This is a genomic window from Mesorhizobium sp. WSM4810 (genome assembly GCF_055811235.1).
Genome location: NZ_JBVVQV010000021.1, coordinates 1 through 109992, shown reverse-complemented (window position 1 = coordinate 109992; position 109992 = coordinate 1). Strand labels below are relative to the sequence as shown.

Sequence of the window (109992 nt, the reverse complement as noted above, 5' to 3'; positions counted from 1 at the left end):
CGCATAGACCCAAGCCCCAAGCCCACAGTGCGGGAATTCGTCTGCCGAGATTGAATTCAGGCCCGGATCGGACGATCCGGGCCTGAAGTGTGATTAGGCGGTCAGCTTCCTGTGCCCGCAGCCGCGTTGCAGGTGCCAACACTCGTGCCGTCGAGCGCGGTGCAGAGACCCGCGAAACGACCCGTGACCCAGCCGCCGATGGCAATAACGGTCAGAACGACCGCAACAGCGATGATGCCGAGAAGGATGGAATATTCGACCATAGCAGCGCCGTTTTCGTCGTCGCGGAACTGCCGGGTCATCGTCATGAGCTTCTTCATGCCAATTTCTCCCTTTGGAGGTTTGAACCCGACGAGACGAGCCAAGGATGAAATCCATACCCAAGCATCCCCCGTCATCTCGATCTAAGTCCCGACGAAAATCAGAGTCAAATGGGATTAACGATTGCTTAACTTTCCTATACATGATTTGGCAAGAATATTGCCCGACCTCAGGCGGACCAAAACATTGATTCGGCTCGTTTTTCAACCCGTCTTAACCATTCGTTCACAATTTGGCCGTGGTATGGCGGAAGTGGGGCAGCATTAGCGATGCTGCATATCCCTTTATATCTAAGGCCTTAGGTGGGCTCCATGACGCCTTTGTGGCAGAAAAGCACTGTGCATTGAAATGCGAGTCCTCGTTTTCGCTAGGACAGCGGCGCTGACCAAATAAACGTCGCGTTTTCTGATGCTTGATCTTAACTATGTCTGAAGTATTAAGTTGCATGGTGCGGCTGGCGCTTGTGCCAAGCTTGGTTAACGCTTAGTTTCAGCGTGGGGACTAAACGGGGGAAGCGTCATGCTGGGTCGATTCACAAAAGGGCCAGGCGAACCGCGAATTGAGCCAAAGCTTGAGCCGATTGCAGTATTGCCTGTTGCGCCGGCGCTTTCCCCTGCAGCCGACACCGAATCGAATGGCGACCATTTCCTGACGCTCAAGGTTGAACTGCACAGTCACCTGATCGACCGGTTCAATCTTGCCACACTTGAAACCGCATCGAAGGACGAAATCCTTAACGAGATCCGGCCGATCGTGCGCGAATTCGTGCGCGCTCGCGCCGTGCCGCTGAATGCTCGCGAACTCGATCGGCTGACCAGCGAGACCGCCGACGAGATGCTTGGGCTGGGGCCGATCGAGCCGCTGCTCAAGGACGACTCGATCACCGACATATTAATCAATACCCATAAGCGCGTCTTCATCGAGCGGCGCGGCATGATCGAGGAGACCGAAATCCGCTTTCGCGACGAGGCGCACCTGCTGCGCGTCATCAACAAGATCGTTTCGGCCATCGGCAGGCGCGTCGATGAATCGGCGCCGATGGTCGACGCGCGACTGGAAGACGGCTCGCGTGTCAACATCGCGGTGCGGCCGATCTCGGTCGACGGCCCATTGGTGTCGATCCGCAAATTCTCGAAGAATCCCTATTCGCTCGAACGTCTGATGGTGTTCAATTCAATCCGCCAGCCGATGATCGATCTTCTGCGCATTGCCGTGCAGGCACGCAAGTCGATCCTGGTTTCAGGCGGCACCGGCAGCGGCAAGACCACCCTGCTCAACGCGCTGTCGAGCTATATCCCGGCCAAGGAGCGCCTGATCACCATCGAGGACGCCGCGGAACTGCAACTGCAGCAGCCGCATGTCGGCCGGCTGGAGACGCGTCCGCCCAATGTCGAGGGAAAAGGCGAGGTCCGCCAGCGCGAACTGCTTAAGAACGCGCTGCGCATGCGGCCCGACCGCATCATCGTCGGCGAGGTTCGCGGCGAGGAAGCCTTCGACATGCTGCAGGCGATGAACACCGGCCATGAAGGTTCGATGACCACAATCCATGCCAACACGCCGCGCGATGCAATATCGCGGCTGGAACAGATGGTCGGCATGGCCGGCATGCCGATGACCCATGAGTCCATTCGAGCGCAGATCGCGTCGGCCATCGACATCATCGTGCAGACGCAGCGTCTTGCGGACGGTGGCAGGCGTGTCGTTTCCATCTCCGAACTGACCGGCATGGAAGGCAATGTCGTCCAGCTTCAGGAAATTTACCATTTTGTTCGCCGGGAGGTGACGCCGGAAGGAAAGATCATCGGCGATTTTCGCGCTACTGGCGTCCGTCCACGCTTTGCCCCGGAGGCAGCAACGTTGGGCCACCACTTCGCCAAGGATGCTTTCAATCCGCAGGTTGCGCTCTGATGCCTACCGGTCAGACTTTGCTCTACTTTATTTACGTGCTTGCGGCGGCATCGGTTATTCTCGCCGGCGAGGCCATGTATCTTTCCTTTGCCAAGAGCCGGTCACGGATTGGCGCGATCAACCATCGGCTGAGGCGGCTTGCTGATGACGTTCCGGCCGAACGGACCCTGCAAGGATTGCTGCGCGAGCGCGGGCTGACAGCCTCGGGCGACTTTCTCTTTGGCCTGATCTGGCTGAACAGGCTCTATACCCAGTCTGGCATTACCGGGAATCCGCTGTCTTTCGCCGCGAAGTTCCTTCTAGCAGGGCTGGCACCGGCGTTGCTGCTCTCGATCTTTCTAGGCTTCTCGACCTTGGTGTCGTCCATTGTTTTTGTAGTTGTCGGATTTGTGCTGCCGCTTCTGGTTCTTCGCCGCGCTCGCAACAAGCGGATACAGAAATTCGCGAAGCAACTCCCTGACGCACTCGACATGATCGTTCGTTCGCTGCGCGCCGGACATCCAGCTTCCGTGGCGGTTGGTCTCGTCGCCCGCGAAATGCCCGATCCGCTCGGTACCGAATTCGGCATCGTTTCCGACGAGATTACCTTTGGCCTCAGCATGGAACAGGCGGTGCGGAAACTTTCGCAGCGTGTCGGCTTCGAGGGCCTTCATCTATTGTCGGTATCGCTGTCGATCCAGGCCAAGACCGGCGGCAATTTGACTGGGATCCTGTCCAATCTTTCGTCAGTGCTGCGCGAAAGGCAGAAACTCAGGATGAAGATCAGGGCGCTTTCGGCCGAAGGCCGTGTATCGGCATGGATCATCTCGCTGTTCCCGATCGTGATGTTCCTGACGCTCCAGCTTGTTGCCCCGGCCTACTACGGCACCGTCTGGGGCGATCCGATCATCTTTCCTGTGTTCCTGATTTTCGGGACGTGGGCGCTGTTTGGTGACTTTATCATGTATCGAATGGTCAATTTCGACTTCTGACAGGTGCGAGACATAATCTTGTTTTCGGCTATTCAGGATCTCAGCGTTCTGGTCTCCATTGCCGTCTTCGTGGCGGCGGTGGCCCTGTTCCTGTTCGGCTCCCTCGTCTTTTTGCCGGCACTGCAGACGCGGAAGCTGGTCGCACAAAGCCTGATGGCTGAAGGTATTGCCGATCGCCGTTCGCTCGTTGGACAGGAACAGCTTGCCAAGATCGCAGCGCAGCGGCCAGTCGATGCATATTTTCGATCAATCGAAAAGGAGCGGGACCAACCCAGCGCCTTGGACGCGAAGCTCTTCCGCGCCGGCTTTTATCAATCGAGCGCTCCGCTCATTTATACTTTGTCGCGGCTTGGCGCGGTCTGTGTCGGCTTTCTGGCCGCCTATGCGCTGTTATCGCGGGTGCTCCCAGCGCAACTCCCCAGTTTGGTACCGTTGATCGGTTCCGCCTTGTTCGGGCTCGCCTGTCTCGTGGTTCCAAGCGTCATGCTCGATCGCTTCGAGAAACGACAAAAGCAGGTCTACCGCCGCGGTTTTCCTGATTTCATGGACATGATGATAACCTGTGCCGACGCAGGCATGAGCCTGGAGGCGGCGGTCGAGCGCGTGAGCCAGGAACTGGCCGGCACGCACAAATGGCTAGGCATTCAACTGTCGATCATGACGCTGCAACTGCGGGCCGGCAAGCCGTTGCGGGAAGCACTGCGCGAACTCGCTGACCGCGTCGGACTTGACGAAGCGCGGGCTTTGGCAGTGCTGTTTCGGCAATCGGAAGAACTCGGCACCAGCCTGACCGAGGCTCTGCGCGTCTATAGCGACGAAATGCGCAGCCAGAGAATTCTGAGTGCCGAGGAGCGTGCCAATTCGCTGCCGGTCAAAATGATGATCCCCTTGGGACTGTGCATCTTCCCGGTGGTGATGATGATCATCATGTTGCCGGTGATCATTCGCATGAGGGGTGTTTTCTTCTAGGCACGTCTGTGCTTTGGTCGAAATACAGAGTCGGAGAGAACTCTTTTGGGGGACGAAATGACAGGGCCAATGCGCCTCGCGGCCGTAGCCGGTTTGCTGCTCATCGTGCTTTCCGGCTGTCAGACGGCTGATAGCGGCGTCGTCCGCACCAACGAGCCCTCGAAAGGTGATGTGACAGCCTTTGGCGATGCTTTCGACGGTCTGAAGACGGTCAGCGACGTCGAGTACTATGCCTCCGACCAGGCTGTTGCCGAAGCCAAGAACCAGTTCCGCGCGGAAAACTACGGCAATGCCGGCGCCCTGTTCTACAAGGCGACGCAACTGGCGCCCAACGATGGCGGTGCCTGGATGGGCTTGGCCGCCTCCAGCGATCGCATCCGCCGCTTCGACCTCTCCGACCACGCCTATCGCCAAGCCTACCGGCTGGTCGGCGGGACGCCCGAATATTACAACAATGTCGGCTATTCCTACCTGCTGCGCGGCAAGCTGCAGGACGCGCGCAGCAGTTTCCTCAAGGCCTATGAGCTGGCGCCCAACGATCCGACCGTGGCCAACAATCTGAAGCTCCTGTCGTCCAGCGTAAAGAATCTCGAGCGGTAAGGCGATAGCATGTTGCTCGCCGCATCGCTGCTGCTGAAGGGGCTAGCTATTCCTTTGCTGGCAAGGATTGCCTGGCTCGACTTCACCACCCAGAAGATATCCAACCAGAATGTGCTGCTGCTGCTTTGCCTGGGTCTGGGCTCGCTGCAGCTCCTGTCGGTGCAATCCGGGTCGTCGTGGGACATGGGCCTGAGCGCAATCGCCGGCCTTTTATTGTTCGTTGCGCTGTTTCCGTTCTGGGCTTTGCGCAAGGTCGGGGCCGGCGACGTCAAGCTGATGGCGGTGGTGCCGTTGCTGATCGGCGGCAGCGGCCTCCTTGTGTTCTCCGTACTGCTGCTGGTTTTCGCGCTCGCCACAGCGTTGATCGTCAAAAATCCGTTCATGCTGCCCGCAGGCGCTTTCCGCCTCTACGTTCAGCACCTGGACCGCAAAGGCGTTGTGCCGTTTGGCGTGCCGATCTCGCTCGCAGCGATCTGCACGATAGGGTTCATGATCTACGTCACCTTGATGCCCCATGCTGGCCCGGCGATCTGAGAGGACAGGACTGCAGCAACTGCCTGGCTGTACATCTCGGGCGTCTATGTTCTCAAGCGGCTCGCGCCAGACGCCAGTGCTGAGGTGATGAGCAGCACAATGCCGCTACAGAATCCGAATTCAAGGTCCTGTCCGTTCTTGGCCCGATGTACAGGCTGCGGGTGCTGGGTTTATCATTGTTGGTGGAATTCTGGGGATTCTCGGTTTCTGGCTGGTCCCGATCGCGTTGTCCGTTTTGGTTCCGTACAACAAGAGGTGTTCGGCTCGTCGCTGATCCTCTTCATAGCGTGGATATTCATCAACGTGCATCACTACTTTCTGGATAACATTATGTGGAGACGAGGCGATCCAGAGCTATCAAAGTATCTGTTCCGCTAGTCATTTGCCGCGGCGATCTTGGTGATGGCCCCTGATAGGCGCCGGCCAGAGCGCAGCCACATCGAGCGTAAGCAGTATGATTTGCACGGCTCGGGCTACTCGCGCTTTGGCGCCGCGCGCCAAGCCAACGGCTATTGCCAAGGCGATCGGCCCGCGCCTGGCGGCAACGCGAATCTTAGCGTCAACGATCGAACCGACTTCATCACAATGAAGGGCGACAAGCGCAATTGAGTCAGGGCATTAAGGCGTACCGGCGCGAAAAAGGGCCTGGCAAGAGGAAAGGCGGAATCGGATCCGAACTGTCCTTGGTGGTCGCGCAAATCCGCCCGGAAACTACGGCAAGCGTCCGAGAAGAAATTTTTTGCGGGATCGAACAGATGTGTTGGCTGGAAAATAGGCAAATTACTCGCTCAGCGAAGGTGATGGCTGAGGCTGAGCGTGCCGAACGCGCCGCGAAGACAGCCAGATTGAAATCGCTTCGTATGGCGACTCAGAGTGACCTAAGGTTTTCATTCCCTGAGGAATTGGATTGTTCTCTGCTTATCGCAGCACTGACTCAAGGCGACTCATCGGCTGATCGGGACCGCCGAATTTCGGGTGTGAGCAAAACAGGCTCCCGCTGCCAGATTTTTTGACGTTCTGATTACCAAATTCTGGCGCAATGGTAGCGATCCCGGATCAAATCTCGCTGTGAGTTCAACAGGCTGCCTCGATGACAGTTTGCGAACTGATGCCTTTCCGAAGCGGCGAGAGCCGATGGTTGCTGAAGTGCTGTGTCGCCTGACTTACGACAATCGGCATCGGCGCAACCCGGGCGGCGGCCCGATGCTCACCGAAATGTTCGCCATCCGGCTCGGATCAGCCTTCGCTCCGCACCGGCGTGTTGAGAAGCTGCTGCTCCCAAAGATACGCGATGCCGCTGCCGCCGAAGTGCTGGATGAGAATCTCGGTCAGCTCCTCGACATGCTCCCAATCGCGTTGCCATTCGCCAGCGCGCGCCATCACGGTCATCACGTTCGCGCCGGCCGCGATCATGCGCTGGATGGCAACTTCGTGAGACTCCTTCGAAATCCCGCCCGACGCGTCGGTGATCACGGTCACGTCCCAGCCTTCGCCGGCGGCCTGGATGACAGGCATTGCGACGCAGACCTCGGTCCACAGGCCGGCGATGATCAGTTGCTTGCGGCCGGTCGCCTTGACGACGTTCACCACATTCTCGTCCTGCCAGGTGTTCACCCAGGTGCGATCGATGACTTCCTGGTCCGGAAATACGTCGGTGATCTGCTTAAAGAGAAGTCCACCGCGCGCCGCTATCACGCTGGTGAGAATGGTCGGAACATTGAAGGCTTTTGCTAGCTTCGCCAGCGCGGTCGTGTTGTTGACCACCATATGCGGATCGTGGCTGTTCAGGTTCGCGAGTTGATAAGGTTGGTGGTCGATCAGAACGAGGACCGAGTCTTCAGGACGAAGAAGCGAATCAAAGGCCGTTACGAGGGGTCATAAAAACTTCCTTTCTCTGCCGCTATGGACGGCAATGGGTTCACGGGAGACATACGCCAGCGGGCGACTTTGCCTGGGCGCAATTTGCTGTTCCTTTCCGCGATGCGGTAGTGCCATAGTAGGGCAAGCTGTGTCGCGAAATGAGGAACGCCGAATTGGACATCGAAGACCTACAGACATTCGTTGCAGTGGCCGATGCAGGGGGCGTATCGGCCGCCTCCCGCCGGCTCGGCGTCTCCAAGTCAATCGTCAGTCGGCGGCTCTTTCGGGTTGAAGCGGAGCTTGGCGTCCAGCTTCTTGCACGAACGACCCGCGGCGCCGCGCTCACAGAAGCGGGGATCACGTTTGGGGATCATGCGGCCCGAGCCAGCGCCGAGATCGATACGGCCAGGGAAACGATCCTCCCAACCGGTGAGCTGCGCGGCCGCCTGAGAGTTGCCATGCCACTTACTTTCGGCGCGACCCACTTCGCCCCCGTGCTTGCGGAAATGGCACGCCAGCACCCGCAGCTTCACATTCATACCTCCTACAGCGATCGCTTCGTCGATCTCATCGCAGAGGGTTTCGATTGCGCGATCCGGGGCGCCTACCTTCAGGACTCCAACCTGATCGCGAAGCGCGTCGGGCCGATCCATGGAAAGCTTGTCGCGAGCCCAGACTATATCGAAGCGTACGGATCACCCGAGTCTCCGGACGAACTCCTCACCCATCAGGCCCTTATGCAGGGATCGGAAGCCTGGCAGTTCATGGATGGCAGCAAGATTGTTACGGTCCAGCCGCAGGGCAGGTTCAAGGCTGATAGCGCCACGGCGCTCGCTGCCGCGGCGGCGGCAGGTCTCGGCATCGCCTGGCTCCCCGATTGCATCACGCATGGATATGTGGCCTCCGGCGCGCTGGTCCGTATCATGACACGCTATCCGGTACCTCCGGGGGCCGCATATGTCGTCCGCCCGCCGGGTCAGCATCCCACGCGGAAAGTGCGGGTGCTCACCGAATTGCTGATCGAGTATTTCAAACAGAACCCGGATCTTTGGGGAGTTGATCGTTAGAACGCGAACGGTTCAAAGCATTGTCAAGAACCGTGTTCGACGGTCGCACTACTGCGAGCCGTCGCGTTCGGCGACATCGCCCGCACGTTCCACTTGCTGCGACACAGCTAGACGTATCACAGGACTAGTTGGGCAGACGGTCGCTCGCCAGTTTAGGCATTTGTCGGGCCGAAAGCGCTCTTCCCGCTCGCGGTTCGGATTAGTCGAAATCGGGCATTCGTATCGGCAAGGGCGAGGCTGTCTGGACGGCCTAAGTGAGGATGACGCGCATGAGTTGGAACCCAGCAATCGAACCGGGCGGCGGCGCAACGCTCAGCGGACCGCGCTATATCTGGTGGAACTCGTCGCCTCCTCGAAGGACCGCATCGAAGAAGCGAAGGCCGAATGGCGCGCCGAGGACTGGGGCAAGGGGCATTTCGATCTCCCGATCGACCGAGATGAGCACATCCGTACCGGACTGACCGGCGCTGAGACTGACCGGCGCTAGAACGAGGTCGACTGGGTGCACGGACCCGGGCGGTTCAGACGAGATGACGCGTCGCGTGCCGGGTATGTTTCTGAATGGAGAAAGCACAATGAGCAACAAGTGGCCCCACCTGGACTACCTCGGCTGGCGCGAGACGTGTTCGGCCCTGCATCTCTATTTGCAGATCGCCGGGAAATATCGCCTTGCTCATACCCCGTGGCTCAACCATTCCTGGAACGCGACCTTCTATGTCACGCCGCTCGGCCTGACCTCCTCGCCTATCCCCGACGGCCCGGGCATCGAGATCCTCTTCGACCTTCGGAACCATATGGTTGTTGGCACATGCGGCAATGGTCGCAAGGCATCGTTTGCGCTCGGGCCATCCACAGTCGCGGCGTTCCACGCCAATTTCGTGCAGTTGATTTCCGAACTTGGAGGCACGCCGACCTTTAACGGCAATCCGAACGAGGTGCCCAATCCCGTGCCGTTCACCGAAGATCATCGCGACCGGCCCTATGACCGGGAAGCAGTTCAGCGCTTCCATCACGCATCGGTGGCGGTCGACAGGGTATTCAATCGGTTCCGGACCTCCTTTCTTGGCAAGTCCAGTCCCGTTCACCTGTTCTGGGGCAGTTTTGACCTGGCCGTCACCCGCTTTTCAGGGCGGCGCGCGCCTCTCCATCCCGGCGGCATTCCTTCATTGCCCAACGATGTGGCACAGGAAGCCTACGACCGCGAGGTCTCCTCAGCCGGTTTCTGGCCCGGCGGTGGCGGCATCGATTACCCCGCCTTCTACGCCTACGCCTATCCGGCGTCGAGTGGCTTCCGGGGCGCCTCGGTCCGGCCCGAGGGCGCGTTCTGGCATGACGGCCTATCGGAATTCATCCTGCCGTACGATGCCGTTCAGTCGGCTGCAGATCCCGACGCGGCGCTTATGGAGTTTCTCGTCTCGACCTACGACGCTGCGGCCGATCTCGGAAGATGGGACCGCGACCTGCTGGACTGCATGCCGGGGCGGCGGGGTCAGGCGCGGCCGCATGACGCCGAGCAGCCGGGCCCTGCCTCTCCCTTGACCGTCGAAAAGGTCGAGCGGGAGGATACCGCATCGAAGGGACGCTACCGGATGCTCGTCGACGGCATCGAAGCTGAGATGACCTATAGCCGGGCCGGCGAAGGGTTGATCATCATCGACCATACCGAAGTTCCAGCGGCGTTGCGCGGCCGCAAGGTCGGCGAGCGACTGGTACGCCAGGCGGTCGAGGATGCCCGGCGCGAAGGGGTCGCCATCATTCCGCTTTGTCCGTTCGCAAAAGCGCAGATCGACCGTCATGTCGAATGGCAGGACGTGCTGCGTCGGTCATAGGCTGCGCGTAACTTCCTCCACCCGCCAACGTACCGGCCCCGACCGACTCCTACCACCGTTAGCGGCGGACGCAGTTCCGGCGGGGATTGGCGGCAATTTTCGGAGTTGGCGTCGTATGGCAAAAATTGGCGCGCCGGAGAGGATGAAACTGGGCACCGCTATGTGATTGAAGTCGCTCTGTAAGAACTGTCAGGCGGACTCAGGAGCCTTGGCCTTTGCGAGGTCCTGCAGGAACTCTTCCATCAGCGGCCTGTCACCAAACCGGCGGTAAGCGCGCTCTGCTTCCAGCGAGAATGCCGGATGCGCCTCGACCAGCCTTGCCATCGTCTGCTGGGCTGCCTCGACCTCGCCGCCCCCGCTCTGCAAGGCGGCCTGAATCAGAAGGCAGTTTGCATCGCGCGGCGCCCGGATCAGGCATTCTTCTATGACGGCGGAAGCCTCGTCGCGGCGGTCAGCCGCGTAGAGCGCCTGCCCGTGCACATAGGCGTAGTACTCGGGCGCCATAGGATGAAGGCGGCGGGCCCGCTCTGCGTTGGCGACGGCATCATCATATTGCCCGAAGCGAACCTGCGCCTTTGCAAGCGCCATCATGCTGTCGGGATCGTTAGGGTTGAGCTCGACAGCGCGCCGCGCGGCCTGCAAGCCGCCTGAATAGTCGCCCTGCAGGGCAAGCCCGAAGCTGATGACCTGATAGCCAAGGCCAAGATTGGGGTCGAGACGGACCGCCTGCCGGGCTTCGCTAAGCCCAAGATGGAGCTCCGGCGCATTTTCCCGGCCGTCACCGCTCTGCGCCACGCTGGCGATAAAGGTCAGCGCGAGGCCTGCGCGGGCGGCCGCATAGGACGGGTCCATTTCAAGGGCGCGCTGGTAGAGGCCCCGCGCCTCCAGAATGTCCCGCGGGTCATCGGCGCCGTGCCGGTAGCGGTTGCGGGCCTGCAGCACGAGGTCATAGGCCTGCAGATTGTCGGTCGGGCGTTCCGCTGCCGCCGCCGCCTCGCTCCTGCCGATATAGGGCGCGATCTGCGCGACGATTTCAGTAGTCAGCTCGCTCTGGACGGTGAACACGTCGGCGACCTGCCGGTCAAAACTGCGCGACCACAGATGCGCGCCTGTCTTTACGTCGATCAGCTGCGCCGACACGCGAAGCTGGTCGCCTTCACGGCGGGCGCTGCCTTCAACCACATAATCAACGCCGAGCTTCGCCCCGAGCTTGCGCACGTCCGTACCCTGCCCGTGCACGGCGTAGGTGGAATCGCGCGCGATTACCTGTAGCTCTGAATTGCGGGCAAGGGCTGTCGTCACATCCTCGGCCAGTCCGTCCGCGAAATACGATTGCTCGCCGCTGCCGCTCATCGCGGCAAAAGGCATGACCGCCACTGACGGCCGGGGGTCGGTGCGGCTCTGGTCCATCGACAAGACCCCCGGGATGCGGCTGACCATGGCTGCCAGGGGGAGCGGCTGGATTTGGGTGCCGATGAGGATGAGGGCTATGGCGGCTACGCCATAAGACCAGCGGGCGGCGGTGCTGCGCAGCACCTGCGGCACGTGCCGCCATGGCGACCACGCAGAGCCCGCGCGCCTTACGCGGTAGACGTTGAGAAGTTCGGGAATGTTCTTGGCCCGCCTGCGGCCGATGCGGACGAACCTGTCCGCGCTGTTACGGTCGGCCGCCATCACCACGGCGCCGCTGACGAATATCTGCCCCGGATCGCACATGGCCTCAAGACGGGCGGCCACATTGACGCCGTCGCCGTATACGTCGCCGTCATCTTCGATGACATCGCCAAGATTGATGCCGATGCGCAGCTCGAACGGGCCCTTGTCGAAGCCTTCCTGTATGGCCAGCGCCGCATCGACCGCTTCGTTGACGCTTGGAAACATGGCGAGAAAGCCGTCTCCCGCCGTCTTGACGATGCGCCCGCCATGGCGGGCAGTGGTCGGGTCAATGAGCTCATCAAAAACAGCGCGCAGCTTCGTGTAGGTGGAAGCCTCGTTTTCAGCCATTAGCAGGCTGTAGCCGACGATATCGGCGGCCATGATTGCCGCGAGCTTGCGTTCCATCAGCATTATTCCTGAGCGGCGGCCCTGCAGGGACTATTATAGTGACACTTAAGACGACGCACGCTTCAAGATTAGACCCATAATCCCGAATAGGCTTATCATACAGCTCACAAATGCGTGACCATTGTGGCCTATACCGTTCTGACCTTCGTCAGCCATCATCCGCTTCGCGCGGAGCCGTCCCCGCATCCGAAGCGGCGTTGGGCATGCTGGTCAGGCAATTATTGCGCCTACGCTTGTCGGGCTCCGGGTAGGCAAGGGACGTTATTCGCGGCAGTGTCGCCACCGCGAATAACTCCTGAGCTTACGGGATTGCAGGCCGCGAGACCGGATTCGGTCTGATGCTTGCGGATGTGGCGGTCAGGCCCGACGCCCGAACAGGTCGGCGTATCGCTGCAGGTAGAGCGGCCAGCCTTGATCGGCGGCGACACCATCGCGCACGCTTTCCCAGCCGGCGCCGTGGCGCTCCAGTTTGCGATGCTCGAGATCCAGGCGGGTCCGATTAGCCGTCTCGGCAGTGAAGCGGACTTCCCACTCGCTGGCCTTGTTCGGATCGGTCTCCAACCGCCATTGCGGACTGATGTCCCAACTTAGCAGCAAACGGTGCGGCGGCTCATAAGCCAGCACGCGCGCCCAGCGGCACTCGCTGCCGTCGGCGCCGCGATCATAAATATGGCCGCCGACGCGCGGCTCGAACTCGGTCTCGGCGATCGGCACGGCGAGCAGATTGTGCTCCCTGGGTTTGAACTTGCCAAAATCCTCCGTGAAGACCTCGAAGGCGCGCTCGATCGGCGCCTCGACCACGATCGAGTGCCTCACCAAGGTCTCTGCTGCTTGCGTGTTCATTTTTTCACTCCTTTCGCGGTTGTTCGACAGCTTGCTTGAAGGCAGCGAGCGTCTTCATCCAGAACCGGTCGAGCTCTGTGCGAAGCGCCGCCAGCCCGTCGGGTTCGACGCGGTAGATGCGGTGCTTGCCAGCCGGCGTGTCCGCAACGAGCCCTGCCTCTTTCAACACCTTCAGATGCTGCGAGACCGCCGACCGGGTCACCGGCAGGGCACGCGCCAACTCGGTAACCGAACGCGGATGCTCGACCAAGAGTTCGAAGATCGTGCGCCTGGTGGGGTCGCCCAGGGCGGTCCAGCTGTTGTTCACGTTAGTCACCACTAACGCGTTAGCACGGACTAACGTGATGAGTCAACCTTGCTACGGCAAAAAGGGCTGAGTGAGGGGGACTTTGAAGTTGAAGTCGATCAAGCCTCGACAGCTAAGCCCGCGTCACGCCATTCGGGCAGGCCATCTTCCATGCGGCGTGCGCGGAAGCCGTGCTCACGCAGCAATGCGACCGCCTCGAATGACATCACGCACCACGGACCGCGGCAGTAGGCGACGATCTCGGGCTTCGCCTCGAGGTCGGACAACCGCTGCTCCAGTTGGCCGAGGGGGACGTTGATCGCGCCGGGCAGATGTCCGAGCGCAAACTCATCGGGCGGTCGGACGTCGATGACTGTAACGAGCCCGTCTTTCATTCGCGCGGCCAGCTCTTCCCGGGACACGGGCTCCATATCGTCGCGCCGGTCGAAATAGCCCCTCACGATGCGTTCGACCTCGGCCGAATGCCGCTCGGCAACGACTCGAATGGAGGCGAAGGCGGCAAGTACGCTTTCATCCGCGAGCCGGTAGTTGACGAACTTGCCAGCGCGCTCTGACGTCACGAGTCCGGCGCGGCGCATCGCCTGGAGATTCTGCGAGACATTCGCCACCGGACGCGCAAGCTTGGCGGCCAAGGCTTCCACGCTGCGCGGACCCTGCGCGAGTTGCTCGATCAGTTCCAGCCTCTGCGGATTGCCCAGAGCCTTCGCGACAACCGCGAACTGCTCGTAAAGTGCCTGCTTCGGATTGCGGATTGACATCAGGGTAGCAGCCACGCTAGTTCATTCAACATAATTATTGAATGATGCGGTATCACACGGCCCCCGAGGAGACAAGTCCGTGGCCGAGAAGCCCCTTCAATCGCTTAGCAGCCTTGGCTCCGGCTCTGACGGCTCCCGAACGGGATTGATGTAGTGATGGCCGCACGCACCCGAGCCATCAATGCCGGTGCCGCATGACAACGATCGCGGCGCCAGCAGTGAGCCTCGGTCTCAAGGCCAACTGGCGGCAGTTCGCGCTGCTTGTGCTTATCAATGCATTCGTCGGCGGCATGGTCGGCATCGAACGCACCGTCGTGCCGTTGATCGGCTCAGAGGAATTCGGGCTCGCCTCGACCACGCTGGTCGTCTCCTTCATCGTCAGCTTCGGCGTCGTCAAGGCGCTGGCCAACCTTGTCTCCGGACAGCTCGCCGACAAATGGGGGCGCAAGCGCGTGCTGGTTATCGGCTGGCTGTTCGGCCTGCCGGTGCCCTTCATGATCATTTGGGCGCCAGACTGGAACTGGGTCATCGCCGCCAACGCGCTGCTTGGCATCAGCCAGGGCTTCGCCTGGTCGATGACCGTCATCATGAAGGTCGACCTTGTCGGCCCGAAGGGGCGTGGCCTCGCCGTAGGGCTCAACGAGTTTACCGGTTACCTCGCAGTCGGGATCACCGCCTTCCTCACCGGCTATCTCGCCAGCCGCTACGGTCTGCGACCAATCCCGATCTATCTCGGCGTCGGCTACGCGGTGGTGGGCACGGTGCTCTCGATCCTGCTCGTGCGCGACACGCGCGATCATGTGCGCGCAGAACTGGCGAACCATCCGCGCGAGGCATCACCCCTTTCCTTCCGCGAGGTCTTTGCGTTGACCTCTTTTCGGGATCGCAACCTCTTTGCCGCTTCGCAGGCCGGTTTGGTGAACAACCTCAATGACGGCATGAGCTGGGGCATCTTTCCGCTCTTCTTCGCAGCCGGCGGGCTTGGCGTGGAGCGCATCGGCATTCTGAAGGCCGTCTATCCCGTCACCTGGGGTGTGCTGCAGGTCGTGACGGGACCGCTCAGCGACCGCTGGGGCCGCAAGGGCCTGATCGTCGCCGGCATGTGGGTGCAGGCGGCGGCGCTCTTTCTCACGGCGCTGACCGCGAATTTCGGCTGGTGGCTGGTGGCCTGCCTCCTGCTAGGACTTGGCACGGCGATGGTCTATCCGAGCCTGATCGCCGCGGTATCGGATGCGTCGCATCCTTCATGGCGCGCCCGCTCGCTCAGCGTCTACCGCTTCTGGCGCGATCTCGGCTACGCGATCGGTGCGCTGTCGGCGGGACTGATCGCCGACTTCTTCGGCCTGGCGTGGGCGATTGCCTCGATCGCCGCCCTCACTTTCCTGTCCGGTACCGTGGTCGCTTTCATGATGCGCGAAGGTCATGCCGGACGAAGCAGTTGAACGTCGCCCCGGATGCGTCCGCCTCCGCCGCGCCAGCGTCGGGTTCCTGACGTGCCACTCGCGCGAAATCACACGAAAAAGCATCCGGCCGTTCAAAACCGTTTCAAAAACCGATTTGAAACGGTGTCGCGCCGCTAACTGATTGAGATTATTGGCGCGCCCGAAGAGATTCGAACTCCTGACCCCCAGATTCGTAGTCTGGTGCTCTATCCAGCTGAGCTACGGGCGCGCAACAGGCCATGCTTTGAATGGCCCGCGATCCGATCCTTAACGACCGGCCGCGATGTGACGTGTTCCCTAGCGACTGAATTTCCGAAAAGCAAGCCGATCCGGCAAAAGTTTTGCTGTTGTGCCTTGACGGGGACCGGGCGGGCGAGGATCAGGCGGGACGGCGCAGGCCGTTGCGGGCCTGGTCGAGCCGGACCGGCTGGTCGGGAATGGTGACCGCGAATGTGGTGCGGCCGCCTCTGCTTTCGACGAGCTCCACCGTGCCGCCATGGGCGCGGATCAGTTCATGGGCGATGGCCAGGCCAAGGCCGGTGCCACCGCTGCGGGCCGAGCCGCGGAACGCCGCGAACAGGTTCTCGCGCGCCTTCGGCGGCAGGCCGGGGCCGGTGTCGGTGACGGTGATGCGGCTGACGCTGCCGACGCGCTCGGCCGACACCTCCAACCGACGCACCACCGCGCTTTCCGCGTCCGCCGCCATCGCCTGGACGGCGTTGCGGCAAAGATTGGTGAGCACGCGAAAAAGCTGATCGGAATCGGCATCGACCTCGAAAGCCAGTTCGACGGCATTGACGAATTCTATGCCGCCTTCGGTGTCGAGCAGGCCGTGGACGTCATCGACCAGCTGGCGCAGCCTGAGCCTGCGGCGCGAGGGCGGCGGCTCCTGGGTGCGGCCATAGGCAAGCACACCTTCCGAATAGGATACGGCACGATCGAGCGCGCGCAGCAGTTTTGGCGCGAAGGCCTGCACGGTCGGGTCCTTGACCTGGCGCAGACGGTCCGACATCAGCTGCGCCGACGCCAAGATATTGCGCATGTCATGGTTGATCTTCGATACCGCGAGGCCAAGGTCGGCGAGATGCTTCTGCTCGGAGAGCATCTTTTGCAGCCGCTCCTGCATCTGCGAGAGCTCGCGCTCCGCAACGCCGATTTCGTCGGCGCGGGCAGCAGGGCGGATGATCCGCCCGGGGTCGTCGGGAGCCTCGGAGAAGGCCAGCATCGAGCGCGTCATCGTCCGGATCGGGCCGATCATGATCAGGTCTATGGCGGCATAGACCAGCATGGCGGTGAACAGCGAGATCAGCAGCGAGACGAAGGCGACGTTGCGCGAATAGATGAGCATGGCATTGCGCAGGCTGTAGTCGGGCATGATCAGCTCGAATTCCTTGTCGCTGTCGCCGACCGGCCCGAAAACGCGCAGCATCCGCTCGCCGCCGAACAACAGCGTGTCCAAGGCGCCGGTCATGCCCTCGATCAGGCCGACATTGGCAATGTCGATATGCTCGTCGACGTGCGGCGGCATCTCAGCCACCACCAGAAGCCGCGAGACACCGCCGTCGCGCACGGCGATCGCCTTGGCGCCGATCGCCATCAGCACATCGTTCTGGGCAGCGCGCGACAGCGAGGCGGGCTCTCCCTGCACCAGCACGATCGAGACGGCCGCGGCGGTGCTCAGCCTCTCTTTCAGCCAGCTCAGCCGGTAGCTGGCGATCCAGGGCAGAAAGATGAGGACCTCAGCCAGGAGCACGAAGACGATGGTGAGCAGCAGGAGCTTTGTCGACAATCCACGCGACAACGGCACCCTGCGGGCGGCTGCGGTCGCCCGATCGGTGTTTTCGTCCACGGATGGGATTTCACTCATGCTGCTTTTTCTTCACGATCACTTGATCGGCCAAGATTAGGCTATTGCGGCTTTTTTGCCAATTTCATCCTTCGTCCCAATCAGTGATAAGACCGCCCAGACCTCGGCCACACGCCAGCCGTTGGCCCGAGACGCCGGAATGTCGGGGCCGGTGTCGGCCCCGGATTGACTTCCAAAACCCTTCTTTCTATAAGCCCGCTCACGCTCGGGCCATTCGTCCCGGCGCGGTTTCGATCGCGCCAAAGCCGGCCGGGCAAAGCTCCTGTTACAGAGTGACAGAATCAAGAAGGGCCGCACCCCGCGGTATTAAAACAAATGAAGCGTACCTACCAACCGTCCAAACTCGTCCGCAAACGCCGGCACGGTTTTCGTGCCCGCATGGCCACCAAGGGTGGTCGTGGCGTCGTCGCAGCCCGCCGCAACCGCGGCCGCAAGCGGCTCAGCGCCTGAACGGAAGACGAGATCGTTGCCCGCAACCGGCAAGCCAGTGGGAGCACATCCCAAGCGGCTTCTGAAGCGCGCGGAATTTCTGGCCGTCCGGCGTGGCGAAAAGCGCCGCGGGCGGCTTTTTCTCGTCGAGGTTCTCGACCGCAGCGACGCAGCGGCGCCTCGCGTCGGCTACACGGTCACCAAGAAGGTCGGCAACGCAGTCGTCCGCAACCGCATCCGGCGGCGGCTGAGAGAAGCCGTGCGTACGCATGCCGCGGATGACATGAAGCCAGGCAATGACTATGTCATCGTCGGGCGCGAAGATGCGCTTGCCATTCCGTTCGGTCAGTTGAAGGCCGAACTCTCACGCCGACTGCGCGGAACACGATAGGCCAAGGCTTTCGATGGAAAACAACCGGAACTTCTTCATCACCATCGCGCTGTCGGTGCTGATCCTGTCGCTTTGGCAGTATTTTTACGTGCTGCCGCACAGCGAGGCGCAACGCGAGGCGGCCCGTATCGAAGAGCAGCGGCTAGCGGAGCAGAAGAAGGCGGCCGAAGCCGCCAGTCCGGGCGGCAGCGACACGCCGGTGCCGCAGCAAGGCGCCATTCCCAATGCACCCAATGCACCTGGAACTGACGGCACGACGCTGGCCAGCCGCGAACAGGCGCTGGCGTCGACGAAGCGCGTCAGGATCGACACGCCGAGCCTGGAGGGCTCGATCAATCTCGCCGGCGCCCGTCTCGACGACCTCAAGCTCAAGCACTACAGGCTGACGGTCGACAAGAACTCGCCCGAGATCGAACTGCTCAACCCGGCAGCGCTGCCTACGGGCTACTATGCCGAGATCGGCTTTATCGGCAGCGACAAGACCGGCACGGTGCCGGGCCCGGAAACCGTGTGGACCGTCGACGGCAATGCGACGCTGACGCCGGCGACCCCGGTCACGCTGAGCTTCACCAACGACAAGGGCCTGACCTTCAAGCGCACCTTCTCCGTCGACGGCGACTACATGTTCACGGTGTCGGACACGGTGCAGAATTCGGGGTCGGCCGCCATTACCCTGTCGAATTACGGCCGTGTCACCCGCTTCGACAAGCCTGCCGTTGCCAGCATCTATGTGCTGCATGAGGGGCTGATCGGCGTCACCGGCACGGAAGGCCTGCAGGAACACACATATTCGTCGATCGAGGAGGACAAGCAGTTCACGCCGAGCAAGTCGACCGATGGCTGGCTGGGCATCACCGACAAATACTGGGCGGTGACGCTGGTGCCGACCGAGAAGCAGCAGTTCCAGCCGCGTTACGCCTATTTCGAGGACGGCCGCCCGCGCTACCAGGCCGACTTCCTCACCGACCCGATCACCGTCGATGCCGGCCAGTCGGCGACAGTCGAGAGCGAAATCTTCGCCGGCGCCAAGGAAGTGGCCAAGGTCAACGCCTATGCGGAAGACCGCAACATCAGGCTGTTCGACCGTTTGATCGACTGGGGATGGTTCATCTGGATCACCAAGCCGATGTTCTATCTGATCGACACGATGTACAAATTCTTCGGCAATTTCGGCCTGGCCATCCTGGCCACCACCGTCGTCGTCAAGGCCGCCTTCTATCCGCTCGCCAACAAGTCCTACGCGTCGATGGCGAACATGAAGAAGGTGCAGCCCAAGATGCTCGAGATCCGCGAGAAATACGCGGACGACAAGATGAAGCAGCAACAGGCGATGATGGAGCTCTACAAGACCGAGAAGATCAATCCGCTCGCCGGCTGCTGGCCGGTGGCGCTGCAGATCCCGGTCTTCTTTGCGCTCTACAAGGTGCTCTACATCACCATCGAGATGCGGCACGCACCGTTCTTCGGCTGGATCCAGGATCTGGCGGCGCCCGATCCGACCTCGATCTTCAACCTGTTCGGCCTCATTCCGATCGCGCTGCCGGATATGTTGATGATCGGCGTCTGGCCGCTGATCATGGGCCTGACCATGTTCCTGCAGATGCGCATGAACCCGACGCCGCCGGACCCGACGCAGGCCATGATCTTCACCTGGATGCCGGTGGTCTTCACATTCATGATGGCGGGTTTTCCGGCCGGCCTCGTCATCTACTGGGCCTGGAACAATTTGCTTTCGATTATCCAGCAAGGCGTGATCATGAAGCGGCAGGGCGCCAAGATCGAATTGTGGGACAATCTGGTCGCGCTGTTCCGGAAGAAACCGTCGCCGGCGGAATAGAAGGCGCTGCCTTCTGCCGAATCCAGGAAAGCCCCGGCGCGGCGGTAGACGCCGCCGCGACCTATAAGCTCCGCTGTCGTTTCAGGAGCGCTGCGTCGATGAACAGGTAAGGATGATCCGCTGCGCACGCGGTCCGTGCTGCCGGGCGGATCGCACTATTTTGACCTGTTGTTTCGTCGATGGAGCCAGACCATGATCGGACCCAACCCCAACATCAAGCACCCGATCCCGATGCATAGCCGCGTCGGCTTCCTGAAGGGGCTGGTCACGGCGCCGAACATCGAGATCGGCGACTTCACTTATTATGACGATCCGGACGGGCCGGACAAATTCGCCGAGCGATGCGTGCTGCATCACTATCCATTCATCGGCGACCGGCTGATCATCGGCAAGTTCTGCGCCATCGCCGAGGGCGCGCGCTTCATCATGAACGGCGCCAATCATGCCATGTCCGGCTTTTCGACCTATCCGTTCAACATCTTCGGTCATGGCTGGGAAGAGGGTTTCGATCCGGCGACCTGGTCGAAGGAATTGCGCGGCGACACAGTGATCGGCAATGATGTATGGATCGGCATGGAAGCGGCGATCCTGCCCGGCGTGGCGATCGGCGATGGCGCCATCGTTGCGGCAAAGTCGGTGGTGACGCATGACGTGGCGCCCTATGCGATCGTCGCCGGCAATGCGGCCAAGGTGGTGAAGATGCGTTTCGACGACAGGACCATCCGGCGGCTTTTGGCGGCGGCGTGGTGGGATTGGCCGGTGGAAAAGATCAGCCGCAACCTCAATGCCATTCGTGGCGCCGATATTTCTGTTCTGGAGGCAGCGGTTTGAACGCGTTTAACAAGTCCGTGATCGGCATCGAGCTGTTCACGCGGCCGTGGATCTTCATCCGCGGCGTGCCGGCGATGAAGTTCCTGCCGCCGGAAGGACCGCCGGAGATCGCCTTTGCCGGCCGCTCGAATGTCGGCAAATCGTCGCTGATCAACGCGCTGGTCAATCAGAAGGGACTGGCGCGCACGTCCAATACGCCAGGGCGGACGCAGGAACTCAACTATTTCGTTCCGGGCGGGTTTTCCGGCGAAGGCGCCGACCTGCCGCCGATGGCGCTGGTCGACATGCCAGGCTACGGCTACGCCACCGCGCCCAAGGAAAAGGTCGACGACTGGACGAAACTCGTCTTCGACTATCTCAAAGGCCGTGTCACCCTGAAGCGCGTCTACGTGCTGATCGACGCCCGCCATGGCATCAAGGCCAAGGATGACGAAGTGCTGTCGCTGCTCGACAAGGCGGCGGTGTCCTATCAGATCGTGCTGACCAAGACCGACAAGATCAAGACGGCCGGCGTGCCGCGATTGATCGAAGAGACACTGCAGAAGATCAAGAAGCGGCCGGCCGCGTTTCCGTTCGTCCTCGCCACATCGTCGGAAAAGAACGAGGGACTCGAGGAATTGCGCGCGGCGATCGTGCTGGCGGCCAATGGCGGCTAGAGCGGGATGCGTTCAAATTGAACTGGCATCCCGCTCTATCTGTTTGTTTTTAGCCGCATTTCTGCGACGCCAAGTGATTCCACTTGGCTGCAAAATGCTCTAGGACTTTGCCTCCAGGGCGATCGTCTGGGTGCTTTCTTCCGTGACAAGCCTTTCGGTGCCGTAAGCCTTCAGGAACATGCCGACGCCCGACCTGACGATGTGGTCGATTTCATCCTGGCTCGGGGCTTTGGTGCGGTAGGCGAATATGCACTGACGGAAAAGACCCGCCAGGCACAGTTCGGTGAACTGATAGGCGGCAAGATCGACATCGTCGATCTCGAGCAGGCCGCGCTCGATGGCGGCATTGAGAAAAGCAACGACCTTGTCGTGGCCGCGTTTCGGGCCGCGTTCGTAAAAACGCGCACCAAGTTCGGGCATCCTGTCGGACGCGCCGATCACGGTGCGCTGCGCCTGGACCACCTTGGCCGAGGTGATCTTGAGGGACAGCACCTTGCCGAACTTCACCAGCGTCTCGCGAAGGTCGTCGGCGCGGTCGAGCAGATCGTACATATTCTTGAAGATCGTGCCGCGCTCTTCCTCGATCAGCGCCTCGAACAGCTCTTCCTTGTTGGCGAAGTAGACATAGATCGTGCCCTTGGAAACGCCGGCCTCACGGGTGATGTCGTTCATCGACGCCGCTTCGAAGCCCTTGTCGATGAAGACACGACGTGCGCCCTCGATGATCTGGCTGCGCTTGACCGGGTCCTGTCCCGCCGCCGGGCGGCCGCGACGCAGGCCATCCAGCGGATCGCACTGGTCCTTGTCGGGCTCGGTCATAACGTCACACCTCGAAAAAAATTCGAACCGATCGGTTCGATCATCCTTGATATGGGCCTCTCACCGCGCTAAGTCAACGTCAACATCGAACCGAACGGTTCAGTCTGATGCCCGGTTTCTAGCGATGCCAAGAGAGATGCCATGTCCTCGAACGCGACCCCAACCGCCGAAGTCCGTCCCTTCCCCAACGCCAAGGTTGCGCCGGCAATCGAAGCGCCGAACCCACCGACTGAGCCCGCAACAAGCCCTCCGGCCGAGGCGCCGGCCAAAAAGAAACGCTCGGCACGCTCCTTTCTGTTGCCGATCATTGCGCTTGGCTTGCTGGGCGCAGGCGCCTGGTATGGCTATGATTACTGGACCGACGGGCGTTTCATGATCTCCACCGACGACGCCTATGTCCAGGCCGACATGGCGTTCATTTCGCCGAAAATTTCCGGCTATGTCGATCAGGTCAAGGTGACCGAGAACCAGCAGGTCAAGGCCGGCGACCCGCTGCTGGTCGTCGACAATGGCGACTACAAAATAGCGGTCGCCCAGGCCGAGGCGCAGATCGCCACCTTGAGCAAGACGCTCGATCGTATCGACGCCCAGACCGAGGCGGCGCGCGCCTCGCTCGAGCAGGCGCAGGCGCAGAAGACCGCCCACCAGGCCGCCGCCGCCAATGCGGCGCGTGTCCAAGCGCGCGCCGCCCAATTGCTCAAGACACATGTCGGCACCCAGGCCCAACTGGACGATGCCCAGACCGCGGTCGAGCAGGCCAATGCCGCCCTTGTCGGTGCCGACGCCCAGATCGCGGCGGCTGAGGCCAATATCGGTGTGCTCCAAGCGCAGCGCGCGGAGACGGCAAGCACGCTGGCGTCGCTGCAGCTTGCCAGGGACAAGGCCGCACGCGACCTGTCCTTCACCGTGCTGCGCGCGCCCTATGACGGTGTCGTCGGCAACCGCTCGGTCGAGCAGGGCGACCTGATCAGCCCCGGACAGAAGCTCGCCGTCATCGTGCCGATGGACAAGCTCTATATCGTCGCCAATTTCAAGGAGACCCAGCTTGCCCGGCTGGTGCCTGGTGAAAAGGTCAGGATTTCGGTCGACGCGATCGACGGCCAGGATTTCGAAGGCACCGTCTCGTCGCTGGCGCCGGCATCCGGCGCGATGTTCTCGCTGCTGCCGCCGGAAAACGCCACCGGCAACTTCACCAAGGTCGTGCAGCGCGTCCCGGTTCGCATCGACGTGCCGGCGGATGTGCTGAAGACAGGCAAGCTGCGCGCCGGCCTCAGCGTCGTCGTCGCCGTCGACAGCCGCACCGCACCTTCGGCGTCGAACTGAGCGGCCGCTTGGGAGCAATGCCGTGGCAACCGCAACCTCGACAGCAGGATCGCCGCCGGCGAGGCCGGCTACGCCTGATACCATTCCCACACGCCGCATCATCGCCTTCCTGGCGATGGTGTTCGGCATGTTCATGGCGATCCTCGACATCCAGATCGTTTCGGCCTCGCTGGCCGAGATTCAGGCCGGCTTGAGCGCCAGCTCCGACGAAATTCCGTGGGTGCAGACCGCCTATCTCATCGCCGAAGTCATCATGATCCCGCTGTCCGGTTTTCTCAGCCGGATGCTGTCGACGCGTGTGCTGTTCACCGTCTCCGCGGCCGGCTTCACCGCCGCGAGCGCGCTGGCGGCGACCGCCACCAACATCGACCAGATGATCGTCTACCGCGCCGTCCAGGGTTTTATCGGCGGCGGCATGATCCCAAGCGTGTTCGCTGCCGCGTTCACCATCTTCCCGCCGTCGCGCCGTGCCATGGTGTCGCCGATGATCGGCCTGGTGGCGACGCTGGCGCCGACCATCGGCCCGACTGTCGGCGGCTATATCAGCCATGCCATGTCCTGGCACTGGCTGTTCCTGATCAATGTGGTGCCCGGCATCATGGTGACCGCAGCCGCATGGTCGCTGATCGACTTCGACAAGCCCAATCTCAGCCTGTTCCGCAAGTTCGACTGGTGGGGCCTCGCCGGCATGGCGGCTTTCCTCGGCTCGCTGGAATTTGTGCTCGAGGAAGGTCCCAACAACGACTGGCTTCAGGACCAGGCCGTGTTCATCTGCGCCATCCTGATGACGGCCGGCGCGGTGCTGTTCTTCTGGCGCGCCTTCACTGCCGAGGAGCCGATCGTCGACCTGAAGGCCTTCGCCAACGTCAACTTCGCTTTCGGCTCGCTGTTCTCCTTCGTCATCGGCATCGGCCTCTACGGCCTGACCTATCTCTATCCGGTGTATCTGGGGCGCATCCGCGGCTACGACTCCCTGATGATCGGCGAGGCGCTGTTCGTCAGCGGCCTGGCGATGTTCGTCACAGCGCCGATTTCCGGCATCCTGTCGCGCAAGATGGATCCGCGGCTGATGATGATGATCGGCTTCTTCGGCTTCGCTGCCGGCACCTGGCGGATGACCTATCTGACCGCAGACTGGGATTTCTGGGAGCTTTTGCTGCCGCAGATCCTGCGCGGCGCCTCGATGATGCTGTGCATGGTGCCGATCAACAACATCGCGCTTGGAACGCTGCCGCCTGACCGGCTTAAGAATGCATCCGGTCTGTTCAACCTCACCCGCAATCTCGGTGGCGCCGTCGGCCTTGCCGTCATCAACACCGTGCTGATCGACCGCAGCGCCTTCCACTACGCAAGGCTGGCCGAGCATGTGCAATGGGGCAGCGCCGAGGCGCAGACCAGGCTGCAGAACATGACGCTCGACTTCCAGCAGAATGCCGGCCTCGACGCCTCCAAGGCGGCGATCTCGAAACTGTCCGGCATGGTCCAGCAGCAGGCTTCGCTGCTGTCCTTCATGGACGTGTTCTATCTGTTGACGGCGCTGTTCGCGACGCTGGCGATCTTCACCATGGTCATCCGCAAGCCGGCCGAGCCGGCGGGCGGAGGCGGCGGACACTGATTGAGCAACTTTGCGCGCCCAAAGGACGCGGCGCTGTGGGTCAGGCCGTGGCCGGCTTAAAAGTCAAGGCGACGCCGTTGATGCAATGACGCAAGCCGGTCGGCGGCGGGCCGTCGTCGAAGACATGGCCGAGATGACCGCCGCAGCGGCGGCAGTGGACTTCGGTTCGGGTCATTCCGAGGGACCTGTCCGCGGTCATGCCGACGGCGTTGGGAATCTCCTGCCAGAAGCTTGGCCAGCCGGTGCCGGAATCGAACTTCGTATCGGAGGAATAGAGCGGCAGGTCGCAGCCGGCGCAGGCGAAGATGCCCTTGCGGTGTTCGTTGAGCAGCGGGCTGGTGCCGGGATATTCGGTGCCTTCCTTGCGCAGCACATTGAAAGCCGCATCGGACAGGATGGCGCGCCACTCGGCCTCGGTCTTGGTGACCTCGAAGGTTTCGGCCGCGTGTGCGTCCTGCGGCCTGCCGATGCGCAGCGCTGCTGCCGTGCCTGCCAACAATGCCACAGCGGCACCGCTCCAAAGAAAGTCGCGCCGGATCATCACCATTCCTCCTCTTTCCGTTTGCCAAATTCGACCGTCACATGGAAATCAAAAGCCGGTGACGGCCAGCTCCCGACACCGGGCACTCCGCACCTGCCCCACACTTACAGCGGACGGTGCGGAGTGTACGCCTGTCGATTGCGCGGGTCACGCAAGCGGAAACCCGCGCACTCGGCATGGAGCCTCAGCCATATGTTCGCTGGCGACGGGCGCTTCGTTACATCTTCGGCAGGAGAACCTTGTCGATGACGTGGATGACGCCGTTCGACTGCTCGACATCGGCGACAGTCACATTGGCGACATTGCCGTTCTCGTCGGTCGCGGTGACCTTGCCGTTTTCGGCCTTGAGCGTCAGCTCGCAGCCCCCAACCGTCTTGACCTTGTGCGCGCCACCATCGTCCATGGCCATCTTGGCGACGTCGGCTGACATCGCCTTGGCACCGATGACGTGGCAGGTCAGGATCTTGACCAGCTTGTCCTTGTTTTCGGGCTTGAGCAATGTATCGACGGTGCCGGCCGGAAGGGCGGCAAAGGCCTCGTTGGTCGGCGCGAACACGGTGAAGGGACCGGCACTCTGCAGCGTGTCGACGAGACCGCCGGTCTTGACGGCCGCGACCAGCGTCGTGTGATCCTTCGAATTGACGGCGTTCTCGACGATGTTCCTGGTGGCATACATGGCGGCGCCGCCGACCATCGGATTTTCGGCATAGGCGGCGGTGGCAAGCGCGGAGACGGCGACCGTTCCGGCAAGCAAAAGTGTGGCGAACTTACGCATTATTTCTATCTCCTCAGTTTATTTTTTCCCCTCTTTGGGGCGCAAGGAGATACGGGGGATAAATGCCCGAGTTTCGCCCATTCAGGAGAAAATTTTATTTTTTATAACGGCGAGCATGATTTTCAGGGCAGGACTCTTACAGCCTGCATGCTTCCCCGCCAAAGTCACCACAGGTGATAGATTTAAAATCTTCTCGAAAAACCGGCAGATCGGGGTGATTAGCAGACAGGGGCGATCAGATGCTCTTCAGATCGCCCGCAGCGACCACAGGGCCGGTCGGCTGGCCGGTCGGCGAACCGCCGGTCGGTTCAAGGCTGACCGCAAGCACGGCGCCTTGCGCAAGTTTTTCCTGCACGGCCGGGGAGATGGTCATACGCGCGGTCTGGCCGGCCGGGATGACGCCCATAGAGACCGGCGCATTCTTGCCCTCGATCATCCAAAGCTCGAAATCCTTGCCGGCGGCGCGCTCGCCGGAGACATGCGACAGGCCGACCTCGCGACGGGCGGCATCATAGACGGCGAGGTATCTGACGTCGCTGCCATCGGCAGCCAGCGAGGCGATGAGCCGCGGCGGCTCGGCCGGCGGGTTGAGGTAAGGCTCGGCGATATAGATCGCCAACGCCGCGACGGAAGCGGCTGCAAGACCGCGCCAGAAGGCAAGGCTTGACCAGAGGCCGGCGCGAGGCTCTGCGACGAACAGCCGGCGATCCAATGCCTCCTTGACCCTGATCGGCGGCTCTGTCTCCGGATAGGCGTCGGCCATCGGCGAAAGACGCGCCTCCCAGACATCGACAAGGTGCGCGAAAGCGGCGTCCGCGTCGATGCGGCGTGACGCAATCTCGCGCTCTTCCGCGGCCAGGACGCCAAGAACGTATTCGGCGGCAAACAGGTCGTCGCCCCCAGATTCCGGTCCGTCATCCTCTGCCAGCGTCATCTTTCAAGACACTCTCTGAGCTTCAACAGGCTGCGCCGCAGCCAGGTTCTCATCGTGTTCAGCGGCACGTCATGGCGCGCCGCCAGTTCGGCATAGCTTTCGCCGTCCAGATAAGCGCCCCGGACGGCCGCCGCCCGGTCCTTTTCCAATTCGTCGAGACAACGATAGATGCGCCCGGATTCACCGCCCGCAACAGCCGCAGCCTCAGGTCCCGGCGCCGGATCGGCGACGTCGAGCGCAGCGTCGATATAGGCAGCAGGCTCTCGCCGCGCCCTTATCCGATCGATCGCGTGATTGCGCGCAATGGCCACCAGCCAGGAAATCGGGCTTAGCTCCGAAACGGCGAAACGGTCCGCCTTCGTCCATATCTTGACGAAGACCTCCTGCAGCGCCTCTTCCGCCTCTCCCCGGTCCTTCAATACACGAAGGCAGACGCCGAAAAGTTTCGCGCTGGTCTGCCGGTAGAGCAGATCGAACGCAGCCCGGTCCTTCATCGAAGTCCGGACGATCAGGTTGCTGATGTCCTGCGGCGTCATCGGCTGCCAAATTAAGCAATTGCCCAAATTAGGCAATTGCCCCAAATTATTCCACTGCAATGTATTGCAACGGCGGAAGCGTTCCTGTGCACCGGGAGCGCCGTCGGCTTCCATTGACGAGAAAGAGCCGACCTTTTGAGCATCGGATTTCCCAAAACCGGGTTTCCACTTTTGCATCCGATGCTCTAGCTTGCCGATAGTTGGGGGAGCAAGAATGTCGGTCGAACGGGCCCTGTGGGAACATGACGCTACCGCCCTGGCCGGCTTGGTGCGCAAAGGAGAAATCTCGCCGCAGGAGCTCGTCGACGCGGCGATTGCGCGGGCCGAGGCCACTCGCCCGGACATCAATGCCATCGCCGAGCCGCTTTACGAGGCGGCGCGGACGCGGGCGAAAACCATCGACCGCAAGCTGCCGCTGGCCGGCGTGCCCTTCGCGCTGAAGGATCTCGGCATCGCCATGAAAGGCGTGCCGACGCACGGCGGCAGCCGCATTCCGGCTTTCGTTGCCGATTTCGACTCGGTGATGACCGAACGCCATCTGGCCGCCGGCCTCGTCCCGATCGCCACCAGCACCTCGCCCGAACATGGGCTGAGGCTGATGACCGAATCCGCCGCTTTCGGCATCACCCGCAATCCGTGGAATACAGCCCATACCAGCGGCGGTTCGTCTGGAGGTGCGGCGGCGCTGGTCGCGGCCGGCGTCGTGCCGGTGGCACATGCTTCGGACGGCGGCGGCTCGATTCGCGTTCCCGCCGCCTGCACCGGGCTGGTCGGGCTGAAAACCTCGCGCGGCCGCGTGCCGCTGACGCCGCTGGTCAGCGAAAGCTGGTACGGCCTGGTCATCGACCACGCCGTTTCCCGCTCGGTCGGTGATTCGGCCTTGCTGCTCGACCTGACGCATGGGCCCGATCCGCTGTCGCCGTATGCGGCGCCGACGCCGAAAGGAACTTTCGCCGCCGCAGCAGTGCGTGACCCCGGCAAGCTGAAACTGGCGGTCTACCGGAAATCGCCGCTCGGCCTGCCGATATCGGCCGAGACGCTGGCGGCGCTGGACACTGCGATAGCTTTGGCGCGCGAAGGCGGCCATACGATAGAGGAGATCGACCTGCCCTATATCGATCGCGATTTCATCGCTGATTTCGCCAGAACCGTCGCCGCGGCGGTGGCCGGCACGATGCGCGGCGAGGTCTTGCGCGTCGGCCGCTCCATTTCGGGTGATATCGAACGCGCCACGCGGGTGATGAGCGCCTTCGGCGAAGTCCTTTCGGCCGGCGAGATCTATGCCAGCCTGCAGCGGCTGCATGCCACCTCGCGCCGGCTGATCATCGAGACGGCGCGGTACGATGCCGTGCTGATGCCTGTCATCGCGCATCCGCCACTAGCCTGCGGCGCGATGGATCCAAAAGGCGCAGATGCGTTCCTGGAAGAAATGATCGACAGGCTGCGGCTTGCCCGCTTGCTGAAATTCAAGCCGCTGTTCGGCCAGTTGATGGACAAGAGCCTGTGGTTCACCCACTGGCCGGCAATCCAGAACGTCAGCGGCCAGCCGTCGATCGCGCTGCCTGTTCATGTCACCGATGCCGGCCTGCCGCTCGGCATCCAGGCCGCCGGCCGCCCCGGCGACGAGGAGACCTTGTTGTCCCTCGCCGCGCAAATGGAAAAGATTTCGGGATGGCTGGCGCGGCGGGCGCCACTGCAGGTGCCCGGTACGAAAGCAGGCCGATTTCACCTGACGTGACAGCAAAGCCGTTTGCCCCCTGCTCCAATTCCCGCTAAGACGCCGCCGTTCATGCCAAGCTGGGAACCAAGCCGAATGACGGACCTCGCCGCCACCGCCGAAATGCAGGCCGCGCTGCTTTCGAGGGCGCTGCCCTATATGCAGCGCTACGAGAACAAGACGGTCGTGGTGAAGTATGGCGGCCACGCCATGGGCGACATCGCGCTCGGCAAGGCCTTTGCCCGCGACATCGCGCTGCTCAAACAATCCGGCGTCAACCCGATCGTCGTGCATGGCGGCGGGCCGCAGATCGGCGCCATGCTGAGCAAGATGGGCATCGAATCGAAGTTCGAGGGCGGATTGCGCGTCACCGACCAGAAGACGGTCGAGATCGTCGAGATGGTGTTGGCCGGCTCGATCAACAAGGAGATCGTCGCGCTGATCAATGCCGAGGGCGAATGGGCCATCGGCCTGTGCGGCAAGGACGGCAACATGGTTTTCGCCGAAAAGGCGCGCAAGACCATGATCGACCCGGACTCCAACATCGAGCGTGTGCTCGATCTCGGCTTCGTCGGTGAGCCGGTCGAGGTCGACCGCACCCTGCTCGACCTTCTGGCGCGGTCCGAAATGATCCCGGTGCTGGCGCCGGTGGCGCCGGGCCGTGACGGCCACACCTACAACATCAATGCCGACACCTTCGCCGGCGCTATCGCCGGCGCCTGCCAGGCGACACGCCTTCTGTTCCTCACCGACGTGCCCGGCGTGCTCGACAGGAACAAGAAGCTCATCGACGAACTGACCGTCGCCGAGGCAAAGGCCTTGATCAAGGACGGCACGGTGTCGGGCGGCATGATCCCCAAGGTCGAGACCTGCATCGATGCGATCGAGCGCGGCGTCGAAGGCGTCGTCATCCTCAATGGCAAGACGCCGCATTCGGTGCTGCTCGAACTGTTTACCGAACACGGCGCCGGCACACTGATCGTGCGGTAAGCCCAGGCTGCAACTTGTCGGTGAGAAACCCAGGGTTGAACAGGCGTCAGGGCGAACTTATCGCCTGAGGTGTCCAAGCGGCACGTGGCCCGGCCCCTTGATGTTCTGCAGCACAAGCTGCGTGTGGACGTCGCGCACGCCGTCGAGCCGCATCAGCCGGTGCATGACAAAGGCGTTGAGCTCGTCGACCGACGGCACCATCACATGCAGCAGGAAATCGTAGTCGCCAGTCATCGTCCAGCACGACGACACCTCGTCCATACGCTGCACGGCGGCGATAAAGGTTTCAGGCGACCCGTCGCTGTGGGTCACCAGGCGCACCTGAATGAACACTTCGACCATCAGGCCGATGGCGCGGCGGCTGAGCACAGCGGCAAAGCGCTTGATGATGCCGGCGCTCTGAAGAGCCTCGAAGCGGCGCGCGCATGGCGTCGTCGAAAGGCCGATCACCTGGGCCAGTTCGGACACAGGCTTGCGCCCATCGCGCTGCAAGACATCGAGCATCTTGATCTCAAAATCGTCAAACTGAGGCACTTTCACTCTCCTGCAGCTTTGCTGTGGTGGCTTTTACCTCAAATCGCTCGTTCGAGCCATCATCAAAGCGGATTTGCCTCACCGGATCCGGCTAAACTTTCAAGATGTTAGTCGTGATTTCCAGGGAGAACAGCCATGACGATGAACGTTGCCGATTACGCCCGCGAATGCGCGGCGCAAGGCCTTCGCGGCGACTATTCGGTCTGCCGTGCCGATTTCACCGTTGAGCAGAGCTACAACTACACTGCTGATGAGCAGGCGGTGTGGCGTACACTGTGCGACCGCCAGACGAAGCTGACCAAAAAGCTGGCACACCAGTCCTATCTCGACGGCGTCGCCACGCTGGGCCTGCTCGACAGGATTCCGGATTTCGGTGTGGTCAGCGAGAAGCTGCGCAAGCTTACCGGTTGGGAAATCGTCGCCGTGCCGGGCCTCATTCCGGCACCGGCCTTCTTCGTCCACCTGGCAGCCCGGCGCTTCCCGGTGACCAACTGGCTGCGGACGAAACAAGAGCTCGACTACATCGTCGAGCCGGATATGTTCCACGACTTCTTCGGCCATGTGCCGGTGCTGACCCAGCCGGTCTTTGCCGATTTCATGCAGATGTATGGCGAGAAGGCCGAGCATCTGATCGCGCTCGGCGGCGACGAGATGATCAGCCGCCTCTACTGGTACACCGTCGAGTACGGGCTGATCCAGGAGGCCGGCCAACCGTTGAAGGCTTTCGGCGCCGGGCTGATGTCGTCCTTTGCCGAACTTCAATTCGCGGTTGAAAGCAAGGACGCGCATCATGTTCCCTTCGATCTGAAAACGGTAATGCGCACCAGCTATGAGATCGACAAGTTCCAGCGCGCCTATTTCGTGCTGCCGTCCTTCGACGTTTTGCGCGATGCCTTCCACAACGTCGCCGACATGGCAGCGATCATCGGACGCCACAAGGGCAAGCCGGTGCTCGACCCGGCGAAACTTTAGACGCTGGCCCGGCTCGGACGCTCGCAGCCGATCGGCGCGGGCGTTGTTGGTGGCGCGCTGGGATTAGGAACCATCGGCAGGCCGGAAGCCGAGGCAAGGGCGTTCAGGCCGCTTCGGAAACGTCCCTGTCCAGGATGGTCAGATTGCGGCCGCGATCCTTGGCCTGGTAAAGGCGGCGGTCGGCGACACGCATCAGATCCGATACGCCGGCATCCTCGCCGCAGGTGACACCGCCGATGCTGACGGTGAGGGGTATGACCCGCTCATCGACGGGACGGAAGCGGATCAGCTCGACTTCACGGCGAATGCGTTCAGCGACGCGTTTGGCTTCCTGTTCGGTGGCGCCGACCAGAAACGCACCGAATTCCTCGCCGCCGATGCGGCCGATCACGTCGCCGCTGCGCACGCCGCGCTCGATCGCGCTTGCAATCAGGAGCAGTGCATCGTCGCCGGTCAGATGGCCGTAGCTGTCGTTGATGAGCTTGAAGTGATCGGCGTCGATGATCAGCAACGCACCGCGATCGGATTTACGCCGGGTGGCCTCGAGGGCGGCGAAGAAGCTCTCGCGGTTGAGCATGCCGGTCATGTCGTCGCGGCTTGCCTTCTCCGACAGGCGCCGATGCGCAGCGGCGAGCTGGGCATGAGCGCGGGCGAGGTCGCGATGAGCGCCTTTCAACCTCTCGCCCTGCCAGAACGTGTAGGCGCTGGCGATCCAGGCGAGCACCAGCGGGCAGACCGTGGACGTCAGCCAGATCGTACGGTTGATCGGAAAGCCCATTGCCGGAACGACGATCAGCGTCAACAACAGCGAGACTGCGAGGGAGGCGAAAGCGACGGCGGCAGACTTCAGAAATATGCGGCTCATCGCTGGTTCCCCCTGGACCGTCTGTGTGCCAGCAAGCCCTGAATGGCCCCTTTCGGCGATGCCTAAAATTTGAATCATCGGGCCATTTTCGCCACCCATGACGCGCATAAGTTGTGGATAAAGCCTCTGCCAAAAGCATTGTTTCGTGCCATAAGGGGTTGCATGACCACGCTCCCGGACCCCGCCCGCTTTGCCCATGTCACCGACTGGGTGTTCGACCTCGACAACACCCTCTATCCGCACCATTCGAACCTGTTCTCGCAGATCGACGTAAAGATGACCGCCTATGTCGGAGAACTGCTGACGCTGCCACGCGACGATGCCCGCAAGCTGCAGAAGGAACTCTACCGGGAATATGGCACGACGCTGAACGGTCTGATGGCGCGCCACGGCATCGATCCCGACGACTTTCTCGAGAAGGTCCATGACATCGACTATTCCTGGCTGGTTCCCGATCCCGTTCTCGGCACCGCCATCCGCCAGCTTCCCGGCCGCAAGTTCATCTTCACCAATGGCGACCGCAGGCATGCCGAACGCACCGCGCGCCAACTCGGCATCCTCGATCATTTCGACGACATCTTCGATATCGTCGCTGCCGGGCTGAACCCTAAGCCGGCCCGCCAGACCTACGAGAAGTTCGCGGAACTCCACGCGGTCACCGGCCACAATGCGGTGATGTTCGAGGATCTGGCCCGCAACCTGTCCGTGCCGAAATCGCTGGGCATGACCACGGTGCTGGTTGTGCCGCGCAACTTCGAGCCGACCTTCTCCGAAATCTGGGAACGTGACCCGGGCCACGAGGACGATGTGGATTTCGTCACCGACGATCTTGCCGAATTCCTCACCGCGATCGTCGACATCACCGCTTGAGCCGTAAGCTTCGTAAAGCCGGATCGAAGCCCGCGGCCTAGAGCTGATAGAAGCGGCTGATGATCCCCCAGGCTTCGTCGGCGGTGTCGACGAAATCGATGATGTCCTGGTCGCCAGGGGTGATCGTGCCTTGCTCGGCGAGGAAATCGAGATCGATCGCCCGTTTCCAGAAAGCCTTGCCGAACAGGATCACCGGCACGCGCTCCATGCGGCCGGTCTGGATCAGGGTCAGCGTCTCGAAGAATTCGTCCATCGTGCCGAAGCCGCCGGGAAACACCGCGACAGCCTTGGCGCGCATGACGAAATGCATCTTGCGGATCGCGAAATAGTGGAAGTTGAAACAGAGCTCCGGCGTCACATAGGCATTCGGCGCCTGCTCGTGCGGCAACACGATGTTGAGGCCGATCGACGGGGCGCCGACATCGTCGGCGCCGCGGTTGCCGGCTTCCATCACGCCGGGTCCGCCGCCTGTCACCACGACGAATTCGCGATAATAGGAGGTGGCCGACTGCTGCGAGCAGAGCCGGGCGAATTTTCGCGCTTCCTCGTAATATTTGCTGTTTTTCTCGAGGTTTTCCTTCTGCGTCTCGTTCTTGGCCGCCCAGGCTTCACCGCCCGGCTCGGGTATGCGCGCCCCGCCGAACAGGATGACGGTCGAGCCGATGCCGCGCTCGGCCAGGATCATCTCCGGCTTCAACAGTTCGAGCTGCAGCCTGACCGCGCGCAATTCGCGCCGTGTCATGAAGTCGGGATCGTTCCATGCCAACCGGTAGGTCTCGGCACGCGTCTGCGGCGTGTCCGGCACGCTTTTCGACCGCTCCAGATCCTCGTCCGAATGCGGCAGCGGCGTCCACCCCGCCTTTTCCATAGGAGTCATATTACCTACCCGTCCAATTATTCAGTTGCGCCGTCCCGCGACGCAGCCGCGATTGACCCTCACCAAGCCTTCACATAGGGTCCGGCGACTTTCAAAACAGGTTAAGGTGCGGCCCCTTAACAGCTTGGTAATGGAGCGAATTCATGTCAAAGCCCGATCTGGCGAGCCTCGAAAAGACCATCGAAACCGCCTTCGAGGAACGCGAGACGATTTCGACGGCAACCCGCGGCGCAGCGCGCGACGCCATCCAGGCGGCGCTCGACCTGCTCGACCGGGGTGTTGTCCGCGTTGCTGAGCGCCAGGCCGACGGCACATGGCATGTCAACCAGTGGCTGAAGAAAGCTGTGCTGCTGTCGTTCCGACTCAACCCGATGGAGATCATCAAGGGTGGTCCGGGCCAGGCCGTGTGGTGGGACAAGGTGCCGTCGAAATTCGACGGCTGGAGCGCCATCGACTTTGAGAAGGCAGGTTTCCGTGCCGTGCCGTCATCGATCGTGCGGCGCTCCGCCTACGTCGCGCCAGGTGCCGTGCTGATGCCGTCCTTCGTCAATGTCGGCGCCTATGTCGACAGCGGCACCATGGTCGACACATGGGCCTCGGTCGGCTCCTGTGCCCAGATCGGCAAGAATGTGCATCTGTCGGGCGGCGTCGGCATCGGCGGCGTGCTGGAGCCGATGCAGGCCGGCCCGACCATCATCGAGGACAACTGCTTCATCGGCGCACGCTCCGAAGTGGTTGAAGGGTGCGTCGTGCGCGAAGGCTCGGTACTCGGCATGGGCGTCTTCATCGGCCAGTCGACCAAGATCGTCGACCGTGCCACCGGCGAGGTTTTCTACGGCGAAGTGCCAGCCAATTCAGTGGTGGTGGCGGGCACGATGCCGGGCAAGAACGTGCCAGGCGAAAACTGGGGTCCCAGCCTCTACTGCGCCGTCATCGTCAAGCGGGTCGATGCCAGGACCCGTTCCAAAACCTCGATCAATGAACTGCTTCGCGATTGATCTTTTCAAAAAAACGGACCTACCCGCTTGCTCGACAGACCTCGATTTCTATGGCTTTTCTTCAGCCTTTCCGGGCGAGTGAACCCCAGCGCCTATGTTTTGGCGGGTCTTTTGCCGCTCCTCACTCAGCTTTTCCTGCTCTACCAGTTCTCGCGAACGCCGTTGGGCACTGCTGCAAGTCAGTACTGGGCGCTCGCCTGGTGGATCGCTGTGGTCGTCTCGACATGGTCGACCTTTGCGCTAACGGCGAAGCGGTTCCATGATTTCGGCAAGCCTACCTACTACGCATTGATCTCTCTCATCGTCGGCGCCATTCTCCTTGTCATTCTGGCCTTTTTCAAAAGTGATCCCGGACCCAACCGCTACGGCAAACGCACCAATGCGCCGGCCGAATCCTGAGCGCCGGGCGGGTCCCTAGCCATGCGCTACCGCACGCTTGATGCGAAACTGATCATCGAAACTGCCGAGCGACTGGAAAAACGCGTCGCCGAGCGGTTTCCCGATACCGGCTTGCGTGGCGTCGCCATAGAACTTGTGTCGCTGTCGCGTGATCTGGCCAAGGCGGCGAAGGCGCTGGAAGCGCCGATCTGGTGGCTGCGCGGCGTCGTCATCGTCACCATTGCCGCCGGCGCGCTGATGTTCCTGTTCGTCGGCACCATCCTTCCGCTCGGCCGCATCTCGGGAACCCACGACGCCATCCAGTCGGTGCAAGGCATCGAATCCTTGATCAACATGATCATCCTCGCGATGCTCGGCTTCCTGGCCTTGATCCGGACCGAGGAGCGCATCAAGCGCAAGCAGGTGTTTCGCAAGCTTCATGGCTTGCGATCGCTGATCCATGTCATCGACATGCATCAGCTGACCAAGGATCCGGCAGCGCTTTCAACCGATTTCAAGCCGACATCGCATTCACCGGCACGCATAACCGACCGTGCCGATCTCGCGCGCTACCTCGACTATTGCTCCGAAATGCTGTCGATCACCGGCAAGATCGCCGCGCTGTTCGCGCAATCGGTCAACGACGATGTGGTCGTCGATGGCGTCAACGACATCGAGTCCTTGGGCTCCAATCTGTCGCGAAAGATCTGGCAAAAGATCACCCTGATCGACGGTCCATTGCGGTCGGCTCGTCCAGGTACCTAAGCTAATCTTAATCACCTTGGTCCAGCATGCCCTGTGAAGACTGTGTCGACCGGCACGGAGCACTCGACTGGCACACGACGAGCCCCTGGCCAACCCGAAAACGCGCGGAAGGCGAAGCGCCGGCGCGCGGCTGTTCGCCTGGTTTTCTTCACCGATCAGAGCGGAACCGGAAGCTGTCCGCGCGCGGCTTCTCGACACCACTTTCGAGCGCAAATTCGCTGTCCTGTTCGGCACCATCAGTGTCCTGGTGCTGGCAGTCGGCGCCACTGTCTTCACCGGCGACCGGTGGCCTTACGCCTGGATGGCGGCCGACCTCATTCTGTTTGCCGTCCGCTTCCTGCTGATGCGGGAATGTGAGCGGACCCGCAAGCGCGGGGGAACGGGGCCGCTGACAGGCCTCATGGCCGCCGGTGGGTCATGGTCGGTGATTTTCGGCCTCGGCTGCTATGGCTGCGTCGTCAGCGGGGATATGGCGCTTGCCGTGCTGGCTGCCTTGAACGTCGCAGGCGTCGTCGGCGTGGTGTCGTCGCGCAACGCAGCGACCCCGCGCTACGCCATATTCGTCATGCTGGCCGTAAGCCTGCCTTTCCTGGTTGGCGCGCTGTTATCTCCGGCGCCCGGAATGTCGATCGTCGGATTTCAAGTGCCTTTCTATGTGGCCGGCGTCATCATCGTGCTGCTTCAAAATCATGCGATCAACGCCCGCATGATCCGCGCCGAACTGGACAATCGCGATCTGGCGATCAAGGACGCGCTGACCGGCCTGCCCAACCGCATCTTCCTTCAGGAGAAACTGCGCGGCATGTGCAGCGAGCTTGCGGCGCCGGCAGCAAACGGCGGCATGCCGTTTGCCGTTCTCAGCATGGACCTCGACGGCTTCAAACACGTCAATGACCGCTTCGGCCACGCGGTCGGCGACATGCTGCTGCGCAAGGTGGCCGAACGATTGAAGCGCGCTTTCCGACCGGGGGATATGGTCTTTCGCATCGGCGGTGACGAATTCGTGATCCTGCTGCCCGACACATCCGAGATCGAAGCCACCATGCTGGCAAAGCGCGCCATTGAGAAGATTTCGGTACCCTTCGACCTTGGCGTGGGCACCGCAATACCCTTCGGGTTGAGCATTGGAAGTGCCTTCGCGCCTGCCGACGGCGGCGAGCCGGAACTTCTTCTCACCTGCTCCGATCACGCGCTCTATGAAGCCAAACGCACCGGAAAGGGCCGTTACCGGGCGCATGTGCGGGCCGCGAACTGACCACAGCGATTATTTGGGCCTTTTGTCGCTCAGTCCATGCAATATCTCGTATCCCGCCTAAGTGCGTCGCGTCTGAAGCGACTCCTGCGACGCACTTTAAGCCTTTGTTTGTTTTATGCGCATTTGCCCAAAACCGCTGCGCCCGCACCGGTCAAGCCCAGGGCCATGCCTTTTGGGCGACATGCATCAGGCCTGCGACAATACGCCATGAAAACCATAGTGTCGGCGGGATGGCTGGCCCTTATGTCTGGCCGTGACAGGCCTTGCGCTTTCGACTAACGCTTTTGCCCATGACGTTGCCGACCGATCCCGCTGGAAATCTCGCCGCCCTCATCCGCTGCCCCTCCGTGACACCTATCGAGGGCGGGGCACTGAGCACGCTGGAAACAATGCTGAAACCACTCGGCTTTTCCGTCGAGCGCCCGGTGTTCTCGGAGGACGGCACGCCCGATATCGAAAATCTCTATGCGCGGCGCTCCGGCAACGGTCCGCACCTGATGTTCGCCGGGCATACCGACGTGGTGCCGGTCGGCGACGAGACCTCATGGACGCATCCGCCTTTCGCTGCCGAGATCGCCAAGGGCGAGATGTTCGGTCGCGGTGCCGTCGACATGAAGGGGGGCATCGCCTGTTTCATCGCCGCCGTGGCGCGCCATCTCGAGTCGAAAGGCGGCCTGAAAGGCTCGGTCTCGCTGCTGATCACCGGCGACGAAGAAGGGCCGGCCATCAACGGCACGACAAAGCTGCTCGAATGGGCGGTCGCCAAGGGCGAGAAATGGGATGCGTCGATCGTCGGCGAGCCGACCAATCCCGATGCGCTGGGCGACATGATCAAGATCGGCCGGCGCGGCTCTTTGTCCGGCAGCATCATCGTCAACGGCCGCCAAGGCCACGCCGCCTATCCGCAGCTTGCCGACAATCCGGTGCGCGGCCTGATGACGCTGGTCGAAGCCTTGCTGCACCCAGTCTTCGACAAGGGCACCAAGGACTTCCAGCCGACCAATCTGGAGGTAACCTCGATCGACGTCGGCAATCCGGCCACCAATGTTATTCCGGCAAAGGCGACCGCCGCCTTCAACATCCGCTTCAACGACACATGGACCGCCGAGACCATCCAGGCGGAAATCCACAACCGTCTCGACAAGGCGGCGAAGCGAAAGAAATACCGGGCCGGCAAGACGACACCGGTCGATTACGAACTCGTCTGGCGCGACCGGCCGAGCCACGTCTTCCTCACCCGCGACAAGCGGCTGATCGAAGCGCTCAGCGGTTCGGTCAAGGCGGTGATCGGCAGGAAGCCGGCGCTTTCCACCTCCGGCGGCACCTCCGATGCACGCTTCATCAAGGATTATTGTCCGGTGGTCGAGTTCGGGCTGGTCGGCAAGACCATGCACATGGTCGATGAACGCGTCGCACTTGCCGACCTCGAGACGCTGACGCAGATTTATCTGCGCTTCATCGAAGACTGGTTCGAGCAAGGCGCATCGTAATCATGCTTTCGTCGGATGAAACCTATGCTTCGCTCAACGGCGCCTGGCGACTGATGCTCGGCAAGGCCGATGGGCTGCGCCAGTTCGACCTTTCGGCCGACGGTTTCTGGAATTCCTTCTTCGCCATCGTCGTCGCGGCACCGGCGCTGATCGTCGGTTGGGTCGGCCTCGCCAACGAGATCGGCGATCCGAATGCATTCGCCGGACGCTTCAGCATGCTGATTCGTCTGGCGACAGTCGACATCGGCGTCTGGGTGTTGCCGCTTGTCGGCCTTGCCCTCGTCGCGCCGCGCGCCGGCATCGGCGGGCGCTTCGTCCACTATGTCGTCGCCAGCAACTGGGCGTCGGCGATCATCGCCTGGATGATGCTGCCAGCGGCGTTGATCAGGCTTTTCCTGCCGTCCACCAACGAGTTCGCCGTACTGGCGTCGCTGCTTTTGTTCGCGCTGTCGATGATCCTGACCTGGCGGATGACAAACGTTGCCATCGGCAGGGGCGCGGCTGTCGGCAGCGCTGTCTTCGCCGGAATGTTCGTGGCGTCGCTGGTCGTTCTGTTCGCGCTGCAGGCGCTGCTCGGCATCGGTGCGCCGAGCGGAACCGGGACTTGAATAGCTTCGCATCATCGGATTCACACGCCGCGTCACCATCGCCTTCATTGTAGAGTCCGAGCGCGTGGTGATTGTGCGCGTGTTCTACGGCTGGGCCGATTGGCAGGACGACCTAGCCTAGTGACGCTGACTGATCGGCACATCTAGCCGCGTCATCCGGACGCCTTCGGATAATCTACCCCAACGAGAAAAAGCCCATCGGGCGGCGCCACCTGGCCACAGGCTGCACGGTCGCGCGCGTCGAGCGCCGCCTTCAGATCGGCAATTGTCCAGCCGCCTTCGCCGACGCGCTTCAGCGAGCCGACCATCGAGCGCACCTGATTGTGCAGGAACGAGCGCGCCGAGGCTCGCACTTCGATCATGTCACCCAGCCGACTGACATCCAGCCGGTCGAGCGTCCGGACCGGGTTGTCGGCCTGGCACTGGGTCGAGCGGAACGTGGTGAAATCATGCCGCCCCAGCAGCACCTTTGCCGCTTCGTGCATGGCCTCGGCGTCGAGCCGCTTCGGCACCCACCAGATCTTGCCCTTGTCGAGCGCCGCCGGCGCGCGCCGGTTGACGATGCGGTAGAGATAGTGGCGGCCGATCGCCGAGAAACGCGCATCGAAGCTATCCGGCACCACAGCCGCCTTGAGGATGGCGATGCGCGCCTTGGCCGTTTGCAGGTGGGCGTTGACGGCATCGCGAACCTTGTCATCAGGCCACGCCCTGACGAGATCGACATGCGCCACCTGACCGGTCGCATGGACGCCGGCATCGGTGCGGCCGGCGCCGCGCAGCGAGACCTGTTCGCCGCAGAATTTCTCGATCGCCTGTTCGATCGCCTGCTGCACCGAAGGCTGGTCTGCCTGGCGCTGCCAGCCGGCATAGAGGCTGCCGTCATATTCGATGTCGAGGCGAAAACGCGGCATTCCTAAGAAGGATGAGGTTAGGCGGCGAGCGCGGTGCCGAAAGCCGAAGCGTATACCAGCTTGCCGGTCTCAGGCGCTTCGCCCCAGACCAGCGCCTGCAGCGCTTCGCCCTGGAACTCGCTTTCGAATTTTTCGGCGCGCGCGTGACTGTAGCCGAAGCGGCCATAATATGCGGGATCGCCAAGCACCACCGCCAGCACCTCGCCGGCATCCTTCAGGCGGATATGCGCCTCGCGGACCAGCGCACCGCCGATGCCGGTGCCATGGAATGACGGCTCGACCGCAAGAGGCGCCAGCGCCACCGCCGGAAAGCTCTTGCCGCCGTTCTGCACGTAAAGCCGCGAAAACAGAATATGGCCGACCACCTGTCCATCTTCTTCCGCCACCAGTTCGACGACGGCATCGCCGCCGCTGACCAGCGCGTCGACCAGGCCGGCCTCCGCCTGCTGGCCAAATGCGTGTTCCTCGACCAGGCGGATCGCCTCGCGGTCCCGCGGCGTTGCCGCGCGTATCGACATCATGCTCATGAGAATTTCGTTCCTTTTTCGAGCTTGGCCCCGCGCAGAAACTCCTGCGCGGCAATGGGCCTTCCGCCCGCACGTTGAACTTCGACCAACCTGATCGCGCCTGACCCGCAGGCGACCGTCAGCCGGTCGTCGAGAATTCCTCCCGGCTCGCCGGCGCCTTGCGAAAGCGTCGAGCGAAGCAGTTTCAGCCGCTCCAGGCGGCCGCCAATTTCGATCTCGCACCATGCGCCGGGAAAGGGCGACAGGCCGCGAATATGATCGTGGACTTCGCCAGCAGGCCGCGTCCAGTCCACGCGCGTCTCCGCTTTATCGATCTTTTTGGCATAGGTCACCCCCTCCGTCGCCTGTGCGGCAAAAGTCAGGGCATCCCGTTCCAGACGAGCCAGCGCTTCCGCCATCAGCGCGGCGCCAATGTGCATCAGCCGATCATGCAGTTCGCCGGCCGTCATATTGGGGCCGATGGCGCATTTTTCGGCCATCGCCACCGGGCCGGTGTCCAGGCCTTCTTCCATCCGCATCACCATCATGCCTGTCTCGGTATCGCCGGCCATGATGGCGCGCTGGATAGGGGCGGCGCCGCGCCAGCGTGGCAACAGCGACGCGTGACCATTGACGCAGCCGAGCCGCGGCGCCTCGAGAATGGGTTTGGGCAACAGCAATCCATAGGCGACGACGACGGCGACATCGGCCCGCAAGGCGCGGAACGCCTGCTGCTCGGTCTCGTTCTTCAGCGACACCGGCGTCCGCACCTCGAGGCCCAGCCGCTCGGCCTCGCGCTGCACCGGCGACGGCGTCAGTTCCAGCCCCCGGCGACCGGCGGCGCGCGGCGGCTGAGTGTAGACGGCTCCAATCTCATGTCCGGCATCCGCGATCGCCCGCAGCGTCGGCACCGAGAATTCGGGCGTACCCATGAAGATGACGCACAAGGGCATTTTGTTCCGGGTCCGGTCTTCGTCTGGCCGTTAAGTCGGCTCAGTCGAAGTCGCGAACTTTGCGGGTCGGCGACCGAAGTCGCGTTTCCTTTCTGCTTCGATTTCGTTCATGATCTTGGCGAATTCATCGCCATTGCGTTTTCAGCAGCGAAAGTCGCGCGAATAGCGTCCCATGCCGAAAGACCCGGCTCCAGCCTGGCTTGCCTTTCGGCGACCATGCCTTCGCGCAGAAGAGCTATCGCCTTGCCCGACAGGCTCTGGGCGCTCTTACGCGCCGCCTGCTCGATTTCCCGCTTCAAGGGTTCGGGAATATTTCTGATCAGCATGTCGCTCATCGGCGTCTCCATTTCCTGATCTGGAACAGGGTAGAGGGGCGCTGTCCCGCCAACATCTTCGAAAGGTTCAGCATCAAACTGCGCGAGTATCGCCCTATCCCACTAACTTGCCCGGCGCCTTGCTGCCTGATGGTTTGTCCCTGGCGAGCTTCTTGAACTTCTTCACCACCATGTCGCGCTTCAGCTTCGAGATGTGGTCGATGAACAGAACGCCGTTGAGATGGTCGATTTCGTGCTGCAGGCAAGTCGCCATCAGCCCTTCGGCCTCGATCTCCTGCAGCTTGCCGTCGCGATCGAGATATTTCACCCGCACGGCGGCAGGGCGCTCGACCTCGGCATAGTAATCCGGGATCGACAGGCACCCCTCCTCGTAGACCGAGCGCTGATCGGCGCTCTCAAGAATCTCGGGATTGATGAAGACATGCGGCACCGGCGGCTCGTCTTCCTTGGCGAGGTCGATCACCAGCATGCGCAGCGGTTCGCCGATCTGGATCGCCGCCAGACCAATGCCCGGCGCATCATACATCGTGTCCAGCATATCGTCGGCCAGTTTGCGCAAGGCGCCGTCGACGCGCTCGACCGGTTTCGAAACCTGGCGCAGGACGGGATCGGGAAGGATGATGAGCGGCTTGATCGACATGGCGTCTCACCTAAGACCTCGCACGAAAAGCGTCAACCGGGGCATTTGCAGCGGCGTTCACGTTTTGATCTGTGTCGTCAGGCCGAATCATCTATGCTGTCCGATATGAACGACCTGACCACCATCCTGTCCGAACCGATCGCCCGGCTCGGCGCCACCACGATCACGCTCGGCCACGTGCTGGCATTCGGCGCGGTCCTGTTCCTGGGCCTGTTCGTGGCGCTCGTCGTCGCGCTCTGGCGCTCGGCCAAGGCGCGTGCGGTGGCTGCCGCGGAAGCCGCCGACCACACCCGCGACGCCGAGGCGCGGATGGCCGGCATCCTGGCAAGCCAGGCCGAGATGCAGGGCCGCATGGGCGCCATCGCCGAAGTGTTCGGGGCGCGGCAGGCCGAACTCACGCAGTCGATCGGCCAGCGTCTCGACGCGATGACCGGCCGTCTCGGCCAGACCATGACCGAGCAGACGAAATCGACGCATGAAAGCCTCGCCAAACTGCAGGAGCGGCTGGCGGTCATCGATACAGCGCAAGGCAACATCCAGTCGCTCGCCAGCCAGGTCGTGCAACTTCAGGCAATCCTCTCCAACAAACAGACGCGCGGCGCCTTCGGCCAGTCGCGCATGGAGGCGATCGTCGCCGACGGCCTGCCGCACGGCGCCTATGAATTCCAGGCGACCCTGTCGAACGGCAGCCGGCCCGACTGCCTGGTGAAGATGCCGAACGGCGCGCCTGCACTCGCCATCGACGCCAAGTTTCCGCTGGAAGCCTGGAATGCCATCCGTGCCGCCGAAGGCGTCGATTTGCAGAAGGTCGCCGCACAAGCGTTTCGGCGTGATATCGAGGTGCATGTCCGCGATATTTCCGACAAATACCTGATCCAGGGCGAGACGCAGGACACCGCCTTCATGTTCGTGCCGTCGGAATCGGTATTCGCCGAGATCCACGAGAATTTCGAGGGGATTGTCCACAAGGCGCACCGCGCTCGCATCGTCATCGTCTCGCCGTCGCTGCTGATGCTGTCGATTCAGGTCATCCAGGCGATTCTCAAGGACGCCCGCATGCGCGAGCAGGCGCATTTGATCCAGGGCGAAGTCATCCGGCTGATGGAGGATGTCTCGCGCCTTGACGAGCGGGTGCGCAAGCTGCAGAGCCATTTCGGCCAGTCGGCCAAGGATATCGACGATATTCTCGTCTCGACGTCGAAGGTGACCAAGCGCGGCCAGAAGATCGAGGCGCTGGAGTTCGGCGCGCAGCCGGCGGAAGGCGACGCCGGATCGGCGGCCAACGCGAAGACCGAAGCGGGAGCGCGCGTCGCCGACTCCAAGACCGGCCAATTGAGGCTAAGGGTGGTCGAAGGCGACGACTGAGAGGCTACTGCTCCTCGACGATCATTGTGCCTTCGAACTCCGGCAGCCAATGCAGCGCCGAGCGGTGCCAGATCTGCTTTCTCGGGATCAGTTGTTCGCGCTGCCGCGCCGTGCCGACCCTGATGCCATAGACTTTCGGCCCGTCGCCAACCGACGTGGCATAGAGGTGCGTACCGCACTCGCCGCAAAAGGCCTGGGCGCGCCTGGCGCCGCTCGCTGCGGTCTTGATGTAGATCTTCGGCGTGCCCTTGGTGATCCGGTAGCGCTCCTCCGGCGCCGGCACGGTCACCCGAAACGCTGTTCCGGTCAGCTGCTGACAATCGATGCAGTGACAAATACTGGTGTTGTCCGGATCGACCTCCGCCTCGTAGGTAATGGCGCCGCAATGGCACCCGCCGTCGATTTTCATCTTCGTTCCTCCCTTCAGCCGCGCCTCGACGTGTTGGAGCTTAACGGCGCAGCCGCCGAAGCTCCACACAGGCATTCACAACGCGGCAAACCATCCGCTGGTTCAAGGCTGCTGCGTCGACGCCTGTTCGATGACTTCTTCCGTCCAGACCTTGAAACCGGCCAGCGTGCCCGGCCCGAAAATATGGGTCAGCGGCACATCGGCTGCGTCGCGGCCGGAGGCGATCAGGATGCGGCCGATGCGCGGCGCATTGTTGCGCGGATCGAAGGCATGCCAGCGACCGCCGAGGTAGACCTCCATCCAGGCGGCGAAGTCCATGTCCGACCAAGGCTTCGGCAGGCCGATGTCGCTGATGTAGCCGGTGCAATAGCGCGTCGGGATGTTCAAGGCGCGGCAGAAGGCGACGGCGAGATGGGCAAAGTCGCGGCAAACGCCGCTTTGCTCTCGATAGGCCTCTGTCGCCGTGCGCGTCGGCCGCGCGTTGCCGTAGTTGAAGATGATGTGGTTGTGGACGAAATCGCAGACCGCCTGCACGCGTGGAATACCGAGCGGTGAGTGGCCGAACAGCCGCCACGCCTCGCTCGCCAGCACGTCGCTCTCGCAATAGCGGCTCGGCAGCAGGAACAGCAATGTCTCCGACGGCAGGTCGCGCACCTCGTGCTGCCATGCCACCAGATCGCCGGTCTCGAAGGTTCCGGGATCGCGGATCACGGCGTCCGTGCCGAAGGTGAAGCGACCGGGCGGGGCGACAAGACGATTGCACCAATTGCCGAAACTGTCGCGGTAGCTCTCGATCGGCACCGGTGGGTTCGAAGTCAGGAAATCCGGCCGCTCGAGATCGGACGCGCGGGAATAGTGGACGTTGAGCATCGCGATCAGCGGCGTTTCCTGCGGAAAGTCGAAGCTCATCTCGCAGCCGATATGAATTCGCATTGTCGTCCTGACCGTCCTGCCGGATCACCACCCGGCGAAGGCACGGGCCGTTGCTGCAGTGCAAAAAGATCATCGCACGGACCAGCGTGGTTTACGAGCGAATTAGAAACGATTGACAGCCGACGGCTGGCGCCGGCGCCAGATTATGCCTCTTGCGGTCGGGCGTTTCTCTTGGTTCATTTCGCTTGCCACAATTGGAGGAAACGAATCATGGCTAAAGGTGCGATGAAGGCGGGCAAAGAAGCCCGCAAGCCGAAGAGGGACGCGAAGAAACCTGCCGCTGCCCCGACCCTGAAAGCGCCGCCCGTCAAGGCGACCAAACTCAAGGACAAGTAAGCCTCGGCGTTTCGGCGCAGTCATGACCGACGGCATTTCAGGACCATCGACATTCAGCGACTGGTCCTGAAGTGTTGTCGGCGCTGCTGTTGATTGGGCATTTCTAAATCAATGCGGCGAAGACGACTTCGCGCTTTCCGAAAAGACCGGGACGACCCGCAATCCAATGGAGCGTTCCGATGTCGTGGATTCTTCTCTTCTTCGCTGGCCTGTTCGAGATCGGCTGGGCTATTGGCCTCAAATACACTGATGGCTTTTCGAAGCCGCTTCCGACCATCCTGACGGTTGCCTCGATGGTCGTCAGTCTCGCCTTGCTCGGACTGGCGCTGAAGACCCTGCCGGTCGGCACGGCTTACGCGGTGTGGACCGGCATCGGCACCGTCGGCACGGCGCTGCTTGGCATCTGGCTGCTCGGTGAGCCTGCGACCGCGATCAGGCTGGCCTGCATCGCACTCATCGTCTGCGGCATCATAGGATTGAAACTCGCGACCTAGGTTTGCAGCAAGGCCGCAGCACAAACGCCTTCAGGGCCGCTGCAAGGCGGCCCTGAATTTTGATTGGTGAAATCGCGCTGTAGGAGCGCTAGCGAGCGGAAAAGCCCGGAGGCGTCCTGCCGGTGCGCTGCTTGCGCGCCGCATAGCGCGCGTCGCGCTTGGCTTTGCGCTCAGCCTCGTCGGCAAGCAAACGAGCGATGCGCTCGTTCTCTTCGGCTTCCCGGATCTTCGCTTCCGCCTGCGCCGCTTCTTCAGCAGCGATACGCGCCGCTTCGGCAGCAGCTTCGCGCTCGGCCTTTTCGGCCGCTTCGCGCGCCAGCTTCTCCTGCTTCAGCCTGGCCTTTTCGGCCTCGCGTATCGCACGGGCTTCGAGGATCGCCTTGCGTTCGGCCTGTCGTGCCAGCACCGCTGGATCGTCCGCTGCCGGCTTTGCCTTGAAGCGCTCGAGAAGCGCCTTCTTTGCCTCGTTTGCGGCATTGCGCCGCTCGAAAACGTCTTTTTCCCTATAGATAGCCAAGTCCACTTCCCTGGAGTCAATTTGCGAGGCTTACATACGCGTGAAAACCCAGAGTTCAAGCGCCAAAACGGTATGCCAGCCATGAAATTCTGAGCTGTTGCAGCCGGGAGACGCCTTTTCGGCTGAATTCGGCTGAAACGGACATGCACTGTTCACCATGCGACCCTCTGGCGGCGCGGCGGACTGGTCGCTACCTGTAGCGCGAAAACAAAACACCAGAACAAACCACCAGGATGACAGATGATGGAACTCGGTCTCTACACCTTCGCCGACGTCAGCCCGGAATCAGGCCCAGGCGCCATCGGTGCGCATGAGCGGCTGCGCAACCTGATCGAGGAGATCGAGCTGGCCGACCAGGTCGGCCTCGACGTGTTTGGGTTGGGCGAGCATCACCGTCCCGATTATGCGGCTTCAGCGCCGATCGTAGCCCTGGCCGCAGCCGCCGAACGCACCCGGCGCATAAAGCTGACCAGCGCGGTCACTGTGCTATCCTCCGACGATCCGGTCCGTGTCTTCCAGCAGTTTGCAACGCTCGACCTTCTATCCAGCGGCCGGGCTGAGATCATGGCTGGGCGCGGCTCGTTCATCGAATCCTTTCCGCTGTTCGGCTACAATCTTGAGGACTATGACGAGCTCTTTGCCGAAAAGCTCGATCTGCTGCTTGCCGTCCGCGATCATGTCAAGGTGAGCTGGTCGGGCAGGCTGCGCGCTCCGATCAACGATCGCGGCGTCTACCCCCGCCCGTTCCAGGACAGATTGCCGATCTGGATCGCGATCGGCGGCACGCCGCAATCCGCCGCGCGGGCCGGTGCGCTCGGCCTGCCGCTGGCGCTGGCCATCATCGGCGGCGAGCCGGCGCGGTTCGCGCCGCTGTTCGATATTTACAGGGAAGCGGCCAAACGGGCCGGCGACGATCCGGCTGATCTGGCCACCAGCCTCAACGTGCACGGCTTCATTGCCGCGACCACCGACCAGGCGGCCGACGATTTTTATGGGCCGCAGGCCGAGGTGATGAACCGCATCGGTCGCGAGCGCGGCTGGGGTCCGACGTCGAGAGCACATTTCGACCAGTCGCGCGGCCCGAACGGCGCGCTGTTCGTCGGCAACCCCGAACAGGTGGCCGAAAAGATCGTTGCCCAGCACAGGATATTCGGCAACGACCGCTTCCTGCTGCAAATGGCGATCGGCACCATGGCGCACGCCAAGATCATGAAGGCGATCGAACTCTACGGCACCAAGGTGGCACCGATCGTGCGCAAGGAGACGGCGAAGGCGATCCCTGCTGCGGCCGCGCCGGCCGTTTGATTCGCCGGCTAGATCGTAGGGCCAAGGTCATCGTCAGCGCCGGCTAAGCGCATCGGCCGCAAATCGGAATCGATTTTCGGGGCCGATGGTAAATTCAAAGCGTTAGAGCGTACTTTGAGCGTCCAAGTGGACGCACGTCGCTCCAGCGGAACCTTGAAGCCGCAAAGGCGTTTCCGCCAACAGCGTACACCAATCGCAGTGTGCCGCCGAGGGCCAGAATGAAAGCCGAACCCGCCGCTTCGGGTGCTGCCGAGAGCCCCGATCCGCGCGTCGAGGCGCGTGCGGACATGCACCTGATACGTTCGCTGCTAGTCGGCATCTTCTTCCTTATGGCGATCTACGCGCTCTCCTTCGCCCGCGCCTTCTTCATGCCGGTCATCCTGGCTTTCCTGCTGGCGCTGACGCTGACGCCGATCGTCCGCTTCCTGCGCAAACACGGCATGCCCGATGTGATATCGGCGACACTGCTGGTGGTGCTGTCGGTCAGCATCCTTGCCGTGGCCGGCTATCTGCTTAGCGGCCCGGTCATCGACCTCATCAACAACACCTCGGTGATTGGCCAGCAGCTGACCGAACGTCTCGCGCAACTGCGGCGTCCTTTCGAAAGGATCATGGACATTTCGCGGCAGATAGAGGGACTGACGCAGACCTCCCAAGGGCCGGGCGTCCAGAGGGTAGCCATGGCGCAATCGGGCATCCTCTCGCAAGCCGCCGGCAATTTGCTGTCGGCGGGCACCAGCCTCATCATCGTCTTCGTCCTGTCGCTGTTCCTGCTCGCGTCCGGCACGATGTTCTATGAGAAGATCGTCGAATCCTTCCCCAGTCTCAGCGAAAAGAAGCGGGCACTGCGCGTCGTCTATGACGTCGAACGTGAAATCTCGCACTATCTGCTTACCGTCGCCATCATCAATACATGCCTGGGCGTGGTCATCGGACTCGGCCTATGGGCACTCGGCATGCCCAACCCGCAGGTCTGGGGCGCAGCAGCGGCTCTGCTCAATTTCCTGCCCTATATCGGGGCGCTGATTACAATCACGCTTGTCACGATCATCGCGCTGATCAGCTTCGACAGCATCTCCTACGCGCTGCTGGCGCCGGCCTTCGTGCTGTTGTGCGATACCGTCGAGGGCCAATTCGTGACGCCGACGGTGGTTGGCCGGCGCCTAGAGATCAACGCCGTGGCGATCCTCATCGCCATTGCCTTCTGGTCCTGGCTGTGGGGTTTCGTCGGCGCGCTGATGGCGGTGCCGCTGCTGGTCGTCATCAAGGTGTTCTGCGATCATTTCGACGAGCTCAGCCATGTCGGCAATTTCCTGGCGGCGCAACATACGGCGGTTGAGGACGAAGAGATTTCAGAAACCGACACGGCTGCGGGCGCATGATCCGAGAAGCGGGATAAGCTGCGGCAGGCAGCCGTGGATACTAAATTCCAGAGCGTCCCTTTTTGCTTGAGTGGACTCATGGGCGTCAGTTCAATTTTTTGAATTTGCGGCCGTCGCGGTCGGTTCCTACATCCCTCCCGTCCACAGGATCCCCGCCCATGACCGCACTTTCGGTTCTCGACCTGTCGCCGATCGTCGAAGGCAGCAACGCTTCGCAATCGCTCACCAATTCGCTCGATCTCGCCCGCCATGCCGAGCGGCTGGGGTACAGGCGCTATTGGCTGGCCGAGCATCACAATATGCCGGGCATCGCCAGCGCCGCCACCTCCGTCGTCATTGCCCATGTCGCCGGCGGCACCACAACGATACGCGTCGGAGCCGGCGGCATCATGCTGCCCAACCATTCGCCGCTGGTCATTGCCGAGCAGTTCGGCACACTTAACGCGTTGCATCCAGGCCGCATCGACCTCGGCCTCGGCCGGGCGCCGGGCACCGACATGGGCACGGCGCGTGCGCTGCGCCGCAACCTCGACGCCGGCGCCGACAGTTTCCCGCAGGATGTCGTCGAACTGATGGGCTATTTCCAGCCGGCCGAAGACGGTCAGCGTATCCGCGCCGTGCCCGGCGAGGGCGAGCAGGTGCCGATCTGGATTCTGGGCTCGAGCCTCTATGGTGCGCAGCTCGCAGCCATGCTCGGCCTGCCCTACGCCTTCGCCTCGCATTTCGCGCCGGCCGAACTCGACCACGCACTGGAGATCTATCGCTCGCGCTTCCAGGCGTCGAAACAGCTCGACAAGCCCTATGTCATGCTCGGCCTCAACGTGTTCGCTGCACCCTCCGACGCCGAAGCGCGGCTGTTGTTCACCTCGCTGCAGCAGGCCTTCGTCAATCTGCGCACAGGCCGGCCCGGCCGCTTGCCGCCGCCGGTCGACGGATATGAGCGCGACCTCGACCCGATGGCCAAAACCATGCTCGACCAGGCGCTGTCCTGCGCCGTCGTCGGCGGCCCGGAAACGGTCAGGCAAGGCATCGAAGCGTTCGTGCAGCGCACCGGCGCCGACGAGCTGATGGTCACCGCGCAGATTTTCGACCACGCAGCGCGGGTGCGATCCTTCGAGATCCTGGCCAACGTCCACAAATCGCTGTCGGAAGCGGCCTGACTTTTTTGCGAGGCTGCGAAGGCGCGTTAGGCGCTGACGCTTTGTGCGATCGCCCCCAGCGGCGCGCCAAGGGGCCGGCATGAATTGCGGATCATCAGGCGTCCCTTGAGCGTCAGCTTGCGCGGCGGCGCGTCCCTGTTTCCGGCTAGGCGGTCGAGCAGCAGATTGGCCGCCTGCTCACCGATCGCCTTGACCGGTTGTGCGACCGTGGTCAGTTGCGGCTGGAACACGTCCGACCACGGAAAATCGTCGAAGCAGGCAACCGAAATGTCCTCGGGGCAGGACAGCCCGATATCGCGGATCGCCTTCATGGTGCCGATCACCATCGGGTTGTTGGCCGAGAAGACCGCGCTCGGGCGGTCGTGCAGCGAAAGCAGCTGCATCGTCGCGTTGTAGCCGTCGACTTCATGGAAATTGCCGAAGCGGACAAGCTCGCTCTCGACCGGCAGGCCGGCAGCCTGGAGCGCCTCGCGATATCCCGTCATGCGGTCATGCATTGGCGAGATGTCGAACGATCCGGAGATGTAGCCGATCCGCCGGTGGCCGAGATCGATCAGATGGGTGATGGCGTCGAACACCGCGCGCTGGTTGTCGAGAACGACGGAGTCGGTATCGACGCCTTCGCAAACGCGGTCGAGCAGCACCACCGGCACGTTGGCGTCGTCGACAATTCTCTTCAGGATCGCGCCGTCGCCGACGCGCGCAACAATCAGTCCGTCGACCATTCTGTCGAGCAGCAGTCTGATCTGGTCGTCCTGCGTGTTCAGGTCCTCGTCCGTGCAGCACAGCATGACCGCATAGCCGGCGCGGTCGAATGCCTGCTGGATGACCGAAACGACATCGGTGAAGAACGGATTGGTGATGTGGGGAACGGTCAGCCCGATGGTGCGGGTCGTGCCCATCTTCAGGCTGCGGGTCCCCGAGCTCAGCGTTGCCGACAATATCTTCCTGGGGCGCGAGAAGCTGATCGCCGGACTTATCGTCGACCGCAAGGCAAGCAGCCATGCCGCCGGCGCCCTGCTGCAGAGGCTCGGCATCGAGCTCAACCCGGAGGCGCGGGTCGGCAGCCTGCGTGTCGGCGAGCAGCAGCTGGTCGAGATCGCCAAGGCACTGTCGATGTCGGCGCGCATCCTGATCATGGACGAGCCGACTTCCGCACTTTCGCCGGCCGAATGCCAAAGGCTGTTTCGGATCATCCGCCAGCTCGCCGACAACGGGGTGGCGATCGTCTACATCTCGCACCGCATCGACGAGGTCATGCATCTGGCCAGGCGGGTCACCGTGTTTCGCGATGGACGCCGCGTGCTGACCGAGGCGATGGCAAAGCTCGACGAAGACACCATCATTTCGGCGATGGTCGGGCGCAACCTGCTTGCCTCTTCCCAGGAAGAGCGTGGTCCCAGCGGCAAGATCGTCCTCTCGGTAAGCGGCCTATGGCTGTCGAAACCAGACCGCCACGCCTGGCGCACCGCGCTCGACGGCGTCGCCTTCGATCTTGCCGAAGGCGAAATTCTGGGGATAGGCGGGCTGCTGGGCTCGGGACGCACCGAAATCCTGGAGACCATCTTCGGTTCCAGCAGCGGCCGTGCCGGCGGCGAAATCCGGCTCGACGGCGAGCCGGTGGAAATCCGTTCGCGGCGCGATGCACGCCGCCTCGGCATCGCCCTGGTGACCGAGGACCGCAAGACGCAAGGCCTGCATCTTCAGGCGTCGATTACCGACAATGTCGCGCTGCCGCTGGTCGGCGCGCTGGCGCGGTTCGGCCTTCGCTCGCGGGCCGCCGAGCAAGGCTTGGCGCGGCACGCGGTCAAGGCGCTCGGTATTCGCTGCGGGACCATCGAGCAGCCGGCCGGCACACTGTCCGGCGGCAACCAGCAGAAGGTCGTCATCGGCAAGTGGCTGGCAACGCGGCCGCGGGTGCTGCTGCTGGACGAGCCGACACGCGGCATCGATGTCGGCGCCAAGCGGGAGATCTACGACCTGATCTTCAAGCTGGCGCGAGACGGCCTCGCCATCGCCGTCATCAGCTCGGAATTGCCGGAGCTGCTGCATCTTTCCGATCGCATCCTGGTCATGGCCGATGGTCGCCAGACGGGGATCCTTTCCCGCGCGCAAGCCAGTGAGGAGGCCATCATGCGGCTCGCGGCGCCGCGCCGGACCATGACGAGACCCGCAGCATGAGCATCTTGAACATCCTGTCCCGGACGAAGCTCTATTGGGGCCTGATCGCCATCTTCCTGATCGGCGTGCTGGGCTCGCCGATCAGTTCCAAGGGCAACAACATCTTCCTGTCCTACGGCAATCTGCTCGATGTGCTGCGCCAGGTGTCGACCACCGGCCTGATCGCCACCGGCATGACGGCGGTGATCATCACCGGCGGCATCGATCTTTCCGTCGGCTCGCTGATGGCGATCTGCACCGTGGTCTGCGCCATGCTGCTGACGGTTCCGGGCGTCACGCCGGCGGTGGTGCTGGGGGTGCCGACAGTTGCCGTTGTCGCCCTTTGCCTCGGCATTCTGGTCACCCGCTTCATCTTCCTGAACATCGAAAAATCGCGCGCCGGCCCGCAGGCCACCCACGCCATCAGGCTGGATAGCGTTCGTGGGCTGGTCACGCCCGGCATTGTCGGGGTGATCCTCTGCAGTCTGGTGCTGTGGTTCCTGCTGCCGCAGGTCGGCTCGAAATTCGGCGTGCTCGGCGTGTTGCTGGTGGCGCCTTGCGTCGGCTTGCTGTTCGGCGCGCTCAACGGCTTCATCATCGTTGCCGGGCGGCTGCAGCCTTTCATCGTCACGCTGGCGATGATGGTGACGGCGCTCGGCATCGCCCGGCTGACCGCCGGCCAGAACAATGCGGTGCTGCCGGTCTACACCGGGTCGAACGCCACCGCCGATTTCGAAATGCTGCGCTCGCTGGTGTTCGGCGTGATCCCGATGCCGGGCCTGTTCTTCCTCGGAGCGATCCTGATCTACGGCGCGGTGCTGCGCTTCACGCCGTTCGGCCGCTATGTCTACGCCATCGGCGGCAACGAAGAGGCGGCGCGGCTGTCCGGCATCGCCGCCGGCCGCGTCAAGATCGCCACCTACGCCGTATCCGGGTTGCTGGCCGGCGTGGCGGCGGTGCTCTATGTCGCGCAATACAGGCAAGGCAAGCCGGATGCCGGCGCCGGGCTGGAGCTCGATGCCATCGCTGCCGTGGTCATCGGCGGCACCAGCCTGATGGGCGGTCGCGGCAGCCTCATCGGCACATTCTGCGGCGTGCTGATCTTCGGACTGCTCTCGAACATCCTGCAATTGCACAACATCAATTCGAACCTTCAGCTCGTGCTGAAGGGGATGATCATCATCGGCACCGTGCTCGTCCAGGAGCGCAATGCCGTTGATCTTCTCTACTATCTGCGCCTGCCTGGCGGAAAAGCGGCGCACAAGGAAACGACCGCAGCAAAGCGGCCGTCAAAAGAGACCCCGTCTCTAAATCTTGGAGGAAACAAGAAATGAAACGACGTGAATTGCTGAAGCTTGCCGCTGTCACCGCGGCACTGCTGACCACGACCGCGCTTTTGGCCAGCGGCAACGCCTACGCACAGGACAAGAAGTGGAAGATCGGCTTCTCGCAGGTGACGACCATCGAGCCGTGGCGCGCCCAGTTCAACAAGGACATCCTGGCCGAGGCCGCCAAGCATCCGGAAGTCGAGCTGATCGTCACCGACGGCGAGGACAAGACGGAAAAGCAGGTCGCCGATGTCGAGAACCTGATCCGCCAGGAAGTCGACGCGCTGCTGGTGTCACCGAAGGAATCCGCGGGGTTGACCGGTGTCGTGCAGCAAGCGATCGACGCCAAGATCCCGGTCTTCGTGCTCGACCGCAACGTCGAGACCAAGGACTACACGCAGTTCGTCGGCGGCGACAACAAGCTGATCGGCCGGGCTGCCGGTGAATACGCCGTCGAATTGCTCGGCGGCAAGGGCAAGGCATCAGGCAATGTCGTCGAGATCTGGGGCGGAATGGGTACCCAGCCGGCACATGACCGCCATGACGGCTTCCATGAATTCACTGACAAGGAGCCGGGCATAAAATATTTGCTCGACCAGCAGTCGGGCGACTGGAAGCAGGACCAGGCCTACAACATCATGGCCACGGCGCTGCGCAACAACGAGAAGATCGACCTCGTCTATGGTCATAACGACCCGATGGCCTACGGCGCCTATCTTGCCGCCAAGGACGTCGGCCGCGAGAAGGACATCAAGTTCATCGGCATCGACGGCCTGCCCAATGAAGGCGTGCAGCTTGTTGCCAATGGTGAGCTGACGGCGACGTTCACCTATGTGACGCCGGGCGCCGAAGGGCTGCGGCAGGCGATCAAGTTCCTGAACGGCGAGAAGGTCGAAAAGACCATCACGCTGCCGACGCAGAAGATCACCAAGGAAAATGCCGCCCAGATCCTGAAGGAGCACGGGCTCTGAGGCGTGTCGCCGGTGAGGGCGCTTGAGGGACGCGGCATAGCGCTGCCCCTCATCCGCCTGCCGGCACCTTCTCCCCGTATAGTGACGGGGAGAAGGGGACTGACCGGAAACGCTGCACCCTTTTTTCAACGCTGGCGATTGGCGAAACCATCGGTGGCGGCTTCCCGTCACTATACGGGGAGAAATGCCCGGCAGGGCAATGAGGGGCAGCGCAGACCGAACAAGCTGACTAGGCCAGGTATCCGAAAATGCGGACTCTTACGGCCTAGGCTGACCAAGGCCGCGCTCACGCCAGCTTGGCCAAAAGCCTCATGAAAATGGCGGCCTCCTTGGCCGAAAGCGGCGCCAGCGTTTCCTGCGTGATGTCGCGGGCGATCGGGATCAGCCGCTCGACAGCCTTGCGGCCTTCAGCAGTCAGATTGACCAGCAGGCGCCTTTTGTCGACCTCATGCTTGGAAAGCTCGACCAGGCCGCGCGCCTTGAGCCGGTCGATGACACCTTTCACCGTCGCCGCGTCCATGGCGATCAGGCTGCCAAGCTGGTTCTGCGAGGTCTCGCCGACATCGTGCAACTTGGCCAGGGCGGCGAATTGCGGCGGCGTCAGGTCGGCGATGTGCGCGGCGAAGATCGAGACATGGCGCTGGTGAGCCTTGCGCAGGATGAAGCCGACCTGCTCCTGCAGGCGGTAATCGTTCTCGTCAGGCTCCTCGGCCTCGACCAGCTTGAGCTTGATGTCTTCGGCGCTCACCGCAGTCCGTCCCACGCCTTGATGTCCTTTGCCGCGAGGCCGCCCATGCGGTCGTGCACGCGCGGGCCGCAGGTCATGGCGAGGCAGAACAGGATCTCGTCGGGACGAGGGCCGTCGCTGATGCCGACCTCCATGGCGTCGAAATGGCTGCGCACATAGGCGGCGTTGATATGGCCGAGCGGCACGTCGAGCCGCGAGCCGAAGGCGCCGACCTTCTTTGCCGATGGCACGATCGCCTTGGCATCGCCGAGCCGCTCGCGCATGGCATAGCCGCCAGGCACATGCCACAGCGCGCCATGCTCCAGCTCGCCGGCGATACCGACGATGGCGCCCTTGCCGTAGCCGTCGATCTGTTTCACGTCGCCACCCAATGCGGTGATGAGCTTGTCGGAGAGCAGCAGGCCGAGCGGCTTCAGATCGTCCATGGCGCTCTGCAGATCTTCCACGTAGCGGCCGGCGAATGGGTTGTTCACTACCGCCATTGCGGCGGCGCGGCGGCGCGGCACCTTCGCCACCGGCCCGCCCTCATGAAATATCTCCTCGGTCAGCACCGCAATCTTGCGGATCGCAAACTCAGGCATGGGCAATTTCCTTCCTTGATTTCTCGTTGGGCGCAACGAGCGCCATGGGGCCGGCGATCCGTGCCTGACCGGCAAGGAACAAGGCTGAAGCGGCAATCAGGCCGTTTCGCCGAAACTCCTCGGCGACGGCGAGCCCCCAGTCCAGCGCGACGGCGATTTCGCCTGATGAAAGCGCGCCGACGCCCTGGGTGACCAGGCGATCGCCAAGGTCGCTGTCGGGCGCCAGATCGCGTGCCGGCATGCGCTCGATGGCGCGATGACCGGGCAGGTCGACGGCGTTGGCGATCAGGGTGGCGGCTGCATCGGCTTCAGCACCGGTCCGCGCCAGCACGGTAACAGCGTCGGCGATCCCGAGCGAAAAGGAACGGCCGCGCCAGCCGCTGGTCGCGATGCCGCGAATCCCGTCTTCGGCACGGATCGCGATCCGGTCTGCCAGTCCATGGCCCGTCCCGGCAATGGCAAGCGTCATGGACCGGCCATTGCCGAGATGGATCGCGCTGTCGCCACCATTGTTGACATAGGCGCGATCGAGCCGGCGGCCGGCCAGCAGCGTAGCAAGCATTTCGTCGGCTACCGAACCGGCGACCGCAGCCATCGGCGTGATGAATTGTTTCGCCAGCGGAACAACCGCCGCTTCCATACGTCGCGCCGTAGGGCCAGCGAAAGCCCGGGGTCGCGACGAGGCCGGCCGGCGTAGTTCTGGCAGTTCGTCGACGAGTTCTGGCAGGATTGTTTGAAACCGCGCCACCGCCTGGCTATAGGCGGCGCGGCGTTCGTCCGCATCGCCAAATGCCTCGACGATCAGGTCGATCGGGCCATGATTGAGATGCAGCCGCCTGCCGTCCTCAAGCCAATGCGCCTGCGGGCCGTTCATCACTTTGCCCCGTCTGCCGCTGTGCGCCGGAGCTGCGCCAGCGGCGGCCATGGATTGCTGGCTGGCGCAGACGTGCCGCGGCGCGGGTTGAGATACTCGCCGCCTTTGGCGAGAATGTCGTCAACGCTGCGGATCTCGGCTTCGTAGCCGCCGAGCCTGATATAATCGTCGCGGCGCAGGGTGAACTCGATCGGCGCCACCAGTGCCGGCGTCGGCACATAGCCGAAGGCGCCTTCCGGCACGCGGGTGACGTCGACCATCAGCGTGATGCCGCCGCCCGGCCAGACATAGACCGGCGCGCCGCCGACCGTCACATACGTCGTCAGGCCCTGCACCGAGCGGGTCAGATTGACCGGGTTCTCGGTGACGCCGGCGCGCAGCGAGCCGCCGGCGCCGCCGACGAACAGCACGGTGCACAGCGCCGGCTCGCAATTGTCCTCGATCAGGCCGACGGATTTCTGCAGTCGCTCGGGGAACGGTTTCTGCATCGGCTTCAAGGCGTCGTCGAGCTCGTAATAGGCGAACTGCTCGCCGGTGGTCGAGACCATCAGCAGCGACAGGCCGGGACGCGCGCCCTTCTTCGCATTCCATTCGCCAAGGATCGACAGCGGGTTGGAAATGCTGGTGCCGCCCCAGCCGAGGCCGGGCTCCGACACCTTGAAATAGCGACCCGGCGTCGAACGGCGGCCGATGATTTTTATGCCCGTGTCCTGCCAGCCGAGCACCTTGCCTGCCTGATGCTCGGAGACGACGCCGGTGATGTGATCGTCGACCACCACCACCTCGTCGACCAGGCCGCGCCACTGGGTGGCGAACATGCCGATGGTGGCCGAGCCGCAGCCGACGCGCATCCGCTGCTCGAGCTTGCCGTCGATGACCGGCGGCTTGCCGGCTTCGACGACGACCACAGCGCCGCCGTCGATGGTGAGTTCGACCGGCTTGCGATTGCATAGATTGAGCAGCGCATCGCAGGTGGCGCGGCCTTCGGCTTTCGAGCCGCCGGTCAGATGATGCACGCCGCCCAGCGACAGCATCTGCGAGCCATATTCGCCTGTCGTGACATGGCCGATCGCCTCGCCTCCGGCGCGCACAATCGCCGTTTCGGGGCCGATATGACGGTCGGTGTCGATCTTCACCTTGAGGCCGCAGTAGGAGAAGATGCCCTCGGTGACGACGGTGACGAGATCGACGCCTTCGACCTCCTGGCTGACGATGAAAGGCGCCGGCTTGTAGTCGGGATAGGTGGTGCCGGCGCCGATCGCGGTGACGAAGCGGCGGCCGGTGTTGACCAGCTCGCCGTCCCATTCTTCGCCCTCGGCGACAAACGGCACGACCGCGCCGCCGGCCTCGGTCGCGTGGTCGAGGATGGTCAGCGGATCCATCCGCACGATCCTGCCGCCGACATTGCCGTAGCGGTCGCAGGCGCCGGTGCGGCCGTCTGCTATGTAGCACATGACCGGGCAGGCATCGCAGCGGATCTTTTCCGCCACCTGCTTCTCGCCGGGATCATGCGTCTCGAAACGTTCGGCAAGCTCGCTCATCGGCGTGCCTCCTTGTCGCGGATCGCGGCGCGGGTGCGGCTCGGCGTCGCCGGAATTTTGCTGACCAGGACACCGGTGGCATGGCGGATGGCGTTGAGGATCGCCGGTGCCGTCGGGATCAGCACATGCTCGCCCAGGCCCTTGGCGCCAAACGGTCCTTCCGGATCCGGAACTTCGATCAGGATGGTCTCGATCGGCGGCACGTCGCCGATCGTCGGGATCAGGTAGTCGTGCAGATTCTCGGTGCGGCCGGGGATGTATTCCTCCATCAGCGCCATGCCGATGCCTTGCGCGATGCCGCCCTCGATCTGGCCTTCGGCGAGCAGAGGATTGACCGCCTTGCCGACATCATGCGCTGCGGTGATCTTGATCAGCTTCACCGTGCCGAGCTTGAGGTCGACCTCCAGTTCGGCGATCTGCGCGCCGTAGCCATAGACGGCATAAGGCTTGCCCTGGCCCCTGGCGTCGAGCGGCAGGGTCGGCGGGTCATAGCTTTCCTCGGCGCGAAAGACCAAGCCGTCGGCATCGGCCTTCAGCGTGGACAAATCGATATGCCGTGTCGCTTCGCCTTCGCGGATGACCAGGCTTGCGCCATCCAGAGCGATCGCCGCTCTCTCCGACACATTGGCAAAGCGCAGCATGGTCTCGCGCAAAGCACGGCCGGCTTTTTCGGCGGCCTTGCCGGTCACGAAGGTCTGGCGCGAGGCCGACGTCTTGCCGGCGTCCGGCGTGATCGCCGTGTCGGCGCTTTTCAAGCGGAATTTTTCGAGCGGCAGGCCGAGCGCGTCGGCGCAGATCTGCGCAATGACCGTGTTCGAACCTTGCCCGATATCGACCGCGCCCTGATGCAGGACGACGTCGCCTTCAGCCGAGATGCCGACCCTGATGGTCGACGGATTGGGCAGCGAGGTGTTGCCGCAGCCATACCAGCAGGAGGCGACGCCGACGCCGCGTTTCCGGGTTTCGTTGGCACTGTTGAATGTATCGGCATCGACAAGCGCACGCCTCCAATGCGGGCGCAGCGCTTCGAGGCACTCGGCGATGCCGACGCCCGATTCCAGCCTCTGTCCGGTAACCGTTTCGGAGCCGTTACGAAGACAGTTTTTCACCCGAAAATCGAGCCGGTCCAGGCCAAGCTTTTCGGCCAGCTCGTCATAGAGCGTCTCCTGCATGATCGTCGCCTGCGGCACGCCGAAACCGCGGAAGGCGCCGGAGATCGGGCCATTCGTGTGGATGGCGCGGCCTTCGGCCCGATAGTTCGGCGTCGCATAGGGACCGGAGGCGTGCACCGGCACGCGGTTGGCGACGGTCGGTCCCCAACTCGCATAGGCGCCGGTGTTGAAATCGCCGGCGAAGACCATGCCGGTGACGCGGCCATCGGCATCGGCGCCGATGGTCGCCTTCATCTCGGCGGGATGACGCTTGGTGGTCGAGATCATCGATTCATGACGGGTATAGGCGAGTGCCGCCGGCCGCCCGGTCTTCATCGCCACCAGACCGATCAGCGGCTGCAACGAAACGTCGAGCTTGGAGCCGAAGCCGCCGCCGGTGGCGGTCGGCACGATCCGCACCTTGTCGACGGCAAGGCCAAGCACTTTTGCCACGTCGTCGCGGTCCATATAGGGCGCCTGCGTGCAGGCGACGACGACCAGCGTGTCGCCGTCCATATAGGCATAGCCGGCTTCCGGCTCGATATAGGCGTGCTCGACATAGGACGTGTCGATGGCGCCGGAAACAGTGAACGCAGCGCCGGCAAGGGCGGCTTCGGGGTCACCGCGCTCGACAAAGCCTGATGTGAGCAGGTTTGCCGGCCGGTTCTCGTGGATCAGCTGCACGCCGCCGGCCTGCGCCTCGCATGGCTGCAGGACATGCGGCAACTCGGCCCAACGAACAGGAAAATCCGCAAGGTCGAGATCGAGGATGGCCTCGCGCTCGCCGGCAACCAGCGCCACCGCCTCGCCGCGAAAGCGCGAAAAATCCTCGGCCAGCGCCGGCTGGTCGGCGAAAGGCGCAATGACGCCGAAGCAGTTCTTTCCCGGAATGTCGGCAGCGGTGAAGACGCCGACGATGCCGGGATGGACTTTCACCCAGGCGTCGAGATCGCCGAAGGCGAAGCGGGCGTGATAATGCGGCGAGCGAACCACCAGCACCGCCAGCGCTTCGGCCGGGAAGGAATCGCCGCCGAATCTTTCGCCGCCGGTGACTTTCGGCAGGCCGTCGAGGCGAATTGGAGAGGAGCCGACGGCGTGGCCTGAGATTGGCATTCTGCGGTCAAGATCGAGAGAAGGGGTCGCCAGCGCACAAACTTGTCCTTTCTCCCCGTCATTATACGGGGAGAAGGTGCCGGCAGGCGGATGAGGGGCAGCGCCGTCGGTCGAAAATTCGCTCGCGAACCGTCCAGCATCCATCACCGCAGCGACGATCTTGCGATAGCCGGTGCAGCGGCAGAGGACGCCGCCCAGGGCATCCTGGGTTTCGGCCTCGGTTGGATTGGGGTTGCTGTCCAGAAGCGCTGTCGCCGCGATGAGCAGGCCGGGTGTGCAGATGCCGCATTGCGCCGCGCCATGGTCGAGGAACGAGGCCTGCAGCGCCGACAATCTGCGGTTGGCGAGACCCTCGACCGTGGTCACCACGGAGCCAGCGGCAGAAGCCGCAGACATGAGGCAGGCGCAGACGGGTTCGCCGTCGACAAGCACCGTGCAGGCGCCGCAATCGCCGGCGTCGCAGCCGACCTTGGTGCCGGTCAGGCGCAATTCGTCACGCAGCACCGAAGAGAGACGGCGAACCGGCGGCACGCAGACAGAAACGGCGGCGCCGTTGACCTCGAAGGCGATGTCGGCACGCTCCATGCTCATGCCAGGCTGAGCTCCGCTCATGCCAGGCTGAGTTTTGGTCATGCCAGGTTGAGCTTGGCTCATGCCGCCGCTACCTTCCCGACCGACGCGTGACCCGCGGCACCGAGAACGGCGCGGGCGACAATCTCGCGCGCGGCGTCCAGCCGGTATTCGGCGCTGCCGCGCACGTCGTCGATCGGCGAAAGCTCGTCCATCGGTGCGGACTGGATCGCAGCGACGAGAGATCCGTCGACCGGGACGCCGCGCAAAGCTGCTTCGACACTTGCAAGACGCCTGGCGACCGCCGAACAGGAGCCGACGGCGACGGCGGCGTTGGCGACGATGCCATCCTCAATGGTCAAGCGGGCCGCCGCCATGGCTATGGAAATGACGAGATAGCGGCGCCCGCCGAGTTTTTCGAAAGCCGACGTGCCGGTGGCCGCTTCTTTCGGCACGCGGATGGCGGTGACCATTTCGCCCGGCTGCAGTTCCGTGCGGCGGTTCCCCAGGATGAATTTTTCCAGCGGCAGATGGCGGACCGTCGCCAGCGAGCGCAGCTCGACCTCGGCGTCGAGAACCAGCAGCGCCGGCACGCCGTCGGCCGCCGGCGAGGCGTTGCAGAGGTTGCCGGCGATGGAGGCGACGTTCTGGATCTGGACGGAGCCGACTTCCCGCGCCGCCTGCTTCAGCGCATCGAAAGCCGTCGGCAGCGGATGACGGACAAGATCGGTCCAGGTCGTGCGCGCGCCGATGAGCCAATGGCTGCCGGTCTCAGCAATGCCGCGCAGGGTCGCCAGACCGTTGACGTCGAGGACATTGTCGCGGAAAGGCTTGGCTCCTTGTGCCGGATAGAAATCGGTGCCGCCGGCAAGGATGCGCCACCGAGCCTCGCCAAGCAAAGCGAGCGCCTCGTCGACCGTGGTGGGTTTCGCGTAACGGATCACGCCTTGCCTTCCCAGAAACAATGGCCTTCCCAAAAATGGGCCTTCCCAGAAAAGGGTTCCAGACGGATGCTTCCGGCATCCGAAACCGGTCAAATTCATTCGTATGCAAATGATATCAAGCCGGCAGGATTTGTCAAAGCCGGAGTTTTGGCGCGTTTTGGCGCCAGCGTCAGCATCGGCGCGACGGCACGCACATTTGTTACGCCGTTGGAGTTGACGCAGCCGGCCATCTGGTCAAGTTTCTGCATCGGTCGCGCCAGCGGCAATTTCGGCAGGATCGAACACCGGCGATTTTCGGTTCGGGTCATGCCTCCGCGACAACAAGAGGGAGGCTGCATGGCCGACGAAGCGCTTGTCATCATCGACCTGCAGAACGATTTCTGCCCGGGCGGCGCGCTGGCGGTTACCGGCGGCGACGAGATCGTGCCGCTGGTCAACGACCTGATCCGGCGGACCGAACATGTCGTGCTGACGCAGGACTGGCATCCCGCCGGCCATTCGAGCTTTGCCTCCAGTCATCCCGGCAAGCAGCCGTTCGAAACGATTGAAATGCCGTACGGCCCGCAGACGCTGTGGCCCGACCACTGCATCCAGGGCAGCCTGGGTTCGGATTTCCATTCGGGTCTTGCCTGGACCAGGGCCGAACTGGTGATCCGCAAGGGTTTCCGTCCGGAGATCGACAGCTATTCGGCTTTCTTCGAGAACGACCATGCGACGCCGACCGGCCTTGCCGGCTATCTCAAGGAGCGCGGCATCGACACGCTGACCCTGGTCGGCCTGGCGACCGATTATTGCGTCGCCTTCTCGGCGCTCGACGCGGTCAAGCACGGCTTTCACACGACAGTGCGGCTCGACGCCTGCCGCGGCATCGATCTCAATGGCTCACTCGAGACGATGCTGAACCGAATGCGCGATGCCGGCGTGACGCTGGCTTGAACATCACCAATCGCATTCGACACAATTCCAGAGGGGGCATTATGCGGTTTGCGGCGGCTTTGACGGCGGGCGCTGTGGTGGCAGTCGCAACCCTGTTTCCGGGAACAGTGCTTGCAGCCGAGGTCCACGAACTGCCGGGCGAAACAATGTCGCTGTGGTGGGCGCTGCCCTTTGCCGGCCTGCTTCTGTCGATCGCCACCGGGCCATTGCTCTTCCACCATGTCTGGGAGCATCACTACGGCAAGATCACCTTGTTCTGGGCGGCGCTTGCGGTCGTGCCGCTGGCGCTGGCGTTCGGCATGGCTTCGGCTGCAGAGGCGGTGCTGCATGCGCTGCTCACCGAATACATGTCGTTCATCATTCTTCTGTTTGCGCTGTTCACCATTTCGGGCGGCATCCTCGTCGCTGGCAACATCCACGGCACGCCGCTGGTGAATGCCGGACTGCTGCTGATCGGGGCGATGCTCGCCTCGGTCATCGGCACGACCGGCGCCTCGATGATCCTGATCAGGCCGATCCTGCGCGCCAACGACAACCGGTCGTTCAACGCCCATGTCGTCATCTTCTTCATTTTCCTGGTGTCCAACATCGGCGGCTCGCTGACGCCGCTCGGTGATCCGCCGCTGTTCGTCGGCTTCCTGCGCGGCGTCGATTTCTTCTGGACCGCTGCCAATCTCTATCAGGAGACACTGTTCGTCGGCGGCCTGGTGCTGGCCGTCTTCCTTGCCATGGACATCATCCTGCATCACCGCGAGGCCGGCGCACCGAAGATCAAGGATCCGACACCGGACACGAAGGTGCGCATCCGAGGCCTGGCCAACCTCCCGCTGCTGGCCGGGGTGATCGGCGCGATCCTGCTTTCCGCGACCTGGAAGCCGGGCGTGGCTTTCTCGGTCCAGGGCGTGAGCCTTGAATTGCAGAACCTTGTGCGCGACGCCATCATCCTGGCGCTTGCGTTCCTTTCGCTCGGCGTCTCGCAGAAAAGCCACCGGCAGGCGAACAACTTCCACTGGGAGCCGATATCAGAGGTGGCGAAACTGTTCGCCGGCATCTTCATCTGCATCGTGCCGGTCATCGCCATTCTCAGGGCCGGTGCCGATGGCGCGCTGGCGCCGCTGGTCTCGCTTGTCAGCTCGCCCACCGGTGAGCCCAACGACCTGGCGTATTTCTGGATGACCGGAGCGCTATCTTCCTTCCTCGACAATGCGCCGACCTATCTGGTGTTCTTCGAGCTCGCCGGCGGCGATCCGCAGCATCTGATGACCACCTTCGCCTCGACGCTGGCGGCGATCTCGGCCGGCGCGGTGTTCATGGGCGCCAACACCTACATCGGCAATGCACCGAATTTCATGGTTTACGCCATTGCCAGGCATCGCGGCGTGAAAATGCCGGGCTTCTTTGGCTACATGGCATGGTCGGGCGCGGTGCTGGTCCCGATATTTTTGATCGCGGGTTTCCTGTTCTTTCGCTGATCAGCCGACGCCGACATAGCGGCGGACCGCCGACGGATCGGCGCGGAGCTCCTCGACATCGACGGTCTCGCGGTTGCGGCCGTTTTCGATGAACGAGACCCGGTCGGCGACGGACAGCACGGCATCGACGCGCTGCTCGACCAGGATCGTCGAGACGCCAAGGTCGCGCAGCTTCGCTACTGTCTCGCGAATTTTTGCGATCATCGACGGCATCAGCCCTTCGGTCGGCTCGTCGAGCAGAAGCACCTGCGGTTCGAGGCACAGGGCCCGCGCCATGGCCAGCATCTGCTGCTCGCCGCCCGACAGCGTGCCGGAGCGTTGTCTCAGCCGCTGGCGCAGCAGCGGGAAGAGCTCGAGCACGTTTTCGCGCGTCGCCTTGCCCTTGCCGCGGGCCATCAGGCCAATCTCGATGTTTTCGGCCACCGTCATCTCAGCGAACAGCCGCCGGCCCTGCGGCACATAGGCGACGCCGGCCTTCGGCACGTCGTGCGCCGGCAGGCCGGTCAATTCCCTGCCGTCGAGCCTGATCGAGCCGGCGCGTGACGGAACGAGGCCCATGATCGCCTTCAGCGTCGTCGTCTTGCCGGCGCCGTTGCGGCCGAACAAGCAAAGCACCTCGCCCTTGTTCAGCACGAGGTCGAGGCCGTAGAGCACCTGGACCTCGCCGTAGAAGCAATCGAGCCCGGAGACGATCAGTGCTTCAGCCCGCGTTTGCGTCATGCGGTCGTCCCCAGATAGGCGTCCTGCACTTGCGTATTGGCGCGGACCTGCTCGGGCGTGCCTTCGGCCAGGATCTTGCCGGCGTTGAAGACCGTGATGCGGTCGGCAAGCTGCATGACCACCGGCATGTTGTGTTCGATCAGAAGCACGGTGGCGCTTTTTGCGATCTCGCGCACCAGCCCGATGAAATTGTCGATCTCGCTGTCGGCCAGCCCCTGCGTCGGCTCGTCGAGGATCAGCAGGCGCGGCTTCAGCGCCAGCCCCATCGCCACTTCGAGCAGGCGCTGATGGCCATAGGACAATTGCCCGGCCGGCATGTGGGCGCGGTCGGCAAGGCCAGTGCGCTCGAGCGCCGCCATGACGCCGACATGCACGGCACCTTTCGAGCGGCCGTCGGTCAGCGTGCGCTGCACAGGCAGCGCAACGTTGTCGTAGGCGGTGAGGTTGGCAAAGACGCTGGTGATCTGGAAGGTGTAGGCGATGCCGAGGCGAACCCTGGCGTAGGCCGGCAGGTTGGTGATGTCGGCGCCGTCGAAGACGATCATGCCCGACGATGGCTGGATGCGGCCGCTGATCAGGCTGACGAAGGTGGTCTTGCCGGCGCCGTTGGGGCCGATGACGGCGCGGATCTCGCCCGGCATGAGGGCGAAATCGACACCATCGACGGCGCGCAGGCCGCCGAAATTGCGATACAGGCCTTTGGTCGTCAGCAGCGGCATCATGGCAGCCATCCGAGCCAGCGCTGGCGGATGGTGCCGAGAACGCCCTTGGGAAAGAACAGCACCAGCGCGATGAGGGCAATGCCGACTATGAGCAGATAGGCCGAGGTGTAGCCGCTGGTGATGTCGACGACATAGTACATGAACAGCGTGCCGATCAGCGGACCGAGCGTGGTCGCAGCACCGCCGAGCAGCACCCAGAGCAGCGGCAGAATGGAATATTGCACCGAGGCGAAGGTCGAGCCGACGTACCCGAACAGCAGCGCGTAGGCGGCGCCCGAAGCCGCGCAGATGGTGCCGGAGATGACGACCGCGGCAAGCTTGTTGGAAAAAATGTCGTAGCCAAGCATTTTGGTCCGCTCCTCGTTTTCGCGGATGGCGACCAGCACACGGCCATACCTGGAGCGGACTATGCCGAGCGTCACCAGCAGCACGATCGAGAACAGGACCAGCGCGCTCATGTAGCGCACGGTCGGATTGGTGAGGCCGAGCGAGGTGTCGCCCAAAACAAGCACACGCGCCGACTGCGGCACCACCAAGCCCTGATCGCCGCCGGTCCAGGCCGCGAGATAGAGGATTATGAGATAGAACACCTGCGCGAACATCATGGTGACGATCATGAAGGCGACACCGGAAGTGCGCAGCGCCAGCAGCCCGATCACCAGCGCGAGAAGCGCGCCGCAGGCAAGGCCGGCGGCGAAGGCGGCCGGCACACTCCAGCCGAGGTGGATGACGGCAAGGCCTGCGCCATAGAGCCCAGCCGAAAAGAACATGGCGTGGCCGAGGCTGAGCAACCCGACATAGCCGAACAGCAGGTTGTAGCCCATGGCGAAAACCGCCAGCACCATGATGCGGGCGAGCAGCCCGTGGTGATATTCCGGCAGGACGAAGCTTAGGGCGAACAGCAGGACGATGACGCCCAGATGCAACGCATAGGCCTTTGACGGTGAAGCCTCCTTCATCGCGATGCCGTCCCGAACAGGCCTTGCGGCCGGAACACCAGCACCATGGCCACCAGCAGCGTGGCGATGATCTTGGCCAGCGTCGGCGAGAAGAACACCGAGATGATGCCGTCCGACAGGCCGATGAGCACGGCGGCGACCACGGTTCCGCGCAGCGAGCCGAGGCCGCCGATGATGACGACGATGAAGGACAGCAGCAGCGGGTCCTGTCCCATCAGGTAATGCGCCTGGCTGATCGGCACGATCAGCACCGCGGCCACCGCCGCCAGCATGGCGCCGAGCGCGAAGACGCCGGCATAGACGCGGTCGACCGGAATGCCAAAGGCCTGCGCCGTTTCGCTGTCATATTGCGTGGCGCGCATGACGAGGCCAATTCGCGTACGCGTCAGCACGAACCAGGTCGCCACCAGCAGAAGCGCGGATGCGGCGATGATCGACAGCTTGTAGCCGGAGTAGCCGAACCACGGCAAAAGGATGCGGTAGCTGAAGGGCGGCTCCACCGGCCGTGCCTCCGGACCATAAAAGGTCAGCGCCAGTTGCTGGATGATGTAGAGCATGCCGATGGTGGCGACGATGGTGGCTTCCGGATTGTAATTCAGCCGGCGCAGCACCAGCCGTTCGGAGACGAGCGCGATCAGGCCGACGATCAGCGGCGCCAGCACCAGGGCTGCGAGGAAGCCGAGCGCCGGATGGCCTGATATCGCCGTGGAGATCGCCCAGGCAAGCACCGCGCCGAGCATGAAGAACTCGCCATGGGCGACATTGACGACGCGCATGACGCCGAACACCAGCGACAGCCCAAGCGCCGTCAGCGCCAGCACGGCGGCGGTGACGAGGCCTTCGAGGGCGGCGAGGAGGAGGTGGGGTCCGAAGTGCATCGGCTATACGCTGGCGGGGTGCAAGCTCACAGCGGCTGCGTCGTGTAATCCCCTTCCGGCTCGTAGAGGCCGTCCTCGATCTTGGTCTTGTGGACGACGTTCAGCCGGCCGCCTTCGACCTTGGAGATGTTCTGGATGCCAAAACACTGGTGGATCTTGCCGTTGAAGGTCTTCGGCCCCTGCGGATGCTCGGGGCCTTCGGCGAACTCGGTCAGGGCCTCGGTCGCCTCGACCAGCTTGGCGCGGTCTTCCGGGCCCTTGTAGCCGGCATCCTCCATCGCCTTCTTGACGACATAGAGCGTTTCCCAGCAGCCGAACATGTGGGCGGCGGTGGAGACGTCCTTGGGATCGCCGACGGCGGCGCCATTGTCGTCGATGCCGACGGCGGCGCGATAGGCCTTCTGCGCGCCGGAATCATCGGGCTGCGCATAGCGCGGCGAGCCTTCCCAGAAATGGCTGCCGTCGAGGAATTCGAGGCCGGGGCTGTTGATGTCGGTGGCTTCGAGCGAATCGATGAAGCCGAACAGCTGCGGCCGGCTGGAGCCGTAGAATTCGCCGAGTTCCTTGACGAAGGTGAGTACCGCCGGGCCGACCATGACGTGGTAGATCACCTCGGTTTCGGCCGGGATCTGCGGAAAGTATTTGGTGAAGGACGATTCCGTCGGCGGGATGGCGATCTGGGCGATGACCTCGGCGCCCTGCGCCTTCAGCGCCGGCGGCAGGTAGTCGCGATGGTCGTAGCCGAAGGCGAAATCGGGGAAAATCTGCGTCACCTTCTTGCCGGCATTCGCCGCGATCCACGGCGCCATCGCCTGGATCTGGCTCTTCACGTCGGTGATGCCGGGCTGGAAGACGTAGCGGTTGAGCTTGGTCGAGGCGACGTGGTGGCCTTCGCTGACGACAAAATAGGGCATCTTGGCCTCGCCGGCTGCCGGCGCCGAGCCGATGACGACATGCGAAAACAGCGTGCCGTAGACGATGTCGGTCTTGTGCTGGGTGGCGAACTTACCGACCACTTCGGCGCCGCGGCCGGGATCGGTGCCGTCATCCTCGATGATCACCTCGACCGGCCGGCCGTTGATGCCGCCGGCTTCGTTGATCGCCTTGACCGCGGCTGCGGTGGTCCGCTCGTACCAGCGGCCATAGGCGGCGCCGATGCCGGTGCGGTGGGACTGGAAGCCGATCTTTATCGGCGCCGAGCTTTGCGCCTGGCTGTAGCGCACGAACCCAGGCGCGACGGCAAGTCCGGCGCCCGCGGCCAACCCCTTGAGCGCGGTGCGGCGGGTGAGACCGGTTTTGGAGAGATCTAAAAACCCATTCTTGTCAGTCACGGCAGTTCCCCTTGTTTTTGAGTTTTGACCAATGGCTGTAGCGAGACGGGCCACTCTTGGTGAGAGCGCCGAAATTGCATGTGTACAAACTAAATCATCAAAGCCCTGACGTGGCAAGCGAGCTTTCCCCCGGGGACTGATCGACGTCATCGAAGCCGGGTTTTGTCTCACCCGACCGAAGGCGTGGCAAGCAACCACAGGCCGAAGACCGTATAGGCGATCATCAGCACGGTGAGCGGAAACTGGCTGAGCGCGGCGCCCGCGGGACGCGAATGCAATCGCCAGGCGAGGCCATGCGCGACGAGCACGGCGAGCATGTGGCCAATGATGATGACGCCGGCCTGGAAATTCCACAGCCACCATGCCGAGCCGGCGCCGGCAGCGACGCCGGCTTCGATCGGCATGTCGGCGGTGCCGAACAGGTTCCAGCCCAGCGTGAACGGGTCGGAAAGCGCAGCCAGCGCATATTGGCCGTCGACGAGCAGCGCCGTCAGATAGTGCGCAACATGATAGGCGAGCGCGATCGGCACGATCGACCAGACCAGCAGCCCTGCGGCCTGACTGAGGGAATGCGGGCTGCCGGCAAGATGCTGGCCAAGGACAATGGCAAGGATGAACGCGGCTGCAAGCAGGACGAACGTCAGCACGAGCCCGAAGCTGCCGACGCCGATCACCGCCGTGCGGCCCGGAAATTCCAGCGGATTGATGCCGAACAGGCCGAGCCAGAAGAAGGTTTTGGACAGACCGTCGAACGACACCGACGACAGCGCCAGCAGCAGGAAAGCGATGCCGCTGAGCGACAGCGGCGCGGCATCGCCGAGCTTGGCGCCCGGCCAGCACAGACTGAGCCGACCGCCTTCCTTGCGCTCGACTTCATTGCGCCCGCCTTCATTGCGCTTGCCTTCGTCGCGCTCAAGCAGGGCGAAGCGCGCAACCATGGCGAGGAAGACGGTCAGGAACTCACCGCGCCGGGTCCAGTCGCGGTAGCCGAACACCAGCATGGCGGCAAAACTCAGCAGCCAATAAAGGCCGGCGGCCCAGGCGAGCCGCGCCGGGTCGTCGGGCGCCGGGTCGATCAACTCGAACCAGGCGAAGGCGAAGAACAGCGCGAAAGCCGGCCAGCAGCCGAGCCACGCAGGCGATCGCCATGTCTTGCGATTGACGATCTTGCGATTGCCGAACAGGCGGGAAATGACACGCCAGGGCCCGTACCACGGGTTGAGCCATGACCAGAGATTGCCGAACAGCCCCTGCAGCAAAACCAGGCCAACCCAGAGCAGCGTCCAGATCGCCAGCGGCAGCGGGTTGGAGAGCGGATCACGGCTGCCGAACAGGCCGGCCGCAACCAGAACTACAAAGCCGGCAAAGGATATCAAGCTGACGACCGCCCGCGCGCCGTCGCCGAATGCGAACAGCGGCAGGCGCCGCCGCCAGAAGCGGGCAGGAAAGTCTGAGGGCAGCAGCGCCAGGACAAGAAAACTGGCTGCGACCGCGAACGCGCCGCCGGCGACGTAGTAGCCGGTGGGCAGAAGCAGGACGTGGCCGCGATCGGAGGCATGGGCGAAGGCTGGGGTGGGGAACAGGAGGGCCAACGAAGCGACAGAACCAAGAAAGCAAATGGCTTTGGCGGCTGAATGACAGCGCTCTACGGCGCCCCCCTCTGTCCTGCTCTCTTTGCCAAAACTTGACATCTCCCCCACTTGGGGGGAGATCGGCAGTTCGCTCGGACGGCGCCTTCCATGCGACGTTGGAGATTGGCGAAGGTGTAGATGACGGCCAATCTCCCCCCTCGTGGGGGAGATGTCCGGCAGGACAGAGGGGGGCGCGAAGGAACTCGAATTATCCAAGAGTTCCCTCACCCCTCACACCTTGACCAGCTGCTCCACGCGGTCTTTCTCGCCAAATATGCGCAAATAGCGCTCGATCTCTTTTTCGTCGCCGGTGGCTTTGGCGGGATTGTCGGAGAGCTTGACCGCCGGGCGGCCATTGGCTTCGGTGACCTTGCAGACCAGTGAGATGGCGTCGAGCCGGTTGGTATCGGTCGGCGCGCAGCCCTCGAAATCATTGGTCAGGTTGGTGCCCCAGCCGAAGGACATGCGCACCTTGCCGTGGAAATGGCGGTAGGTTTCCTCGATGGTCTCGACCTCGAGCCCGTCGGAGAAAATCAGCAGCTTCTGCCCGGGGTCCTTGCCCTTTCCGCGCCACCAGGAAAGGATCTTCTCGCCGCCTTCGATCGGCGGCGCGCTGTCGGGGCGAAAACCGGTCCAGTCGGCGATCCAGTCCGGCGCGTCACGCAGGAACGCCGCGGTGCCAAACGTGTCCGGCAGCACGATCAGCAGATTGCCGCCATAGTAGCGCTGCCAGTCCTGCAGCACCTTGTAGGGCGACTGCTTCATTTCCCTTTCCGAATTGGCGAGCGCGGCGAACACCATCGGCAGTTCATGCGCGTTGGTGCCGAGCGCCTCGAGGTCGTTGTCCATGGCCAAAAGCACGTTGGAGGTGCCGGTGAACGCCTCGCCGATGCCTTCCTTGAGCGCTTCGACGCACCAGCGCTGCCACAGGAAGGAATGGCGGCGGCGGGTGCCGAAATCCGAAATGCGGATGTCGGGCAGCGCTTTCAGCCGCTCGGTCTTGGCCCACATCTTGGCCTTGGCGCGAGCATAGAGCACGTCGAGCGCAAAGGGCCCGAACGCCCGCATGGCGGCGCGAGATCGAAGTTCATTGATAATGGCCAGCGCCGGGATCTCCCACAGCGTCGTGTACATCCACGGACCGCTGAACGTGAGCTCGTACTGGCCATCGCGCTTGGAAAGCTCGTATTCCGGCAACTGGAAATTCTCGAGCCAGGCGAGGAATTCCGGTTCAAAAATCTGCTTGCGGCCATAGAAGGTGTTGCCGCCAAGCCAGATCATCTCTTTCTTGGAGAAGCGCAAGGTGCGGGCATGGTCGAGCTGATCGCGCAGTTCTGCTTCGTCGATCTCCTCGGCAAGGCGAACCGAGGTGGTGCGGTTGATCAGCGAGAAGGTGGTGTCGATCTTGGGATACATGCCCCAGATCATCTGCAGCATCAGCAGCTTGTAGAAATCGGTGTCGAGCAGGCTGCGGACAATCGGGTCGAGCTTCCAGGTGTGGTTGTAGACGCGCCGCGCAATATCGGTCTTGGTCATGTCTCGATGCCGCCTTCACTGCTCGCTCTAGCTTTTCATTTAGCGCAATTTCCGGACGGAAAACCGCTGCGCACTTTTCCTGGAATTGCTCCAAATGCCTCTTAGCATTGAATTTTTGAATGCGCCTCCCGCTTTGCGGGCTGGTCCGACAAAAAGAAAACGCTGCGGCAAGCGCGCTGCTTCGGCTGCTGCAGCCTCAGGGCGCGGTCTTGGCGCCGATCACTCTCAGCGCCGGACGCTTCCTACGGATGCCGATGCGGCCCGCCACCGGCGCATCGGCGCGGCTGTCGGCCTGCTCCTTTTCGGCAAACAGCCAGTCGATGAACAGCTGCACGATCGGCGCCGACCTCATCTCGTTGCGGCAGACGACATAGAAATCGTCGACCGCCGGCACCGACAGGCTGAACGGCGCGACCAGCAGTCCCCTGGCAAGCAGTCCGCTTGCCGTCACCGTATCGCCCAGCGCCACGCCATGGCCGTGGACCGCCGCCTCGCTCGCCATGCGCGCGTCGCCAAGATGGTGGCGGCGGCCGCGCTCCAGATCCAGCGCATCGGCAGCAGCCAGCCAGGTGTGCCATTCGCGGCCGTCGTCGCCGTGCAGGAAGACGTGATCGGCAAGGTCGCGCACGGTGCGGATCGGACGGTTGTTGATCAGCGTCGGGCTGACCACCGGGAACAGTTCGAGACCCGACCATTTGCGCATCCAGCAATCGGTCCAGCTGCCATCGCCATAATGCACGCAGATATCGATATGCGGCGCGCGGACGTCCTTGGCATCATTCGACGGGATCAGCGTCAGCCTGATATCGGGATACTGCGAGGTGAAGCTGCCGAGCCGCGGGATCATCCACAGCAGCAGCAGTGCCGGCACGCAGGAGACCGACAGGGCGCCGGTGCTCGCCGGCCTTGTCATGCGCTGCGTGGCGGCGGCGATGCCGTCGAAGGCGGTCGACACCGCCGGCAGCAATTCGGCGCCGTGCGGCGTCAGCTTCACCCGCTGACCGGCGCGCTCGAACAGCTTGACGCCCAGCGACTGTTCGAGCGCCTTGATCTGATGGCTGACGGCGCCGTGGGTGACGTTGAGCTCAGCCGCCGCCTTGGTCAGCGAGGCATGGCGCGCCGTCGCCTCGAAGGCCCGCAATGGATTCAGGGGAGGCAGACGCTTGGCCATCGGAGCCTCAAAGGAGCACGATCCCCAGAAGTGGGACCCCGTTTTCGGATAAGATCGTGCTCGACATTAATGTGAGATTTTCTCACAGCAAAGGCCCTAACAATATCAATTGATTTTTCAATGCAGCTGCAAGACACTTTGGATCGAACAGCATCAAGACGTGAAATCCGCAGGCAGCCGGCAGGATTGCGACCGTCATTGATGGCCGCTCCGCACCAGCCATGGAGGACGGACATGGGTTATAACAGCGGCAAGCTCGAAGCGTTGCGCCGCAAATATGGCGAAAGCCATGGCGGCGAGATGTTCGACCCGAAATTCCGGCGTGTCGCCGACAAGATCTTTTCCAAGAGCGGCACACGGCTGGCGCCCTATTCCGGCATTCCGACCTTCCTCACCGCTCCCTACCGGGAAATCGCCGCCGACAATCCTGATTTCGGCGATCTGCAGGTGGCGATGATCGGCGTGCCGATGGACCTTGGCGTGACCAACCGGCCGGGCGCCCGCTTCGGGCCAAGGGCGCTGCGCGCAATCGAGCGCATCGGTCCCTACAACCACGTGCTGGAATGCGCGCCGACACACGAACTGAAGGTGGCCGACATCGGCGACGTGCCGTTCCAGAGCCGCTACCGGCTGGAGACCAGCCATGACGACATCGAGCGCCGGACGAACCAGATCGTCGACGCCGGCGTCATTCCGCTTTCGGTCGGCGGCGATCACTCGATCAGCCACCCGATCCTGAAGGCTGTCGGCAAAAAGGCGCCGGTCGGCATGATCCACATCGACGCCCATTGCGACACCAGCGGCCTGTTCGACATGACCAAGTTCCACCATGGCGGGCCGTTCCGCAACGCGGTGCTGGACGGGGTGCTGGATCCGTCGCGCACAATCCAGATCGGTATCCGCGGCTCGGCCGAGTATCTGTGGGAGTTCACCTACGAATCCGGCATGACCGTCGTGCATGCCGAAGAGGTGACCGGCCTCGGCATGCCCGCCATCATCGCGAAGGCGCGCCAGATCGTTGGCGATGGCCCGACCTATGTGTCCTTCGATATCGACAGCATCGACCCGGCCTTTGCGCCGGGCACCGGCACGCCGGAAGTAGGCGGGCTCACTACGCGGGAAGTGCTTGAACTTTTGCGCGGCCTCAAAGGGCTCAACATCGTCGGCGGCGACGTCGTCGAGGTGGCGCCGCAATACGACGCAACCACCAACACGGCCCATGCCGGCGCGCAGGTGCTGTTCGAGATCCTCAGCCTGATGGTGTTCAGCCCGGCGCTCTCAGGCAAGCGAGCCTGACGCATCAGGCAAAAACTTCCAAGGCGAGCGCCGCGCTGGAGCCGGCGGCCGCATTCAAACAAAACAAGCTTCCAGCAGGGGAACGACAATGACATTTCACATGAAATCATCCATCGCCGGCGTGCTGCTGCTCGCCGGCCTCGGTCTCGCCACCCAGGCCGCCAATGCCGACGCGCTCGACGACATCACTAAGGCCGGCGCGATCAATGTCGGCATTTTCTCCGACTTTCCGCCCTTCTCCTCGGCCAGTGCCGATATGAGCATCAAGGGCTATGACATCGACGTGGCGCAGTTCATCGCCGACCAGCTCAAGGTCAAGCTCAACTTGGTCAGCGTGACCGGGCAGAACCGCATCCCGTATCTTACCGACAAGCGCGTCGATATCCTGATGAGCGTCGGCTACTCCAAGGAGCGCGAGCAGGTGATCGATTTCGCCTCCGCCTACGCGCCCTATTATATCGCCGTCATCGGCCCGGCCGCGCTCAAGGTCGAAGGCAAGGACGATCTCGCCGACAAGTCGATCGCCGTCAACCGCGGCACGCTGGAAGATACGTCACTGACCGAGGCAGCACCCGCCTCGGCCGACATCCGCCGTTTCGACAACTATAATTCCGTCATCCAGGCCTTCATCTCGGGTCAGACCCAACTGATGGTCGTCGGCAACGATGTCGGCGCCCAGGTGCTCGCCCGCCAGGAGGCACTGAAGCCGGAGCAGAAGTTCCAGCTTCTCACCTCGCCCTCACATATCGGCCTCAACAAGAACGAGGACCGCCTGAAGCAGGCGGTCAACGACGCGGTCGCCAAGATGCTGGCCGACGGCAAGCTGGACGAAAGCTCGAAAGCCTGGCTCAAAACACCGCTCAATCCCGACAACCTCAAGGATTGATCTCCGGGGTAAGGACCTATCATGGGCTACAGCCTCGACTTCGGCTGGCTTGCCGATGCGACAGGTGCGATCGCGCGCGGGGCGGCCATGACGATCCTTTTGATCGCCGTGACCACGCTGGCGGGAACGTTCCTCAGCATCCTCGGCGCAGCAGGGCGGCGAAACGGCCCCTTGCTGCTCAAGCGGGCAATCGGCGTCTATGTCGAAATTATCAGGAACACGCCGTTCCTTGTGCAGCTGTTCTTCATCTTCTTCGGGTTGCCCAGCATCGGCGTGAGGCTCGATCCGCTGCTGGCCGCCATGCTGGCAATGACGCTCAACATGGCGGCCTACACGATCGAGATCGTCGGCGCCGGGCTCGACGCGGTGCCGCGCGGGCAGACGGAAGCAGCCCTTGCGCTTGGGCTCAGGCTGCGTCAGGTCTTCGTCAAGATCGTGCTGCCGCAAGCGCTCAAGGTGATCTTTCCGGCGCTGACCAGCCAGATCATCATCATGATGCTGGAGTCCGCCGTGGTGTCGCAGATCGCGGTGCGCGAACTGACCTACGAGGCCGACATGCTGCAGGCGCGCACCTTCCGTGCTTTCGAGACCTATTTCGTGGTGACGATGGTCTATCTCGTCCTGTCGATGGGGCTGCGCCGGCTGCTGGTCAGCGGCGGCCGCCGCGCTCTGGGAGCCGGCGTGTCATGATCGAATTTACCTTCTGGGATATCGTCCGCAACCTTCTGCTCGCCGCGCGCTGGACGGTGCTTTTGTCGCTGGCGGCTTTCGTCGGCGGCGGCGTGGTTGGCATGGTCGTGCTGTTTCTCAGGATCGCCAAGAACAAATGGAGCCGGCGAGTTGCTTCGGGCTACATCGCGCTCTTCCAGGGAACGCCGCTACTCATGCAACTCTTCCTGATGTTCTTCGGCCTGCCGATGCTGGGCTTGCGTATCGAGCCGTGGACCGCTGCAGCGCTTGGCCTGACCTTCTTCGCCAGCGCCTATCTCGCCGAGATCTGGCGCGGCGGCGTCGATGCGCTGCCGCGCGGCCAGTGGGACGCCGGCGCCAGTCTCGGCCTTCACTATCTGCAGGAACTGAGGCTGATCATCCTGCCGCAAGCGTTTTCGATCACCCGTGCCCCGACCGTCGGTTTTCTGGTGCAACTGATCAAGTCGACCGCGCTGACCTCGATCATCGGTTTCGAGGAACTGGTCAGGACATCCAACGCGATCAACAATGCGACCTTCGAGCCGTTCACCGTCTATGGGCTGGTCGCCTTGATCTTCTTCGTCATGTGCTTCCCGCTGACGCAATATGCACGCTCGCTTGAACGACGGGCGACTTCAAACTAGCAAGCCGCCTCTGCGCTTGGCGTTCGAACACCTTCTTCGCTTCTTCGGAGCTATCTCCTTGTTGGAAGAAGAGTTCTGTGTACTCTCCACATGCGTTAGGAAGGCTTGGGGATGAGAATTGCAATGTTGGTCGCGTTGGCCGCGACAGTAGCCGGGTGCGCGACCTCTCCGGTCGACTATGGAGCGTCGCTTTCGAAGCAAGACCGGAAATGGGCGTCGCCGGAATGCCAGCAAGCCCGCATGGAGGCTTCGGACTACGACGCTCGCGAAAAAAAGCAGCCGGGCTGGGGAACCGGCGTCTTTCTTGGCCCGTACGGATTAGGGCTCGCAGCAGCCATCAAGGAGCACCAGCAGAAGCAACGAAAATTGTTCGCCCGCGCGGTGCACCTGCGGTGCTCAAGTCTTCCACTGCCAAAGGAGTTGCAAAGCAATCTAAGCCCTCAGGCCGCGAGCGCCAATCAGACGAAATATCCATAGACGTCACGACCCCGTCCTGCTTCGTCACGAAGCCGCTTTCATCAATGCCCAAAGGAGAGCGGCGGCGCGATCTTGTCGCGCCGCAGCCAGCGCGCCAGGAGCAGCGCCGCCACCACCGCCAGCCCCAACGACAGGCCGATCCAGATGCCGACGCCGTCGAGCCCGGAATGGAAGGCAAGCAGCACGCCGAGCGGCAGGCCGATGCCCCAATAGCCGATCGCGGCATAGATCATCGGCACCTGGGTGTCGTGCAGGCCGCGCAGCATGCCGGCGGCCACGGCCTGTGCACCGTCGAAAATTTGGAACAGCGCGGCAAAGGCCAGGAACGACACGGCAAGCCCGATCACAGTGGCATTGGCCGGGTCGCCGAGATCGATGAAGGCACTGATCAGCAGTTGCGGCCACAGGATCATCACCAGCCCCATCAGCGCCATGAACGAGACGCCGATGACAAAGGCGGTCCAGCCGGCGCGGGAAACACCTTCCGGATTGCCGGCGCCATGGGCGAGCCCGACGCGCACCGTCGCCGCCTGGTTGAGGCCGAGCGGCACCATGAAGCTGATCGAGGCGATCTGGATGGCGATCGCATGCGCCGCGAGCGAGGCGGCGTCGATCAGGCCCATGAGAAGGGCCGCCGCGTTGAAGATCGTCACCTCGAAGGCAAGCAGGCCGGCGATCGGCAGGCCGAGCCGCAGCAGGCCCTTGAAGCGCGGCCAGTCGGCCCGCCAGAACCGCCCGAACAGCTGATAACGCCGGAACTTCGGCTCAAGCATCACCACCGCCGCCATGCCGACAAACATCAGCGTGCTGGACAGCGTGGTGGCGAGGCCGGAGCCGGTGATGCCCATCGAAGGGGCGCCGAGATTGCCGAACATGAATACCCAGTTGAAGAAGACATTGCAGGCGACGGCAACGAAGACGATGACCAGCGCCCAACCCGGCCGCTCCAGCGCCGAGATAAACGAGCGCAGGACGATATAGCCGTAGAAGGGCAGCACCGCCCATTCGAGCCAGCGCAGATAGATGCCGGCCTGATGCGCCAGCGCCGGTTCCTGACCCATGGCCAGCAACACGGCCTCGCCGTACCAGAGAAATATCCAGATTGGGACTGAGATAAGGATCGCCAGCCACAGGCCCTGCCGCACGGTGCGGCGCAGATCGCGCACGGAGTGACGACGGCGGCCGAGCTCAGTGGCGATCATCGGCGAGGTCGCCAGCATCAGGCCGAGCCCGAAGATCAGCGGCATGAAATAGAGGTTGGCGCCCAGCGCGCCGCTGGCCAGCGTGTCCGGACCCAGCCGCCCCATCATCATGACGTCGGTGGCGGTCATCGCGGTCTGGCCGAGATTGGTGAGCACCATCGGCCAGGCGAGCGCCAGCGTCGCCTTGATTTCCCGACGCCAAAGATTTTCCGGCGCGCGCGCGCCGGCTTCGATCGCAGACATTTTTTCGCCTATCCGATTTGCGGCGCGTCGGCAAACACCGGAAGCCGCGTCTCAGTGCGGAAAATGGCCGTGATCGGCCCGGATTCCGCATTAACAGCCCGGCTTGTCTACGAAATGGCCAGCTGTGGCAAGAGGCTGACTCCGGAGAAGAGTTAAGCCAGTAAGCCGTACAGTCTCATTCCCGCCTGTTTGGCCCGCCTGCTTGGCCCGCCTGTTTGGAGAGAGCGAAGAAGCCGCTATGGTTGCGTAGCTGACTGACCTGAAGAGCAGCATCATATTAGATCCATCGAAAGGCATGCGGATGAGCGCGTTTCCCGAAATCTACCTGGTCCGGCATGGCGAGACGGAATGGAGCGCCTCCGGAAAGCACACCGGGCGGACCGACATACCGCTGACGCCTGCCGGCGAGGCGGCCGCTCGGGGGCTTACCGAGCGGCTGCATGGCCTTTCGTTCCAGGCTGTCTGGTCGAGCCCGTCGCAGCGCGCCTTCAAGACCTGTACGCTGGCCGGCTTCGGTTCGGCCGGCGTGAAGAAGGCCGACCTGGCGGAATGGGATTACGGCGCCTACGAGGGACTGACCACGAAGCAGATCCTCATCGAGCGTCCCGGCTGGCGTCTGTTTCGCGACGGCTGCCCTGATGGCGAGGCGGCAGAGGATGTCGGCGCGAGGGCGGATCGGATCGTCGACGAGCTGCGTGACGTCAACGGCAATGTCCTGGTGTTCTCAAGCTCGCATTTCCTGCGGGTGCTGACGGCGCGCTGGCTCGGCCTGCCGCCGCAAGATGGCGCCTTGTTCGTGCTGGATACCGCCAGCACAAGCGTGCTCGGCTACGAGCACGACCTTGGCGAGCCAATTATCCGGCGATGGAACCAGAGATAGCAGACGCATTGCAGGTTGTTCGCGCCGCGCCTACCTGATCGCGTCCAGCGCCTGCCGCTGCCGGTGCATCTCCAAAAACACGCGGTAGTCGCGGTCGAACCGGCCGGCGGCCGCCGAATTGGGCTCTCGCGTCTTGCCGCCTTGCTGCATGGCGACGCAGGCGGCGTTCAAATCGGGGAAAAGCCCGGCGGCGGTGGCGGCGATCATGCCGGTGCCGAGCAGCACCGCCTCATCGGCCAGCGGCTCGACCACCGTGCAGCCGGTGGCGTCGGCATAAAGCTCCATCAGCAGCGGGTTCTTGGTGTGACCGCCGGTAACATGCAGCGTGTCGATCAGATAGCCGTTCTCGTTCAGGGCTTCCAGCACATGGCGCACGCCCAGCGCAATGCTGACGGCGGTGCGCCAATACAGCTTGCACAGGCTGTCGAAGGAGGAATCCAGCGTCAGCCCGCTGATGACGCCGACGGCATGCGGGTCGGCGAGTGGCGAGCGGTTGCCGTGGAAATCCGGCAGCACATGCAGCCTTCCGGCCAGATTTTCGCCCTCTATGGCACGCAACTCGACAACGCGCCGGGCAATCCTGGCGTGCATGGCGGCGTCCGGCTCGCCGCCGGCGCCGTGCCAGCGGATGATGTGATCGAGCAGCGCGCCGGTGGCCGACTGTCCGCCTTCCGACAGCCAAAGCCGGGGAAGCGCCGCGCCATAATACGGGCCCCAGACACCGGCAAAGGGCTGCGGGTCGGCGGACATCGCCATGACGCAGCTCGAAGTGCCGGCGATCAGCGCCAGATGCCGGCCGATGTTGGTTTCGTCGCCGGCGAAGCCGCCGAGCACGCCGAGCGCGCCGGCATAGGCGTCGATGACGCCGGCGCCGACCCGGCATTGTTCGGTCAGGCCAAGCTCGGCTGCGGCTTGCGCGCTCAGCCGGCCGATATCGGCGCCCACCGGGCTGGCCTTGTCAGGCAGATTGCCATGCTCGAAAAGATCGCCGAGCCCGACGGCTTTGAAGAAGTCGCGCCGCCAGCCGGTCTCTTGATGCGCCAGATAGGTCCATTTGGCGGTTAGCGTGCATTGCGAGCGGGCAAGCGAACCGGTTGCCTTCCAACTGAGAAAGTCGGCGAGGTCGAATAGATAACCGGCTTCGTTCCATGTTCCGGGCAGGTTGCGCTTCAGCCACATCAGCTTCGGCGTCTCCATTTCCGGCGACATGACGCCGCCGATGTAGTCGAGCACGGCATGGCCGCTTTCGGTGCATTCATCGGCCTCGGCAATGGCGCGGTGATCGAGCCAGACGATGGTGTCCCAGCGCCTTTCGCCTGACACCGAGACGCTGAGCTGGCCACCATCCCTGCCGCGCACCACCAGCGAGCAGGTGGCGTCGAAGGAGATGCCGACGATATCCTGCGCTGCCATGCCGGCTTTTTCGCGGGCGGCGCGTACCGCAATGCAGACCGCCGACCAGATATCCTGCGAATCGTGCTCGGCATGATCGGCCTTCGGCCGGTTCATGACGATCGGATGCTCGGCGCGACCGAGCAAGGTGCCTCCGGTGTCGAGAATGCCCGCACGGGCGCTCCCGGTGCCGACATCGACCGCGCAAACGAAACTGTTCGTCAAGATGTTCTTGCTCTCGCTCCCAGGCCTGCAATCAGATCGGGCAATTGCAGCATGTCAGCGAATATAAAGTCCGGCTCACTCGACGCAAGCCGCGCTTTCAGTGCCGGATTGCCGGCATGCGAGCCGCCGGTGAAGGCGAGGACGCGCATTCCCGCCGCTCGTGCCGCGGCGACGCCGACGGGGCTGTCCTCGACGACGACGCAATTCTGCGGGATCGCTCCCATTTTGGCGGCTGCGTGGAGAAAAAGGTCCGGCGCCGGCTTGCCCCGCGCCACCATGGCGGCGCTGAACAGATGCGGCTCGAGCAGCCCGAGCAGCCCGGTGACGTCGAGCGCATAGCGGATGCGATTCAGCGTGCCGGAGGAAGCAACGCAGCATGGCACGGTAAGCTTCGGCAGAACCTGGCCGATGCCGGGGATCGGCTTCAGCTCGTCGCGAAACTTGCGCATCAGCCCGACGCGCATCTCGCTCAGGTGCTGGTTGGTGATATCAAGTCCGAAGTCGCGACCGAGGATTTCGCGAACGCTTTTCATGCTTTTGCCGAGGAAATGCTCATAGGCGGCATCCTCGCTGACACTGCCGCCGGCAAGCGTGATCATGCTAAGCAGCGCCGAAACGGACAGCCCCTCGCTGTCGACCAGCACGCCGTCGCAGTCGAAAATGACCAGGTCAGGCGTCATTGCAGGGCCCTCATCGGCGGGGACATGCATTGAGCCGATCTTAGAGGTTGCCGGCGAGGTAGCGCGTCAGCGTCGTACGTGCGCCATCGGCCCAGAGCGCCTCGAGCGCCTTGGCAAAGGCTTCAACGAACGGCGTCGAGCGGCCGACCTCGCCATAGATGTCCTCCATGGCCAGCCAGGCGGCAGGCGCAGCCTTTGCCGCCCTGGCGGTCGTCTGCAGCCGGTCCCAGCTTGGATCATTGGGCTCGATGACCGCGCCTGAATCCGTGGTGCCGAAGCAATAGCGGCACCAGAGCGCCGATTCCAGCGCCAGGCCGGCGACGCCCTTGCCGGCCTTCAGCCGGTCGGCGATGGTCGGGATGATGAATTTCGGCTGCCGGTTGGAGCCGTCGAGGCAAAGCCTGCGAATGGTGTCGCCGATCTTCGGGTTGGAGAAGCGGTGCTCGATGAGCTGATAATAATCCTCCAGCACGGTGTCCGGCACCGGCGGCACGGTCGGGATGATCTCGTCGTGCTCCAGCCTGTCGAGAAAGCCGCGCACCAGCGGCTCCTGCATGGCCTCATGGACGAAATGGATGTCCATCAGCCCGGCGGGATAGGCGATGGTCGCATGGCCGCCATTGAGGATGCGGATCTTCATCAGCTCGTAGGGCGCGACATCGCTGACGAACTGCACGCCGACCTTTTCCAGCGGCGGGCGGCCGTCGGTGAAATGGTCCTCCAGCACCCATTGCCTGAACGGCTCGCAAAACACCGGCCAGTTGTCGTCGAGCCCGAACTCGCTCGACAGAATGCCGCGCTCACGGTCGGTGGTGGCCGGCGTGATGCGGTCGACCATGCCGTTGGGAAAGGCGACTTTCTCGCGCACCCAGGTCGCCAAATCCTCGTCGATCAGACGGGCGAGACCGATGACGCCATCGGCGGTGACATGGCCGTTGTGGGGAATGTTGTCGCAGGACATGATCGTGAACGGCACGATGCCGTCGTCGCGGCGGCGCATCAGCCCTGCAAGAATGATGCCGAACACGGTTTTGGGCGTCGCCCCCGAGTCGGCATCGGCGACAATGTCGGGATGGGTCGGGTTGAACACGCCCGACGCCGGATCGATGAAATAGCCGCCCTCGGTTATGGTCAGCGAAACAATCCTTATCGCCGGGTCGGCAAGCCGCTCTATGATCGCGGCCGCGTCGCCCGGCATCAGGAAGTCGATCATGACACCGGTGACGCGGGCGCTCATGTGGCCAGAATCCTGCTCGACCACGGTGCTCAGCCAGTCCTGTTCCTGCAACTTGCCGCGGCCGACCTTTTCGCCCTCAAAAACGCCGGCGCCGACAATTGCCCAGTCGTGGCCGACGCCCGCATTGAACAGGTCGTCGAGATAGACGGCCTGGTGCGAGCGATGGAAATTGCCGACGCCGAAATGCACGACGCCGGCCCTGAGCGCGGCGCGATCGTATTTCGGGCCGACGACTTTTTCCGGCAGGCGGGACAGTGCCGCCGATGAGAGTTTTACGGTCATTTTAACAAACGCCTTCTCATTGCGGCGCCTGCGCCTGCCTGACCTTCTCCCCTTGTGGGAGAAGGTGGATCGGCGCGCAGCGCCGAGACGGTTGAGGGGTGCTGGACGAAGTGCTGCATCAGAACACCCCCCGTCCACCCTCGTTTCACTCGGCACCTTCTCCCCCAAGGGAGTAGGAAAGTTCAACTCATCCACTGGCCGCCATCGACATTGTAGGTCTGGGCGACGATGTATTCGGCGTCGTCGCTGGCCAGGAACACCGCCATGCCGGTGAGGTCTTGCGCCGTGCCCATGCGGCCATAGGGCACGGCCTCGCCGACCAGCCGCTTCTTTTCGCCCTTCGGCCGGTTTTCGTATTTGGCGAACAGAGCATCGACATGGTCCCAGTGCTCGCCGTCGACGACGCCGGGCGCGATGGCGTTGACGTTGATGCGGTGCTTGATCAGGTCGAGGCCGGCCGACTGGGTGAGCGAGATGACGGCTGCCTTGGTGGCGCAATAGACGGCAACCAGCGCCTCGCCGCGGCGGCCGGCCTGGCTCGCCATGTTGATGATCTTGCCGCCCCGGCCAGCCGCGATCATCGAGCGGGCGGCTGCCTGCAGCATGAACAGCGTGCCGGCGACATTGACGGAAAACAGCCTGTCGTAGCTCGCCTTGCTGATCTCGACGATCGGCGCCAGGTCGAACAGAGCGGCGTTGTTGATCAGAATGTCCAGGCGGCCGGCCCTTGTCTCGACCGCTTTGACCGCCGCCTCGATCGAAGCAAGGTCGGTGACGTCGAGCTTAACCGCATAGGCTTTTGCGCCGATCTCCGAAGCGGCCTTTTCCGCAGCTTCGAGATTGATGTCGCCGATGGCGACGGTGGCGCCCTCGCGAACATAGGCTTCGGCGAACGCCCTGCCGATGCCGCGCGCCGATCCGGTGATCAGCGCCGATTTACCCCTGAGCCTCATTGCATCATCGCCTTTCCGTCGGCGCCGAAGCGGTGCAGCTTGGTCTGGTCCGGCGTCAGATAGATCGTGTCCCCGTGAAGGGCGGCCAGTTCGCCGTCGGCGCGCACCGTCAGCGGCCCGACACTGTCGGCTTGAACGTGCAGAAACGTGTCGGAGCCGAGATGCTCGGCAACACCGACCGTGGCTTTCCATTCGCCTGAAGTCGTCGAGATGTTCATATGCTCGGGACGGATGCCGACGGTCTTGGCGCCATGTTTGGCCGCCGGCGCGCCTTCGATCAGGTTCATCCTGGGCGAACCGATGAAGCCGGCGACGAACAGGTTCTTCGGCGTCTTGTAGAGCTCCATCGGCGAGCCGACCTGTTCGATGTTGCCTGCATTGAGCACGACGATCTTGTCGGCCATGGTCATCGCCTCGACCTGGTCGTGGGTGACGTAGATCATCGTCGTCTTGAGCTGATGATGCAGTTCGCTGATTTCCAGCCGCATGGTGCCGCGCAGCGCAGCGTCGAGGTTGGACAAAGGTTCGTCGAACAGGAAGGCCGATGGCTGGCGTACGATGGCGCGGCCGATGGCGACGCGCTGGCGCTGACCGCCGGAGAGCTGGCCGGGGCGGCGATCGAGATAGTTGGTGAGGTTCAGGATGCGCGCCGCGTCCTTGACCTTCCGATCGATGGTCGCCTGGTCCTCGCCCGCCATCTTCAGCGGGAAGGCGATGTTCTTGGCCACCGTCATGTGCGGGTAGAGTGCATAGGACTGGAACACCATGGCCAGCTTGCGCTTGGCCGGCGCCTCGCCGGTGACGTCGCGGCCGTCGATGTTGATGGTGCCGGCGGTGGTGTCCTCCAGCCCGGCGATCAGTCGCAGCAGCGTGGACTTGCCGCAGCCCGACGGGCCGACGAAGACGACGAACTCGCCGTTCTCGATGACCAGGTCGATGCCCGGAATGATGACCGTCGACCCGAACGACTTGGAGACGTGCTTGAGCGTGATGTTTCCCATGGTTTCCTCCCCGAGGGGTTATTGTCCGTCGTTCATCGCTTGCGGCGGTGTTACTTCACGGCGCCAAAGGTCAGGCCGCGCACCAGCTGCTTCTGGCTGAACCAGCCCATGATCAGGATCGGTGCGATCGCCAGTGTCGAGGCCGCCGACAGCTTGGCCCAGAACAGGCCTTGCGGGCTTGAGAAGGAACTGATGAAGGCGGTGAGCGGGGCGGCCTCGGTGGTGGTCAGCCGGATCGTCCAGAACGCCTCGTTCCATGCCAGGATGATGTTGAGCAGCATCGTCGAGGCAATGCCCGGCACCGCCATCGGCGTCAGCACATAGACGATCTCGTTCCAGAGCGATGCGCCGTCCATGCGCGCCGCTTCCAGGATCTCGCCGGGAATCTCGCGAAAATAGGTGTAGAGCATCCACACCACGATCGGCAGATTGATCAGCATCAGCATGATCATCAGGCCGATGCGGCTGTCGAGCAATCCGGTATCGCGGAAGATCAGGTAGATCGGGAACAGCACGGCAACCGCCGGCATCATCTTGGTGGAAAGCATCCACATCAGGATGTCCTTGGTCCACTTGCCCGGCGAGAACGCCATCGACCAGGCCGCCGGTATGGCGACGAGCAAGGCCAGGATGGTCGAGCCGACCGACAGGAACACCGAGTTGAGGAAGAACTTGAAGTAGCCGCTCTGCGCCTCGACCGCGGTGTAGCTTTCGGTGGTTCCCGACGGAAACAGGTTGAAGCCCTGGATGGCCTCCTGCTCCGACTTGAACGAGGTGATGATCGTGTAGAGGATCGGGAAGAAGATCAGCAGGGCGACGATCCAGGCGGCCGCGGTCGCGATCGTCTTGTGCTGGGTGCTGACTGCACGTGCCATCGTTTCCTCCCTTATCTGTCCAGGTTCTTGCCGACCGCGCGCATGGCGAAGAAGGCGACGATGTTGGCTAAAATGACGGCAATGATTCCGCCGGCGGAGGCCTGGCCGATTTTGAACTCCAGCAACGCCTTCTGGTAGACGAGGAAGGGCAGGTTGGTGGAGGCGTAACCCGGGCCGCCATTGGTGGTGACGAGGATCTCGGCATAGACCGACAGAAGGAAGATCGTCTGGATCAGGATGACGACGGTGATGGCGCGCGACATATGCGGCAGCGTCAGATAGATGAAGCGGCTGACAAAACCGGCGCCGTCCATCTCGGCGGCTTCCTTCTGCTCGCCGTCGAGTGACTGCAGGGACGTCAACAGGATCAATGTCGCAAACGGCAGCCATTGCCAGGCGACGATGATGATGATCGCCAGCATCGGATATTGGCCAAACCAGTCGATCGGCTGCCCGCCGAAGAAACGCGCAATGTCGGCAAAGACGCCGTATTGCGGATGCATGATCATGTTCTTCCAGACCAGCGCGGCGACTGGCGGCATGACGAAGAACGGCGAGATGACGAGGATGCGGACGATGCCCTGTCCCCACATCGGCTGATCGATCAGCAGCGCCAGCAGGATGCCGCCGATCACCGTGATCAAAAGCACGCTGGCCACGAGGATAAGCGTGTTGAGGATCGACTGCAGGAATGCCGGATTGGAATAGAAAAGCGCGTAATTCGAGAAGCCGACGAAGCCGTCGCGGATCGGGTTGAGCGGATTGTACTGCTGGAAGGAGAACCACAGGGTGAATGCCAGCGGCACGATCATCCAGACGAATAGCAGCACCACGGATGGCGCCATCATGAAGCGGGCAAGCGAACGGGTCTGCTGAGTAGCCATGACGGTCACCCTTCAAAGGTCAGCCAAATTTTTCAGGGTTTGAAGGTGGCCGCCCGAACTGGGATTCGGGCGGCCCCTGCCGGTTAAGATGGGCAACCGGCGTTCGGCACCGGGAGGAGCCTACTGGATATAACCGCCCTCGGTCATCGTTGCGGTGGCGGCGTCCTGGGCCTGCTTCAGAGCGTCGTCGACGCTGGTCTGGCCGGCGAGCGCGGCCGAGAACAGCTGGCCGACGGTGGTGCCAAGGCCCTGGAACTCAGGGATGGCGACGAACTGGACACCGACATAGGGCACCGGCTTGACGGTCGGATGCGTCGGATCGGCGGCGTTGATCGAGTCCAGCGTCATCTTGGCGAACGGCGCCGCCTTCTGGTATTCGGGGTTGGCGTAGAGCGAGGTGCGCGTTCCCGGCGGAACATTGGCCCAGCCTTCCTTCGATGCGACGAGCTCGAGATAGGCCTTGCTGGTTGCCCAGGATACGAACTTTTGGGCGGCGTCAGCCTTTTGCGTGCCGGCGGGAATGGCCAGCGACCACGCCCACAGCCAGTTGCCGCGCTTGCCCAGACCATTGTCGGGCGCCAGCGCATAACCGACCTTGTCGGCGACCGTGGAGTTCTTCGGGTCGGAGACGAAGGAGGCAGCGACGGTGGCGTCTATCCACATGCCGCACTTGCCCTGCTGGAACAGCGCCAGGTTTTCGTTGAAGCCGTTCGAAGATGCGCCCTCCGGGCCATTGGCCTTCATCAGGTCGACATAGAACTGCAGCGTGTTCTTCCACTCGGGCTGGTCGAACTGCGGCTTCCAGTTCTCATCGAACCAGCGTGCGCCGAAGGAGTTCGACATGGCGGTCAGGAAGGCCATGTTCTCGCCCCAGCCGGCCTTGCCGCGCAGGCAGACGCCGTTCACGCCATTGGCGCGATCGGTCATCTTCTCGGCGGCCTGCTTGACGAAGTCCCAGGTCGGCGCGTCGGGCATCGTCATTCCGGCCTTCTCCATCAGGTCCTTGCGGTACATGACGAACGAGCTTTCGCCATAGAACGGTGCTGCATAAAGCGTGCCGTCGACCGAAAGGCCACCAGCGATGGCCGGGATGATGTCCTTGACGTCATAGTCGTCGCCGAGCTTGTCGAGCGGCAGCAGCCAGCTCTGCTTTGCCCAGATCGGAACTTCGTAAGTGCCGATGGTCATCACGTCGTACTGGCCGCCCTTGGTGGCGATGTCGGTGGTGACGCGCTCGCGCAGCACGTTCTCCTCGAGCGTGACCCACTGGAGCTGGATATCAGGGTTCTTGGCGGTGAAATCGTCGGTCAGCGTCTGCATGCGGACCATATCGCCATTGTTGACGGTGGCGATGGTGATGGATTCGGCATGCGCGGCGAACGCGAGGGTGCTGGCCGACAACAGACCCAGGGTGAGCGTGCGAAGTTTCATCAAAATTCCTCCCATGGACCAAGCTGAGCATTTGCTTTGGCTGTGAGCAATTACTCACCTCGCCTGATTTATGTCAAGCCGGATTCGTTGCTGCAGTGCACGCAGCCTCGTGCGGGATCTTGCTCCGGAGGATTAGGGCGCGCGAAAATGCCAAATTTCGGTGCCCGCTTGACCGGATGGATTATCGACTATTGGCCGGCGATCTCAGCCAGGATCCATTCGCGAAAAGCGCGGATCTTCGGCACGTTGCGCCGCGCCTGGGGATAGACCAGCCAATAGGCGTGGCCGTCGTCGCCGACCAGATCGAAAGGCTGGATCAGGCGGCCATCGGCAAGCTCGGCCTTGAAAAGAGCGGCCGTCACGATCGCCACGCCCTGCCCGGCGATCGCGGCGTTGGCCTCATAGGCCTGCGCACCCATGCTGGAGCCGGGGCGCTTGGCCAGTTCCTCGACCGGCAGGCCGGCGGCGATAAACCAGTCCCGCCACCAGATGTCGCCAGGGTCGAGGATCGGCAGGCGCAACAGATCGGCTGGCTCCTTCACCCCGCCGATGGTCGCCGCGAGTTTCGGGCTCAGCATCGGCGTGAAGTCCGCATTGAAAAGCTTGTGCACCTCCACGCCCGGCCAGTTTCCGCCGCCCGAACGGATGGCGATGTCGATGTCCTCGCGGGCGAAGTCGACGAGGCGGTTCGATGTATCGAGACGCACCGCCAGCGACGGATGCGCGACCTGGAACGAACCGAGATGCTGCGCCAGCCAGTTCGAGGCAAATGTCAACAGCGTCGAGACACAAAGTACTCCGTCGGCGCCGCTGCGCGCCGCGGCATAGGCTCCACCCAACAAGGCGAACGCCTCGCTGACCGCAGGCGCCATGCGTTGTCCCGCCTCGGTCAGCACGATCTGCCTTGGCCGGCGCAGGAACAAAGGCGCACCGACGCGCCCTTCCAAAAGCTTGATCTGATAGCTCGCCGCCGCCTGCGTCATGCCAAGCTCGCCGGCGGCCTTGGTGAAGGAAAGATGCCGAGCCACCGCCTCGAACACCCGGATCGCCTGAAGCGGAGGGAGTTGGGAGACCTGCCGTGACTTGAGTTCAGGCATAAGTCCTCCTTATGGGCCGTGATTGACGTTTGATTGGCAGCAACGGCCGAGCCGGCCGATATTTGAGGTCGACGATCACTCTCGTCTAGAGATAACAAAGGCTGACGATCATGACCATTGTACAGGAAAAGCTATTTCTGACGCTAGGCCAAGGCTGGTTTTTGCGGCTGGCGCGTGGATTGGCGCGGCACGGAGCCAGGAAACGGGCCTCTCTCGACATGAGAGAATTGCCGCCGCATCTGCAGCGCGACATGGGTTTTCTCGACGGCAACGATCCTTGTGGCCGGCGCAAATAGCCTTGCTGGGCTTATCGCAAATCAGCCGGCCGCCAGCAAGGCGGCGGCGGTCCGCTCGTCGGTGATGAGTCCGTTGACCAGCCGCCGGTTCACGGCCGCAAGAATGCCCGGCAGCTTCCGCTCGCCCATGGCGAGCGCGATCACCAGCGACTTTTCACGCGACGGCAATGATGCCGACGACACCCGGTCATTGGTGATGCCGTCGATCATCCGGCCTTCGCGATCGAACACCCAGCCAACGATCTCGGCGACGCCGCCGGCCTTTTGCAGCGCTTTCAATTCACTCTCCGAAATGAAGCCGTCCTCGTAAAGCGGCGCCTTAGGGCCGAGATCGCCGATGCCGACGAAGGTGACGTCGGCTTCCGCGGCAAGCGCCAGCGTCGGCTGAATCATCGGCTGGCTGAGCAGCATCTCGCGCTCCTGCGGCGAGGAGGCGATGACCGGCAGCGGCATCGGGAAGGACCGCGCCTTGACCCTGTCGGCCATGGTGAAGATGACGTTGTAGAAGGCGGCCGAACCGTCGGGCGAGATGTTGCCGGTCAGCGACACCACCTTGTGCTGCGGGCATTCCATCGGCGGCAGCTGCTCGATTGCCGCCTTCAGCGTGCGGCCCGTGCCGATCGCCATGACGATCGGCGTCGGCGAGCGCAGCCGCCTCTCGATCTCGGCGGCCGCCGCCACGGCGACGCCAATAGTCGAGGAGGAAGCGGGATCGCTTGGAACCACCTCGACCAGATCGAGGGCGAAGCGCGATTTCAGCCGGGCGGCGAGGTCGAGGCAATTGGCGATCGGGTGGTCGACACGCACCTTGATCAGCCCTTCCGCCACCGCCAGCGACACCAGCCGCTGCGCCGTCTGCCGTGAGATGCCGAGCGTCGAGGCAATCTGGTCCTGCGTGTTGCCGGCGACATAATAGAGCCAGCCGGCACGCGCCGCGTCGTCCAGCCTGTTGCTGCCGCTGTCCTGCCGGGAATTCAACTTGCTGCCTCCCTGCCCCAAACACCGAGCACTAGCACCGAGCGGGAGCGCCTTGGTTTTACCCGGGAATGCGTTTGTAAGCAATTGCCTGCAGACAGGGCAATTGCTTAGCAAGCTCCCGGGGTGCCTGCAGTGTTCCGAGAGGATGATTATAGCCCGCAATGTTGGTGCAGCCAGGCGCGGCGGTTTATCTCCCGAGGCAAACCCTTTAAGGGATTCGGGCAAAGGAGCCTTGTATGACGCCGAAAGCGGTTTTCTGGGACATGGACGGCACGCTGGTCGACAGCGAGCCGTTGCACGAGGCGGCGCTGATAGCGGCGCTTCACAGCGTCGGCATCGCGGCGCCGGCCAACCTGCATGAGCGCGTGCTCGGCATCGCCGCATGGCCGGTCTACGAGATGCTGCGCGACGAGTTCGGCCTCGACCTGCCCTTCGACGACTGGATCGTGCGCAAATACGACCACTATCTGCCAATGGCCGAGACTCTGAAGCCGCGCCCCGGCGCCATCGAGATCTACAACGAGCTGCGCGCGCTTGGCGTGGCGCAAGCGGTGGTGTCCAATTCCGACCGGCTGGTCGTCGACGCCAATCTGCGCATGGTCGGTCTTTTCTATCCCGGCATGAAGACGATCAGCCGCAACGACGTGCGCGAGGGCAAGCCGCATGCCGAACCTTTTTTGCGCGCCGCATGGCTGGCCGGTGTCGATCCGGCCGATGCCGTGGCCGTCGAGGACAGCGTGACCGGCTCCACGGCTGGGCTGGCGGCGGGGATGAGGACGATCTTCTGGCCGGAAGCGCCCATGGCAGGGCCGCCCGGCGCGATCGTCATCAACAGCGCCGACGAATTGCGGGCTGAACTCGGGCTTTAAGAGGGTCCTTCTCCCCGTATAGTGACGGAGAGAAGGGCGCTCAGTTCCGGTAGACCGGCTCCTGCTCGTCGAGGATCGCCTTCAATTCGGACAGGTGCCGTTCGGCCTGACCGGGATAATCTTCCTGCTCCGCTGCTGCCTTCTCGGCGATTTCGTCCGACAGGATCCGCAGCGGACGGCCGGTCCACAGCGCCTTGATGTAGGTCTCGGCGGCGCGTTCGAAATAGAACATGCGGTTGAAGGTGTCGGCGACGGTATCGCCGATGACCAGCACGCCATGGTTGCCCATGACCATCACCTTGACCTTCGGATCGGTGAGCAGCTGCGAGCAGCGTTCGCCCTCTTCCTCGAAGGCGAGCCCACCATAATGGCCGTCGACGACGTGGCGGTTGAAGAAGATCGCCGAGTTCTGATCGATCGGCGGCAACGTCGAGTCGGCGAGCGAAGCGAGCACCGTGGCGTGGATCGAGTGCACATGCATGACGCAGCGCGCATGACGGACATTGCGATGGATGGCGCCATGCAGCCCCCATGCCGTCGGGTCGGGCGCATCCGGGCCGGAGAGCGTATCGGGATCGTTGGCGTCGATCAGCAGCAGGTCGCTCGCCTTGATGCGCGAGAAATGCACCTGGTTGGGATTCATCAGGAATTGCGAGCCGTCATCGTTGACGGCCAGCGAGAAATGATTGGCCACCGCTTCATGCATGTTGAGCCGCGCCGTCCAGCGGAAGGCGCAAGCCAGATCGACGCGTTCCTCGTAGAAGGGCAGGTTGGTCAGCATTTCCTTCTGCAGGCGGGCGATGCTCATCGAAAACCTCCGTGAAAGAAGCAAGGATGCCGTGCGCCGCCGATGCGCGCAACCGGTTTCGTTTGGTGCAGGCGAGCGCTTTGGCTTACGCCGCAGTGCTTCTGGCGGCGTCGATGCGCAGCCCGCCATGCTCGACGACAAAATCGATCACCTGCTGCAGGCCCTTGCCGCGCGACAGATCGGTAAATCCGAACGGCCGCATGCCGCGCATGCGGGCGGCGTCGCGCTCCATGACATCGAGATTGACGTTCACATAGGGGGCGAGATCGCTCTTGTTGATGACCAGGAAATCCGACCGGGTGATCGCCGGGCCGCCCTTGCGCGGGATTTCTTCGCCCTGGCAGACCGAGATGACGTAGAGCGTCAGATCGGCGAGGTCCGGGGAAAACGTGGCGGCGAGGTTGTCGCCGCCCGATTCGATGAAGACGATGTCGAGATCCGGGAATTTCCTGGTCATCTCGGCGATCGCCTGCAGATTGATCGAGGCATCCTCGCGGATGGCGGTGTGCGGGCAGCCGCCGGTCTCGACGCCGATGATGCGATCCTCGGGCAGCGCCTGAAGCCGGGCCAGCATCATGGCGTCTTCCTTGGTATAGATGTCATTGGTGACCACGGCGATGGAGAACTCGTCGCGCAGCGCCTTGCAGAGCTTTTCGGTGAGCGTCGTCTTGCCGGAGCCGACGGGACCGCCGATGCCGACGCGAAGGGGACCATTGGCTTGTGTCATCCAGGGAACTCCATGATGGCTTGCACTGCAAAGCCGAGCCCTACAACCAGGCAGAGCGGCGAATAATAGCTGACATCGAGCCGCGCGAAAGGCTGTTCGGGCGCCAGCCGGCGCCACCACGGCGTGAAGCCGGCAATGCCGCGCCCCAGGAAGACCAGCGCGATGAGCAGCGCTGTCGCGGCAAGCCCGGCCTTAGGAAAGGGCGTGGCAAACACGCCTTCGAGCGCCAGCGGCCACAGTGTCGCCAGGCCGAGGCAGGCGGCGACGGCGAAGCTGGCGAAGGGCGCCGGCATTTCGTCGACGCCGCGAAAGCCGACCACCGCGCGGGCGCAGGAGGCAGCGTCCCTGCCCGGCCAGATGCCGCCAATGCCCCAATAGACATGCAGGGTGGTGATCAGCAGCAAGACGAAGGAGAGCGCGAAGGCGAGGACGATCATGAGCGGAACAGCCGCGAATATTGCGTTTCGTGCTTCATCGCCATGACATCCGAGACAAACGCGCAGCCGCCGAGATCATTCAGCGTCGAGCCGGCGGCGCGAGCGGCAGTTTCCAAGGCCAGCGGCTCGAAGCCGGCGAGCAGCGCCGTGGCGCCGGTCTGGCCGACGACGCCGAGCCGGATCGCGGCTTGGACGAGGTTGGAAAAGAAGCTGTGCAGGAAGGCCGACAGTGCATCGTGCAGGGCAATGGCGTTGCCACCGGCAGTTGCACCGACGGCGACGCAATAGGCGCACTCGGCCGGCAGACGGTCGAGCACCTGACACGGCCAGGCCGATGCCGCCTTCAGGAAGGCGGGGCCCTGCAGCATGGTCTCGCTGTGGCGCTCGCGCGAGCCGGCCAAGGCCTCGGCGAGGGCTGCGATTTCGGCGAGATCGCCGGCTTGGCGGGCGCGCCGCCAGCTTTCGGCAAACAGCACGGCATCGTTCCAGCCCGAGCCCATCTCGACCAGCGTCTCCAGCCATGCGGCGAGGTCTTTGCTGTCGGCGACCAGGCCGGCATGCACGGCTTGTTCGAGACCATGGCTGTAGGAAAAACCGCCGACCGGGAAGGCAGGCGACAGCCACGCCATCAGCCGCAACAAAGCGACGTTGGAAGGCTGGTCAGTCATGGTCGTGCGAATGGCTGTGGGTATGCGATTCGCCATGGGTATGGGAATGCGACCCGCTGTGCGCATGCGCCTCGGCATGGGCATGACCGTGACTGTGCCCAGAATAGGCGCCGCGCACCGGCTTGAACGGCTCGGAGACGTCGCTCACCGTGGCGCCCAGGCCTTCCAGCATCGCCTTGATAACGTGATCGCGCAGGATGAGGATGCGGTTAGCCTCGATGGCGGCGGCAAGATGGCGGTTGCCGATATGCCAGGCAAGCTCGGCCAGATGGACAGGGCCGCTGGCATGGATATCGTAGAGCGGTTCCTCGGCCGCGACGATCTCGATATGACGGCCATCCTCCAGCACCAAGCGGTCACCATCGTTCAAGGCCACCGGTTCGGGCAGGTCGACCAGCACTCTATCGCTACGGGCCGTTTCTATTGCGCGGCGGCGCAGATGCCGCTCGTCATGGGCAAGCACCGCACGATCGTAGGGCGCGACCGCTCCTGCCTCGCCGGCGCTTAGAACCGAGACGGCACGCGGGAATTTGGTGAAATCGGTGCGGATGTCGAGCTTCATGTAAAACTGCCTTTCCCAACAAGCGTAGCCTATCGCATCCGCCGCCCCAATGGTGCTCAAACGATCGTGTCGAAGAGCCGCAGGATGAACGATATCTGGTAGACGAGGGCGGCGGCGACAAAGGCGATGTGAAAGCGACGGTCGCCGAAGAAGCCAGCTAATCCCGCAGGAAATCGCCCATCGATAGCGGGTTTCCCGGCCAAAATCGTTCATCGAGCGCCTGCTTGGATGTGAATGGAGGTTCGCCTGGAAAGTGAGATTTCCTGAGACCCGTTTCCCTGACCGCGACAAGCAAAGCGTCTTTATATGCCTCGTCGAAAATCTGGGCGGGATATCGGCGAAGACTCGGGCTGTCCTTGATGATGTTTCCGATCCAGATCCGCTGTTCGGAAATTGACGACTGCCAACTATGACTTCGATGGCCGGGTTGGAATTCCCATTTCAGGAGATGTGCAAGCAGCACCTCCATCCGACTGCGAATTTCTCGTTTGTCACGTCTCCCCAAGCTCTCGATCTCCTCGGCAAGATTCTCACGATCGAGGTCGGAGAAACGAGCTTCGCGCAACAATGCGCTTTGCTCGGCGCACCACTGGACGTAGTCCGCTTCGTAGGGAGTGAGGGCCCTGAGACGATCAATCCTGTTCATGAGGCCCATCATGCCGCAATTTCGAGACAATCGCAAAACGGCACGTGAGAGCCTTGGACAACTGAGCACCGAATTTGACGCCCCGCCAACAGGGCGTTTGTAGGGATCAGAACAAAAAGTACCTCTGCGCCATCGGCAGCACGGTGGCCGGTTCGCAGGTGAGCAATTCGCCGTCGGCGCGGACCTCGTAGGTTTCGGGGTCGACCTCGACATGCGGGGTGGCGTCGTTGAGCACCATCGAATGCTTGCCGATGCCGCCGCGGGTGTTGTCGACGGCGACCATCTGCTTGTCGACGCCGAGCCGGCCGCGCAGGCCGGCATCAAGCGCGGCTTTCGAGACAAAGGTCACCGACGAATTGGTCATCGCCTTGCCATAGGCGCCGAACATCGGCCGGTAATGCATCGGCTGCGGTGTCGGGATCGAGGCGTTGGGATCGCCCATCGGGGCGGCGGCGATCATGCCGCCGACCAGCACCATGTCCGGCTTGACGCCGAAGAAGGCCGGGTTCCACAGCACCAGGTCGGCGCGCTTGCCGACCGCCACCGAGCCGATCTCGTTCGACAGGCCGTGCGCGATGGCCGGGTTGATCGTGTATTTGGCGATGTAGCGGCGGACGCGGAAATTGTCGTTGTCGCCGGTCTCCTGCGGCAGCGAACCGCGCTGGCGCTTCATCTTGTCGGCGGTCTGCCAGGTGCGGATCGCCACTTCGCCGACGCGACCCATGGCCTGGCTGTCCGACGAGATGATCGAGAAGGCGCCGATGTCGTGCAAAATGTCTTCGGCGGCGATGGTCTCCTTGCGGATGCGGCTTTCGGCAAAGGCGATGTCTTCGGGGATCGACGGCGACAGATGATGGCAGACCATCAGCATGTCGAGATGCTCGGCCAGCGTGTTGACGGTGTAGGGCCGCGTCGGATTGGTCGACGACGGGATGACGTTGGGCAGGCCGCAAACCTTGATGATGTCGGGCGCATGGCCGCCGCCGGCGCCTTCGGTGTGGAAGGCGTGGATGGTGCGGCCCTTGATCGCCGCCACCGTGTTCTCGACAAAGCCGGACTCGTTCAGCGTGTCGGTGTGGATCATCACCTGCACGTCATAGTTGTCGGCGACCGACAGGCAGCAGTCGATTGCCGCCGGCGTGGTGCCCCAGTCCTCGTGCAACTTAAGCGAGCAGGCGCCGCCCAGCACCATTTCTTCAAGCGCGGCCGGCAACGACGCGTTGCCCTTGCCCGACAGGCCGATGTTCATCGGGAAGGCGTCGAAGGACTGGATCATGCGCGCCAGATGCCACGGCCCGGGCGTGCAGGTCGTCGCCAGCGTGCCATGCGCCGGTCCGGTGCCGCCGCCGAGCATGGTGGTGATGCCGGACATCAGCGCTTCCTCGATCTGCTGCGGGCAGATGAAGTGGATATGCGCGTCGAAGCCGCCGGCAGTGAGGATCTTGCCCTCGCCAGCGATGATCTCGGTGCCGGGACCGATGACGATGGTGACGCCGTCTTGCATGTCCGGATTGCCGGCCTTGCCGATCTCGGCGATGCGGCCGTCCCTGAGGCCGATATCGGCCTTGAAGATGCCGCCTGAAGCATCGATGACCAGCGCATTGGTGATGACGGTGTCGACCGCGCCTTGGGCGCGGGACACCTGGCTCTGGCCCATGCCGTCGCGGATGACCTTGCCGCCGCCGAATTTCACCTCTTCGCCATGCAGCGTAAAATCCTTCTCGACCTCGATGAACAACTCGGTATCGGCGAGCCGTACCTTGTCGCCGACGGTCGGGCCGTACATCTGCGCATAGGCCGCGCGGGTGATTCTAGCCATCAGCAATTGCTCCCGAAATACGGCCCCAAATACAGCCTCAAGACACAGCCGGTCGAAGCCCGGCCCCACATTGTCGCCATCCTATGGTCACGCAATGACCCGCTGGGCGACACCTTCCGATCCCATTTAACGTTTGAGGTGGCGAGGTCACCCCAAAACGACCGTTTGCCAATCGATGGAAAGGAAGATCCATGCGCAAAACGATATCTCTCGCAGCCGCCGCCACCCTGCTGCTCGCGACCGCTGCCAGCGCCCAGCAACAGCCTGCGCCCCAGCCTGCCGAGCCGCCGGCTTCGCCCGCTCCCGCAGCACCCGGCGCTCAGCCGGCTGCGCCGGCGATCCAGACCGTCAACGTCGTCGACATCGAGGAACTGCCCAAGGAAACGCAGACGAAGGTCAACGAAGTGATCGCCAAGCGGGGCGAGGACGGCCTGCAGAAATTGCGCAGCTCGATCGACGCGACGCCTCAGGTCAAATCCGCGCTCGAAGCCAAGGGACTCACCTCGGCGCAAGTGATCGCCGCCAGCATGGACGCCAACGGCTCGCTGACCTTGATCACCAAGAAGGCGAGCTGACGACGCGCTGTGGCGGGCCGGCACAAGGTCGGCCTGCCGCATCGGGGAGGGAACCTTCGCAGGGCGGAATACGTTTCGACTTTTTGGCCTAGAAACGGGTCTCGAAAGAGGCTCTGAGAGCGAGCGATGGCGATCACCACCTTCCCCGACACCCGATGGCTGCATATGATTGCCGCAACTGCGTTTCTTGCGGCGAGCGTTCCCCAGGCCGGGCTGAATGCGCAGGGCCTTGAAGGCCCCGAGACCCAGAACAAGATCATCGGTTCGGAGGTCGGCCAGGAAGAGACCAACACGGCTGTCGAGGCCGGTAAAGTCACTACGGCGATCGAGCGGACGCGTGAAAACATCGGCGCGGTGCGCAAGACATCCAAGCTCGACAAGGTCGATATCGTCTTCCTCACCGACGCCGCGCGCACGGAAGGCGGGCTGCCGCCGGCGATCGAAAGCAAGGTCGAGCAGCATCAGGAGGACATTGCGGAACTGCGCGACGAGATCGAGGCTAACGCATTGCTGTTCAACGCCATCGACTCGCGACGCGTGCAGACCGAAGACGTTCTCGCCGTCGAATTCGACGATCCTGGCAAGGTCGTCATCTACGCGGCCGCCAAGCCGCCCGACTGAGCCGAAGCCGCTCGACGCTTCTGATCTCACAGCGCGCCCATGGGATGTCACAACGCGCCCATGATCTTCTGCTGGAACCCGTAGACCTCGCGTTTGCCGCCGAGCGGCACCAAGGTGACGTCGCGCTCCTGGCCGGGCTCGAAGCGCATCGCGGTGCCGGCGGCAATGTCGAGGCGCATGCCGCGCGCCTTGTCGCGATCGAATTTCAGCCCCTCATTGGTCTCGAAGAAATGATAGTGGCTGCCAACCTGGATCGGCCGATCGCCGCTGTTGGCCACCTTCATGGTGATGGTCGGCTGGCCCTTGTTGAGCTCGATGTCGCCGCCTGCCGTGATGATTTCGCCCGGGATCATCGCCAGCCTCACAACGCGCCGAAGCCGAGGCCGGCGGCGAGCAGCAGGATCGCCGAGAGGGACGTGCGTTTGATCGTTGCGGGGACCATCGATATGCCTTTCACTGTCAGCATCGTGCCGTCACGCGGCGTTGCGGGCCGGGCCGCAGCCTTCGGCCTGGAGCACGCGCTTTGTCGAGGCGGGATATTTGTTCAGCATCGCTGCCGGGCGGATCGGGCGCGCTGAAAAATTGCCGTCGCAATTCGGGCAGACGCCGCCCAGCACGTTTGCCGCGCAATCGGCGCAGAAGGTGCACTCGAAGGTGCAGATCAGCGCATCCGTCGCTTCAGGCGGCAGGTCCTTGTCGCAGCATTCGCAGTTGGGGCGCAGCTCAAGCATTTTTCTCACCTCGCCTTATCGGCCCTCACCGTATCGGTTCATGCACGGTCACCAGCTTGGTGCCGTCGGGAAACGTCGCCTCGACCTGGACGTCGTGGATCATCTCGGCGATGCCCTCCATCACCTGCGCGCGGGTGACGACGTGGGCGCCGGCCTCCATCAGCTCGGCGACCTGGCGGCCGTCGCGGGCACCCTCGACGACGAAGTCGGTGATCAGCGCGATCGCCTCCGGGTGATTGAGCTTGACGCCGCGTTCGAGCCGCTTGCGCGCCACGATCGCCGCCATGGCGATGAGCAGCTTGTCCTTTTCCCTTGGCGTCAGGTTCATGCGTTTCCCCGCAACAGCATAGTCAGAATGGCATAATCGGAATCAGAGTGACCATAATTTGGGCAGACCGGCCAGTCCGTTGAGCAATTCGACGAGCGGAACCAGCCGCTTGCGGAGCTGGTAGCCGTCCTCGGCAAACAGCCTCGCAAGAAGCTTGCCAGATTTCTTCACGCTCCAGACGCTGGCGTCGCCCTGGCCGCCGATGATGTCCCGGGCCGGATCGAGCAAAGCCTCGACCCGCGGCGAGATCATCAGCACCGTCGCCATGGCAATGGCGCCGCCGGCCACGGCCGAACCGCCCAGAATCGCGGCTATGTCCGGCCCGATGCGGAAATCCTCGGCATGAACCAGCGCTCCGTCCTGACTGACCCGCCAGCGGTCGTGGAAATTGCCGTGCGCCGCGCGTTCGCCCATGGCGAGGCGGCCGAAGACGGTCGCCTCGAGCACCAGCGCCTCGGCACCGGCGGCAAGCTCCAGGTCGAGCCTGCGGGCGAAGGCCGAGCGATCAAAGACGATGGTTTCCTGCGGCAGCCAGGCGATGCGGCCGCCGGCGCCGACGGTCAGCTTCACCCGCACCTCGGCACGATCGGCCGCGGCGCGGTAGACCTTCTCGCAGGCCTGGGTGGTTATGCTGGCGGAGGCGCCGGCGCCGACATCGACCTCCCAGCCGAGGCGGTCGCCGCCGGTCAGCCCGCCGGCGGTGTTGATCAGCACGGCTTCGAGCGGATCGGCCGAGACGGCCGGCATGCGGATCTTGGCGGAACCATCCTGATAAAGCCGCCGAAGACGCGTGCGGCCGCCATTCCTGTCACAGGCAAGCCGCGCCGTCCCGGCGACGCGCTGCGCCGGCGGCACAAAGGTCAGGCCAGGTTCGATCATATCCATGGTGCCAACGATAACCACAGCGCCGGCTTTGTCGACATATAAGCTTGTTGCTTGACAACGTTTCGGTTTCTATAGAGGAGCCGTCTTGGTACGGTCACACAGCGCCTGGCGGGATAAAAGGCGATGATGACAATTTGAGCCTGGGGAAAAACAGGCGCCGATCCGTTGGCGTCGGGGAACGACAAGGGTTGGGGAAGGAACCGAATGGCTGACCAGCTGGCAACGGACATCATCGAGAAGATCAAGGCCCATGCCGAGCCGGGTGGCGAAGAAATCACCACCAGCACCGAACTGACGTCACTTGGCATCCATTCGCTGGAACTGACGGAGATAATCTTCGACCTCGAGGAACAGTATGGCATCGAGATCGAGATGAACACGGTCGATGCCTGGAGCAATTTGAAGAACGTCGGCGACATGGTCGAGGCGGTTCGCGCACTGATCGCGAAAAAGCCTGACTGAATGCACAAGCGCGTCGTCATTACCGGCATCGGCGGCTTATGCGGGCTCGGCACCAATGTGCCGGCGATCTGGGACGAGATGCGCGCCGGCCGCTCGGCCATCGGCCCGATCGTCAATTCGGAGCTGCATGACCTGAAAATCAGGGTCGGCTGCGAAATCAGGACGCTTCCCGAGCACGGCATCGAGCGCAAGCAGGTCGTGTCGATGGACCGTTTCAGCCTTTTGGCGACGATTGCCGCGCGCGAGGCCGCGCAACAGGCCGGGCTAAGCTTGCACGCGGCCAATACCTACCGGATGGGCTCCATCGTCGGCGTCGGCGTCTGCGGCTGGGAGGCGATCGAAGAGAGCTACCGCGCCATCCTGCTCGAAGGCAAGAACCGCACCGGCATCTTCACCGTGCCGAAAGTGATGCCGGGCGCTGCGGCCGGCCATGTCAGCATGAATCTAGGCCTTCGCGGGCCGGTCTTCGGCATCACCTCGGCCTGCTCCTCGTCCAATCACGCCATTGCCTCGGCAGTCGACCAGATCAGGCTTGGCCGCGCCGACGTCATGCTCGCCGGCGGCACCGATGCGCCGCTGGTCTGGGGCATCCTGAAAGGCTGGGAGGCGCTGCGGGTGCTGGCGCCCGACACCTGCCGGCCGTTTTCGGCCGATCGCCAGGGCCTGGTGCTCGGCGAAGGCGCCGGCATGGTCGTGCTGGAAACTTTTGAGCATGCCATGGCGCGCGGCGCCACTATACTTGCCGAAATTGCCGGCGCCGGCCTTTCCGGCGATGCGTCCGACATCGTCGCGCCGACCGTCGAAGGGCCGGAGGCAGCGATGCGCTTCTGCCTCGTCGATGCCAGGCTCAACCCGGAGGACATCGACTACATCAATGCGCATGGCACCGGCACCAAGGCCAACGACCAGATCGAGACGGCGGCGATCAAGCGTGTCTTCGGCGACCATGCCCACAGGCTTTCGATCTCCTCGACCAAATCGATGCATGCCCACTGCCTCGGCGCGTCGGGCGCGCTGGAGTTGATCGCCTGCGTGATGGCGATCCGCGAAGGCATCGTGCCGCCGACGGCCAATTTTCGTGAAACCGACGCCGAATGCGATCTCGACATCACGCCGAATGTAGCGCGCGAGCGTAAGGTGCGCGCGGCGATCAGCAACGGCTTCGCCTTCGGCGGCACCAATGCGGTGCTGGCGTTCAAGGCGGTCTGACCGCAGCCGGTTCCCAGCTACGGCGAGACTTCTTTGCCACGCGCTGCCGCGCGAAAAATCCCCGCCCAGGAGTTTCGATGACCGACCTGTCCGCCTTTCCGATCGCCACGCGCTGGCCGGCCAGCCATCCCGACCGCATCCAGCTCTATTCGTTCCCGACGCCGAACGGGGTAAAAGTGTCGATCGCGCTGGAGGAACTCGGCCTGGCCTACGAGGCGCATGCGGTGAACATCGGCAAGGACGAGAGCTGGACGCCGGAATTCCTGTCGCTGAACCCGAACGGCAAGATCCCGGCGATGATCGATCCGGACGGCCCGGGCGGCAAGCCGATCGGGCTGTTCGAATCCGGCGCCATCCTGCTCTATCTCACTGACAAGACCGGCCGGCTGATCCCGGCCGACCGGGCGCGACGTTACGAAACGATCCAGTGGGTGTTCTTCCAGATGGCTTCGATCGGGCCGATGTTCGGGCAGGTCGGCTTCTTCCACAAATTCGCCGGACGCGAGATCGCCGACAAGCGACCGCTGGCGCGCTATCGCGACGAATCACGGCGGCTGATCGGTGTGCTCGAGACGAGGCTGACGGGCCGCAGCTGGATCATGGACGACGATTACACCAGCCGATATCTCGATGCTGGGCTGGGTACGCAATCTGATCGGTTTTTACGAGGCAAGGGAACTCGTCGGCTTCGACGATTTTTCCCATGTCGCGGCATGGCTGGAGCGCGCCCTAGCCCGGCCCGCGGTGCAACGGGGTCTTGCTATCCCCGCACGGGGCTAGCGCATCGGCGCAGGCGCCGAAAACCGGCTATTTTGCCTTGGTTTTGGGTTTCGAGCCGCCCTTGCCCATGACGGAAGCGGCGAGGGACGCAGCGGTCTTGGCGGTGGCGACAACCGCGCCGGCCGCGACATTGGCCGTCGTCTTTACGGTGCGCATCGCGCTGTCCGCCATCGAGCCACCACTTGCCGACTTCCTCGATCTGGCCGGTTTTGCCGAGGTCTTGGCTGCGGTCGGTGTCACTTTCTTCGGTGCTGCCTTGCCAAAGGTAGGTTTTGCATCCTTGGAGCGGGCGGCGACAGCCGGGCCGGCACCCGTCTTCGATTCGGTTGCCTTTGCCCCAGTTGCCCTGGATCGAGTCGCCCTGCCCTTGCCGGGCGCAGGCTTTCTTGCCTTGGTTGCCATCGGAGTAGCCATCGGACAGTCTTCCTCATGTCAGCATTATTGCCGTATCTGACATAACGGCCGGAAAGTCCTAAGGTTCCGGCGTGGGTGGTCCTTGCAAATCAGGCGTTATCGCCGATCACCAGATCGGCGGGGCGGCGGCGGGCAAGCACGCGGTCGATGTTGGGCATGTCGTTGGAGGCGATCCAGGCGCGGGCGTCGTCGTCGGAGCGGCCATGCTCGTGCCACCGCTCGAGCAGCCGGCGCTCGAGCTCGGCGCGCGGGACATCGACGAAAACAGAGAAATCGAACAGCGGCGCCAGCCGCGACCACGGTTCCTCGTCAAGGAGCAAATAATTGCCTTCGACCAGGATGAACTTGGTGTCGGCGGCGATGATCGACGCGGCCGCGCGCGACAGCTCCATGCTGCGGTCGAACACCGGAATGGCGATGTCGGGCTCGGCCGCGCGGATGCGCTTCAGCAAGGTTTCGAAGCCGGCAAAGTCAAAGGTTTCCGGAGCGCCCTTTCGCGCGCGCAGGCCGCGCTGCTCGAGCACGACATCGTCGTAATGGAAGCCGTCCATAGGAACGATTTCGGCCGCGCCTTCCGGCAGCAGCTCATGCAGGCGGGCCGACAGCGTCGACTTGCCGGCGCCCGGAGGACCGGCGATGGCAACGACGAAGCGCCGCGCCTTGCCGGCGCGCTTGAAGATGGTGGCGGCGAGGTGGGCAATCTCGGACATGCGTGATTCCGGGTGATAATTTCGGCTGCATCTTGGCGATAGTTGGCGGAAATTTCAAACCCGGGACTCGACGCAGAATTTTGACTGTCCGTTGGCAAGTGGCAAAGCTCTAGGATTGGCCGAAACGATCCTTTGATCGCTGAGGGACAGCGCCCCCCTCTGTCCTGCCGGACATCTCCCCCACGAGGGGGGAGATTGGCCTTCATCACTGATTTCGCCAACTACCAGCCTTGCAAAAAGGACGCTGTCCGCGAAGCTGCCTATCTCCCCCCAAGTGGAGGAGATGTCCGGCAGGACAGAGGGGGCGCGAAGGATCGCTACAGAGCGCTTTTTATTCTGAACCGCCGCGTTCCTCGGCTGATGTCACGGCATGGATCCCAGGGTCTCCGCGACGTCGCTTCGCTCCTGCTCCGCCCTGGGATGACGAAGAGGTGGGGAGGCGAGCGCTCAACCTGGCACCGACCTGCCAATCCGCAGGAAATCGCCGTCGAAAGCGACATCCCGCGTCGAACCGTCGGCCGCCATGAGGCGCATATGCCCCTGCGCGGTGGCGATATCGCGCGGCGGCTCGCCGTCCATTAAGGGCAGTGCGCCGATGACGTGGCGGAACGAGACGTTGCCGCCTTCGCCAAGGGCAAAGGCGGTCGCCACCCCTTCCCGCTTCAGCCAGTTGTCACCCAGCGACGCCGCATGGCCGAGCGCGGTGCGGCCGTCCTCGATGCCGAGCACGCCGCGATGGCGGCCGCTCCAGGGCGCGTAGTCGCGCCCGCCATTGCTGATCCACAGCATGGTGACCGGCAGCTCGGCCGGGTTCTTCAGCACCACAATGAGATCGGCTTCCGCCTTTCGCGCCAGCGCAGTCCAGCCCGGCCCGCCATGGTCGGCCTCGACCAGCGTGACGAAATCCTCTCGGCTCTGGTCCATGCGATAGTCGGTCAGGTCGAGCGTGCCGCCATCGGCGGCGGGAAAACGCGTCAGGTCGGTGGAACGCGCGGGATAGGCGAAAAGAAAGCGGCCGCGGGCCGGATCGGGCTCGAGCGGGTCGTCCGGCGTTGCCGCAAACCGCTTCGGCGAAAAGGCCAGCCTGCCGCCGTCCGTCATCACCGTCATCGGATGATGGGCGACGGAAATGCCGCCGGAACCGCCGGAAAAGACATGTTCCTGGTAGAGAAAGGGATGGTCGTCGCGCAGGGTGAGAATCTTGTCGAGCGTCGCGCCCATGACTTTTTGCTGCAGCCTGAAAACCGCCCGCCAGCCTTCGCCGGTCGCCGCGGAGGCGACGACATCCCAGCGGCTGTTGGCCGGCCACCCGTGCAAGGGCGCCTCCTCGACATCGCTGCGCGAAAACGGCGCGCATAAAAAATCGCCGGACAGGCGAACGGTGCCCTCGGGCAGGTCTGGCGGCAGCGTCTCGCGCGGCTCGTCGATCCACGGCGCGCGATGCAGCGGTTTTAGCCGGCGCCCGTCGATATCGACCGTCATGTGGGCGAGATGGCCGACGTTGAGATCGACCGTTACCGAAATGCCGTTTGCCTTGATCGTCAGCGTATCCATGGCGCACCTGCTGATTCTGCCGGCGCCAGCAAACCCGCTCGGTGCCGGTTGCGCAAGCTGGGTGATGGGCATTTCATGTCAGGCCGAAACTCCATGTGGAGCTCAATGTCGATCGTCGGCGCTGCCCCTCATTGCCCTGCCGGGCATTTCTCCCCGTATAGTGACGGGGAGAAAGGGGCTGGCCGCAAGGCTGGCGCCACTTCTTGCGAACGCTGGTGATTGGCGAAACCGCCGATGCCAGCCCCCTCGCCCCGTCACTATACGGGGAGAGGATGCCGGCAGGCAGGTGAGGGGCGGCGCCAACGCCAGGAGCAGGGTGATTTCAAACCCGAAGCGATTGCCGTGAACACCGGCATTAACCAAATGGACGGCGCCATTGGGTTAGGCTAGTTTCCCACTCGTTTCAGCAACAGCTTACCTTCAGAATGTCCAAACCGCGCCTCTTTCCGCTCCTCCAAAGATTTGTCGCGGCGTTTGCGCTGCTGGTGCTCGTTGCCGGCTGCGCGACGACGCCGACGGAGACCATGCTGGCGGTGCCGGCGCCGGCGCAGAAATATGCGGCTGTTGTCATCGACGGCAGCAGCGGCAGGACGCTGTTCGAGGCCAACTCGACGGCGCCGCGCTATCCGGCGTCGCTGACCAAGATGATGACGCTCTACCTGCTGTTCGAGGCGCTGGACCAGGGCCGCGTCAGCAAGGCGACGCTGATCCCGGTCTCGGCCAACGCCGCCAGGCAGCCGCCAACGAAGCTGCGCTTCCGGCGCGGCGAGACGATCGACGTCGATTCGGCGATCCGGGCGATCACCGTCAAATCGGCCAATGACGTGGCGGTCGCCGTTGCCGAATATCTTGGCGACAGCGAAGACGCGTTCGCCGCAATGATGACGGCCAAAGCGCGCCAGATCGGCATGCGCAGCACCGTCTTCCGCAACGCGTCGGGCCTGCCGGACGCCGGCCAGCTGACGACGGCGCGCGACATGGCGGTGCTCGGCACGGCGCTGCGCGCCCGCTTCCCGCAGCATTTCCACTATTTCTCCGAAAGCGACTTCATGTTCCGGGGCAGGCTGGTGCGCGGCCACAACGACATGCTCGGCCGCGTCCGCGGCGTCAACGGCATCAAGACCGGCTATATCAGAGCCTCAGGCTTCAACATCGTCACCTCTTACGATGCTGACGGCCGCCGGCTCATCCTCGTGGTGATGGGCGCTGACAGCGCGCGTCAGCGCAACGACCACGTCGAAGCGCTGATCCAGCGCAACCTGTCGCCGGCGTCGAACACGACGACGCGGTTGCTGTATGCCGGGGAGCAGTGAGGGGCGGACGAAATGCCAGGCATTTTCGAATGACGAATGCCCTGAGTCTGCGAGGCCGCGCAGCGACCGGATGTGGCGCGAACCGATGGCCCAGCGGGACAACTTTGCGGCGCCGGCCACTTGCCCGTTGAAGCCTGCGCCGGCTTCCGCTAAGAAGCCGTGGCTGGCCGGTTCACCGGCTGGTTCGTTTTCCGGATCTCGATCCTGAAGGCACCCGTAGCTCAGCTGGATAGAGCGCTGCCCTCCGAAGGCAGAGGTCACAGGTTCGAATCCTGTCGGGTGCGCCAATAAAATCAATGGCTTAGGTTATAATCGATGATTTCCTTCTTCGAGTTGGTGCCAAACGGTGCCAGAATGTTGCCGAGGGCATGAACGGCGATTGCTTCACCGGGATGCTGGGTTCCGCTCGCTCACCGAGGCGATCGACACCACCACGCCCGCTGGCCGCATGATGATGCAGATGGTCGGCAGCTTCGCCGAATTCGAGCGTGCCATGATCCGCGAGCGGACAAGCGCAGGGCTGGCTCGCGTTGGTGGGCGACGGCGCAAGCTCGATGACAAAAAGCGGCGTGAGATCGCCGAGTCCGTCATTTCGGGCCGCAAGTCTGGGGCCGAAATGGCAAGGCTATATGACGTGAGCGAGCCAACCGTCTCAAGAATCGTTGCCGAATTTCGCCAGCAGGAGGCACATGAAGCACTGGAATGACTTGGCTTGAATGACCGGGGTGGTGAGCGGTCGCCCGTTCTGACCAGCACGAACGAGCATCTTGCGCCACGACCGGACGTCGAGCACCGTGACCCCGAAAGTCAGCTTCGCACTCCACATCCGGAAATTCCAGGCCCAACACCGTCATGGATTGTTGGATAGGAATCCTCTACTTTTTCGGAGGGAGGAACCGAGCATGGAGCGTCGCCTCGCCGCAATTATGGACGCTGACGTGGTCGGCTATTCGCGTCTGATCCGGTCCGATGAGGATGGCACGCTCGCGGCGCTCAAATCTCTGCTTACTGACCTCATTGGGCCCAAAATCGCGGAACATCATGGGCGCGTCGTCAAGTTCATGGGTGATGGGGTGTTGGCAGAGTTCGCCAGTGTCGTGGAGGCGGTGAGAGCCGCCGCCGAGATGCAGCAGGCTTTAGCTAAACGCAATGAAGTCTTACCGAAAGGGCAACGTATCGAGTTCCGCGTCGGCGTAAATCTGGGCGACGTGGTGATCGATGGCGACGACATCCACGGAGACGGTGTCAACGTCGCGGCCCGTTTGGAGGGATTGGCGGAACCGGGCGGTGTTTGCG

The 109992-nt window shown here is 63.1% G+C and carries 116 protein-coding genes, 2 tRNA genes and 3 pseudogenes (1 of these 121 only partly in view); 56 read left to right on the top strand and 65 right to left on the bottom strand.

Features of this window, described 5'->3' with window-relative positions; genetic code table 11:
• A protein-coding gene (cpaB, locus tag AC0L3O_RS25695; RefSeq protein ID WP_287246808.1) for a Flp pilus assembly protein CpaB crosses the window boundary here: on the bottom strand, positions 1–5 show its 5' end (the start). Its footprint begins 1033 nt before the window's first position; the window shows 5 of its 1038 coding nt (coding positions 1–5); its start codon is at positions 3–5; the stop codon falls past the left edge of the window.
• Positions 6–101: 96 nt separating this feature from the next.
• Positions 102–320 (bottom strand): Flp family type IVb pilin, encoded by a 219-nt coding sequence (locus tag AC0L3O_RS25690; protein ID WP_287238383.1) that lies wholly within the window; start codon positions 318–320, stop codon positions 102–104.
• A gap of 520 nt (positions 321–840) precedes the next feature.
• Here AC0L3O_RS25690 and AC0L3O_RS25685 point away from each other — a divergent pair.
• From AC0L3O_RS25685 to AC0L3O_RS25660, 6 genes are all read left to right on the top strand, one after another.
• Positions 841–2229, top strand: coding sequence for a CpaF family protein (locus AC0L3O_RS25685; protein WP_473616956.1), 1389 nt, complete (start codon positions 841–843; stop codon positions 2227–2229).
• Positions 2229–3200: a type II secretion system F family protein gene (locus AC0L3O_RS25680; protein WP_287238381.1), complete on the top strand. Its 972-nt coding sequence runs from the start codon at positions 2229–2231 to the stop codon at positions 3198–3200. The genes AC0L3O_RS25685 and AC0L3O_RS25680 overlap by 1 nt, the downstream gene beginning before the upstream one ends.
• A gap of 18 nt (positions 3201–3218) precedes the next feature.
• Positions 3219–4169 (top strand): type II secretion system F family protein, encoded by a 951-nt coding sequence (locus AC0L3O_RS25675; RefSeq protein WP_287246809.1) that lies wholly within the window; start codon positions 3219–3221, stop codon positions 4167–4169.
• A 57-nt stretch (positions 4170–4226) separates the two neighbouring features.
• Positions 4227–4769: a tetratricopeptide repeat protein gene (locus AC0L3O_RS25670; protein ID WP_473495972.1), complete on the top strand. Its 543-nt coding sequence runs from the start codon at positions 4227–4229 to the stop codon at positions 4767–4769.
• A 9-nt stretch (positions 4770–4778) separates the two neighbouring features.
• A complete protein-coding gene (locus AC0L3O_RS25665) occupies positions 4779–5303 on the top strand; it encodes a prepilin peptidase (protein ID WP_473616954.1) in 525 nt (174 codons plus the stop codon).
• Positions 5304–5705: 402 nt separating this feature from the next.
• Positions 5706–5912, top strand: a complete 207-nt coding sequence (locus tag AC0L3O_RS25660; RefSeq protein WP_287120178.1) for a hypothetical protein — start codon at positions 5706–5708, stop codon at positions 5910–5912.
• A 627-nt stretch (positions 5913–6539) separates the two neighbouring features.
• Here the strand turns inward: AC0L3O_RS25660 and AC0L3O_RS25655 are convergent.
• Positions 6540–7182: pseudogene (locus AC0L3O_RS25655) on the bottom strand (hydrolase).
• Between the two features lie 154 nt (positions 7183–7336).
• On the opposite strand from AC0L3O_RS25655, the gene AC0L3O_RS25650 reads away from it, so the two are divergent.
• From AC0L3O_RS25650 to AC0L3O_RS25640, 3 genes and pseudogenes are all read left to right on the top strand, one after another.
• On the top strand, positions 7337–8230 hold the full coding sequence (locus AC0L3O_RS25650; protein WP_473616953.1) for a LysR family transcriptional regulator: 894 nt from the start codon (positions 7337–7339) through the stop codon (positions 8228–8230).
• Positions 8231–8529: 299 nt separating this feature from the next.
• Positions 8530–8717, top strand: a pseudogene (locus tag AC0L3O_RS25645) (pirin-like C-terminal cupin domain-containing protein); the annotation flags it as partial.
• An 88-nt stretch (positions 8718–8805) separates the two neighbouring features.
• Positions 8806–10059 carry a DUF5996 family protein gene (locus tag AC0L3O_RS25640; RefSeq protein ID WP_473616952.1) on the top strand — a complete coding sequence of 418 codons (1254 nt, stop codon included), beginning with the start codon at positions 8806–8808 and terminating at the stop codon, positions 10057–10059.
• Between the two features lie 189 nt (positions 10060–10248).
• On the opposite strand, the gene AC0L3O_RS25635 is transcribed toward AC0L3O_RS25640, so the two are convergent.
• From AC0L3O_RS25635 to AC0L3O_RS25620, 4 genes are all read right to left on the bottom strand, one after another.
• On the bottom strand, positions 10249–12120 hold the full coding sequence (locus AC0L3O_RS25635; protein ID WP_473616950.1) for an adenylate/guanylate cyclase domain-containing protein: 1872 nt from the start codon (positions 12118–12120) through the stop codon (positions 10249–10251).
• A 360-nt stretch (positions 12121–12480) separates the two neighbouring features.
• Positions 12481–12966, bottom strand: coding sequence for an SRPBCC family protein (locus tag AC0L3O_RS25630; RefSeq protein WP_473616949.1), 486 nt, complete (start codon positions 12964–12966; stop codon positions 12481–12483).
• Positions 12967–12970: 4 nt separating this feature from the next.
• Positions 12971–13282 carry an ArsR/SmtB family transcription factor gene (locus AC0L3O_RS25625; RefSeq protein ID WP_236378022.1) on the bottom strand — a complete coding sequence of 104 codons (312 nt, stop codon included), beginning with the start codon at positions 13280–13282 and terminating at the stop codon, positions 12971–12973.
• 89 nt (positions 13283–13371) lie between these two features.
• The gene (locus AC0L3O_RS25620; RefSeq protein WP_031254041.1) at positions 13372–14031 is read right to left on the bottom strand and encodes an ArsR/SmtB family transcription factor; all 660 of its coding nucleotides are present in this window, start codon (positions 14029–14031) and stop codon (positions 13372–13374) included.
• A gap of 194 nt (positions 14032–14225) precedes the next feature.
• Here AC0L3O_RS25620 and AC0L3O_RS25615 point away from each other — a divergent pair, with 194 nt between their 5' ends.
• Entirely contained in the window at positions 14226–15473 is a 1248-nt protein-coding gene (locus AC0L3O_RS25615; protein WP_473534831.1) for an MFS transporter, read from the top strand.
• A 152-nt stretch (positions 15474–15625) separates the two neighbouring features.
• Here AC0L3O_RS25615 and AC0L3O_RS25610 read toward each other — a convergent pair.
• Both AC0L3O_RS25610 and AC0L3O_RS25605 read right to left on the bottom strand, forming a co-directional pair.
• A tRNA-Arg gene (locus AC0L3O_RS25610) sits at positions 15626–15702 on the bottom strand.
• A gap of 150 nt (positions 15703–15852) precedes the next feature.
• Complete coding sequence (locus tag AC0L3O_RS25605) at positions 15853–17340, bottom strand: ATP-binding protein (RefSeq protein WP_473616948.1); 1488 nt, start codon at positions 17338–17340, stop codon at positions 15853–15855.
• Positions 17341–17655: 315 nt separating this feature from the next.
• On the opposite strand from AC0L3O_RS25605, the gene rpmH reads away from it, so the two are divergent.
• The 5 genes from rpmH to yihA all read left to right on the top strand — a co-directional run bounded on the left by rpmH (position 17656) and on the right by yihA (position 21484).
• Positions 17656–17790, top strand: coding sequence for a 50S ribosomal protein L34 (gene rpmH / locus AC0L3O_RS25600; protein ID WP_008833937.1), 135 nt, complete (start codon positions 17656–17658; stop codon positions 17788–17790).
• Positions 17791–17806: 16 nt separating this feature from the next.
• Complete coding sequence (rnpA, locus tag AC0L3O_RS25595; protein ID WP_473616946.1) at positions 17807–18160, top strand: ribonuclease P protein component; 354 nt, start codon at positions 17807–17809, stop codon at positions 18158–18160.
• A 13-nt stretch (positions 18161–18173) separates the two neighbouring features.
• On the top strand, positions 18174–19997 hold the full coding sequence (gene yidC, locus AC0L3O_RS25590) for a membrane protein insertase YidC (protein WP_128175791.1): 1824 nt from the start codon (positions 18174–18176) through the stop codon (positions 19995–19997).
• 192 nt (positions 19998–20189) lie between these two features.
• Positions 20190–20828: a CatB-related O-acetyltransferase gene (locus AC0L3O_RS25585; protein WP_023801588.1), complete on the top strand. Its 639-nt coding sequence runs from the start codon at positions 20190–20192 to the stop codon at positions 20826–20828.
• The gene (gene yihA, locus AC0L3O_RS25580; protein ID WP_473534830.1) at positions 20825–21484 is read left to right on the top strand and encodes a ribosome biogenesis GTP-binding protein YihA/YsxC; all 660 of its coding nucleotides are present in this window, start codon (positions 20825–20827) and stop codon (positions 21482–21484) included. Before AC0L3O_RS25585 ends, yihA begins: the two co-directional genes overlap by 4 nt.
• Positions 21485–21583: 99 nt before the next feature.
• Here yihA and AC0L3O_RS25575 read toward each other — a convergent pair whose 3' ends face one another.
• Positions 21584–22303 (bottom strand): TetR/AcrR family transcriptional regulator, encoded by a 720-nt coding sequence (locus AC0L3O_RS25575; protein WP_287173293.1) that lies wholly within the window; start codon positions 22301–22303, stop codon positions 21584–21586.
• A gap of 141 nt (positions 22304–22444) precedes the next feature.
• Here AC0L3O_RS25575 and AC0L3O_RS25570 point away from each other — a divergent pair, with 141 nt between their 5' ends.
• Together AC0L3O_RS25570 and AC0L3O_RS25565 are read left to right on the top strand one after the other, a co-directional pair.
• Positions 22445–23626, top strand: coding sequence for an HlyD family secretion protein (locus tag AC0L3O_RS25570; protein WP_473616945.1), 1182 nt, complete (start codon positions 22445–22447; stop codon positions 23624–23626).
• Between the two features lie 82 nt (positions 23627–23708).
• Positions 23709–25241, top strand: coding sequence for a DHA2 family efflux MFS transporter permease subunit (locus AC0L3O_RS25565; RefSeq protein WP_287238507.1), 1533 nt, complete (start codon positions 23709–23711; stop codon positions 25239–25241).
• A 40-nt stretch (positions 25242–25281) separates the two neighbouring features.
• Here the strand turns inward: AC0L3O_RS25565 and msrB are convergent, their stop codons facing one another.
• The 4 genes from msrB to AC0L3O_RS25545 all read right to left on the bottom strand — a co-directional run bounded on the left by msrB (position 25282) and on the right by AC0L3O_RS25545 (position 28027).
• Entirely contained in the window at positions 25282–25782 is a 501-nt protein-coding gene (msrB, locus tag AC0L3O_RS25560; RefSeq protein ID WP_128170234.1) for a peptide-methionine (R)-S-oxide reductase MsrB, read from the bottom strand.
• A gap of 217 nt (positions 25783–25999) precedes the next feature.
• The gene (locus AC0L3O_RS25555; protein WP_128170233.1) at positions 26000–26557 is read right to left on the bottom strand and encodes a fasciclin domain-containing protein; all 558 of its coding nucleotides are present in this window, start codon (positions 26555–26557) and stop codon (positions 26000–26002) included.
• Between the two features lie 235 nt (positions 26558–26792).
• On the bottom strand, positions 26793–27491 hold the full coding sequence (locus AC0L3O_RS25550) for an anti-sigma factor (protein WP_473534828.1): 699 nt from the start codon (positions 27489–27491) through the stop codon (positions 26793–26795).
• On the bottom strand, positions 27488–28027 hold the full coding sequence (locus AC0L3O_RS25545; protein ID WP_128170241.1) for a sigma-70 family RNA polymerase sigma factor: 540 nt from the start codon (positions 28025–28027) through the stop codon (positions 27488–27490). Before AC0L3O_RS25545 ends, AC0L3O_RS25550 begins: the two co-directional genes overlap by 4 nt.
• Before the next feature lie 214 nt (positions 28028–28241).
• On the opposite strand from AC0L3O_RS25545, the gene AC0L3O_RS25540 reads away from it, so the two are divergent.
• Positions 28242–29765: an amidase gene (locus AC0L3O_RS25540; protein WP_473534827.1), complete on the top strand. Its 1524-nt coding sequence runs from the start codon at positions 28242–28244 to the stop codon at positions 29763–29765.
• Positions 29766–29840: 75 nt separating this feature from the next.
• On the top strand, positions 29841–30734 hold the full coding sequence (gene argB / locus AC0L3O_RS25535; protein WP_128184988.1) for an acetylglutamate kinase: 894 nt from the start codon (positions 29841–29843) through the stop codon (positions 30732–30734).
• Positions 30735–30791: 57 nt separating this feature from the next.
• On the opposite strand, the gene AC0L3O_RS25530 is transcribed toward argB, so the two are convergent.
• Complete coding sequence (locus AC0L3O_RS25530) at positions 30792–31268, bottom strand: Lrp/AsnC family transcriptional regulator (protein ID WP_287065917.1); 477 nt, start codon at positions 31266–31268, stop codon at positions 30792–30794.
• A 135-nt stretch (positions 31269–31403) separates the two neighbouring features.
• Between AC0L3O_RS25530 and phhA the strand changes: the two genes are divergently transcribed.
• On the top strand, positions 31404–32240 hold the full coding sequence (gene phhA / locus AC0L3O_RS25525) for a phenylalanine 4-monooxygenase (RefSeq protein ID WP_473534826.1): 837 nt from the start codon (positions 31404–31406) through the stop codon (positions 32238–32240).
• A gap of 103 nt (positions 32241–32343) precedes the next feature.
• On the opposite strand, the gene AC0L3O_RS25520 is transcribed toward phhA, so the two are convergent.
• The gene (locus AC0L3O_RS25520) at positions 32344–33105 is read right to left on the bottom strand and encodes a GGDEF domain-containing protein (RefSeq protein ID WP_023801575.1); all 762 of its coding nucleotides are present in this window, start codon (positions 33103–33105) and stop codon (positions 32344–32346) included.
• Positions 33106–33267: 162 nt separating this feature from the next.
• Here AC0L3O_RS25520 and AC0L3O_RS25515 point away from each other — a divergent pair, with 162 nt between their 5' ends.
• Positions 33268–33975, top strand: a complete 708-nt coding sequence (locus tag AC0L3O_RS25515) for a pyrimidine 5'-nucleotidase (RefSeq protein WP_023801574.1) — start codon at positions 33268–33270, stop codon at positions 33973–33975.
• 37 nt (positions 33976–34012) lie between these two features.
• Here AC0L3O_RS25515 and AC0L3O_RS25510 read toward each other — a convergent pair whose 3' ends face one another.
• Positions 34013–34852 (bottom strand): LOG family protein, encoded by an 840-nt coding sequence (locus AC0L3O_RS25510; protein WP_287345580.1) that lies wholly within the window; start codon positions 34850–34852, stop codon positions 34013–34015.
• A gap of 143 nt (positions 34853–34995) precedes the next feature.
• Between AC0L3O_RS25510 and dapD the strand changes: the two genes are divergently transcribed.
• From dapD to AC0L3O_RS25480, 6 genes are all read left to right on the top strand, one after another.
• Entirely contained in the window at positions 34996–35850 is an 855-nt protein-coding gene (gene dapD / locus AC0L3O_RS25505) for a 2,3,4,5-tetrahydropyridine-2,6-dicarboxylate N-succinyltransferase (protein ID WP_287345581.1), read from the top strand.
• Positions 35851–35877: 27 nt separating this feature from the next.
• Positions 35878–36249 (top strand): DUF805 domain-containing protein, encoded by a 372-nt coding sequence (locus AC0L3O_RS25500; RefSeq protein ID WP_027152133.1) that lies wholly within the window; start codon positions 35878–35880, stop codon positions 36247–36249.
• Between the two features lie 21 nt (positions 36250–36270).
• Positions 36271–36993 carry a hypothetical protein gene (locus AC0L3O_RS25495; protein WP_473534825.1) on the top strand — a complete coding sequence of 241 codons (723 nt, stop codon included), beginning with the start codon at positions 36271–36273 and terminating at the stop codon, positions 36991–36993.
• A gap of 247 nt (positions 36994–37240) precedes the next feature.
• Positions 37241–38248 (top strand): GGDEF domain-containing protein, encoded by a 1008-nt coding sequence (locus AC0L3O_RS25490; RefSeq protein WP_473534824.1) that lies wholly within the window; start codon positions 37241–37243, stop codon positions 38246–38248.
• Positions 38249–38538: 290 nt separating this feature from the next.
• On the top strand, positions 38539–39738 hold the full coding sequence (dapE, locus tag AC0L3O_RS25485; protein WP_473534823.1) for a succinyl-diaminopimelate desuccinylase: 1200 nt from the start codon (positions 38539–38541) through the stop codon (positions 39736–39738).
• Positions 39739–39740: 2 nt separating this feature from the next.
• Positions 39741–40346: a hypothetical protein gene (locus AC0L3O_RS25480; protein WP_027152135.1), complete on the top strand. Its 606-nt coding sequence runs from the start codon at positions 39741–39743 to the stop codon at positions 40344–40346.
• 152 nt (positions 40347–40498) lie between these two features.
• Here AC0L3O_RS25480 and truA read toward each other — a convergent pair whose 3' ends face one another.
• The 5 genes from truA to def form a co-directional block, all read right to left on the bottom strand.
• Entirely contained in the window at positions 40499–41257 is a 759-nt protein-coding gene (truA, locus tag AC0L3O_RS25475) for a tRNA pseudouridine(38-40) synthase TruA (protein WP_128175759.1), read from the bottom strand.
• Positions 41258–41274: 17 nt separating this feature from the next.
• Positions 41275–41784 carry a GNAT family N-acetyltransferase gene (locus AC0L3O_RS25470; RefSeq protein WP_128184972.1) on the bottom strand — a complete coding sequence of 170 codons (510 nt, stop codon included), beginning with the start codon at positions 41782–41784 and terminating at the stop codon, positions 41275–41277.
• Positions 41781–42716: a methionyl-tRNA formyltransferase gene (gene fmt, locus AC0L3O_RS25465; RefSeq protein WP_473616944.1), complete on the bottom strand. Its 936-nt coding sequence runs from the start codon at positions 42714–42716 to the stop codon at positions 41781–41783. Before fmt ends, AC0L3O_RS25470 begins: the two co-directional genes overlap by 4 nt.
• A 107-nt stretch (positions 42717–42823) precedes the next feature.
• Positions 42824–43051 carry a plasmid stabilization protein gene (locus AC0L3O_RS25460; protein WP_473534821.1) on the bottom strand — a complete coding sequence of 76 codons (228 nt, stop codon included), beginning with the start codon at positions 43049–43051 and terminating at the stop codon, positions 42824–42826.
• 94 nt (positions 43052–43145) lie between these two features.
• Complete coding sequence (gene def / locus AC0L3O_RS25455; protein WP_287310221.1) at positions 43146–43691, bottom strand: peptide deformylase; 546 nt, start codon at positions 43689–43691, stop codon at positions 43146–43148.
• 105 nt (positions 43692–43796) lie between these two features.
• Between def and AC0L3O_RS25450 the strand changes: the two genes are divergently transcribed.
• Positions 43797–45056, top strand: a complete 1260-nt coding sequence (locus AC0L3O_RS25450) for a DNA recombination protein RmuC (protein WP_473616943.1) — start codon at positions 43797–43799, stop codon at positions 45054–45056.
• Between the two features lie 4 nt (positions 45057–45060).
• Here the strand turns inward: AC0L3O_RS25450 and AC0L3O_RS25445 are convergent, their stop codons facing one another.
• On the bottom strand, positions 45061–45465 hold the full coding sequence (locus AC0L3O_RS25445; protein WP_027152142.1) for a GFA family protein: 405 nt from the start codon (positions 45463–45465) through the stop codon (positions 45061–45063).
• A gap of 102 nt (positions 45466–45567) precedes the next feature.
• Positions 45568–46398: a transglutaminase-like domain-containing protein gene (locus AC0L3O_RS25440; protein WP_473534820.1), complete on the bottom strand. Its 831-nt coding sequence runs from the start codon at positions 46396–46398 to the stop codon at positions 45568–45570.
• Positions 46399–46608: 210 nt separating this feature from the next.
• Between AC0L3O_RS25440 and AC0L3O_RS25435 the strand changes: the two genes are divergently transcribed.
• Together AC0L3O_RS25435 and sugE are read left to right on the top strand one after the other, a co-directional pair.
• Entirely contained in the window at positions 46609–46734 is a 126-nt protein-coding gene (locus AC0L3O_RS25435; protein WP_473616942.1) for a hypothetical protein, read from the top strand.
• A gap of 179 nt (positions 46735–46913) precedes the next feature.
• Positions 46914–47228 (top strand): quaternary ammonium compound efflux SMR transporter SugE, encoded by a 315-nt coding sequence (gene sugE, locus AC0L3O_RS25430; RefSeq protein WP_027152144.1) that lies wholly within the window; start codon positions 46914–46916, stop codon positions 47226–47228.
• A gap of 88 nt (positions 47229–47316) precedes the next feature.
• Here sugE and AC0L3O_RS25425 read toward each other — a convergent pair whose 3' ends face one another.
• Positions 47317–47745, bottom strand: coding sequence for a DUF6481 family protein (locus AC0L3O_RS25425; protein WP_023801556.1), 429 nt, complete (start codon positions 47743–47745; stop codon positions 47317–47319).
• 243 nt (positions 47746–47988) lie between these two features.
• Here AC0L3O_RS25425 and AC0L3O_RS25420 point away from each other — a divergent pair, with 243 nt between their 5' ends.
• From AC0L3O_RS25420 to AC0L3O_RS25410, 3 genes are all read left to right on the top strand, one after another.
• Positions 47989–49050 (top strand): LLM class flavin-dependent oxidoreductase, encoded by a 1062-nt coding sequence (locus tag AC0L3O_RS25420; protein WP_473534859.1) that lies wholly within the window; start codon positions 47989–47991, stop codon positions 49048–49050.
• Between the two features lie 218 nt (positions 49051–49268).
• Positions 49269–50432, top strand: coding sequence for an AI-2E family transporter (locus AC0L3O_RS25415; protein ID WP_473523015.1), 1164 nt, complete (start codon positions 49269–49271; stop codon positions 50430–50432).
• A gap of 158 nt (positions 50433–50590) precedes the next feature.
• Positions 50591–51592, top strand: a complete 1002-nt coding sequence (locus AC0L3O_RS25410; RefSeq protein WP_473534819.1) for an LLM class flavin-dependent oxidoreductase — start codon at positions 50591–50593, stop codon at positions 51590–51592.
• A gap of 26 nt (positions 51593–51618) precedes the next feature.
• On the opposite strand, the gene AC0L3O_RS25405 is transcribed toward AC0L3O_RS25410, so the two are convergent.
• A complete protein-coding gene (locus AC0L3O_RS25405) occupies positions 51619–52593 on the bottom strand; it encodes a LacI family DNA-binding transcriptional regulator (protein WP_473534858.1) in 975 nt (324 codons plus the stop codon).
• On the opposite strand from AC0L3O_RS25405, the gene AC0L3O_RS25400 reads away from it, so the two are divergent.
• The 3 genes from AC0L3O_RS25400 to AC0L3O_RS25390 are packed head-to-tail and all read left to right on the top strand — an operon-like array spanning position 52487 to position 56051.
• The gene (locus AC0L3O_RS25400) at positions 52487–53773 is read left to right on the top strand and encodes a sugar ABC transporter ATP-binding protein (protein ID WP_473534818.1); all 1287 of its coding nucleotides are present in this window, start codon (positions 52487–52489) and stop codon (positions 53771–53773) included. The two genes, AC0L3O_RS25405 and AC0L3O_RS25400, sit on opposite strands and share 107 nt — an antisense overlap.
• A complete protein-coding gene (locus tag AC0L3O_RS25395) occupies positions 53770–55086 on the top strand; it encodes an ABC transporter permease (protein WP_473498330.1) in 1317 nt (438 codons plus the stop codon). Before AC0L3O_RS25400 ends, AC0L3O_RS25395 begins: the two co-directional genes overlap by 4 nt.
• Positions 55083–56051 (top strand): substrate-binding domain-containing protein, encoded by a 969-nt coding sequence (locus AC0L3O_RS25390; RefSeq protein WP_128175728.1) that lies wholly within the window; start codon positions 55083–55085, stop codon positions 56049–56051. The genes AC0L3O_RS25395 and AC0L3O_RS25390 overlap by 4 nt, the downstream gene beginning before the upstream one ends.
• A 286-nt stretch (positions 56052–56337) precedes the next feature.
• Here AC0L3O_RS25390 and AC0L3O_RS25385 read toward each other — a convergent pair whose 3' ends face one another.
• The 6 genes from AC0L3O_RS25385 to AC0L3O_RS25360 are packed head-to-tail and all read right to left on the bottom strand — an operon-like array spanning position 56338 to position 63573.
• A complete protein-coding gene (locus AC0L3O_RS25385) occupies positions 56338–56799 on the bottom strand; it encodes a MarR family winged helix-turn-helix transcriptional regulator (RefSeq protein ID WP_473534815.1) in 462 nt (153 codons plus the stop codon).
• A complete protein-coding gene (locus AC0L3O_RS25380) occupies positions 56796–57380 on the bottom strand; it encodes an amino acid synthesis family protein (RefSeq protein ID WP_287213473.1) in 585 nt (194 codons plus the stop codon). The genes AC0L3O_RS25385 and AC0L3O_RS25380 overlap by 4 nt, the downstream gene beginning before the upstream one ends.
• On the bottom strand, positions 57373–58254 hold the full coding sequence (locus AC0L3O_RS25375) for a UPF0280 family protein (protein ID WP_473534814.1): 882 nt from the start codon (positions 58252–58254) through the stop codon (positions 57373–57375). The genes AC0L3O_RS25380 and AC0L3O_RS25375 overlap by 8 nt, the downstream gene beginning before the upstream one ends.
• The gene (locus AC0L3O_RS25370) at positions 58254–59795 is read right to left on the bottom strand and encodes a 6-hydroxynicotinate reductase (RefSeq protein WP_473534813.1); all 1542 of its coding nucleotides are present in this window, start codon (positions 59793–59795) and stop codon (positions 58254–58256) included. Before AC0L3O_RS25370 ends, AC0L3O_RS25375 begins: the two co-directional genes overlap by 1 nt.
• Positions 59792–62650 carry a molybdopterin-dependent oxidoreductase gene (locus AC0L3O_RS25365; protein WP_473534812.1) on the bottom strand — a complete coding sequence of 953 codons (2859 nt, stop codon included), beginning with the start codon at positions 62648–62650 and terminating at the stop codon, positions 59792–59794. Before AC0L3O_RS25365 ends, AC0L3O_RS25370 begins: the two co-directional genes overlap by 4 nt.
• A gap of 59 nt (positions 62651–62709) precedes the next feature.
• Complete coding sequence (locus tag AC0L3O_RS25360) at positions 62710–63573, bottom strand: FAD binding domain-containing protein (protein ID WP_473534811.1); 864 nt, start codon at positions 63571–63573, stop codon at positions 62710–62712.
• Positions 63574–63909: 336 nt separating this feature from the next.
• On the opposite strand from AC0L3O_RS25360, the gene pncA reads away from it, so the two are divergent.
• Both pncA and AC0L3O_RS25350 read left to right on the top strand, forming a co-directional pair.
• The gene (gene pncA / locus AC0L3O_RS25355) at positions 63910–64509 is read left to right on the top strand and encodes a bifunctional nicotinamidase/pyrazinamidase (RefSeq protein WP_473534809.1); all 600 of its coding nucleotides are present in this window, start codon (positions 63910–63912) and stop codon (positions 64507–64509) included.
• Positions 64510–64550: 41 nt separating this feature from the next.
• On the top strand, positions 64551–65981 hold the full coding sequence (locus AC0L3O_RS25350) for a sodium:proton antiporter (protein ID WP_473534808.1): 1431 nt from the start codon (positions 64551–64553) through the stop codon (positions 65979–65981).
• Here AC0L3O_RS25350 and AC0L3O_RS25345 read toward each other — a convergent pair whose 3' ends face one another.
• From AC0L3O_RS25345 to gcvA (AC0L3O_RS25310), 8 genes are all read right to left on the bottom strand, one after another.
• A complete protein-coding gene (locus AC0L3O_RS25345) occupies positions 65982–66701 on the bottom strand; it encodes an ABC transporter ATP-binding protein (RefSeq protein WP_473616941.1) in 720 nt (239 codons plus the stop codon).
• Positions 66698–67423 (bottom strand): ABC transporter ATP-binding protein, encoded by a 726-nt coding sequence (locus AC0L3O_RS25340; protein WP_473534806.1) that lies wholly within the window; start codon positions 67421–67423, stop codon positions 66698–66700. The genes AC0L3O_RS25345 and AC0L3O_RS25340 overlap by 4 nt, the downstream gene beginning before the upstream one ends.
• Positions 67420–68382: a branched-chain amino acid ABC transporter permease gene (locus AC0L3O_RS25335; protein ID WP_473534805.1), complete on the bottom strand. Its 963-nt coding sequence runs from the start codon at positions 68380–68382 to the stop codon at positions 67420–67422. Before AC0L3O_RS25335 ends, AC0L3O_RS25340 begins: the two co-directional genes overlap by 4 nt.
• Positions 68379–69260, bottom strand: coding sequence for a branched-chain amino acid ABC transporter permease (locus AC0L3O_RS25330; protein WP_473534804.1), 882 nt, complete (start codon positions 69258–69260; stop codon positions 68379–68381). Before AC0L3O_RS25330 ends, AC0L3O_RS25335 begins: the two co-directional genes overlap by 4 nt.
• A gap of 26 nt (positions 69261–69286) precedes the next feature.
• Complete coding sequence (locus AC0L3O_RS25325; RefSeq protein WP_473616939.1) at positions 69287–70591, bottom strand: ABC transporter substrate-binding protein; 1305 nt, start codon at positions 70589–70591, stop codon at positions 69287–69289.
• A gap of 167 nt (positions 70592–70758) precedes the next feature.
• Positions 70759–72282: a hypothetical protein gene (locus tag AC0L3O_RS25320; protein WP_473616938.1), complete on the bottom strand. Its 1524-nt coding sequence runs from the start codon at positions 72280–72282 to the stop codon at positions 70759–70761.
• A gap of 171 nt (positions 72283–72453) precedes the next feature.
• The gene (gene pncB / locus AC0L3O_RS25315) at positions 72454–73758 is read right to left on the bottom strand and encodes a nicotinate phosphoribosyltransferase (RefSeq protein ID WP_473534801.1); all 1305 of its coding nucleotides are present in this window, start codon (positions 73756–73758) and stop codon (positions 72454–72456) included.
• A gap of 196 nt (positions 73759–73954) precedes the next feature.
• Positions 73955–74929 carry a transcriptional regulator GcvA gene (gene gcvA / locus AC0L3O_RS25310; protein ID WP_473616937.1) on the bottom strand — a complete coding sequence of 325 codons (975 nt, stop codon included), beginning with the start codon at positions 74927–74929 and terminating at the stop codon, positions 73955–73957.
• Between the two features lie 234 nt (positions 74930–75163).
• On the opposite strand from gcvA (AC0L3O_RS25310), the gene speB reads away from it, so the two are divergent.
• The 5 genes from speB (at position 75164) to AC0L3O_RS25285 (ending at position 78922) form a co-directional block, all read left to right on the top strand.
• Positions 75164–76225 (top strand): agmatinase, encoded by a 1062-nt coding sequence (gene speB, locus AC0L3O_RS25305; RefSeq protein WP_473534800.1) that lies wholly within the window; start codon positions 75164–75166, stop codon positions 76223–76225.
• A gap of 88 nt (positions 76226–76313) precedes the next feature.
• Positions 76314–77111: a transporter substrate-binding domain-containing protein gene (locus tag AC0L3O_RS25300; protein ID WP_473534799.1), complete on the top strand. Its 798-nt coding sequence runs from the start codon at positions 76314–76316 to the stop codon at positions 77109–77111.
• Between the two features lie 21 nt (positions 77112–77132).
• A complete protein-coding gene (locus tag AC0L3O_RS25295) occupies positions 77133–77801 on the top strand; it encodes an amino acid ABC transporter permease (protein ID WP_023801531.1) in 669 nt (222 codons plus the stop codon).
• The gene (locus tag AC0L3O_RS25290) at positions 77798–78445 is read left to right on the top strand and encodes an amino acid ABC transporter permease (protein WP_287065849.1); all 648 of its coding nucleotides are present in this window, start codon (positions 77798–77800) and stop codon (positions 78443–78445) included. The genes AC0L3O_RS25295 and AC0L3O_RS25290 overlap by 4 nt, the downstream gene beginning before the upstream one ends.
• 111 nt (positions 78446–78556) lie before the next feature.
• On the top strand, positions 78557–78922 hold the full coding sequence (locus AC0L3O_RS25285) for a hypothetical protein (protein ID WP_128170124.1): 366 nt from the start codon (positions 78557–78559) through the stop codon (positions 78920–78922).
• A 41-nt stretch (positions 78923–78963) separates the two neighbouring features.
• Here the strand turns inward: AC0L3O_RS25285 and AC0L3O_RS25280 are convergent, their stop codons facing one another.
• On the bottom strand, positions 78964–80367 hold the full coding sequence (locus AC0L3O_RS25280) for an MATE family efflux transporter (RefSeq protein ID WP_128170123.1): 1404 nt from the start codon (positions 80365–80367) through the stop codon (positions 78964–78966).
• A gap of 301 nt (positions 80368–80668) precedes the next feature.
• Here AC0L3O_RS25280 and AC0L3O_RS25275 point away from each other — a divergent pair, with 301 nt between their 5' ends.
• A complete protein-coding gene (locus AC0L3O_RS25275; protein ID WP_287258855.1) occupies positions 80669–81247 on the top strand; it encodes a histidine phosphatase family protein in 579 nt (192 codons plus the stop codon).
• A gap of 30 nt (positions 81248–81277) precedes the next feature.
• Here AC0L3O_RS25275 and AC0L3O_RS25270 read toward each other — a convergent pair whose 3' ends face one another.
• The 9 genes from AC0L3O_RS25270 to gcvA (AC0L3O_RS25230) form a co-directional block, all read right to left on the bottom strand.
• On the bottom strand, positions 81278–82864 hold the full coding sequence (locus tag AC0L3O_RS25270) for an FGGY-family carbohydrate kinase (RefSeq protein WP_287258857.1): 1587 nt from the start codon (positions 82862–82864) through the stop codon (positions 81278–81280).
• Positions 82861–83544: an HAD family hydrolase gene (locus AC0L3O_RS25265; protein WP_128170120.1), complete on the bottom strand. Its 684-nt coding sequence runs from the start codon at positions 83542–83544 to the stop codon at positions 82861–82863. Before AC0L3O_RS25265 ends, AC0L3O_RS25270 begins: the two co-directional genes overlap by 4 nt.
• Before the next feature lie 40 nt (positions 83545–83584).
• Positions 83585–85063, bottom strand: a complete 1479-nt coding sequence (locus tag AC0L3O_RS25260; protein WP_473616936.1) for a mannitol dehydrogenase family protein — start codon at positions 85061–85063, stop codon at positions 83585–83587.
• A 182-nt stretch (positions 85064–85245) separates the two neighbouring features.
• The gene (locus AC0L3O_RS25255) at positions 85246–86016 is read right to left on the bottom strand and encodes an L-iditol 2-dehydrogenase (protein WP_473534795.1); all 771 of its coding nucleotides are present in this window, start codon (positions 86014–86016) and stop codon (positions 85246–85248) included.
• Positions 86013–87017 carry an ABC transporter ATP-binding protein gene (locus AC0L3O_RS25250; protein ID WP_473534794.1) on the bottom strand — a complete coding sequence of 335 codons (1005 nt, stop codon included), beginning with the start codon at positions 87015–87017 and terminating at the stop codon, positions 86013–86015. Before AC0L3O_RS25250 ends, AC0L3O_RS25255 begins: the two co-directional genes overlap by 4 nt.
• 50 nt (positions 87018–87067) lie before the next feature.
• Entirely contained in the window at positions 87068–87892 is an 825-nt protein-coding gene (locus AC0L3O_RS25245; protein ID WP_023801521.1) for a carbohydrate ABC transporter permease, read from the bottom strand.
• 11 nt (positions 87893–87903) lie between these two features.
• Complete coding sequence (locus AC0L3O_RS25240) at positions 87904–88776, bottom strand: carbohydrate ABC transporter permease (protein ID WP_023801520.1); 873 nt, start codon at positions 88774–88776, stop codon at positions 87904–87906.
• Positions 88777–88896: 120 nt separating this feature from the next.
• A complete protein-coding gene (locus AC0L3O_RS25235; RefSeq protein ID WP_473616934.1) occupies positions 88897–90207 on the bottom strand; it encodes an ABC transporter substrate-binding protein in 1311 nt (436 codons plus the stop codon).
• A 188-nt stretch (positions 90208–90395) separates the two neighbouring features.
• Positions 90396–91304 carry a transcriptional regulator GcvA gene (gcvA, locus tag AC0L3O_RS25230; RefSeq protein ID WP_287258859.1) on the bottom strand — a complete coding sequence of 303 codons (909 nt, stop codon included), beginning with the start codon at positions 91302–91304 and terminating at the stop codon, positions 90396–90398.
• A 110-nt stretch (positions 91305–91414) separates the two neighbouring features.
• On the opposite strand from gcvA (AC0L3O_RS25230), the gene AC0L3O_RS25225 reads away from it, so the two are divergent.
• Positions 91415–91600, top strand: coding sequence for a hypothetical protein (locus AC0L3O_RS25225; RefSeq protein ID WP_473616933.1), 186 nt, complete (start codon positions 91415–91417; stop codon positions 91598–91600).
• Positions 91601–91621: 21 nt separating this feature from the next.
• On the opposite strand, the gene AC0L3O_RS25220 is transcribed toward AC0L3O_RS25225, so the two are convergent.
• Complete coding sequence (locus AC0L3O_RS25220; protein ID WP_473616932.1) at positions 91622–92578, bottom strand: sugar-binding transcriptional regulator; 957 nt, start codon at positions 92576–92578, stop codon at positions 91622–91624.
• 236 nt (positions 92579–92814) lie between these two features.
• Here AC0L3O_RS25220 and AC0L3O_RS25215 point away from each other — a divergent pair, with 236 nt between their 5' ends.
• A complete protein-coding gene (locus AC0L3O_RS25215; RefSeq protein WP_128170114.1) occupies positions 92815–93447 on the top strand; it encodes an HAD family hydrolase in 633 nt (210 codons plus the stop codon).
• Positions 93448–93487: 40 nt separating this feature from the next.
• Here AC0L3O_RS25215 and AC0L3O_RS25210 read toward each other — a convergent pair whose 3' ends face one another.
• From AC0L3O_RS25210 to ureC, 7 genes are all read right to left on the bottom strand, one after another.
• A complete protein-coding gene (locus AC0L3O_RS25210; RefSeq protein ID WP_128170113.1) occupies positions 93488–94255 on the bottom strand; it encodes a class II aldolase and adducin N-terminal domain-containing protein in 768 nt (255 codons plus the stop codon).
• 85 nt (positions 94256–94340) lie between these two features.
• Complete coding sequence (gene ureG / locus AC0L3O_RS25205; RefSeq protein WP_473616930.1) at positions 94341–94982, bottom strand: urease accessory protein UreG; 642 nt, start codon at positions 94980–94982, stop codon at positions 94341–94343.
• Entirely contained in the window at positions 94979–95419 is a 441-nt protein-coding gene (locus tag AC0L3O_RS25200) for a DUF3995 domain-containing protein (protein ID WP_473530528.1), read from the bottom strand. Before AC0L3O_RS25200 ends, ureG begins: the two co-directional genes overlap by 4 nt.
• The gene (locus AC0L3O_RS25195; RefSeq protein WP_473530527.1) at positions 95416–96087 is read right to left on the bottom strand and encodes an urease accessory protein UreF; all 672 of its coding nucleotides are present in this window, start codon (positions 96085–96087) and stop codon (positions 95416–95418) included. Before AC0L3O_RS25195 ends, AC0L3O_RS25200 begins: the two co-directional genes overlap by 4 nt.
• Positions 96080–96649, bottom strand: a complete 570-nt coding sequence (locus AC0L3O_RS25190) for an urease accessory protein UreE (protein WP_473616929.1) — start codon at positions 96647–96649, stop codon at positions 96080–96082. Before AC0L3O_RS25190 ends, AC0L3O_RS25195 begins: the two co-directional genes overlap by 8 nt.
• Positions 96650–96806: 157 nt before the next feature.
• Positions 96807–97295 carry a DUF29 domain-containing protein gene (locus AC0L3O_RS25185; protein WP_287258866.1) on the bottom strand — a complete coding sequence of 163 codons (489 nt, stop codon included), beginning with the start codon at positions 97293–97295 and terminating at the stop codon, positions 96807–96809.
• Between the two features lie 106 nt (positions 97296–97401).
• Positions 97402–99114 (bottom strand): urease subunit alpha, encoded by a 1713-nt coding sequence (ureC, locus tag AC0L3O_RS25180; RefSeq protein ID WP_473616927.1) that lies wholly within the window; start codon positions 99112–99114, stop codon positions 97402–97404.
• A 191-nt stretch (positions 99115–99305) separates the two neighbouring features.
• Here ureC and AC0L3O_RS25175 point away from each other — a divergent pair, with 191 nt between their 5' ends.
• Positions 99306–99689, top strand: a complete 384-nt coding sequence (locus tag AC0L3O_RS25175; RefSeq protein ID WP_128244699.1) for a hypothetical protein — start codon at positions 99306–99308, stop codon at positions 99687–99689.
• Positions 99690–99815: 126 nt separating this feature from the next.
• Entirely contained in the window at positions 99816–100310 is a 495-nt protein-coding gene (locus AC0L3O_RS25170) for a hypothetical protein (protein WP_473616925.1), read from the top strand.
• Positions 100311–100357: 47 nt separating this feature from the next.
• On the opposite strand, the gene AC0L3O_RS25165 is transcribed toward AC0L3O_RS25170, so the two are convergent.
• The 4 genes from AC0L3O_RS25165 to AC0L3O_RS25150 all read right to left on the bottom strand — a co-directional run bounded on the left by AC0L3O_RS25165 (position 100358) and on the right by AC0L3O_RS25150 (position 102254).
• Positions 100358–100663 (bottom strand): urease subunit beta, encoded by a 306-nt coding sequence (locus AC0L3O_RS25165; protein WP_027152187.1) that lies wholly within the window; start codon positions 100661–100663, stop codon positions 100358–100360.
• Between the two features lie 120 nt (positions 100664–100783).
• On the bottom strand, positions 100784–101041 hold the full coding sequence (locus tag AC0L3O_RS25160; protein WP_473616924.1) for a DUF1272 domain-containing protein: 258 nt from the start codon (positions 101039–101041) through the stop codon (positions 100784–100786).
• A 25-nt stretch (positions 101042–101066) separates the two neighbouring features.
• A complete protein-coding gene (locus tag AC0L3O_RS25155) occupies positions 101067–101369 on the bottom strand; it encodes an urease subunit gamma (RefSeq protein ID WP_023801505.1) in 303 nt (100 codons plus the stop codon).
• Between the two features lie 42 nt (positions 101370–101411).
• Positions 101412–102254, bottom strand: coding sequence for an urease accessory protein UreD (locus AC0L3O_RS25150; RefSeq protein ID WP_473616922.1), 843 nt, complete (start codon positions 102252–102254; stop codon positions 101412–101414).
• Positions 102255–102458: 204 nt separating this feature from the next.
• Between AC0L3O_RS25150 and AC0L3O_RS25145 the strand changes: the two genes are divergently transcribed.
• From AC0L3O_RS25145 to AC0L3O_RS25135, 3 genes and pseudogenes are all read left to right on the top strand, one after another.
• Entirely contained in the window at positions 102459–102716 is a 258-nt protein-coding gene (locus tag AC0L3O_RS25145; RefSeq protein ID WP_023801503.1) for an acyl carrier protein, read from the top strand.
• Positions 102717–103925 carry a beta-ketoacyl-[acyl-carrier-protein] synthase family protein gene (locus AC0L3O_RS25140; protein ID WP_473616921.1) on the top strand — a complete coding sequence of 403 codons (1209 nt, stop codon included), beginning with the start codon at positions 102717–102719 and terminating at the stop codon, positions 103923–103925.
• Positions 103926–104002: 77 nt separating this feature from the next.
• Positions 104003–104705: pseudogene (locus AC0L3O_RS25135) on the top strand (glutathione S-transferase family protein).
• Positions 104706–104732: 27 nt separating this feature from the next.
• Here the strand turns inward: AC0L3O_RS25135 and AC0L3O_RS25130 are convergent.
• Positions 104733–104861, bottom strand: coding sequence for a hypothetical protein (locus tag AC0L3O_RS25130; protein WP_280810605.1), 129 nt, complete (start codon positions 104859–104861; stop codon positions 104733–104735).
• On the opposite strand from AC0L3O_RS25130, the gene AC0L3O_RS25125 reads away from it, so the two are divergent.
• Positions 104836–105159 (top strand): hypothetical protein, encoded by a 324-nt coding sequence (locus AC0L3O_RS25125; protein WP_473616960.1) that lies wholly within the window; start codon positions 104836–104838, stop codon positions 105157–105159. The genes AC0L3O_RS25130 and AC0L3O_RS25125 overlap by 26 nt on opposite strands.
• 49 nt (positions 105160–105208) lie before the next feature.
• On the opposite strand, the gene AC0L3O_RS25120 is transcribed toward AC0L3O_RS25125, so the two are convergent.
• Positions 105209–105829, bottom strand: a complete 621-nt coding sequence (locus AC0L3O_RS25120) for a nucleoside/nucleotide kinase family protein (protein ID WP_473616919.1) — start codon at positions 105827–105829, stop codon at positions 105209–105211.
• A gap of 447 nt (positions 105830–106276) precedes the next feature.
• Positions 106277–107383, bottom strand: coding sequence for a hypothetical protein (locus tag AC0L3O_RS25115; protein ID WP_473616918.1), 1107 nt, complete (start codon positions 107381–107383; stop codon positions 106277–106279).
• 425 nt (positions 107384–107808) lie between these two features.
• Between AC0L3O_RS25115 and AC0L3O_RS25110 the strand changes: the two genes are divergently transcribed.
• The 4 genes from AC0L3O_RS25110 to AC0L3O_RS25095 form a co-directional block, all read left to right on the top strand.
• Entirely contained in the window at positions 107809–108696 is an 888-nt protein-coding gene (locus AC0L3O_RS25110; RefSeq protein ID WP_473616917.1) for a D-alanyl-D-alanine carboxypeptidase family protein, read from the top strand.
• 210 nt (positions 108697–108906) lie between these two features.
• A tRNA-Arg gene (locus AC0L3O_RS25105) sits at positions 108907–108983 on the top strand.
• 59 nt (positions 108984–109042) lie between these two features.
• The gene (locus AC0L3O_RS25100; RefSeq protein ID WP_473616915.1) at positions 109043–109402 is read left to right on the top strand and encodes a recombinase family protein; all 360 of its coding nucleotides are present in this window, start codon (positions 109043–109045) and stop codon (positions 109400–109402) included.
• Between the two features lie 196 nt (positions 109403–109598).
• Positions 109599–109992 (top strand): adenylate/guanylate cyclase domain-containing protein (locus AC0L3O_RS25095; RefSeq protein ID WP_473616914.1); only part of this gene is annotated, 394 nt, incomplete at its 3' end.

Excerpts from the sequence above, each read along its gene's own strand:
- AC0L3O_RS25690 (WP_287238383.1), bottom strand. The coding sequence starts at position 320 with ATGAAGAAGCTCATGACGATGACCCGGCAGTTCCGCGACGACGAAAAC.
- AC0L3O_RS25685 (WP_473616956.1), top strand. The coding sequence starts at position 841 with ATGCTGGGTCGATTCACAAAAGGGCCAGGCGAACCGCGAATTGAGCCA.
- AC0L3O_RS25680 (WP_287238381.1), top strand. The coding sequence starts at position 2,229 with ATGCCTACCGGTCAGACTTTGCTCTACTTTATTTACGTGCTTGCGGCG.
- AC0L3O_RS25670 (WP_473495972.1), top strand. The coding sequence starts at position 4,227 with ATGACAGGGCCAATGCGCCTCGCGGCCGTAGCCGGTTTGCTGCTCATC.
- AC0L3O_RS25665 (WP_473616954.1), top strand. The coding sequence starts at position 4,779 with ATGTTGCTCGCCGCATCGCTGCTGCTGAAGGGGCTAGCTATTCCTTTG.
- AC0L3O_RS25660 (WP_287120178.1), top strand. The coding sequence starts at position 5,706 with ATGGCCCCTGATAGGCGCCGGCCAGAGCGCAGCCACATCGAGCGTAAG.
- AC0L3O_RS25640 (WP_473616952.1), top strand. The coding sequence starts at position 8,806 with ATGAGCAACAAGTGGCCCCACCTGGACTACCTCGGCTGGCGCGAGACG.
- AC0L3O_RS25635 (WP_473616950.1), bottom strand. The coding sequence starts at position 12,120 with ATGGAACGCAAGCTCGCGGCAATCATGGCCGCCGATATCGTCGGCTAC.
- AC0L3O_RS25630 (WP_473616949.1), bottom strand. The coding sequence starts at position 12,966 with ATGAACACGCAAGCAGCAGAGACCTTGGTGAGGCACTCGATCGTGGTC.
- AC0L3O_RS25620 (WP_031254041.1), bottom strand. The coding sequence starts at position 14,031 with ATGTCAATCCGCAATCCGAAGCAGGCACTTTACGAGCAGTTCGCGGTT.
- AC0L3O_RS25615 (WP_473534831.1), top strand. The coding sequence starts at position 14,226 with ATGACAACGATCGCGGCGCCAGCAGTGAGCCTCGGTCTCAAGGCCAAC.
- AC0L3O_RS25605 (WP_473616948.1), bottom strand. The coding sequence starts at position 17,340 with ATGAGTGAAATCCCATCCGTGGACGAAAACACCGATCGGGCGACCGCA.
- rpmH (WP_008833937.1), top strand. The coding sequence starts at position 17,656 with ATGAAGCGTACCTACCAACCGTCCAAACTCGTCCGCAAACGCCGGCAC.
- yidC (WP_128175791.1), top strand. The coding sequence starts at position 18,174 with ATGGAAAACAACCGGAACTTCTTCATCACCATCGCGCTGTCGGTGCTG.
- AC0L3O_RS25585 (WP_023801588.1), top strand. The coding sequence starts at position 20,190 with ATGATCGGACCCAACCCCAACATCAAGCACCCGATCCCGATGCATAGC.
- AC0L3O_RS25575 (WP_287173293.1), bottom strand. The coding sequence starts at position 22,303 with ATGACCGAGCCCGACAAGGACCAGTGCGATCCGCTGGATGGCCTGCGT.
- AC0L3O_RS25570 (WP_473616945.1), top strand. The coding sequence starts at position 22,445 with ATGTCCTCGAACGCGACCCCAACCGCCGAAGTCCGTCCCTTCCCCAAC.
- msrB (WP_128170234.1), bottom strand. The coding sequence starts at position 25,782 with ATGATCCGGCGCGACTTTCTTTGGAGCGGTGCCGCTGTGGCATTGTTG.
- AC0L3O_RS25555 (WP_128170233.1), bottom strand. The coding sequence starts at position 26,557 with ATGCGTAAGTTCGCCACACTTTTGCTTGCCGGAACGGTCGCCGTCTCC.
- AC0L3O_RS25550 (WP_473534828.1), bottom strand. The coding sequence starts at position 27,491 with ATGACGCTGGCAGAGGATGACGGACCGGAATCTGGGGGCGACGACCTG.
- AC0L3O_RS25545 (WP_128170241.1), bottom strand. The coding sequence starts at position 28,027 with ATGACGCCGCAGGACATCAGCAACCTGATCGTCCGGACTTCGATGAAG.
- AC0L3O_RS25540 (WP_473534827.1), top strand. The coding sequence starts at position 28,242 with ATGTCGGTCGAACGGGCCCTGTGGGAACATGACGCTACCGCCCTGGCC.
- argB (WP_128184988.1), top strand. The coding sequence starts at position 29,841 with ATGACGGACCTCGCCGCCACCGCCGAAATGCAGGCCGCGCTGCTTTCG.
- phhA (WP_473534826.1), top strand. The coding sequence starts at position 31,404 with ATGACGATGAACGTTGCCGATTACGCCCGCGAATGCGCGGCGCAAGGC.
- AC0L3O_RS25520 (WP_023801575.1), bottom strand. The coding sequence starts at position 33,105 with ATGAGCCGCATATTTCTGAAGTCTGCCGCCGTCGCTTTCGCCTCCCTC.
- AC0L3O_RS25515 (WP_023801574.1), top strand. The coding sequence starts at position 33,268 with ATGACCACGCTCCCGGACCCCGCCCGCTTTGCCCATGTCACCGACTGG.
- AC0L3O_RS25510 (WP_287345580.1), bottom strand. The coding sequence starts at position 34,852 with ATGACTCCTATGGAAAAGGCGGGGTGGACGCCGCTGCCGCATTCGGAC.
- dapD (WP_287345581.1), top strand. The coding sequence starts at position 34,996 with ATGTCAAAGCCCGATCTGGCGAGCCTCGAAAAGACCATCGAAACCGCC.
- AC0L3O_RS25495 (WP_473534825.1), top strand. The coding sequence starts at position 36,271 with ATGCGCTACCGCACGCTTGATGCGAAACTGATCATCGAAACTGCCGAG.
- dapE (WP_473534823.1), top strand. The coding sequence starts at position 38,539 with ATGACGTTGCCGACCGATCCCGCTGGAAATCTCGCCGCCCTCATCCGC.
- AC0L3O_RS25480 (WP_027152135.1), top strand. The coding sequence starts at position 39,741 with ATGCTTTCGTCGGATGAAACCTATGCTTCGCTCAACGGCGCCTGGCGA.
- truA (WP_128175759.1), bottom strand. The coding sequence starts at position 41,257 with ATGCCGCGTTTTCGCCTCGACATCGAATATGACGGCAGCCTCTATGCC.
- AC0L3O_RS25470 (WP_128184972.1), bottom strand. The coding sequence starts at position 41,784 with ATGAGCATGATGTCGATACGCGCGGCAACGCCGCGGGACCGCGAGGCG.
- fmt (WP_473616944.1), bottom strand. The coding sequence starts at position 42,716 with ATGCCCTTGTGCGTCATCTTCATGGGTACGCCCGAATTCTCGGTGCCG.
- AC0L3O_RS25460 (WP_473534821.1), bottom strand. The coding sequence starts at position 43,051 with ATGAGCGACATGCTGATCAGAAATATTCCCGAACCCTTGAAGCGGGAA.
- def (WP_287310221.1), bottom strand. The coding sequence starts at position 43,691 with ATGTCGATCAAGCCGCTCATCATCCTTCCCGATCCCGTCCTGCGCCAG.
- AC0L3O_RS25450 (WP_473616943.1), top strand. The coding sequence starts at position 43,797 with ATGAACGACCTGACCACCATCCTGTCCGAACCGATCGCCCGGCTCGGC.
- AC0L3O_RS25445 (WP_027152142.1), bottom strand. The coding sequence starts at position 45,465 with ATGAAAATCGACGGCGGGTGCCATTGCGGCGCCATTACCTACGAGGCG.
- AC0L3O_RS25440 (WP_473534820.1), bottom strand. The coding sequence starts at position 46,398 with ATGCGAATTCATATCGGCTGCGAGATGAGCTTCGACTTTCCGCAGGAA.
- AC0L3O_RS25435 (WP_473616942.1), top strand. The coding sequence starts at position 46,609 with ATGGCTAAAGGTGCGATGAAGGCGGGCAAAGAAGCCCGCAAGCCGAAG.
- sugE (WP_027152144.1), top strand. The coding sequence starts at position 46,914 with ATGTCGTGGATTCTTCTCTTCTTCGCTGGCCTGTTCGAGATCGGCTGG.
- AC0L3O_RS25420 (WP_473534859.1), top strand. The coding sequence starts at position 47,989 with ATGGAACTCGGTCTCTACACCTTCGCCGACGTCAGCCCGGAATCAGGC.
- AC0L3O_RS25415 (WP_473523015.1), top strand. The coding sequence starts at position 49,269 with ATGAAAGCCGAACCCGCCGCTTCGGGTGCTGCCGAGAGCCCCGATCCG.
- AC0L3O_RS25410 (WP_473534819.1), top strand. The coding sequence starts at position 50,591 with ATGACCGCACTTTCGGTTCTCGACCTGTCGCCGATCGTCGAAGGCAGC.
- AC0L3O_RS25395 (WP_473498330.1), top strand. The coding sequence starts at position 53,770 with ATGAGCATCTTGAACATCCTGTCCCGGACGAAGCTCTATTGGGGCCTG.
- AC0L3O_RS25390 (WP_128175728.1), top strand. The coding sequence starts at position 55,083 with ATGAAACGACGTGAATTGCTGAAGCTTGCCGCTGTCACCGCGGCACTG.
- AC0L3O_RS25380 (WP_287213473.1), bottom strand. The coding sequence starts at position 57,380 with ATGCCTGAGTTTGCGATCCGCAAGATTGCGGTGCTGACCGAGGAGATA.
- AC0L3O_RS25375 (WP_473534814.1), bottom strand. The coding sequence starts at position 58,254 with ATGAACGGCCCGCAGGCGCATTGGCTTGAGGACGGCAGGCGGCTGCAT.
- AC0L3O_RS25370 (WP_473534813.1), bottom strand. The coding sequence starts at position 59,795 with ATGAGCGAGCTTGCCGAACGTTTCGAGACGCATGATCCCGGCGAGAAG.
- AC0L3O_RS25365 (WP_473534812.1), bottom strand. The coding sequence starts at position 62,650 with ATGAGCATGGAGCGTGCCGACATCGCCTTCGAGGTCAACGGCGCCGCC.
- pncA (WP_473534809.1), top strand. The coding sequence starts at position 63,910 with ATGGCCGACGAAGCGCTTGTCATCATCGACCTGCAGAACGATTTCTGC.
- AC0L3O_RS25350 (WP_473534808.1), top strand. The coding sequence starts at position 64,551 with ATGCGGTTTGCGGCGGCTTTGACGGCGGGCGCTGTGGTGGCAGTCGCA.
- AC0L3O_RS25345 (WP_473616941.1), bottom strand. The coding sequence starts at position 66,701 with ATGACGCAAACGCGGGCTGAAGCACTGATCGTCTCCGGGCTCGATTGC.
- AC0L3O_RS25340 (WP_473534806.1), bottom strand. The coding sequence starts at position 67,423 with ATGATGCCGCTGCTGACGACCAAAGGCCTGTATCGCAATTTCGGCGGC.
- AC0L3O_RS25335 (WP_473534805.1), bottom strand. The coding sequence starts at position 68,382 with ATGAAGGAGGCTTCACCGTCAAAGGCCTATGCGTTGCATCTGGGCGTC.
- AC0L3O_RS25330 (WP_473534804.1), bottom strand. The coding sequence starts at position 69,260 with ATGCACTTCGGACCCCACCTCCTCCTCGCCGCCCTCGAAGGCCTCGTC.
- AC0L3O_RS25320 (WP_473616938.1), bottom strand. The coding sequence starts at position 72,282 with ATGTCAAGTTTTGGCAAAGAGAGCAGGACAGAGGGGGGCGCCGTAGAG.
- pncB (WP_473534801.1), bottom strand. The coding sequence starts at position 73,758 with ATGACCAAGACCGATATTGCGCGGCGCGTCTACAACCACACCTGGAAG.
- gcvA (WP_473616937.1), bottom strand. The coding sequence starts at position 74,929 with ATGGCCAAGCGTCTGCCTCCCCTGAATCCATTGCGGGCCTTCGAGGCG.
- speB (WP_473534800.1), top strand. The coding sequence starts at position 75,164 with ATGGGTTATAACAGCGGCAAGCTCGAAGCGTTGCGCCGCAAATATGGC.
- AC0L3O_RS25300 (WP_473534799.1), top strand. The coding sequence starts at position 76,314 with ATGACATTTCACATGAAATCATCCATCGCCGGCGTGCTGCTGCTCGCC.
- AC0L3O_RS25295 (WP_023801531.1), top strand. The coding sequence starts at position 77,133 with ATGGGCTACAGCCTCGACTTCGGCTGGCTTGCCGATGCGACAGGTGCG.
- AC0L3O_RS25290 (WP_287065849.1), top strand. The coding sequence starts at position 77,798 with ATGATCGAATTTACCTTCTGGGATATCGTCCGCAACCTTCTGCTCGCC.
- AC0L3O_RS25285 (WP_128170124.1), top strand. The coding sequence starts at position 78,557 with ATGAGAATTGCAATGTTGGTCGCGTTGGCCGCGACAGTAGCCGGGTGC.
- AC0L3O_RS25280 (WP_128170123.1), bottom strand. The coding sequence starts at position 80,367 with ATGTCTGCGATCGAAGCCGGCGCGCGCGCGCCGGAAAATCTTTGGCGT.
- AC0L3O_RS25275 (WP_287258855.1), top strand. The coding sequence starts at position 80,669 with ATGAGCGCGTTTCCCGAAATCTACCTGGTCCGGCATGGCGAGACGGAA.
- AC0L3O_RS25265 (WP_128170120.1), bottom strand. The coding sequence starts at position 83,544 with ATGACGCCTGACCTGGTCATTTTCGACTGCGACGGCGTGCTGGTCGAC.
- AC0L3O_RS25260 (WP_473616936.1), bottom strand. The coding sequence starts at position 85,063 with ATGACCGTAAAACTCTCATCGGCGGCACTGTCCCGCCTGCCGGAAAAA.
- AC0L3O_RS25255 (WP_473534795.1), bottom strand. The coding sequence starts at position 86,016 with ATGAGGCTCAGGGGTAAATCGGCGCTGATCACCGGATCGGCGCGCGGC.
- AC0L3O_RS25250 (WP_473534794.1), bottom strand. The coding sequence starts at position 87,017 with ATGGGAAACATCACGCTCAAGCACGTCTCCAAGTCGTTCGGGTCGACG.
- AC0L3O_RS25245 (WP_023801521.1), bottom strand. The coding sequence starts at position 87,892 with ATGGCACGTGCAGTCAGCACCCAGCACAAGACGATCGCGACCGCGGCC.
- AC0L3O_RS25240 (WP_023801520.1), bottom strand. The coding sequence starts at position 88,776 with ATGGCTACTCAGCAGACCCGTTCGCTTGCCCGCTTCATGATGGCGCCA.
- AC0L3O_RS25235 (WP_473616934.1), bottom strand. The coding sequence starts at position 90,207 with ATGAAACTTCGCACGCTCACCCTGGGTCTGTTGTCGGCCAGCACCCTC.
- gcvA (WP_287258859.1), bottom strand. The coding sequence starts at position 91,304 with ATGCCTGAACTCAAGTCACGGCAGGTCTCCCAACTCCCTCCGCTTCAG.
- AC0L3O_RS25225 (WP_473616933.1), top strand. The coding sequence starts at position 91,415 with ATGACCATTGTACAGGAAAAGCTATTTCTGACGCTAGGCCAAGGCTGG.
- AC0L3O_RS25215 (WP_128170114.1), top strand. The coding sequence starts at position 92,815 with ATGACGCCGAAAGCGGTTTTCTGGGACATGGACGGCACGCTGGTCGAC.
- AC0L3O_RS25210 (WP_128170113.1), bottom strand. The coding sequence starts at position 94,255 with ATGAGCATCGCCCGCCTGCAGAAGGAAATGCTGACCAACCTGCCCTTC.
- ureG (WP_473616930.1), bottom strand. The coding sequence starts at position 94,982 with ATGACACAAGCCAATGGTCCCCTTCGCGTCGGCATCGGCGGTCCCGTC.
- AC0L3O_RS25200 (WP_473530528.1), bottom strand. The coding sequence starts at position 95,419 with ATGATCGTCCTCGCCTTCGCGCTCTCCTTCGTCTTGCTGCTGATCACC.
- AC0L3O_RS25195 (WP_473530527.1), bottom strand. The coding sequence starts at position 96,087 with ATGACTGACCAGCCTTCCAACGTCGCTTTGTTGCGGCTGATGGCGTGG.
- AC0L3O_RS25190 (WP_473616929.1), bottom strand. The coding sequence starts at position 96,649 with ATGAAGCTCGACATCCGCACCGATTTCACCAAATTCCCGCGTGCCGTC.
- AC0L3O_RS25185 (WP_287258866.1), bottom strand. The coding sequence starts at position 97,295 with ATGAACAGGATTGATCGTCTCAGGGCCCTCACTCCCTACGAAGCGGAC.
- ureC (WP_473616927.1), bottom strand. The coding sequence starts at position 99,114 with ATGGCTAGAATCACCCGCGCGGCCTATGCGCAGATGTACGGCCCGACC.
- AC0L3O_RS25175 (WP_128244699.1), top strand. The coding sequence starts at position 99,306 with ATGCGCAAAACGATATCTCTCGCAGCCGCCGCCACCCTGCTGCTCGCG.
- AC0L3O_RS25170 (WP_473616925.1), top strand. The coding sequence starts at position 99,816 with ATGGCGATCACCACCTTCCCCGACACCCGATGGCTGCATATGATTGCC.
- AC0L3O_RS25165 (WP_027152187.1), bottom strand. The coding sequence starts at position 100,663 with ATGATCCCGGGCGAAATCATCACGGCAGGCGGCGACATCGAGCTCAAC.
- AC0L3O_RS25160 (WP_473616924.1), bottom strand. The coding sequence starts at position 101,041 with ATGCTTGAGCTGCGCCCCAACTGCGAATGCTGCGACAAGGACCTGCCG.
- AC0L3O_RS25155 (WP_023801505.1), bottom strand. The coding sequence starts at position 101,369 with ATGAACCTGACGCCAAGGGAAAAGGACAAGCTGCTCATCGCCATGGCG.
- AC0L3O_RS25150 (WP_473616922.1), bottom strand. The coding sequence starts at position 102,254 with ATGGATATGATCGAACCTGGCCTGACCTTTGTGCCGCCGGCGCAGCGC.
- AC0L3O_RS25145 (WP_023801503.1), top strand. The coding sequence starts at position 102,459 with ATGGCTGACCAGCTGGCAACGGACATCATCGAGAAGATCAAGGCCCAT.
- AC0L3O_RS25140 (WP_473616921.1), top strand. The coding sequence starts at position 102,717 with ATGCACAAGCGCGTCGTCATTACCGGCATCGGCGGCTTATGCGGGCTC.
- AC0L3O_RS25130 (WP_280810605.1), bottom strand. The coding sequence starts at position 104,861 with ATGCGCACCGTAAAGACGACGGCCAATGTCGCGGCCGGCGCGGTTGTC.
- AC0L3O_RS25120 (WP_473616919.1), bottom strand. The coding sequence starts at position 105,829 with ATGTCCGAGATTGCCCACCTCGCCGCCACCATCTTCAAGCGCGCCGGC.
- AC0L3O_RS25115 (WP_473616918.1), bottom strand. The coding sequence starts at position 107,383 with ATGGATACGCTGACGATCAAGGCAAACGGCATTTCGGTAACGGTCGAT.
- AC0L3O_RS25110 (WP_473616917.1), top strand. The coding sequence starts at position 107,809 with ATGTCCAAACCGCGCCTCTTTCCGCTCCTCCAAAGATTTGTCGCGGCG.